The following is a 115,343-nucleotide window of genomic DNA, read 5'->3' on the forward strand; positions in this document are numbered from 1 at the left end:
CCGACAGCGAACTTTTCCAGAAGGCGCGCAAATCCGTGCTGCCTGAATGGGGAAAGCTGTTGAAGGTCTGGAAGACGGATTCGCTGATGACCAGGGTCTTGATCATGTCCGTGCCCAGCGACACGAGCGACTGTTCCAGGCTGACGACCTTGCTCTGCCGATGGTAGGCCGAGCTGCTGGCCACGCCGAGGATCTTGCTGGTCATGCCCGCATCCTTGGCGATCAGCGCGGCCAGCTCCGGCATGCCGGCATCGTCGGCCTGCAGGTGGGCGATCAGTTTGAGGAGGATCTGCGGCATGGCCGGCAGGCGGGCAATCAGCAGGCGATTGCGAATATCTTGATCAGATTGATGCATCGTATCAGGCATTGCCGGTTTGAAAAGGAAGAGCGCTCAGCAGCGAAGCGCGGCCACGTTCAGAGGAATCCTCCACTCCTGTAACCCAAAAAATGTCGCCTGAGAGGATGCCGGGAAAAGCAGTCATCTTATCATAAGCGCCGGATATTACTTGCAATATAGAAAATTAAGTTGAAATAAATCCAGCGTTCTGCGATGGAAACTTATGCCTTGAAGGAACCCAGCAAACGGTGGCGGAAGCGCCGCGATATCAGCCACAGCGCCAGCGCCAGGCCCGTAAACGCCAGCTGGCCCGACGCCAGCCACAGCACGGAACCGGACAGCAGAGGAGAGATCACGCCGGCCACCACGGCGCCCAGCAAGGTGCTGGCAAACGACTGGCACGAGGCCACCGTGCCGCGGATGTGCGGGAACAGGTCGAGCGCCAGCAGGGTCGCGCCCGGACCCACCAGCGACATGCCGAAGGTATAGAAGAACAAGGGCAGCACCGACCAGGGCAAGGAGGGCGGCAGGAACAGGTGATACACGACATTGACGCTGGCGGCGCACAGCAGGAAGGCAAAGCCGATGCCGATCTGGCGCGCGAACGTGACCTTGCCGGCGATGCGGTTGGCCGCCGCGGCGCCCATGAAGATGCCGCTCACGCAGGGAATGAACAGCCAGGCGAATTGCGATGGCCCCAGGCCCAGCTGCTTGGGCAGCATTTCCGGCGCGGCCGTGATGAACAGGAACAGGCCCGCGAAATTGAGCGCGACGATGCCGGCCTTGATGTGGAACAGGGGCGAGCGCAGGATCTGGCCATAGCTCGACGCCAGGAAGCGGGGATTGAAGGGCTGGCGCTTTTCCATCGGCAGGGTTTCGGGCAGGCGCCAGTAGCAGAACGCCAGCAGCACCACCGTGTAGAAGGCGAGGAACAGGAAGATCGAGCGCCAGTCGAACCAGATGACGATCCAGCCGCCCAGAATCGGCGCCACGGCCGGCGCGATGGAAAAGATCATCGTCACCAGCGACAGCAGCCGCGCCGCCGCCGCATCGGCATACAGGTCGCGGATGATGGCACGGCTGATCACCACGCCGGCGCCGGCCGAGACGCCCTGCATGATGCGGAAGAACCACAGGTAATGCACCGTGTGCGCCGAAGCGCAGCCGAGCGAACCGATGGCAAACATCAGCAGCGACACGAGAATGACGTTGCGCCTGCCGAAGGTATCCGAGATCGCGCCATGCCACAGCACCATGCCGGCAAAGGCCAGCATGTAGAACGTCAGCGACTGCTGCACTTCCAGCGGCGACGCCTGCAGCGAACCCTGGATCGCGCCAAACGCGGGCAGATAGGTATCGATCGACAGGGGACCCAGCATCGACAGCCCGGCCAGCATCATCGCCAGCGCACCGCGGCTCAGCGGCGCCATGTGGCTCGGTGTGGGAGGCGGAACGGGCGTGACCGGGTCGGGCGGCACATCGGCCGGAGGGGTGGGAAACATGGCGGATCCAAAGTGGCGCGCGGACCGGTTGCGGTCCGCGCGAGGTACTGCGTTACTACAGACGTCTACAGACGCCAAAATAGCTGATAAAACCGTCGCGAGCGGAAGGGAGAGGTGGCCGAGAAGCGCAGCCGTACACGAGTACGGCGAGCATCACAGGCCGCCTATGCCGACGCGCAGCAGATTTGATCAGTTATTTTTTGGCTTGGCTTCTTCGCGGCGGTTGTAGCCGGCGACCATATCAAAGCGGAACAAACGGCATTCCAGCGCACCGTTGAAGAATGGCGTCTTGCGCGCTTCCTTCAGACGCAGCAGCTTGGGCAGGCCCAGGTCGGCCGTGAACAGGAACACGGTCCAGCCGGCGAAACGCTGCTTCAGGGTCGTGCCCATGGCCGAATAGAACGACGTCGACAGTTCATCTTCCGGGATGGTGCTGTCGCCGCGCACGCCGATACGCTCGCCGTACGGCGGGTTGGTCAGCATGATGCCCGGCACGTCGCTCGGCGGCTTGACTTCCTGCGCCTCGATCTGTTTCAGGGGCACGTCGAAGCGCACGCCGGCGCAACGCAGGTTATGGCGCGTCATGGCGACCATGTCGCCCGAGATATCGCTGCCGAAAATGGTCGGTTCGGCCGGCAGCGGATTGACCTTGATGGCGTTTTTCATGGCATTCCACGGCGCCGGATCGAAGTCGTGGAAGTTTTCAAACGCGAACTGGCGCGAGGCGCCCGGCGGTATCCCTTGCAGCATCTGCGCCGCTTCGGCCAGGATGGTGCCGGAACCGCACATCGGGTCGAACAGCACCATGCCAGGCTTCCAGCCCGACACGCGCAGCAGGCCGGCGGCCAGGTTTTCGCGCAGCGGCGCGTCGCCCGTCTCTTCGCGCCAGCCGCGCTTGAACAAGGCTTCGCCCGAGGTGTCGAGATAGACGGTGAAGGTATGCGCGTCGAGGAAGCCGACGATGCGCATGTCCGGCGTCTTGGTGTTGACCGATGGACGCTCGTTGAACTGGTCGCGGAAGCGGTCGCAGATCGCATCCTTGATTTTCAATGTCGTGAATTCCAGGCTGCGCAGCGGCGATTTGACGGCCGTGACGTCAACGCGGATCGTGTGGTGCACGCCGAACCAGTCTTCCCACGCTTGCGCCAGGGTCAGGTCGTAAATATCGTTTTCCGTCTTGTAGCCGGAATGGGCCATGCGCATCAGCACGCGCGAAGCGATGCGCGAATGCAGGTTGATGCGGTAGGAATCGAGCAGGTCGCCGGAGCAATGGACGCCGCCCGGCACCTGGTTGTGCACCTTCATGGTCGCACTATCCTGAGCGATCTCGCCCAGTTCCTCGGCCAGCGCCGCTTCCATGCCGCGCGGGCATGGGCAAAAATATGAAGCCATGGTGTACCTTTTATCCGTTGAAAAACAATTAACTAAAAATTTCAAAACTTGTCGGATTACGCGCGCAGCGCCAATCCGACCTACATCCAATATCTTGCGCAGGTCGGCGCAGGTTGGCGTAGGTCGGCTTAGCCCGCCAGGGCGTAAGCCGACAAACACCGCTGCCGACTGAGCTTGTCGGATTACGCGCAAAGCGCTAATCCGACCTACATTGACATCTTTCCATAATTATTTCGCCAGCGCGCGCTCGACAAAATCGAGGCGGTCCTGGCCCCAGAACCCTTCGCCATCGACGATGTACCACGGCGAGCCGAACACGCTGGCGGCCGTGGCCGCTTCCGTATTGGCGTCATATTCCGCCTGCACACTGGCCGTCTCCGACGTTTTCAGCAACTGGCGGCCGTCGAAACCGGCGTCAAACGCGATCTGTACCAGGGTTTCCTCGTCGCCGATGTTGCGCTCCTCCGCCCACAGACCGCGCATGATGGCGTGCGCCAGCTTCAGCGACGCTTCCACGCCGTGCGCCAGGCGCGTGGCGATGATCAGCTTTGCCGACGCTTCCGGCGACACGGGGAAGAACTTCGGCTGCAGGGTCAATGGCACCTGCAAAAAGGCCGACCAGCGCGCCAGTTCGGCCAGGCGGTACGCCTGGCGCTGCGGTGCGCGCTTGGCCAGCGGCAGGCCGCCCGAGACGCTGAAGACCTTGCCCAGGTCAAAGGGACGCACGTCGATCTGTGCGCCCGTCTTCGCGGCGATGGCCATCAGGCGCGCATGCCCCAGGTAGGTCCATGGCGAGTGGGGCGCAAAAAAATACTGCACGACTTTGCTCTGGCTTGCACTCATTTCGACTCCCTTAGAAAGGCTTGACCACGACCAGCACGACGACGGCCAGCAGCATCACCACCGGCACTTCATTAAACCAGCGGAACCAGGTGTGACTGCGCTTGTTGAGACCTTTTTCAAACTTGCGCAGGATGGAACCGCAGGCGTGGTGATAGCCGAGCAGCAGCACCACGAACGTCAGTTTGGCGTGCATCCAGCCCGGCATCTTCATGCCGCCCTGGCTCCCGCCATACAGCATCCACATCAACGCCAGCCCCAGCACCATCGCCGGCAGCGCCAGCAGCGACATGAAGCGGTACAACTTGCGCGCCATCAGCAGCAGGCGCTCGGTGGCCACCGTTTCCGTCTCCATCGCCAGGTTCACGAAGATGCGCGGCAAATAAAACAGGCCGGCGAACCAGGAAATGACGAAGATGATGTGGAAGGCTTTGGTCCAGAGAAAGAGCATGGGGTTCCCAGTGTCGGAGGTGGAGAGAAACAAGAGCACGGGCCGCCTTGTGGGCCGCCCGCGAATGAGACTATTTGCGTACTTCGCCGTGGCCGAAAACCACGTACTTGAGCGAGGTCAGGCCTTCCAGGCCCACCGGACCGCGCGCGTGCAGCTTGTCGTTCGAGATGCCGATCTCGGCGCCCAGGCCATATTCGAAACCGTCGGCGAAACGCGTCGAGGCGTTCACCATCACCGAGGCGGAATCGACTTCGCGCAGGAAGCGCAGCGCATCGCTGTAGTCTTCCGTGATGATGGACTCCGTGTGCTTCGACGAATACCGGTTGATGTGGTCCATCGCTTCCTCGATGCCGTCGACCACCTTCACCGACAGGATGGCGGCCAGGTATTCGGTGGACCAGTCTTCCTCGGTGGCCGCTACCAGGTGCGGATAAGCGGCGGCGGCCAGGATCGCATGGCTTTCCGGATCGGCGCGCAGTTCCACCTGTTTGGTCAGGTACAGTTCGGCCAGCTGCGGCAGCACGGCCGGTGCGATGGCGCGCGCCACCAGCAGGGTTTCCATGGTGTTGCAGGTGCCGTAGCGGTGGCACTTCGCGTTGAAGCCGATATCGATCGCCTTCCGGATATCGGCCTTGGCGTCGATGAAGACGTGGCAGATGCCGTCGAGGTGCTTGATCATCGGCACGGTGGCCTCTTCCATCAGGCGCGCGATCAGGCCCTTGCCGCCGCGCGGCACGATGACGTCCACGTACTGCGGCATGGTGATCAAAGCGCCGACGGCGGCGCGGTCGGTGGTGTCGATCACTTGCACGGCATCGGCAGGCAGGCCGGCACCCAGCAAGCCCTCGGCCACCAGCTTGGCCAGCGCGCGGTTGCAGTGAATCGCTTCCGAGCCGCCGCGCAAGATCGTCGCGTTGCCGCTCTTGATGCACAGGCCGGCCGCGTCCACCGTCACGTTCGGACGCGCTTCATAGATGATGCCGATGACGCCCAGCGGCACGCGCATCTGGCCCACCTGGATGCCCGTCGGACGGAATTTCATGTTCGAGATTTCGCCGATCGGGTCGGCCAGCGACACGATTTGCGTCAAGCCTTCGACCATGGTGGCGATGGCGGCGTCGGACAGGGTCAGGCGGTCGAGCATGGCCGGCGCCAGGCCGGCGGCAGCAGCCGCATCGAGGTCGCGCTGGTTGGCCGCGCGCAGCAGATCGGCATCGCGCACGATGGCGGCGGCGATCAGGGTCAAGGCGCGGTTGCGCGTGGCGCTGTCGGCACGCGCCATGGCGCGCGAAGCGGCGCGTGCGCGCGTGCCCACGTCCTGCATATATTCTGTGATGTCCATGCTCGTATCCATATAGTAAAAAACTAGCCTCGGGCGATCTTCAGTCCCAGTTGCAGCATGGCGTCCCAGGCATCGCCCGCGTAGCCCTTGGCGCGCAAACCCTTGATCATCTTGTCCACCTGCGCCGCCTGCTGCAGCGCCGCTTCCAGCACGGGCAGCGAAATGCGCCGCAGGGCCGGTTCCATCATCCGCTCGCGCGGACCCCAGATGCGGTATTCCTTCAGCAGCGCGCCCAACGGACGCCCTTGCGCCATGCCGGCCTTCAATTTTAACAGCGTGCGGATTTCCTCGGAGACGGCCCACAAGACCAGCGGCAGCGCCTCGCCCTCGCCTTTCAAGCCTTCGAGCATGCGCACCAGGCGCGCCGGGTCGCCGGCCAGCATGGCTTCGGACAGCTTGAAGACATCGTAGCGGGCCACGTTCAGCACCGCGTCCTGCACTTGTTCGTACGTCAGCTTGCCCGCGGCATGCAGCAAGCCCAGCTTCTGGATTTCCTGGTGCGCCGCCAGCAAGTTACCTTCCACCCGTTCGGCGATGAAGTCGATGCTGGCACGCTCGGCGCTTTGCCCCTGCGCGGCCAGGCGCTGCGATATCCACGCCGGCAACTGTGCCCGTTCCACATTCGGAATGTCGATATACACGGCCGCCTGCTGCAGGCTGGCGACCCAGGCCGCCTTTTGCGTGGCCCAATCCAGCTTGGGCAAGGTGATCAGGGTCAGGTTGTCGGGACTGAGGTTTTTCGCGTAGCTTTGCAGCGCCGCGCCGCCATCCTTGCCCGGCTTGCCCGTGGGGATGCGCAGTTCGATCAGTTTTTTATCGCCGAACAGCGACAGCTCCTGGTTCGCCGCCAGCAGTTCACCCCACTTGAAGCTGCGCTCCACCGTCAGCACGTCGCGCTCGGAGTAGCCCTGCGCGCGCGCCGCGCGGCGGATCTTGTCGGCCGCTTCCAGCGCCAGCAAGTGTTCGTCGCTGGTGATCACATACAGCTGCGCCAGCGGCTTGGCCACATGCCCATCGAGCGCATCTATCCGCAATTGCATGGCGTCCCCGTTACTGCTGCGGGGCGGCCGGCGCGGCCGGCGTCACCGGCGCCACCGACATGGCCGGCAGCACCGGCTTGATGGCGGCCAGGCGGCGCATGATCTGCTGCACCAGGTCGTTGCGCATGTCGCGGTACAGCGCCGCTTCCTCGGTTTCCTTGGCCAGTACCTGCCTGTCGTCGAAGGTGATGGGGCGCACCAGGCTGATGGTCGTCGGCGCCAGCAACTGGTTGCCGGCCTTGTCCACCACGCGGAAATTGATCGAATAGCCGAGTTGATACTCTTGTACGCGGCCGCTGGTGTTCAGGGACAAAATGGTCTTGGTACGATTCATCTCCGGATCGGAGATCACTTCAAGGACGGCGTCGGCGCCATCCCTGGTATTGACCACCTCCGTGCTGCCAATGGCGCGGATATAGCGCTTCAGGCCGATCGCCAGCGGCGACGAGTCGGGCAAGCCGATGTACATCGTCGCGAACGGCAGCATGAAACTGCCGTTCGAACCGCGCAAGTGAAAGCCGCAGGCCGACAGCAGGACGGTCAGGCCCAACGCCAGCACGGCGCGGCGGCCCAACAGCGATACTTGAGAGGAAGTCGTCATGATTACACCACGATGCTGATTAACTTGCCTGGCACGACGATGATCTTCTTCGGCGTGGTCTCGACGTACTTCTGCACACTTTCGCACGCCAGCGCGGCCGCTTCGATGCTGGCCTTGTCCGCATCCTTGGCCACCGTGATCGAGCCGCGCAGCTTGCCGTTCACCTGGATCATCATCTCGATCTCGGACTGCTCCAGCGCTTGCGGGTCGACCTGCGGCCATGCCACGTTCAGCAGATCGCCGTGCACGCCAGCGTAGCCGAGTTCCTGCCACAGCACATGGGTGATGTGCGGCGCGACGGGATTGAGCAGGCGCAGGAAGATCGAGAAGCCTTCGGCGATCAGCGCCTTCGACTGCGCGCTATCGTCCAGCTTGGCCGATTCCAGCGTGTTGAGCATCTTCATGCAGGCCGACACCACGGTGTTGTACTGGATGCGCTTCAAGTCGTAATCGGCTTGCTGCAGCAGCTTGTGCAATTCGCGGCGCAGGTTTTTCTGCGCGTCGCCCGTGGCCGGTGCGGCGCCGCCAGCCAGTGCGGCCTGGATCGTTGCCGACTGGGCATAGCCGAAGTTCCACACGCGGCGCAGGAAGCGGTTCGCGCCTTCGACACCGCTGCCCGACCATTCCAGGGTCTGTTCCGGCGGCGAGGCGAACATGGTGAACAGACGGGCAGTGTCGGCGCCGTACTGCTCGATCTGCGCTTGCGGGTCGATGCCGTTGTTCTTCGACTTCGACATTTTTTCCGTGCCGCCGATTTCCACGGGCTGGCCGTCGGCTACCAGGACGGCGGACTGCGGACGGCCCTTGTCATCGAGCGACAAGCGCACGTCGTCCGGGTTGAACCAGGTGGTCTTGCCGGCGGCGTCCTTGCGGAAGTACGTTTCGTTGAGCACCATGCCTTGCGTCAGCAGGTTGACGAACGGCTCGTCGAACTTGACCAGGCCGAAGTCGCGCATGATCTTGGTCCAGAAGCGCGCGTACAGCAAGTGCATGACGGCGTGTTCGATGCCGCCGATGTACTGGTCCATCGGCATCCAGTAATCGTTGCGCGCGTCGACCATGGCGTCGTTCGAGCCTGGCGAGGTATAGCGCATGTAGTACCACGACGAATCGACGAAGGTATCCATGGTGTCCGTCTCGCGGCGCGCCGGCTTGCCGCACTGCGGGCAGTCGCACTGCAGGAAGGCTTCATATTTGTTCAGCGGGTTGCCCGTGCCGTCCGGCACGCAGTCTTCCGGCAGCACCACCGGCAGGTCTTTTTCCGGCACCGGCACCACGCCGCAGTCGGCGCAATGGATCATCGGAATCGGCGTGCCCCAGTAGCGCTGGCGCGAAATGCCCCAGTCGCGCAGGCGGAACGTGGTTTTCTTTTCGCCCAGGCCCAGCTCCGCCAGGTCGGCGGCCACCGCATCGACGGCGGACGCGAAATGCAGGCCGTCGTATTTGCCGGAAGCGATGCAGACGCCATCCTTGCTGCCATACGATTCCTGCCAGGCGTCCGTCGAAAATTCCTGGCCCTTGACTTCGATCACTTGCTTGATCGGCAGATTGTATTTCTTGGCAAAGCCGAAATCGCGTTCGTCGTGCGCCGGCACGCCCATCACGGCGCCGTCGCCGTAGGTGATCAGCACGTAGTTGCCGACCCAGACTTCCACTTGCGCGCCCGTCAGCGGATGGGTGACGAACAGGCCGGTCGGCATGCCCTTCTTTTCCATCGTTGCCATGTCTGCCTCGATCACGGAACCGAGCTTGCATTCGGCGTTGAACGCGGCCAGAGCAGGATTCGTTTGCGCGGCGTGGATGGCCAGCGGGTGTTCGGCGGCCACGGCGCAGAAGGTCACGCCCATGACGGTGTCCGGACGGGTAGTAAAGACGTACAGCTTGCCGTCGCCGATCAGGGCGCCGTTCGCGTCCTTGATCGCATGCGGGAAGGCGAAGCGCACGCCCGTCGATTTGCCGATCCAGTTGGTCTGCATGGTGCGCACGCGCTCGGGCCAGCCCGGCAGCTTGTCATCGACATAGGCCAGCAGCTCTTCCGCGTAATCGGTGATACGCGCGTAGTACATGGGGATTTCGCGCTTTTCGATCAGCGCGCCGGAACGCCAGCCCTTGCCGTCGACCACTTGTTCGTTGGCCAGCACGGTCTGGTCGATCGGGTCCCAGTTCACGGTACCCGTCTTCTTGTAGATGATGCCTTTTTCCAGCATCTTGAGGAACATCCACTGGTTCCATTTGTAGTATTCGGGCTTGCAGGCGGTCATTTCGCGCGACCAGTCGATGGCCAGGCCCATCGATTCCATCTGCTGCTTCATGTGGGCGATGTTCGAATACGTCCATTGCGCAGGCGGCACGTTGTTGGCCATGGCCGCGTTTTCCGCCGGCATGCCGAACGCATCCCAGCCCATCGGCATGAGCACGTTGTAGCCGTTCATGCGCAGGTAGCGGTACATCACGTCATTGATCGTATAGTTGCGCACGTGACCCATGTGCAGCTTGCCCGAAGGGTAAGGCAGCATCGAGCAGGCAAAATACTTGCCTTTTGGGAAACGCGGGTCGTGTTCGACGGCTTTATAGGCGTCGATCGCCTTCCAGTGCGATTGGGCGGCTTGTTCGACGTCGGCGGGACTATATTTATCTTGCATGATGTGCGGCCAATAGTGGATATGAACCGAGCATTATACTGGTTGTCGCCGCCCGATAGCGCGGCGCGCTGGCGGCCCGGGCCGGCAAATTTTGGCAAGCGCACAATTATGCTGTGTAATATATGGGCAATCTTGTTCTTTGCATCAAAGCCGGCCATGATCGTCTACCAGGAATATCCGCCCCTCCCCGCCCTGCGCCCCTGGCTGGACTGCGTCTGGACCTGCCGCGTGCAGACGGGCGCCATGCCCTTCACGCACCAGGTCTTGCCCGACAATTGCATCGACATCCTGTGCCAGGACCAGCAGGACGCCAGCTTTGCCGTCGGCATGATGACGGCGCCGATTGCCGTCGTCAGCCAGGGTCTGGTGCAGACGGTGGCGGCCCGCTTCAAGCCGGGCGCGGCGGCACGCTTCTTCCAGCTGCCCTTGTGCGAACTGAGCGATGGCCGCACGGGATTGCAGCAGCTATGGGGCCGCGAGCTGGCGGCGCGCCTGGGCGACGCGCTATGGTGCGAGCCCTTGAGCAATGCACAAAGGGTTTCTATTTTGCAAGAATATCTGCTGCTGCGCCTGCGCACCGCGCCGCCACGGCGCCAGGCCGGCGCGGCCGAACATGCCATCGCGGCCATTGAGGCGGCATCGGGGCAGGTGCGCGTGGATGGCCTGGCGCAGCAGCTGGGCGTGTCGCGCCAGCACCTGGCACTGCAATTTCGCCAGCAAGTGGGCATCAGCCCGAAGCTGTTTGCCCGCATCTGCCGTTTCCGCGCCGCCAGCCAGGCCATGCAAAGCGTGGCGGGACAGCAGGACTGGGCGCAGGTGGCCTTGCAATATGGTTATTTCGACCAGTCGCACCTGATCCACGACTTCCAGGAATTCGCCCGCAGCTCGCCCGACGCGTGGCTGACGGGCCGGCGCGCGTGAGCACCTTCCATTTTTCCAATCGCCACGCGCACGCCGGTGGCATGATGGCGTTATTCTTCATTCACCAGGAGCAGAACATGATCAAGGGCTTGCGTACCGTCACCTATCCCGTCCCCGACCTGGACAAGGCCAAAGCCTGGTACAGCCAGGTATTCGGCACGGCACCGTATTTCGACCAGCCGTTCTATGTCGGCTTTGCCATCGGCGGCTTCGAGCTGGGCCTGCTGCCGGACGGCCAGCCTGGCACGCAGGGCAGCGTGACTTACTGGGGCGTGGATGGCATCGAGCAGGAAGTCGAACGCATCGTGGCGCTGGGTGGCAGCCTGCACCATCCGATCACGGACGTGGGCGACGGCATCCGCACGGTGGAATTGCTCGACCCCTTCGGCAACCAGATCGGCCTGATCGACAATCCCCACTTCGATACGGCCAAGGTCGTCTAGGCCGCCTCGTCTTGCAGCCATACGCGGAACTGCTGCAAGGCCAGTTTTTCATGTGCCGCCTCGGGCGTGATCAGGTAATACGCGCGCTGGCCGCGCAGTGGGCGCTCGCATGCGATGCGCAGCTCGCCGCGCGCCAGTTCCGCTTCGACCAGCATACGGGGCAGCAAGACCACGCCCTGCCCCTGCACGGCCGCCATGGCCAGCATGGAAAACAACTCATAGCGGGCGCCGTAGCGCGCCAGTTCCCCATCGACCTGCATGGCGTCAAACCACTGGCGCCAGGCGCCCGGGCGCGTACTTTGCTGCAACAAGGTCAGTTCCAATAAATCCTGCGGCTGCCAGGCGCTGCGCGCCGCCAACAGGCGCGGGCTGGCGACGGGCACGATTTCTTCGTGCATGAGCAAGGTGGCGCGCGTGCCGGGCCAGCGCGCCAGCTGCTCGGGCGTGCCCGCGTACAAGGCGCCATCGTATTCCGTATCGGCAAACATGAACGGCTTTGTATAGGCATCGATATGCACGACGATATCGGGGTGCAAACCGGCCAGCGACGACAGCCGCGGCATCAGCCAGCGCGTGGCAAACGTGGGTACCGAGGCCAGCTGCAAGGCGCCGCCTCCGCCCTGGCGCGCCATGGTGTCGAGCGTGTCGCGCTCCAGGCCGTCGAGACGGGCCGCGATCTGCCGCGCATACGCAGCGCCGGCGCTGGTCAGCAGCACGCCATGGCGCGTGCGCTGGAATAGTTGCACGCCAAGAAAGCTTTCCAGGGAAGATATCTGCCGCGACACGGCGCTTTGCGTCAGCGACAGTTCGCGCGCCGCATGCGTGTAGCTCTGGTGGCGCGCGGCCGCTTCGAAACAATTTAGCGCTTGCAGCATGGGAATTTTGCGTGACATGGGGGTATCGGGCCGGTGAAAGGCTCCAGTATGCCGCAAGATATGCGCATCACGCATGTCTGGGTGCAAAAAAATCGTTTGCGCAAGGCTAGGCAAAAACCTACCATGAGCCATATTCAATCTTGCGCCGATCACCGGCGCTCACCTGCGAGGCCTGTGATGAGCAAAACCGTATTCGACTGGAATTCCCCCCTGCTGCTGGAAGAACAACTGACGGGCGACGAACGCGCCGTGCTGGAAGCGGCCCGCGACTATTGCCAGGGCAGCCTGGTGCCGCGCGTGCTTGAATCGTTCCGCCATGGCCGCACGGACGCCGCCATCTTCCGCGAAATGGGCGAGCTGGGCTTGCTGGGCACGACGATACCCGAAGAATACGGCGGCGCCGGTCTGAACTACGTCTGCTACGGCCTGGCCGCGCGCGAAGTCGAGCGCGTCGATTCGGGCTACCGCTCGATGATGAGCGTGCAATCGTCGCTGGTGATGGTGCCGATCAATGCCTTCGGCAACGAAGAAACCAAGCAGAAATACCTGCCGAAACTGGCGACGGGCGAATTCATCGGCTGCTTCGGCCTGACGGAACCGAACCATGGTTCCGACCCTGGCAGCATGGTCACGCGCGCGCGCAAGGTGCCGGGCGGCTACAGTATCTCCGGCGCCAAGATGTGGATCACCAACAGCCCGATCGCCGACGTGTTCGTCGTCTGGGCCAAGGACGATGAAGGCGCGATCCGCGGCTTCGTGCTGGAAAAAGGCTGGAAAGGCCTGTCGGCGCCGGAAATCCACGGCAAGGTGGGCTTGCGTACCAGCATCACCGGCGAAATCGTCATGGATGAAGTATTTTGCCCGGAAGAAAACGCCTTCCCCGACGTGCGCGGCCTGAAAGGTCCATTTACTTGCCTGAACAGCGCCCGCTACGGCATCGCCTGGGGTGCGCTGGGCGCGGCCGAAGACTGCTACCTGAAGGCGCGCCAGTACACGATGGACCGCCAGCAATTCGGCCGCCCATTGGCTGCGAACCAGCTGGTGCAAAAGAAACTGGCCGACATGCTGACGGAAATCACCATGGGCTTGCAAGGCTGCTTGCGCCTGGGCCGCATGAAGGATGAGGGCTCGCCCGCCGTGGAAATCACGTCCATCATGAAACGCAACAGCTGCGGCAAGGCACTGGACATCGCCCGCATGGCGCGCGACATGATGGGCGGCAACGGCATTTCCGACGAATTCGGCGTCATCCGCCACCTGGTCAACCTGGAAGTGGTGAACACCTATGAAGGCACGCACGATGTGCACGCGCTGATCATCGGCCGCGCCATCACCGGCATCGCCGCCTTCAGCAACTGATGGACGCCCTGGCTTCCACCCTCGCCTCCACCCTGCGGCCCGCGCCGTTGAGCGGCTTGCGCGTGCTCGACCTGTCGCGCGTGCTGGCCGGCCCGTGGGCCGGACAAATGCTGGCCGACCTCGGCGCCGACGTCGTCAAGGTCGAGCAGCCGGGACGCGGCGACGACACGCGCTCCTGGGGTCCGCCGTATCTGAAAGACGCGGACGGCCGCGATACGGCCGAGGCTGCCTACTTCCAGTGCGCCAACCGCAACAAGCGCTCCTTGTGCATCGACCTGGCTGCCCCTGAAGGGCAAGCCCTGGTGCGCAAGCTGGCCGCCGAATCGGACGTGCTGCTGGAAAATTTCAAGCTCGATGGTTTGAAGCAATACGGCCTCGATGCGGCGAGCTTGCTGGCGCTCAACCCGCGCCTCGTCTACTGCTCCATCACGGGTTTCGGCCAGGATGGGCCGTATGCGGCGCGCGCCGGCTATGACTTCTTAATCCAGGGCATGGGCGGCTTGATGAGCATCACGGGCGTGCCCGATGGCCAGCCGGGCGCCGGACCGCAAAAAGTGGGTGTGGCGCAAACGGACATCCTGACGGGCCTGTACGCCACCATCGCCGTGCAGGCCGCATTGGCCGAACGCGAGCGCTCGGGCCTGGGCCAGCATATCGACCTGGCCCTGCTCGACGTGCAAGTGGCCGCGCTGGGCAACCAGGCCGCCAACTACTTGTGCGGGGGCAAGGTGCCGCAGCGCATGGGCAACGCGCATCCGAACATTGTTCCGTATCAAGACTTTCCCACGGCCGATGGCGACATGATTCTGGCGATCGGCAACGATGGACAGTTTTCGCGTTTTTGCGCCGTCGCCGGCCACCCGGAATGGGCGCAGGACGAACGCTTCGCCACCAACCCGCAGCGCGTGGCGCACCGGGCGGTGTTGATACCGTTGATGCGCCAGACCACGGTCATGCGCACGACGGCAGAGTGGATCAGCGCGTTCGAGGCGCAAGCCGTGCCGTGCGGCCCCGTCAACCGCATCGACCAGGTCTTTGCCGACCCGCAAGTGGTGGCGCGTGGCTTGAAAGTGGAGATGCCGCATCCGACGGCGGGCACGGTGGCGCTGGTGGCCAATCCCGTGCGCCTGTCCGGCTCGCCGGTGCAATACCGCTTGCCGCCGCCCTTGCTGGGGCAGCATACGGACGAGGTATTGCAGCAGTGGCTGGGGTTGGACGGTGCGGAGATTGACGGCTTGCGTGAGCGCAAGGTGGTGTAAATGTTGGTCGTCTGGACGTAGGTCGGATTGGCGCTTGCGCGTAATCCGACCTGCACAGCGAACAATGTTGTCGGATTACGGCCCGCAGGGCCTAATCCGACCTACCATTCCATTCACTTGAGTACCAGTTTCAATGCCGGTTTTTCACCGTAATCGTCATAGCGCTCATTGATGCCGGCGATGCAAAACGTGATTTCTTCCAGCAAATCAGGCACTTGCGCCTTCATCGCGTCAGCGTCCTGTACCACGATGTCCAGCACTTCGTTCGGTTTCAAACGGAACTGCGTCATGTTTTCATCGTCGCGCAGGTAGCTGAGGCAATCGACCCAGGCATCCATGCTGTTGCCGTAGAACGCGGGGAAACCGAAGGCTTGCACGCATTGCGCGTGAAAGCTCGCTTCATCGGTGATGTCTTTTCCATTCAGGATGGCTGTGGCCATAGTCTTCCTCAGTTCTTCAGCGACAGCACATCCTGCATGTCGAACAGGCCCGTCGGCTTATCGGCCAGGAAACGCGCGGCGCGCAGGGCGCCGTGGGCGTAGGTGACGCGGCTGCTCGATTTGTGGCTGATCTCGATGCGCTCGCCGATGCCGGCAAACAGCACCGTATGGTCGCCGACGATATCGCCGCCGCGGATGGTGGCAAAGCCGATGGTCGACGGATCGCGTTCGCCCGTCACGCCTTCGCGGCCGTACACGGCGCATTCCTTCAGGTCGCGGCCCAGGGCGCCGGCCACCACTTCACCCATTTGCAGGGCCGTGCCCGATGGCGCATCGACCTTGAAGCGGTGATGCGCTTCGATAATTTCGATGTCGTAGCCTTCGGACAGGCTTTTCGCGGCCAGTTCCAGCAGCTTCATGGTGACATTCACGCCCACGCTCATGTTCGGCGCGAACATGATGGCCGTCTTTTCGGCGGCGGTGGCAATGGCGGCCTTGCCCGCGTCATCGAAACCGGTGGTGCCGATGATCATCTTGATGCCATGCTCGGCGCAATACGCCAGGTGCTGCAAAGTGCCTTCGGGGCGCGTGAAGTCGATCAGGTAATCGGCATTGGCCAGGCCGGTGGCCAGGTCCGACGCGATCAGCACGCCGGCAGGCTTGCCGAGAAAGGCGGCGGCATCCTGGCCGACGGACGGCGAGCCGGCGCGGTCGAGGGCGCCGGCCAGCACGGCGTCGGGTGCGTTGCTGACCGCTTCGATCAGGATATGGCCCATGCGGCCGCTGGCGCCAGCGATGGCAATTTTCAGTTCAGTCATTTTATTCTCTTACAACAACTTATTTGGTGGGTTCGGCGGCAGGCGTCGGTGCTGGCTCGGCGGCAGGCGCCGTTGCTGGTGCTGGTGCAACGTCAGGCTTGCTCACAGGAATGGCAGGAGCGGCATCGGCCGGTACCGGCACGGCGCTCGGCGCCACGGGCGATGGCACGACGGCGGCAGGCACGTCAGCCTTGGCGACCTTGGCGAATGGCGACGGACCGGCGATGCGGTCGATATACTCTTTCTCCGTCGGCAAGTTGCCGCCTTCGAAACGTTCAACCTTGCCATCCTTGCCGAAGTACACGACCACGCGGCTGCTGGTGGTTTCGCCACTGCCCCGCGCCAGGCGGAATGGATAATCCCAGCGGTCGGCATGGAAGATATCGGTCAGCAGCGAAGTGCCGAGGACGAAACGCACCTGGTCGCGCGTCATGCCTACTTTCAACTGGGCCAGCATCTCTTCGGAGACAAAGTTGCCTTGTTGAATGTCAGGACGGTAGGGCGAGAAAAACCACATGAATTTTTGCAGCGGCGTAATGGTGGTCGTTTGTGCGCCCTGTTCGGGAACCAGTTCCTTGCCTTCTTTTTGAGCAGCTGCCGGCTTTTCGCCAAGAATGCCACGGTTGGCGCAGCCGGACACGGCCAGCGCGACACAGACCATGCCTGCCACGACTGGTGCTCGAAATGAAATACGGTGCCAGAGAGATGGCAATACAGCCGGGGTTACGCGCATAAATGACCTCAATTGGATGAACAAAACGCCAGGAGTGACCGGCCCGCCAAAAAAAAGCATATTTTGGCACTCCCCGACAAAACGCTATATGATAAAGCACCTGACCCACATACGAGCAACAAACATGAGTAACAATCCTAGTGATCTCAAGGCAAGCGGCCTGAAAGCCACCCTGCCACGGCTGAAGATACTCGATATCTTCCAGAGTAGCCCGGTACGCCACCTGACCGCGGAAGACGTCTACAAGATTCTGCTGGCCGACAATATGGATGTCGGCTTGGCAACTGTCTACCGTGTCCTCACGCAATTCGAACAAGCCGGCTTGCTTAACCGCAACCATTTTGAAACCGGCAAGGCGATTTTCGAACTCAACGAAGGCTCCCACCATGACCACCTGGTGTGCCTCGACTGTGGCCGGGTCGAAGAATTCTTCGACGAAGAAATCGAAATCCGCCAGCAAAAAGTGGCCGAAGAGCGCGGCTTCAAGATCGCCGAACACGCCCTGGCCATCTACGGCAACTGCACCAAGACAGCTTGCCCGCACAAAACAGCCTGACCCACGCCGGCCGTTCCCGCAAGGGGCCGGCCGGCGCAGCATTGAACCGCATCAATGATGGCTGAGCGCGCTCGACAGCAGCTTGGCCGTGATGTCGACGATCGGGATAACGCGCTCGTAAGCCATGCGCGTCGGTCCGATCACTCCCAACGTTCCCACGATCTTGCCGTTGACTTCATACGGCGCCGTCACCACGCTCATCTCATCCATCGGCACCAGATTCGATTCGCCGCCGATGAAAATCTGCACGCCCGTCGCCTTGCTCGACACGTCGAGCAGCTGCATCAAGCCCGTCTTTTGCTCGAACATGTCGAACATCTGGCGCAGCGAATGCATATTCGATGACAGATCGCTCACGCTGAGCAAGTTGCGCTCGCCGGAAATGACCATGTCGTCGCTATGGTCGGCCATCGCTTCGCTGCCCGCTTCCACGGCCGCCTGCATCAGGCTGCCCATGTCGTCGCGCAACTGGCGCAATTCACCCTGCAGACGCACGCGCACGGCGTCGAACGACAGGCCGCCGTAATTCTGGTTGATGTAATTGGCCGATTGCACCAGTTGCGCCGGCGTATAGTCGGCCTCCGTCAGCAATAAACGGTTCTGCACATCGCCGCCGGGAGCGACGATGACGAGCAGGATGCGTTTTTCGGAAAGGCGCAGGAATTCGATTTGCTGGAACACGGATTCGCGGCGCGGGCTGAGCACGACGCCGGCGAACTGCGACAGCGACGACAGCATCTGCGCCGCGTTGGCGATGGTTTTTTGCGGCTGCGGCGTCTGCAGGCGCATGCGCGACTCCACCATGTGCTCGTCCAGGTGCCGGACGGTCAGCAAGGTGTCGACAAAGATGCGGTAGCCGCGCGGCGTGGGGATGCGTCCGGCCGAGGTATGCGGACTGGACACATAACCGAGCTCTTCCAGGTCGGCCATGATGTTGCGGATCGTGGCCGGCGACAGGTCGAGGCCGGAAATTTTCGACAAGGCGCGCGAACCGACCGGCAGGCCGTCGGCGATATATCGCTCGACCAGGGCTTTCAGCAGTGTTTGGGCACGTGTATCGAGTTGCATGGTGTCTTAGGTAAGCAAATATTCTTTAAACAAGCATATTGTTAAGCAAGCGGCAACGAAAGCGGCCGAACGTGCATCAACAGCGCCTATTATGCACGTTCGCCCGTCCGACGGCGATCAATCTTCCAGCTGCCCCTGCAGCCACAGCAGCAATTCATCAAAGTTGGCGCAGATGGCGTCGGGCTGCACGCCGGCGGCCAGATGGGCATCGCTGCCCTTGCGGTTCATCCACACGGCACGCATGCCCGCCCCTTGCGCCCCCGTCACGTCGAAATACAAGTCATCGCCGACATACACGGCCTCATGGGGCGCCACGCCCAGCGCGGCGCAAGCGGCCAGGAAGATGCTGGCGTCAGGCTTGGCGACGCCGAAATCGCTGGCGGCAATCGACACTTTAAAATGCTGCGCCAGGCCGATAATTTCAAGGTCCGCATTGCCATTCGAGATCGAGCCGACCAGCATGCGCTGCCCCATCCAGGCCAGGCCGGGCAAGACATCGTCATACGGCTGCACGCGATGGCGCGCCGCCAGGAACTGCGCGATGGCGCCGTCGACCAGGGCGGGATCTTCGCCGGCGGCCTCAAAGGCGGTCAGCAATCCCGCGCGGCGCAGCTCGATCAAATTGCCATGGAAATGCGGTTGTTCATTGAGCATGGCCAGACGGTGCTGGCGCAACAGCTCGATGGAAAACTGCTGCGCCACCTTGGGCGCATGCGTGGCCAGCCAGTCGTGCAGCAGGGTTTCGGCGGCGGCAATCACGGGCGCGATGGGCCACAAGGTATCGTCGAGGTCGAAGAGGATGGCCTTGGGCGGCACGGCAGGTTTTACAGGGGCAAGAGACATGGAACTCACTATATAGATGCCGCGTCACGGTGCGCAGCCCGCAGCTATTGTCGCACCGATCGCCGCCGCCGGCATGGCGGCGCCCCCATGAAATGGGGCCGGGCCGGCGCTTCCCGGCGAAAAATTGTTACAGGGTGATACAAGGCAAGATCATCCGGCTTGCCAGATAGACTAAAATAGGCGCCATTCCAATGCGGCGCCAGCGTCCGCGTTGCGCTACCCAACCTAATTCGTTTTGGAGAATGTATGAAAAATTTGTACCTGCGCTCGATGCTGGCGGCGGCTTGCGCCGTCACATTGGCGGCCTGCGGCGGCAGCGGCGGCAATCTGTATCTGAGCGGCCAAGTCGTCAATCTGGCAAAAGATGGCCTGATTCTGCTGAATGACGGCGAACGCCTGCCTGTCACCTCAGGCCAGACTTCCTTTGTTTTCACCAAGCTGGTCAGCACCGATGACCGCTACGATATCACCATCGCGCAACAGCCAAAAGGCGCCGTGTGCACGATTACCAATGGCGCCGGCAAGGCATCGAGCTATACCGTGACCACGGCCCAGGTGATTTGCGTGACCAATACCTACCCGCTGAGCGGCACGATCACGGGCCTGACCGCCGACGGTTTGACCCTGGCCATCGGCAATATCACCACCAGCCCGCTGAAAGGCAGCACCAGCTATACGTTCCCGAATGTCAATGACGGCATCGCCTACAATATTTCCATCGCGACGTATCCAACAGGCCAGACGTGCAGTTTCGTGGGTTCTGCCAGCGCCAACGGCCGCGATGTCGTCGGCACCATGGGCTCAGCCGCCACGACCGGCGCCGCACTGAACTGCACGGCGCAGTAAGCCACGCGATTCGTCACCACTATATTGGATTGGAGAAATACATGAAGTTATCCTGCCTGCGCCCTATCGCCGCGCTGCTGTTGACCCTGGGATTGGCTGCTTGCGGCGGCAAGGCCTCGTATGATGTCAGTGGCACCGTCAGCAATTTGAACACCGAAGGCCTGGTCCTGGTCAATGGCGGCGATCCGCTCCCGATCAAAGCCGGCCAGACCTCGTTTACCTTTGGCAAGCGCATCGACTATGGCACCGACTACAACATCACCGTACAGACCCAGCCAGCCCACATGACTTGCACCGTCAGTGGCGGAACCGGCTCGGCCGGTCACTACGTCAGTATCCAGGCATCGGTTTCCTGTGCGCGAAACGCGTACACGGTAGGCGGCACGGTGACTGGCCTGACAGCCGACGGCCTGGTCCTGATCAACGGCAATGCGCAAACCACGGTGGCCAAAGGCAGCACGACCTTCACTCTGGCGTCGCCTGTTGCCGATGGCGACAAGTATGGCATCAGCGTCTTTACCCAGCCTACCGGCTTGAAATGCACCGTGGCACCCAACACGGGCGTCGGTGTGATGGGTGAAGCAAACGTGACCACCGTGCAGATCGCCTGCAATCCAGGCTAAGACTGTGGCGCTGGCAGCCGCGACGCGGCTGCCAGGAAGAGATATCACGAAAATCTATATTTGATATTCGAAAGATAAATTGGAGTTATATGTGGCGATGCAGCATAATGCATCTGTCTCCTCCAACTCTTCCAAGAATTGGATTTAGCCCGCTTTCACCAGCGGGCTTTTTTTTGTCCAAAATTCCTCAGGCGGGTTTATCCAAGCCCGGCTGCAGCATCTGCACGATGCTGGAGAAATCCTGCTGCGCATAGCCGGCTTGCGCATGCATCTGGTACAGCTGGCGCACCAGCCCGCCCAGGGGCGTGGGCGCGTTCGCCGACAGGGCCGACTGCTGCGCCAGACCCAGGTCCTTCAGCATCAGCGCCGTGCCGAAGCCGCCCGTGTAATTGCGCGACGCGGGCGTGCCGTCCATGACGCCGGGCCACGGGTTGTACACTTCCAGGGTCCAGTTGCGCCCCGAACTCTTGCCCATGATGTCGGACAAGACTTTCGGATCGAGGCCATGCGCCACTCCCAGGTTCAGCGCCTCGGCCGTCCCCGCCATCAGTATGCCCAGCAGCATGTTGTTGCAAATCTTCGCCACCTGGCCCGCACCCGCCTCGCCCGCATGGAAGATGTTCTTGCCCATCTTTTCCAGCAGGGGACGCGCCTGCTGCAAGGCAGCCTCGCTGCCGCCGACGATGAAGGTCAGCGTGCCGGCCGCCGCGCCCGCCGTGCCGCCCGAGACGGGCGCATCGATCATGGCAAAGCCCCGCTCGCTGGCCGCCTGCGCCACTTGCCGCGCCACGTCGGCGGCGATGGTGCTGCAGTCGATGAACAGGGCACCGGGCTTGGCCGAATCGAGCACGCCGCCTGCCGCCAGGTACAGTTCCTGCACGTGCTTGTTGGCTGGCAGCATGGTGATGACGGCGTCCGCCGTCTGCACGGCTGCGCTGGCGGATGCGGCCGCCGTGGCGCCCGCCTCGACCAGCGACGCCACAGCCGCCGGCGCCAGGTCGAACACGGACACGTGGAAGCCGGCGGCCACCAGGTTGCGGGCCATCGGCGCGCCCATGTTGCCCAGGCCGATGAAAGCGATATGTTGCATATGTGTCTCCTGTTGTTCTTTTAATGCAGGTCGCGCAAAGGATGGCTATCCCATGGCGCCGTGAAATATTCATTGAGATACGTCTCGCTGACCTCGGCCAGGCTGGCCGGCTGCCACTGCGGCGCGTTGTCCTTGTCGATCAGCAAAGCACGCACGCCTTCGCTGAAGTCTGCATGGGCGCAACATTGCACGGCGACAATGAGTTCCAGCTGGAACACTTGCGCCAGGCTCATGTGCCGCGTGCGCTCGCGCATGGCCCACACCAGCGCAGCCGAAGTGGGCGCGCCCTTGTCCAGCGAGTGGGCCGCCTTTTGCAGCCAGACCGAATCGCCGTCATACGCGGCGATGGCAGCCACCACTTCGGGCAAAGTGCGCGCTTGCGTCAGCGCCGCGATGGCGTCGAAGTTGGCGCGCACTTCGGACACGGGCAGCATGGAGGCTGGCGCCGAGAAGCCACGCAGCAGGCGGTCCAGCTGCTCGCTGTTCACCTGCGGACTGGCTTGCCATTGCGCCAGCGCCAGCGCGTCGAGCACCATGTTCCGCTCTTCCTGGCGCAGGAAATAGTCGCCCAGGCCCGTAAACAGGGCGTCGGACGCGTTCATGGGCGCGCCCGTCAAACCCAGGAACAGGCCGCTGCGCCCCGGCATGCGGCCCAGGAACCAGCTGCCGCCCACGTCGGGGAACAGGCCAATCGTGATTTCCGGCATGGCGATACGCGTGCTTTCCGTCACGACGCGGTGGCTGGCACCGGCCATCAGGCCCAGGCCGCCGCCCATGACGATGCCGCCGCCCCACACCAGCAGCGGTTTCGCATACGTATGGATGCGGTGGTCGAGCCGGTATTCCTCGGCAAAGAAGGCCAGCGCCTGCGGGTTCGGCACGACACCGGGCTGTTCCACCACGGCCGAACGCAGGCTGCGCACGTCGCCGCCCGCGCAAAAGGCCTTGTCGGTCGACGAGTGCAGCACCACGCAGGCGACGGCGTCGTCAGCGGCCCAGCGCACGAGAGCGCCGTCAATGGCGCGTATCATGTCCAGGGTCAGCGCGTGCAGGGATTTGGGCGCATCGAGGGTGATGACGCCCAGCTTCATGCCGCCGGGACAGTCGCGCTCCTCGATTTTCACGGTTTCAAGCAAAGTCTCAACCATTCTTCCACTCCGCCGGACGTTTTTCCAGGAACGCCTGCACGCCCTCTTTCTGGTCTTGCGTATCGAACAGGCCCAGGAACAGGGTGCGTTCATCGGGCAGGGAATCGACGAGCGGATGGCTGCGCGCGCCCTGGATCAGGGTCTTGCATGCCGTCACGCTGCTCGGGCTCTGGCGCGCCACTTTGGCAGCCAGGGCCAACGCCGTGGCGGCAGCCTTGCCGGTTGGAACAACTTCCTCGACGAGGCCGATGGCCAGGGCCTTGGCTGCATCGACTCTCTCGCCGCACAAAATCATGCGCTTGGCCCAGCCTTCGCCCACCAGCCACGGCAAGTGCTGCGTGCCGCCCGCGCATGGCAGCAAGCCGACCGAGGCTTCCGGCAAGGCCATCTGCGCGTGTTCCTCGGCGATGCGGATGTCGCACGCCAGCGCGCATTCAAGACCGCCGCCCATGGCATAGCCATTGATGGCGGCGATGCTGACGCCGCGAAACGCGGACAATGCCTCGAACGCCTCGCCAAACGCGGCGGCCATGGCGAATGCCGTGTCCTTGTTACCGTCGGCAAACACGTTCAGGTCGGCGCCGGCCGAGAAGAACTTCGCGCCGCCGCCCGTGATCACGAGCGCGTACACGTCGGCGTCCGCATTCAGGTCGGCCACCAGCTCTTTCAGAGCGTTCAGGCTGGCCAGGGTCCACGTGTGGGCGGGCGGGTTGTCGAGAGTCACCAGGGCCGTGTGGCCACGGCGTTCCAGCAGTAAATTTGTATACACTTTGCTCATCGTAAGGTCTCCGTGGCGCCGTCTTTCAAAATCGCTCGCGCGACGATCAGGCGCATGATTTCATTCGTCCCTTCCAGGATCTGGTGCACCCGCGTGTCGCGCACGTGGCGCTCGAGCGGGTACTCGCGGATGTAGCCGTAGCCGCCATGCAATTGCAGCGCATCGTTGGCCACATTGAAACCCACATCCGTGGCGAAACGCTTTGCCATGGCGCAATACGCCGTGGCGTCCGGGCTTTCCTGGTCCAGTTTCCAGGCCGCCAGGCGCACCATCTGGCGCGCCGCCACCAGCTCCGTCAGCATGTCGGCCAGTTTGAATTGCAGGGCCTGGAACTGCGCCAGTTCGCGGCCGAACTGCGTGCGCTCCTTCATATACGTTCGCGCGCGCGTGAGGGCCGCCTGCGCCGTGCCCACCGAGCACACGGCGATATTGATGCGCCCGCCGTCGATGCCCTTCATGGCAATCGTAAAGCCTTCGCCTTCCGCGCCCAGCAAGTTGCCAACAGGCACTTTCACCTGGTCAAAACTGATGATGCGCGTGGGCTGGCTGTTCCAGCCCATCTTTTCTTCTTTCTTGCCATACACGATGCCGGGCAGATTCGCCGGCACGGCAAAGGCGGAAATACCGGCCGCGCCCTCGCCGCCCGTGCGCGCCATGACGATCAGCATGTCCGTCTGGCCCGCGCCCGAGATAAACGCTTTCGTACCGTCCAGCACATAAAAGTCGCCCTCCTTGACGGCTTTCGTGCGCAAGGACGCCGCATCCGATCCTGACTGCGGTTCCGTCAGGCAATAGCTGGCCAGCTTCTGGCCGGCGGCCAGGGCCGGCACCCACTCGTCGCACAGGGCTTCCTGGCCCCAGCGCGACAGCATCCAGGTGGCCATATTGTGGATCGTGATGTAGGCCGTGGTCGAAGTGCAGCCGCCGGCCAGCTCTTCAAACACGATGGCCGCATCCTGGCGGGAGAGGCCCAGGCCGCCCCAGCGCTGCGGCGTGTACAGGCCGCAAAAGCCCATCTCGCCCGCCTTGGCGATGGTGTCCACGGGGAAGATCGATTCCGCATCCCAATGCGCCGCGTGCGGCGCCAGTTCGCCTTCGGCAAACGCACGCGCCGCCTGCTGGAACTCGCGCTGCTCGTCGCTCAGTTCAAAGTCCATGGCAGCTCCTTACTTGAGGCTGATGGTGGTGTTGACCTTGCCCACCGAGGCCGCATCCGTGAACCAGCGCTGGGTAATCGTCTGCGTCTGCGTGTAGAACAGCACGACCTGCTTGCCGAACGGGCCCAGGTCGCCCAGCTTGGAGCCGCGCGAGCCCGTAAAGCTGAACAGGGGAACGGGAACGGGAATCGGCACGTTGATGCCGACCTGGCCCACGTCGATTTCTTCCTGGAAATAGCGCGCGGCCGCGCCGCTCTGCGTGAACAGGGCCGTGCCGTTGCCGTTCGGATTCGCGTTGACGAGGGCTATCGCTTCGTCCAGGGTATCGACTTCGACGACGATCAGGACGGGGCCAAAGATTTCCTGGTCATACACGGCCATGCCAGGTTTCACGCCGGACAAAATCGTCGGGCCGACGAAGTTGCCGTTCGGATAGCCATCGACCTTCACGTCGCGGCCATCCAGAGTCAGCACGGCACCCTGCTCGATGCCCTTGGCGATCAGGCCGAACACGCGCTCTTTCGCGGCGCACGAGATGACGGGACCCAGGTCCGGGTTGTCCTTGCCCGCGCCCACCGTCAGGGTTTGCGCCTTGGCGGCCAGTTCCGGCAGCCACTCGCGCGCCTCGCCCACCAGCACGGCGACGGACGCCGCCATGCAGCGCTGGCCGGCCGCGCCGAAACCGGCGCCCAGCAACTGGTTCAGGGTTTGTTCTTTATTTGCATCCGGCAAGACGACGGCGTGGTTCTTGGCACCCATCATGCATTGCGCGCGCTTGCCGTTCAGGCTGGCGCGCTGGTACACATGCGTGCCCACCTTGCTCGAGCCGACGAAGGAAATGGCCTTGATGTCCGGATGGTCGCACAGGGCGTTGACCACGTCTTCGCCGCCGTGGATGACGTTCAACACGCCAGCCGGGATGCCCGCCTGCAAGGCCAGGCGCACGAGTTTTTCCGTCACGAGCGGGTCTTGCTCCGATGGTTTCAACACGAAGGTATTGCCGCAGGCAATCGCCATCGGGAACATCCACAGGGGGATCATGGCGGGGAAATTGAATGGGGTAATGCCGGCGCACACGCCCAGCGGCTGCATCACGCTGTAGGTGTCGACGCCGCCGGCCACGTTTTGCGCGTATTCGCCCATCTGCAGGGTGCCGATATTAGCCGCATGTTCCACCACTTCCAGGCCGCGGAACACGTCGCCTTCCGCGTCGAGCAAAGTCTTGCCCTGTTCCATCGTCAGGGTGGCGGCCAGGTCGGCCATGTTTTCGCGGATCAGCTGCTGCAATTTCAAGAAAATGCGCGCGCGGGCGCCGATCGGCGTCTTGCGCCAGGTTTTGAAGGCGCGCTGGGCCGAGGCGATGGCCGCGTCGACTTCCTCCGGCGTGGCGAACGGCACCTTGGCCAGGACTTCCTGCGTGGCGGGGTTCACGACATCGCGCCAGACGGTGGTGCGGGATTCGACCCACTCGCCGTTGATCAAGAGGGGAACGGTCGGAATTGTGTTTTGCGTAGTCACTCGGAGTCTCCTGGTTGGTATAGGTCTGTTTGCATTATTCGCACAATCCAGCCTGCAAACAAGACGTGAAAATGCGAGATAATGCAAAGACGAATCTGTTAATCTGCAAAGATTGTAAATTTGCAGATTCCACAAACGGGGAAGAGGAAACGCGATGGCAAAGGTTTTCATGGGCGTGCGCCTGCAGCGGCTGCGCGAGGAACGGCGCATGACGCAGGTGGCGCTGGCCAAGGCCCTGGGCATCTCGCCCAGCTACCTGAACCAGATGGAGCGCAACCAGCGCCCGCTGACGGTGCCGATTCTGTTACGCATCGGCACGGTGCTGGGCGTTGACCCGCAAATCTTTTCCGAGCACGACAGCGCCAGCCTGGTGGCCGATGTGCGCGACGTGTTCGGCGAATTGCCCGACGCGCCGCCCACCTCGATGGCGGAATTGAAAATGCTGGTGGAAAACATGCCGGAACTGGCGCGCTCGATTTTGCTCTTGCAGCGGCGCTACCGCGTGATGGCGGAACGGGCCGATACGCTGGCCGCGCGCCTCGACGACGGCAGCCGCGGCGCCAGCTCGGCCGCGCCCTCCACGGACGAGGAAGTGCGCGAATACCTGAACCGGCGGCAAAACTATATCGATGAGCTGGACCGGGCGGCCGAACGGGTGGCAGGCGAACTCGATCCCTCCCTGCGCACGCTCGACGCGCTGCAAGGCCGGCTGCTGGAGCGCCACGGCATCCAGGTGCGCTTGTCCGATGGCGACGCGGGCATGGTGCGCAAGCACCGCTACGATGCCCAACAACATATCCTGTTTTTGCCCGACACCCTGACAGGTGGCCAGCGCGCCTTCCAGATGGCGGCGCAAATCAGCCTGCTCGAGCACAGCGACCTGATCGACGCGCTCGTGCTGGCGGCAGGACTCTCGGGCGCGGCCGCGCAGACTGGCGCACGCCTGGCCTTCTCGAATTATTTCGCCGGCGCCCTCTTGATGCCGTACCAGCGTTTTTTACAGGCGGCGGAAACGCGCGCCTACGATATCGAGCGCCTGGCGCACCAGTTCGGCGTGGGCTTCGAGGCCGTGTGCCACCGTTTGAGCACCATGCAGCGCCCCGAGGCGGCGGGGCTGCCGTTTTTCTTCGTGCGCGTCGACCGCGCGGGCAATGTCTCGAAGCGCCAGTCGGCCACGGATTTTCACTTTTCAAGAGTGGGCGGCACTTGCCCCCTGTGGATCGTGTACGACGCCTTCAGCCATCCGGGCCAGGTGCTCACGCAAGTGGCCAGCATGCCCGACGGCTGCACCTATTTATGGATCGCGCGCCAGGTCAGCACGGCGTCACCGGGCTTCCGCGCGCCCGGCAAGACGTTTGCCGTGGCGCTGGGCTGCGACATCTCGCAGGCGCACCGGCTGATCTATTCGAAGGGACTCGATTTGCACGACCCTTCCAGCGCCACACCCATCGGCACGGGCTGCAAGGTGTGCGAGCGCCAAAGCTGCCCGCAGCGGGCGTTTCCGTCGCTGCTGGCCCCGCCGCCGGCATCGGCCTGATTTACTCGACGACTCTTGCCCGCAACGCGTCGAATGCGCGCGCAAATTCCGCGCGCCAGTCGCGCCGCGTGGACTCGTCTATCCAGGCCGCGTCCAGGCCATTCAACATGAAGCCGCGCATGTCGTCGAGGCCAAAGCCAAATTCGCGCATCATCATCCAGGCGCCCGTCGGCGTCACGTGGTGCAGGGTCGGATCGTCCGTGTTCGGATGCAGTTTCAGGCCCAGCTTGGCCATGGCGCGGATCGGGTGATCGAGCGCCCAGCGCTCGGGCGCCAGTGTGCGCAGATAATACGAATTGGTGGGCACGACGGTGAACACCAGGCCCCGTTCCACGCAGCGCTGCGCCAGCTCCGGGTTATCGACGATCGTGTAGCCGTGGTCGACCCGGTCCACCTGCAATTCGTCTATCGCCGTCGCCACATTCATCCACGGCATGCCGAATTCGCCCGCATGCGCCGTGCACTTGAAGCCGGCGGCGCGCGCGGCGCGGTAGGCTTCGATGAACAGTTCGGGCGGACGGTCGTTTTCGCGGTAGTCGATGCCGATGCCGATCACTTCCGGCGCGCGGTAGGCCTTCATCCACTCCACTATCTGCACGGCTTCGGCGGGAGCCGCTTCACGGTCGATGCTGGGGATCAGACGGCCGATCACGCCAAAATCCCTTTGCGCATCGCGGATGGCGGCCACGATGGCGTCCTGCGCCGACTCGTAGCGGATGCCCGACACGCGCACGGTGCCGGTCGGGTTCCAGAAGAATTCCGCATAGCGCACGCCGTGGCCATGCACGTCTTCCAGGTATTCATACGCGAGGCAATACAGGTCCGTCGGCGAGACGATCAGGTGCGCGTCGAGCGCGCGCAGCACGCGCAGCACGCCGACGGGCTTGTCGCCGCGCGTGTAAAACGCGTCGATTTCCTCGGGAGTGACGACATTGCCCGTCTTGGCGGCCAGCGCGCGGAAAGTGGCTTGCCGCACCGTGCCGAACAGGTGGCAATGCAGCTCCACCTTCGGCATGGCGCGTAAAAACTGTTCGATGCTCAGGGGTGAATTAGACATGAAGCTCGTTTCGTAGTGAAGTGGGTCAGACGAGAATGGCGGCCAGGCGGCGCATCAGGCGCTCGATGGCGGCCGGGCCATCGGCCAGCATCGCCACCTGCGTGTTGATGGCGGCGCGGCGCGGCACGCGGAATTCGCACACCGTCATGCCGCGCGTCAGTTCGCCCGTCAATTCGATGGCCACGTGAGCCGGCTGGAACTGGAACAGCTGCGGCGCTTCCAGGTACAGGGCCACCACGGGGTCGTACATGGGCATGGGCACGGAACCGTCGCTGCTCCGGATGCGCACATACGCTTCCAGGTAGCCGGCCAGACGTAGCGCGCGCGGCGTGCCGAGGGCGCGCAGGCATTCCACTTCCGCATTCGTCACCAGGAGCTGGCGGCACAGGTTCAGACCGAACATGCGCAGCGGAATGCCGGATTTGAACACCTGGGCGGCCGCTTCCGGGTCCGCATAGATATTGAATTCGGCCGCCGCCGTATGGTTGCCCTGGTCGGTCGAGCCGCCCATCAGGATGATTTCGACGATCTTGCCCGCGATATCGGGCGCCTTGGCCAGCGCGGTTGCGATATTGGTCATCGGTGCGATCGCCATGATGGTGATCTGGCCGGGATGCTTGCGCACGGCGGCGATCAGCGCGTCGACGGCGTGGCCCGCAGCGTCACTGGCGGCACCGGGCGGCAGGATGTCGCCCGTGGTCGGCATGCCGCTGTCGCCCAGGATGCGCTGCGCCGTCTCGATGACGCCGGCCAGCGGTTCTTCGCAGCCGCGGTAGATCGGCACCGTCAAGCCGTCATGGGCCTTGATGCGCAAGGCGTTGTCGTAAGTGATGGCGACGGGTGCATTGCCCGCCACCACGCTCACGCCCAGCCACTCGATGTCGGGATTACTGCCCAAGAGCAGCATCGTCAGCCAGTCGTCGAAACCGGGATCGGTGTCGAGCCAGATCTTTTTCAAGGCTTGGGTCATGATGGTCTCAGGTTAAAAAATCAGGCAGCCAGCCACAGGGCGCTGTCGGACGGCAGTACGAAGGAGACGGCCGTGCCTTCGCGCCAGGCGGCGCCACCGGCCGCGCAAATGCCCTTGACCTGGCCCAGCGGCGTTTGCAGCAGGTATTCGACGGTGTCGCCCAGGAAGCCGCGCGCCAGCACGGTGCCAGGGTACTGACCTGCCGCGTCGTCGGCGGCGCAGACGCGCACCTTGTCCGGACGCCAGCCCAGCACCGTGGTGCCGGCAGCGACAGGGGACGTGTACGGCAGGCTGGCGCCGGCGTGGTGCAGCGCGCCGTCGCGGTAGTCGAACAGGTTTTCGAAACCCATGAAGTTGGCGACGAAGCGCGTGGACGGCGTATTGAAGACGGCTTCCGGCGCGGCCAGCTGCTCGATGCGCCCGCCATTCATGACGACGATGCGGTCGGACAGGGCCAGCGCTTCTTCCTGGTCATGCGTCACGTACAGCATGGTGATGCCCAGTTCGCGCTGGATGCGACGCAGCTCGGCGCGCATCTGCACGCGCAGCTTGGCGTCCAGGTTCGACAACGGCTCGTCTAACAGCAGCAGGGCCGGCTCAACGACGATGGCGCGCGCCAGCGCCACGCGCTGCTGCTGGCCGCCGGACATCTGCGCCGGCAGGCGCGTCTCGAACCCCGTCAGTCCCACGGCGGCGATCACGGCTTCCACTTTCGTTTTCAGCAGCGCCGGCGCCACCTTGCGCAGGCGCAGGCCGAAGGCGATGTTGTCATACACATTCAAGTGCGGGAACAGCGCATACGACTGGAAGACCATGCCGATATTGCGCTTGTTCGGCGCCAGCTTGCCGATTTCGCGGCCGTCGAGCACGATGCGGCCCGACTGCAGCGGCATCAGGCCGGCGATGGCGCGCATGGTGGTGGTCTTGCCGCAGCCGCTGGGGCCCAGCAGGGAAATCAGCTCGCCCTGCTCGACGTGCAAGTCCAGGTCTTTCACGGACGTCGTGTTCTTGGCGTAGCCGAGGTTCAGCTTGTGCAGTTCCAGATAACTCATCGTGTGTTGCCTCTTACATGTATTTAGAAATGCCCAGCACCTTTTCGGTCACCATCACGAAGGCCATGGTGAACAAGACCAGCAAGGTCGACAGGGCAGCGATCGACGGATCGAAACTGTTTTCCATATGGCCCAGCATCTCGATGGGCAAGGTGCTGATGCCGGGACCCGTGAGGAACAGCGAGACGGGCACCTGGTTGAACGAGGTGACGAAGGCGAGGAAGAAGGCGGCGATCACGGCGTTGCGGATATTCGGCAGCACGATCATGAAAAACGCGCGCAGGCGCGACGCGCCCAGGGTGATGGCCGCATCCTCGATATCCACGCGCAGGTTGACCAGGCTGGCATACACGACACGCACCGAGTACGGAATCAGCAGCGCGATATGGCCGATCAAGAGGCCCACGTACACGGGCGCATTGATCGTCAGCACCAGGTGGTGCAGCAAGCCCAAACCGACGAGGATGGCGGGAATGATCAGCGGCGATGTCAGGATTTGCCGGATGGCGCCGATACCGGGCGGCGGCATGCGCGAAAACGCATACGCGACGGGGATGCCCAGCAACAGCGCGATGACGGTGGCGATCAGGCCGATTTCCAGGCTGGTCTGGAAGGCGCGGCGGAACTCGGGCGCCGACCACACTTCGAGGATCCAGCGCAGCGAATACGATTCGGGCGGGAAGGCCAAGGTTTCGCCGCCGGAAAAGCCGGCCAGCACGACGATGGCGAAGGGTCCCAGCAGGAACAAAAACACCAGCCATAAAACGGCACGTGAAAACAGGCTTTCTTTCATACGGAACTCCGGCTCGAGGAAATACGTTTAAGGCCGGCATTCACCAGCAGGGTCATGCAGACGAGGATGACGGCGATCACATTCGCGGCGCCGAAATCGCTCTCCACGCTGACCTTCTGGTACAGCAGCGTTTCCAGCATCAGCACCTTGGTGCCGCCCAGGAGGGCCGGCGTCACGTAGGCCGTCACGCAGCCCGTAAACACCAGGGTGCCGCCGACCACCAGGCCTTCCTGCGTCAGCGGCAGGGTGACCTTGCAGAATACTTGCCATGGATTCGCGCCCAAAGTCGCCGCGGCCGGCTCCACGTCGCGCGGCAGGTTTTCCAGCGCGCCCGCCAGCGACATCAGCATCAAGGGCAGCAGCAATTGCAGCAGGCCGACAAAGACGGCGAACTCGCTGAACAGCAAACGCAGCGGCTCGTCCGTGAAACCCATGTTGACGAGCGCCGCGTTGAGGGCGCCATTACGGCCCAGCAGCACGATCCACGCATAGGTACGCGCGATCGGCGAGACCATCAGCGGCAGAATCATCATGCCGACCACCAGACCGCGCCACTTCGGCGACACGCGCGCCACGGCTTGCGCGGCCGGATAGCCGAGGATGATGGACGCCAGGGTCACCAGCGCGGCGATGCGCAGGGTGCGCCAGAAGATGGTGCGGTTGAATTCCTGCGAGAAGAATGCAACGAAGCGGTCAACACCCCACTGCATGCCGTCGCCGACGCGGAAGGCGTCGATCAGCAAGGCCAGCACGGGCAGCAGGAAGCAGACGACGATAAAGATCAGCGCCGGCAGGACCAGCAGCAGTCCCAGGCGCTTTTTTGGATCAGCAAACATGGTGTTTTCTCCTCGTCACCACTATTTGCTCATGGCCTTGTTCCACTGCGTCATCCAGTTGCTGCGCTGTTTGATGATGGTTTCCGGCTTGACGAACTTCAGCGAGCTGATTTGATCGGCGCCATAGGTATTGAATTGCGCGGCCGCCACCGACAGGCGCACGTCCTTGTTGACGGGCGAGTCGACCAGGTTGGTCGCCAGCTGCGTCTGCACTTCCTTGGACAGCCAGAAATCCATCAGCTGGTAGGCCAGGTCCGCATTCTTTGACCCGGCAACGATGCCCATCACGTTCATGCCGGCCGCCTGGCCTTCGGCCGGGATGCTCCATTTCAGGGGCAGGCCCGTCTTGAGCATTTGCGACCAGGTAAAGCGCGCCACGGGCGCGGCCCAGATTTCATCCTGCGCAAACAGGGCGGCCAGCTGCGCGCTATTTTTCGAGAACGTGACGACGTTGCCCTTCATGCCGACGATCTTGGCAAAGCCCGTGGCGTAGTCATCCGTCTTGCCGCCCCAGGCCGCATCAGCCATGCGCAGCATCAAGGGGCCCTGCGTGGTGCTCACGTCGGGGAAGGCCACGCGGCCCTTCAGTTCGGGGCGCCACAGGTCCTTCCAGGACGTCAGCGGGGCAACCTTGTCGCTGCGGTACACCAGGCCGACCGAATACAGGGTGTAGCCGACGGCGTAGTTGCCGCCGATAGGGTTTTTCGCCACGTCGTACAGGGCTTTGTAATTGCTCAGCTTGGAATAATCCATGGGCTGGATCACGCCCTTTTGCGCCGCTTCCAGCATGCCGGAATCGGACAGCAGCACCAGGTCGATCACCGGGTTCTTGGCGTGCACCACCAGCTTGGCGATGCGATCCGCATTATTCCCCGTTTCCACCTTGATATCGCAACCGCATTTGGCCTTGAACGGCTCGTACACATACTTCATGAACAAGGGCTGGGCAATCGGATAGGCCGAAATGACCAGCTCGCGTTTTTCCGCGTGGGCGGCGTTGGCCAGCAAGCCTAGGCTCAACGCCAACATGAGGTGCTTTTTCAAGATGCTTCCTTTCAGGGGACGGCGCTGCGGGACAGCGCCTGTAAAGATGAATCAGAATCAGAAATAATGTCGCATGCCAACGATCAGCACGCTTTGCGTCTTGCCGCCCGAGGCGCCGAAGCCGAACACGCGGGCGAACGTCGCATCGCCGGCCGCTTTCTGGTAGCTCCAGGTGATGGCGACATCGGTGCGCTTGGACAGGAAGTAATCGGCCTGGAAGTTAACCTGGTGCCATTTCGGCGTCTTGTTGATCACGTCATATTTACCAGTCGTATAGAAATACGACGCGCCCAGGTTCAACGCTTCCGTCAGCTTGTGGTTCACGTTCAAGTCCACGTTCTGCAGGGTCAGATTGCTTTGATCCAGGTAGTGGTAGCGCACATTGGTGTACAAGGCGCCAAACTTGGTCTTGCCCACATTATAAAAGCCTCCCGTGCCGGCGATGGCCTGGCTGTCCACGCCGGCGCCCTTGACGGCGCTCTTGTTAAAGATCAACAGGGAACTGGCATAATCATTGCCGATGGCGCCATTCGGCGCATCGGGGCTGTTCGGGCGATCCATCTTGGTGTAGGCGACGGCCCAGCTGAAGGCATCGACCTTGTAGCCGGCGCCCATGCTGTAGACGCGGTTGCGGTTCGAATCTTCCGGGTTCTCGCTGAAACCATACAAGCCCGTGAACGACAGGTTGCTGATATTCGGGCTGACATACTTGACGGCGTTTTGCACGCGCAGGTTGTTGTAGCCATTGTCGTTGTCGCCGATGTGCACGCCGTTACTGGCGATGACCACGGGACCCAGCAGATCCTTGACGGCTTCGTACTGGCGGCCCAGGGTCAAGGTACCCTTGTCGTTGCTGGACAAACCCACATACGACTGGCGGCCGAACAGACGGCCGCTTTGCGAAGCCGTGCCCGTCATTACGTTAAAACCGTTTTCCAGCACGAAGATAGCCTTGGTGCCGTCGCCCAGGTCTTCCTGACCGCGGAAACCGATGCGGGGATTCTGATTCGTGCCGCTCAGCGCATGCGTGCGGCTGCCTTTGCCCTCATCCGACACATAGCCGATACCGGCCGACAGCAGTCCATACACTTGCACGCTGCTTTGCGCCTGCGCCGCGCCCTGCGCCGCCAGCAAGCCACCCACTACCATCGTTCCCGTCATCCATTTGTTCATCGCCGCCACCCTAAAAAGAATAAACCCTGAGTTTTTTTGGAATTATTTTATTGATGCATCCCTTGCATGGCGCGCCGCCGTACGTGCCGGCACCGCATTCCAGGCGCTTCTCCCGAATATTGTTGCTTTCAAGACAAGTAAGGACCAGTCCAGAATATGGTAAATTGCGGGATAAGAAAATTTGTTTATTTTTATAAATCCATTACTTTTTCTAATAAGCAACGCCCATGCATGAACTGAGCAAGAAAATTTCCTTACGACATTTACAAGCGTTTTCCACCCTAGCCCGGGTAAACAGCTTCAGCAAGGCTGCACAGGAATTGTGCGTGACCCAGCCGGCCCTCAGCGCGTCGATCAAGCTGCTGGAAAATCAATTGGGAAAAAAGTTGTTTAACCGCACAACCCACCAGCTGGAATTGACGCGCGAAGGCAAGCTGGCGCTCGAATACGCCACGCATTTATTGAATACGGCCAGCAACACCTTTGCCGATATCCAGCGCGCCATCGGCAGCGGCCGGCATCGCATCCGCATCGGCGCCATCCCCTCGGCCATGGCGATGACGGCCGTGGTGGTGGCGCGCTACTGCGAGCAGCATGGAGATGAAGTGGAAATCGTCCTGTCGGACATGCCCAACGACGGCTTGCTGCATGCGCTGCATTCGGGCCAGCTGGACTTTTGCGTGGGCATCGAGGTGCCCGGTTCCGTGTCGCTGGAAAGCGTGGGCCTGTTCGAAGACGAGCTGGTCTTGGTGACGGCGGGACGCCATGCGCTGGCGCCGCTCAAGGAAGTGCGCTGGGAACAGCTGGCGGGCCAGGAAATCGTTGTATTTACCAAGGGCAGCATCTGGGAGTTCGCCTCGAGCGCGCTGCGCCAGCATGGCCTGAGCCCGTCGAGCCTGTACCAGATGATCCACAGCGAGTCGCTGTACGGCGTGGTGCGCGCCGGCATCGCCGTGGGCATCATGCCCAGCCTGTACACGACCTTCCTCAACGACGAGGACCTGCATGTGGCACCGCTGCGCCAGCCCACCTGCAAGCGCAAGATCGCCCTGATGCGGCGCAATGAAATCAGCCGCAACCACCATGTGGACGACTGTTTTTCAGCGTTGCGCCAGGATTTGCAGCAGGTCGACCAGTGGTTTTAAGTTAAAACTCAAGCAGGCGCCTTCAGCAGATTCGCCAAGGCAACATACTGCTCCAGCCCCACGGTTTCCGGACGCAGGGTCGGGTCGATGCCGGCCGCCTTGATCTGCTCTTCCGTAAACATCCCGGCCAGGCAATTGCGGATCACCTTGCGGCGTTGCGAAAAGGCCTTCATGACCACGGCTTCCAGCGTGGCCTGGTCGCACGCGAGGCGCTCGGCCACGGGGATCATGCGCACGATGGCCGATTCCACCTTCGGCGGCGGATCAAACGCCGTCGGCGGCACGATGAACAGCAGCGACATCTTGTAGCGCCATTGCAGCATCACGGACAGGCGGCCATACGCCTTGCTGCCCGGCTCGGCCACCATGCGCTCGACCACTTCCTTTTGCAGCATGAAATGCTGGTCCTGCACCAGCGGCGCGAAGTCCGCCAGGTGGAACAGCAGGGGGCTGGAAATGTTATATGGCAAATTGCCCACGATGCGCAGCTTCTGACCGGCCGGCACGGGGATTTGCGCGAAATCGAATTTCAGCGCGTCGCCCGAATGGATCGTCAGCTTGGCCGGATTAAACGTTTTTTCCAGGCGCACGATCAGGTCGCGGTCCAGTTCCACCACATGCATCTGTTTCAAATGGCGCAGCAGCTGCTCCGTCATGGCGCCCAGGCCGGGGCCGATCTCGACCATGGCATCGTCCGGCTGCGGCGCGATGGCGGCCGTGATGTCATCGAGGACGAAGCGGTCATGCAGGAAGTTCTGGCCAAAGCGTTTGCGGGCAACGTGTTTCATAATGTGTTTTCTATCAATGCGGTAAAGCCGGCACAGGCCGGCGGGATCGTTGAGCAGGCAGCGTCGGGTTACGTCTTGCGGCTAACCCGACCTACGCTCTGGTCGGGGTGCTGGCGCGCAGCATGTCGAGCGCCGTTTGCAGGGCTTGCTCCATGCTGTGGCAATCGGCCAGGCCCAGTCCTTGCGCGGCCAGGTCCAGCGCCGTGCCGTGGTCGACCGAGGTGCGGATCAGCGGCAAGCCCAGGGTGATATTGATGCCGCGCCCGAAGGTCGCGTATTTCAGCACCGGCAAACCCTGGTCGTGGTACATGGCCAGCACGCAGTCGGCGTCCGCCAGATATTTTTGCTGGAACAAGGTGTCGGCCGGGTACGGTCCGCGCGCATCGATGCCGCGCGCTTGCGCCGCGGCAATCGCCGGGGTGATGACATCGATTTCCTCGCGTCCCAGATACCCGCCCTCGCCCGCGTGCGGGTTCAGGCCGGTGACGAGGATACGCGGCGCGGCGATGCCGAATTTCTGTTGCAAATCAAGCTGAATGATATCCAGCGTGACGGCCAGGCTGTCCATCGTGATGGCAGCGGACACGTCCTTCAATGGCAAATGCGTGGTGGCCAGCGCCACGCGCAGGGTCGGCTCGCCGTGGCCCGGTTCGCCGGCCAGCATCATCACCACTTGCGGCGTGCCGGTTTTTTCTGCCAGGTATTCCGTATGGCCGGAAAAGGCCACGCCCGCGTCGTTGATCGTGCTCTTCTGCAAGGGGGCCGTGACCATGGCGCCAAACCAGCCCGCCTGGACACCCTCCACGGCCGCGTCCAGGGTAGCGAGCACGGAACGCCCGTTTTCCTTGTCCAGCACGCCAGGAATGACATTGTTCACAGTGGGAATATCGATCACGGCCAGGCGGCCGGGACCGAACTGGGGCAAGCCGCTGTTGCGCACGGCTTGCAGCGACAGCGCCGCCAGGCGGATCTCCGGATCGATCAGGCTGGCCGTCAGCGCCAGGAAGGCGGCGTCGCCCAGCAGGATGCAGTTGACTTCATTGCGCATGGCCCAGGCGGCGCGTATCGAGATTTCCGGACCGACACCGGCCGGTTCGCCACAGGTAATGGCGATGGCCGGGCGGCGTACAACAGGCAAGTTACTCATGCGCAATCAGTCAGCAGCATTACTGGTCGTCCGCGCGGAATTCGACGTAAGCACGGTCGCGCACTTCGCGCGCCCAGTTTTCCGTCGCTTCTTCCAGCTTGCGTTCGCGCAAGGCATTGCGTGCGGCAGCGCGTTTCTTCTCTTTCGAGACGTCGTCGCTCTTACGTTCCAGCACTTCGATCAGATGGAAGCCAAAGCTCGATTCGATCGGCTGGCTCACTTCGCCCGGTTTCAGCGCATTCATCGCCGTTTCGAATTCCGGCACGGTGTCGCCTGGATACAGCCAGCCCAGGTCGCCGCCCTTGGCCGCGGAACCGTCGTTCGAGAACAAACGGGCCAGGTCTTCGAACTTCGCGGCCTTGTTGTCGAGACGTTCTTTCAATTCCAGCAATTTGCGCTTGGCTTCGGCCGCCGACAGGGTCGGCGTCACTTTCAGCAGGATGTGGCGGGCATGCGTTTGCTGCACGGCGGCGACGGCTTGCGCCTCGGCAGCGCTGCGGCGGTCCACCAGCTTCAGGATATGGAAGCCCGTGTTGCTCTTGATGATAGGCGTGATCTGGCCTGGCTTCAATTTCAGCAACTGTTCCGTGAACAGGGGTGGCAGGCGGTCGCTCTGGCGCCAGCCGATATCGCCGCCGCTCAGCGCATCGCTGGCGTCGGAATAGGTGGCGGCCATCTTGGCGAAATCGGCGCCCGTGCGCAGCTGGCGGCTGACTTCTTCGGCGCGCGCGCGGCGTGCGGCGATTTGTTCGGGGCTGGAATTTTCCGGAATGCGCACGAGAATTTGCGCCAGGTTCAGCTCCACCTGTTCGCTGGCTGCCGCTTTTTCCGCTTCCAGGAAGTTATCCACTTCGGAATCGGAAATCTGGATCTTGGCGTCGACTTCGTGCTCGCGCAGACGCTGCATGATGATTTCATCGCGGATTTCTTCGCGGAAGGTCGCAAACGGCGTGCCTTCTTTTTCCATCTGGTTGCGCAGCTCTTGCACCGTCATCTTTTGCTGTTCAGCAATACGGCCAATCGCGCGGTCCAGGGTCAGGTCATCCACGCGCACACCCATTTCCTTGGCCAGCTGCATTTGCGCGCGCTCGACAATCATGCGTTCGAGCAACTGGCGGCGCAGGTCGGCAGGGTCGGGAAGCGGGATATTCTGCGCCTTCATGCGCTGCTCCACGCTCTTGATGCGGGCCGCCACTTCATTGCGCGTGATCACATCGTCATTGACGACAACGGCGATGGAGTCGATGGTCTGGCCACTGCTCGACGCAGGGGGCGTGAAGCCCTTGACTGGCGCTGGGGCAGCGGCAGCAGGCTTGGCCGCAGGCGCTGGCGCAGCCTGTTGCGCCCAGACACTACTGGTCGTGGCGCCGGAAATGGCGCACAACAAAACCGTTGCAATTTTGAGTTGGTGCATACTGGCATTACGCATAATGTGTAGAGCGCTCATGAGTTCAGGTGAATAAAAAAACCGGTTTGTGCCAGCGCCGGGGACACCGGCGGCGGCAACGGTGACTATCTTAACGGAGTGGCTGGCTCAATGTCTGGTAACCAGGGATAGTTTTTGTAAAAGTTTCCAGGCCATTCGCACCAAGGCCCAGGCCACTCGACAAGCCCGTCAATTCCAGCTGGAAGAAGATCGGCGTCGAGACAGTCTTGGTCGTCGTCACGAAACGCTGCGCCCCCATGCGGAACACCCAGCAGTCACCCTTGTATTCGAGGCCGACCAGGCTTTCCAGCATGCTGCGATCCTTGATGGAGTAACTGATGCGGCCCACGCCATACAGGCGGTCCGTCAACGGCCACTGCGTCGACACTTCCGCATTACGCAGCACGCCACGTTGAAAACGGTTACTGAAATTCAATACTTTCTTGGCACCAGGCTGATATTGCAAGGTGTAGTTGTAGCTCATCAACTGGCGATCGCTGGGATTGTACTGCACCAGACTGTCGACGGTCCAAGTCTCGGACACGCGGCCCGTTGCGGCCAGCAGGATATCGGAACGCGACTGGTTGACGGGCGTCGTCGAATTGAGCTGCACGCGCTGGTCGGCAAAATAGAAACGCTGACCAAAGGTCAGGCGCATGCGCTCCGTGCCGTCCGATTGCAGGAAACGCGATACGACGGCGGCCGTGACCTGGTTGGCGTCGCCGATGCGGTCGCTGCCGACAAAACGGTTTTCCGTGAAGATCTGCGTCAGGTTGAACGTGCCATCGGCCGTATCGAAGTTCGGAAACTGCGACTGGTCGCGGTACGGCGTGTAGACGTAGAACAGGCGCGGCTCCAGGGTTTGCGTGCCGCCCTTGGTGCCAAACAGATTCGTGTCGCGTTCAAACACCAGGCCGCTGTCGACCGAGAAGGTCGGCACGGCGCGCGTAAACGAGGTGGTTTTAAACAGCGCCTTGGTCCGGGCGTCATTGTCGAGCTGATACGCGCTGGCATTCAGCATCAGCTTGGGCGTGATGAAGTAGCCAGGGCGCATGATGGGAAAACTCACCTGCGGCACGGCCACGAGACGCGAGCCTTGCACCTGTGTCGGATGCGCGAAGCGCGTCGCTTCCGCGTCAAAGGTCCAGTCGAAACCGCCCCAGACATCGTATTTGCCAGCATGGAAGTTCACCGCCGGCAAACGGTCATACGGGCGTGGCACGACCACGTTGGGATCGGGATCCTGCAGCACCTGGTAATTCTGCACGCGCGCCGTCAGGCTCCAGTCCTCGGTACGGTAATCGGTGCGCAATTCGCGCAGCAACTGGCGCTCGGTGGCGGTGGCGACGGTTTTCGAAAAATCGTTCGGGTAATTATCGTCCGACGCCTCGCGCAGATCCCAGCTGTAAGTCCAGCCCTTGGCCAGCGCCTGCTCATGCTTGGACTTGATCATGTAGCGGTTGGTCTTGGTCTGCTTGTCGTTCGGCAAAAATTCAAACGAGGTTTCACCGCTGTACAAGCCGGCATCCGTCTCGCCCATGTAGCGGCCCGTCGCACCGAGCTGAATGCCGCGCCGCTGGATGTAGCGCGGATACAGAGTCAGGTCGCGGTTCGGCGCGATGTTCACGTAATACGGCATCAGCAGCTCGAAACCGTTCTTCGAGGCAAAGCCCGGCGTGGGCGCCAGCCAGCCCGAGCGGCGCGCACCCGACAGCGAAAACGACATGCCCGGCGTGCCCAGGATCGGCACGTCCTTGAAATAGATGATGGTCTTGCTGCCCGTGCCCACGTCGCGGCCCGTATCGAGGTTCAAGGTGCTCGATTTCAGGTACCAGTCCGGATTCGGCCCTTCGCAGGTACTGTAGGTGCCTTCGATAACATTGGCTTCGTCTGGATTGATGAAGTCGACGCGCTCGGCCTTGCCCTGGCCGCCGCCCACTGCGAAGCGGTAAGTCGGGTTGAGCAGGAAACCCTTGCCGGTCTCCATGTTCAGCTTCAGGACGTCACCCGTGTAGTAATCGCCGAAACGCCACATCTTGATATGGCCCTCGGCGTCGAACTGATCTTCAACTTGTTTGTAACAAGCTGTATCGGCCGTCATTTTTGTGGTTTTTCCGCGCTCAATCACGACATTCTGGTCGAGATTGATCTCTCTTTCCGGTCGACCGTTCATGCTGTTCGCCGTCATGACGGTAGGCGCGTCGGGATCTTCCACATGAACCGGACGCGGTGCTTTCTGGGCGTGGACAGGCACCGTCGTGGCGGCGACGAGCGCGCTGATGGCGAAAGCCCAGCGCTGCGAAGGGGGGGAGGCCGAAAACCAGCTCATGAATTGGAAGGGGCAAGCACCATTGACAGGCGATTTTTTGATTGTAGGGTAGGAAGACTCCATTACTGGAGTCCTCCCCCCTAGGAACCGGGCTTGCGACTTTCGCCGCACACGGCTCGGGCTTAATAAAAAGTTCCTATACAGGAACCGGCTTTGTTACTTTCAATCCAAGGCTATGAACCTGAGAATGGCAATTTGGGTGCAATAATACCCGATTTCCCAGCGCATCGGACCCGCCCGCTACCCTATACTGCATATGGTGGTCGTGCCAGCCGGTGTCAAAGTCCATCGCATACCCGCACAGCGCGCACTTTCCGTCCTGATCCACGTACAGCCGTATCCACTCCTTTCGGTAGCGCATGTTTTTCACCATGCGCTCCATCCGAAGCGTCTCACCGTACATCTCCCATGACGGATCATAAGGGTTGAATGCTCCCTTGATCTTGATGTGACGCTCAATGGCCGTTCCCGCAAGCGAGTACAGTTCCATTGTTGCCTTATTGCCGAACTCAGTATCAATTTGACATGCAAATACCCAATGCCGATTGCCGACGGTACGCCAATACTTTTTGCGTATCCAATCTGCGCTCTTGGTCGGGTGCCTGCGTTTTGCCCATCGCATGAGTCGCCAGAACAGCAGCGACTCCAGACGAGAGAACGTTTGCTTTGCTACAACAGGCGAGTGGTACTGCGCCCACCCGCGTAGCATGGGGTTCAGCAGGCGTATCAAATTCTCCTGCGTTGCGCCCAAATTGTCACTGATTGCCGTTCCCAGCTTTTTATAAAACGCCTTGACGTTTTTCTTACTTGGCTTGATGAGCAACTTTCCTGTGTATTTGCGGAAGTTCCATCCCAGGAAATCAAACCCTTCATCGACATGCACGATCTTGGTCTTCGCCTTTGCAAGCCTCAGACCTCTGATGGCGAGAAAATTCTCCACCCACGGTTTGATTTCGTCTTCCAGCAGCTCTCGTGAAGCCCCTGTAATGACAAAATCATCCGCGTACCGTATGACGCCGACCTTGAGTTTCTTGGCCTTGGCTACTCCCCATTTTGCATCGAGATGCGCAACAAGTTCCGCTTCCAACCCATTCAGTGTCCAATTTGCAAGTGCGGGGCTGATGATGCCACCCTGCGGAGTTCCGGCAGTTGTCGCCAGCAATTGCTTACCGTCCACTACACCGGACTTCAGCCATTTAGTCAGTATCGACTTGTCCATGCGGACGTTGTCGATCATCCATTGGTGGCTGATGTTATCGAAGAACCCTTCGATGTCCGCATCCAATACCCATTCAGCTGAACCCTTGCGGGAGAGTCTGACGAATATCTGGGACATCGCATCGGCAGTTGCACGATTTTTCCTGAACCCATACGAGTTCTGATCGCTCACTGTTTCCAGGACCGGATCGAGCGCCAGCAGGTGTAGCGCCTGCATGGCCCGGTCCTTCATAGTTGGAATGCCCAAAGGGCGTAACGTTCCATTGGTCTTGGGAATATTAACCCTCCGGAGGGGCAGGGGTCGATACCGGGATTTTCCGAGGTTGGCAATTGCCGCATGTTTCAGTTGCGGGGTCTCCCATAGCTGCCGGTCGACACCCGATGTTCGCTTGCCTTGGTTTTCGGTCACGCGTTTGATTGCCGCTGCTTTGGCACAAAACGAATGGGTCAGCCACCGTTGCAGAGCTTTCACTCGGCGCCAGTCACTGTCCGACGTAGCCTTCGCTAGACGATGCTGCATGACTCTCACATTCTTCTGAACTTTGCGCCAGTCGATGGCGCTCCACTCAGCAGGAATGTGCGAGGACGCAGAACCGAAATTTTCTTCAGTTACTCTCATTGCTGTACCTCGTTGGTTGACACCTATCGAGGACGCAAGTCACCCCGAAGGGATGAACTGCGTCCCTTCGAGGCGTTATTGTCTATACAGTCGTTTGACGACTATTGCACCAGATGGAAGTCTGCCCGCTTTCACGGTGGGACAAATTTGGAATCCCTATCCACGCTATTACTGCGCAGCATTCGCTTTTTCCATCCTCCCATACCTGCTTTCCCGTCAGCTTCCCTTGCGGGTCGCCTGCCGTATGACTTGTAGCTGCCAAGCTACGGCAGGAAATCAGGCTTACCACGTTCCCTGAGATACCAACGCAACTGAATACATTGCGATTGACTGTTTAGAGTCCGCCTATCCCCCGGTGGTGTTAATGACGACGTGTCCCCAGATTCAACAAGGACAACCATCCACGGTACCGTTTTGGTTAGGGCCTGTCAGCAGCTTAGGCCCATCAATATTTACGAGGGTTCAAACGACGATTCACATTACATTACCCTTGCAGCACTCACCTAGCCCCTCAACCGCCTTTCTGCTGGCAGTCTCCGCCTTGCTCACTCGCATGAACAAAACGCCGCATACGAACATGGGGGTACATTGTCTTCGAAGCTTCACACCCCACCGTTGCCAGTGACGCATGTTCGAATAGGTGACAGATGGTCGTGCATCCGGTCGTAGCACCTGATAATTCGGGTACGACAAGGTATCTCAGAGCTTGCGCTCTATACATAGCAACTGCTGCCTGCTTAATGTCTCAAATGCCATTGCTGGCTTGCCATGAACGTCTGCGCGGAAGGCGTACGTTCCAGTTTCACGGGTATATACCGTTCGTTGTTTGGAGGCAACACAATTCCGCCTTGTGGGCGAATTTTCGACGCAAGGAAGCGCATGGGACAGGAAAACCTGTGCATGAACGTCGGATACGTGAAGATTGTTTGAGTGTGGATTTGATCTGAACTGTATCGTTTCCGCTGGGCGGAGTTATACAGCCGACGCTAACATCCTGTAAAAATCAAGGACTTAGCGCATGTTTGCAGGTTTTGTTGCTTGTAAATCAATGCCGCATAGCGACCAATTAGCGACTACGTGTCGCACTGAATCCCTTATTATATGGGAATCTGTGCGACACGCCTTAAAGCTCGGGTAGCTGGCCCCGGTCGCAACGTAGCAGTAACGGCTAGCAGCGCAGGAACTGCGCAGGCAAATCCCTGGTTTACCAGTGATAAAACAGTGAGGGGCTCCCCGGAGTACCCATTCTTGGCAAGACAAGACACGCTACGAGAAGGTGCCTTGTCAGTCTTATACGCCCGCCGAATCACCGGCGAGTCGCTATTCCTTTGCCTGTTTTGTTTATATAAAACATTGAAACTGTAGTTTATTTGCAAAGCTTGTGAATATTTTACATTTGCTTACAATTTTCTATATTTCAACAGTTCTCTGCAAGACTCGGTTTTCTCTCAGCTGAGTCATACCCGAGTGAAACTCTTCGATATCTTGTCATGCTTCAGTGTTGCAACTGCTGCCATGACCGGATGTACGACCATCTGTCACCTACTTGAGTGTGCGTCGCCGGTAACGGCGGGGTGCAAAGCCTCAGGGACAACGTACCCCCATTCTTTTCCGGCAGCCCGGCGTGCGAAAGCCTGGCTGGAGACTGCGAGCAGCGATGCGGTCCAGGGGCTAGGTGAGTGCTGCAAGGGCAATGTTATGTGAACCATCGTTTGAACCCTCGTAAATATTAATAGGCCAAAGCTGCTGGCAGGCCTAAACCAAACGGTACGTGGCTGGTTATCTCCGTGGATTCTGGGGATACGTCGTCATTCAGCCACCGGGGGAAAGATGGGCCCTAAACAGCCAGTCGCGATGTAGCTGTCGCGTCGATATCGTTGGGAACGTGGTAAGCCCGATTCCCTGCCGCTCGATCAACGAACCGAGATAGCGGCAAGCAAACCGCAAGGCACGCCCTTGGGGGAGCGGGTAGAGGAGGATGGAGAAAGCGAATGCCGGGCTGTAATGGTCCGGATAGGGATTCAAGATTTGTCCCGGCCTGAAAGGGTGCCCACTTCCATCTGGTGTAATAGTCGTCATACGACTGTACTGGCTCCAGGCAGTCATCATTTTCAACCACCCCGAAGGGATGCAGCTCACCCTTCGGGGTGCGCTGTGTCTCGTCGGAACAACTACACGAGGTTCAGCATGAAAGTAATCGCTAGCAGTCTTGCCGGTTCTGCGTCCTCGCACGTGCCTACTGAATGGGTCGCCATCAACTGGCGGCTCGTACAACGCAACGTGAGAGCCATGCAGCATCGATTAACGAAGGCTACACAGGAAGGCGACTGGCGCAGGGCGAAAGCGCTGCAAAGGTGGCTAACCCACTCGTTCAGCGCGAAAGCGCTGGCAGTCAAACGAGTGACAGAGAATCAAGGCAAACGAACCGCAGGCGTGGACCAGCAGCTGTGGGACTCAGCAACGCAGAAGTTCGCTGCCATTGCGCAGTTGAAGAAACAAGGCTATCGGCCCCTGCCATTACGGAGGGTCTTTATTCCCAAGTCAAATGGAAAGATGCGCCCACTGGGCATCCCTACCATGCGGGACCGGGCGATGCAGGCACTTCACCTGTTGGCCTTGGAGCCGGTCTTGGAAACGCTGAGTGATCCCAACTCATACGGGTTTCGCAAAAATCGCTCAACGGCCGATGCGATGTCGCAAATTTTTCTCCAGACCTGCCGGAAAGTCTCGGCAACCTGGGTGTTGGATGCGGATATCGAAGGTTTTTTCGACAATATCAACCATCAATGGCTGGTCGACAATGTCTTCATGGATAAGTTGATCCTGTTTAAATGGCTGAAATCCGGGGCAGTTAACCGGAAGCAATTAATGGCAACCACAGCTGGAACGCCACAGGGCGGCATCATCAGCCCTGCCCTTGCGAATTGGACGTTGAACGGGCTGGAGACTGAACTGATTGCGCACCTCGGTGCGAAATTCGGCAAGTCAAAGGCAGGCAAGCTCAAAGTCGGTGTCGTGCGATATGCGGACGATTTTGTCGTTACCAGTGGATCGAAGGAATTGCTGGAGACGGAAATCAAGCCTTGGATCGAAGCATTTCTTGCAGTCAGAGGATTGCGACTGTCCAGTGCCAAAACCAAGATCGTGCACATCGATGAGGGCTTCGACTTCCTGGGGTGGAACTTCCGAAAATATTCCGGGACACTACTCATCAAGCCAAGTAAGAAGAACATGAAAGCGTTCTATGAAAAGCTGAGGAAGACGATCAGCGAAAACATCGGGGCGAAGCAGGAGAATCTCATTCGATTGCTGAACCCCATGCTGCGCGGCTGGGCGCAATATCACAGCCCTGTCGTCGCCAAAGAGGCGTTTTCGACGATGGAGTCGCTACTGTACTGGCGGCTTCGTCGCTGGGCCATGCGCAGGCATCCGAAGAAAACCGACAGTTGGATACGCGACCGATACTGGCGCCCAACCGAGAGTGGAAATCGGATGTTTGCAGCGGACGTTGTCACAAAGAATGGCAATAAGGCCATGAAGGAACTGTACTCGTTACCAGGTACAGCGATTCTGCGTCACACGAAGATCAAGGGCGGCTATCACCCCTACGATCCGCAATGGGAACTGTACGGCGAAACCCTTCGGCAGGAACGCATGTTGAAAAACATGTCTTACCGGCGCGAGTGGGCCAAGCTCTACCTCGACCAACGTGGCTTGTGCGCTCTGTGTGGATACGAGATGAACATGGAAACCGGATGGCATGACCACCACATAGAACACCGTGTAGCAGGTGGTTCCGACGCCCTTGGAAATCGCGTATTATTGCACCCAAATTGCCATATAAATGTGCACGCAAACGATTTACAAGTTGCGAAGCCGGTCCCTGCATAGGGACTTTTATTATGCTTGAGCCGTGTGCGGTGAAAGTCGCACGCACGGTTCTTAGGGGGGAGAGCTTCCAGCAATGGGGTTCTCCTACCCTCCGCACCATCAACCCGATTCCACAGGCCGCTTAATGTCATTCTCCCCCAATTCCTCCACCGCGCCGGTCTCCGCCGACGCTCGCCTGACCCTGTTGAAAGCCTGGTTGACCTCGCTTAACCTCGTCGCGCCCGAATCCGCCCGTCCCGCTTCCAGCGATGCCAGCTTCCGCCGCTACTACCGTCTCGATGTGCTGCCAGGTAACACAACATTGCCAGGAAAGACACTGATCGCCATGGATGCGCCGCCCGAGCGCGAAAACGTGCCCGCCTTTGTCAAGGTGGCCGGCTTGCTGAAAGGCGCCGGCGTGTCCGTGCCCGAAATCATCGCACAAGACCTGGAACAGGGCTTCCTGCTGCTGTCCGACCTGGGCACGACCACGTATCTGGACGCCCTGAACCACGACAACGCCAGCGTGCTGTACGCCGAAGCGCTGGAATCCTTGATGAAAATCCAGCTGGCCAGCGCCCCCGACGTGCTGCCCGAATTCGACCGCGCCTTCATCCTGCGCGAAATGAATCTGTTCCCGGAATGGTTTATCGGCAAGCACCTGGGCGCCACCTTGACGGATGTGCAACAAACCCAGCTGGACAAGGTCTTCGAAGCCATCACGGCGAATATCTTGTCGCAGCAGCAAGTATTCATGCACCGCGACTACCATTCGCGCAATTTGATGCACATCAACGATGGTTCGATCCCCAATCCCGGCATCCTCGACTTCCAGGACGCCGTCTTCGGTCCCGTCACCTACGACATCGCCTCGCTGCTGCGCGACGCCTATATCCAGTGGGACGAGGAACTGGTGCTCGACTGGGTGATCCGCTACTGGCAGCGCGCCAAGCAGCTGGGCTTGCCGGTGAATCCCGACATCGATGCCTTCTACCGCGATTTCGAATTCACGGCCCTGCAGCGCCACCTGAAAATCCTCGGCCTGTTCGCGCGCCTGAACTACCGCGACGGCAAGGATCTGTACATGGGCGACCTGCCGACCGTGCTCGACTACGTGCGCAAGACGGCCAACCGCTACACGGAACTCAAGCCGCTGGTGCGTTTGCTCGATGCACTGGAGAATAAGACGCCCCAGGTCGGCTACACATTCTAGGCACTTTCCTGCTGCGCGGCCTGTCCGCGCAGCCGACTTACCGATACTGAAAACGAATACCCATGAAAGCCATGATCTTTGCCGCAGGCCGCGGTGAACGGATGCGTCCGCTTACCGATACCTGTCCCAAACCGCTGCTGAAAGTGCGCGGCCGTCCGCTGATCGTCTGGCATGTGCTCAACCTGGTGCGCGCCGGCATCACGGACATCGTCATCAACCATTCCCACCTGGGCCATTTGATCGAGGAAACCCTGGGCGACGGCAGCGCGTATGGCGCGCGCATCGCGTACTCGCCCGAGACCACGCCGCTGGAAACGGCGGGCGGCATCGCCCAGGCGCGCCACTTGCTGGGCGAGGAACCGTTCCTCGCCATTTCCGGCGACATCTATTGCCCGTATTTCGACTTCAAGCAAGTGCTCGACGTGCTGGCCGACAAGGATGTGCTGGGCACGCCGTATCCGGCCGACCAGCGCGACATCGCCTGGACCTACCTGGTGCCCAATCCCGACTTCCATCCCAAGGGCGACTTCGGCCTGACCTTGTTCTCGATCAACAATACGGACGAAACCAAGTGGACCTTCGCCAATATCGGCGTGTACCGTCCTGAAATGTTCGACGGCATCGCGCCCGGCAGCCACGCCAGACTGGGCGATTTGCTGCGCCAGTACGCGGACCAGGGCCGCGTGGGCGGCGAAGTCTATACCGGAGAGTGGACGAATGTGGGTACGCCGGCGCAGCTCGATGTACTCAACGGTGTGACAGCGAAGGCGCCAGCGGCATGATGGCCAATTACGCGGCACGGCGCGCGGCGCTGCTGGCGCAGATGCTGCCGGGCAGCGTGGCCATCCTCGCCACGGCGCCCGAAGTGCCGCGCAACAGCGATTGCGATTATCCGTACCGCCACGACAGCTATTTCTATTACCTGAGCGGCTTTACGGAACCCGACAGCGCCGTGGCCCTCGTGGCCGCCAGCGCCACAGCCCCGGCGCGCGCCATCCTGTTTTGCCGCGCCAAGAATACGGAGCGCGAAATCTGGGACGGTTTCCGCCACGGCCCCGAGGCGGCGCGCATCAGCTTCGGCTTTGACAGCGCCTTCCCCATCGAGGAACTCGACGTCGAAATGACGCGCCTGCTGGCCGACTCTCCCGCCATCTACTATGCGCTGGGCGGCAGCCTTGATGCGCAGGTGAAGCTCTGGCGGCACAATGTGCGGCAAAAGGCCCGCAGCGGCGTCACGGCGCCCGCCATCGCGCATGACATCAATGGCATGCTCGACGCCATGCGCCTGCTGAAAGACACGCAGGAACAGCAACTGATGCGCCGCGCCGCCGCCATTTCCAGCGCCGCGCACGTACGCGCCATGCGCGCCACGCGGCCCGGCCTGCACGAATATGCGCTGGAAGCGGAGCTGCTGTACGAATTCCGGCGCAGCGGCGCGCAGTTTCCCGCCTATTCCTCCATCGTCGCCGGCGGCGGCAACGCCTGCATCCTGCACTACAGCGCCAATAACGCGGTATTAAAAGACGGCGAGCTGGTCTTGATCGACGCCGGCTGCGAACTCGATGGCTATGCCTCGGACATCACGCGTACCTGGCCCGTCAACGGCCGTTTCAGCGGCCCGCAGCGGGCGCTGTACGAACTGGTGCTGGCGGCCCAGCAGGCGGCGCTGGACATGGTGCGCCCCGGCTTGCCGCACAGCGCCATCCACGAAGCGGCCGTGCAAGTGCTGGCGCAAGGCATGCTCGACCTGGGTTTGCTGGACCGGCAAAAAAGCGGCGGCGTGCAGGACGTCATCGCCAACAAGGCCTATATGCCCTTCTACATGCACGGCACCAGCCACTGGCTGGGCATGGACGTGCACGACGTGGGCGCCTACCGCGACACGGATGCGCCCGGCAAGCCGTGGCGCGCGCTCGAAGCGGGCATGGTGCTGACGGTCGAACCGGGCATCTACGTGCGTCCGGGTACGGGCGTGCCGGAGCAGTTCTGGCATACCGGCATCCGCATCGAAGACGATGTGCTGGTCACGCCGCAAGGCCATGAAGTCTTCAGCTCGGCGCCCAGGAGCGTCGCTGAAATCGAACAACTGATGTCACAGGATTAACCCCGCCGCATGCATACACCGTCCACTTTCGATCTCGCCATCTGCGGCGCCGGCCCCGTCGGCATGGCGCTGGCCGCCCTGCTGGTACAGCGCGGCAGCCGCGCCGCCGGCATCGCCCTGCTCGACGCCAAATCCATCGAGCAGGCCCGGCGCGACCCGCGCACCATCGCCCTGTCGCACGGCAGCCGCCAGATACTCGAGGAAGCGGGCGCCTGGCCCGTCGAGGCGACGCCTATCCACCAGATCCACGTGTCGCGCCGCGGCCAGTTCGGGCGCAGCCTGATGGACCGCAGCGAGCATGGCGTCGAGGCGCTCGGCTACGTGGCCCGTTACGGCGCCGTCGTCAGCGCGCTGGCCGACGTGTGCGAGCGCCTGGGCGTGGCCAGCCTGCGCCCCGCCCTGGTCACGGGCAGCGCGGAGGATGCCGATGGCGTGTCCGTGCAGATCGACCAGGCGGGCGCCGCATCGACCTTGCGCGCCAGCCTGCTGGTGCAGGCCGAGGGCGGCCTGTTCGGCCAGCAGCCGGAACGCGCCGTCAGCCGCGATTATGGCCAAAGCGCCATCATTGCCCATGTGCGTACAAGCGCCCCCATCGCCCACCGCGCGTATGAACGCTTCACCGACGAAGGTCCGCTGGCGCTGCTGCCGCAGGACGACGGCTACGCGCTGGTGTGGTGCGTGCCGCCCACGCGCGCCGAACAATTGCTGGCCCTGGACGACGCTGCCTTCCTGGCGCGCCTGGGCGCCGCCTTCGGCAGCCGCCTGGGACGCTTTAGCCACACGACGGCGCGCCTGGCCTATCCGCTGGGCCTGAACGCGCAGGCGAACGGCACGGCGCGCACGGTCGCCATCGGCAATGCGGCGCAAACCCTGCATCCGGTGGCGGGACAGGGCTTGAACCTGGGCCTGCGCGACGCCGCCGTGCTGGCCCGCGTGCTGGCGCAGGGCAGCAGCCCGGCCGGGCTGGAACGCTACGCCAGCCTGCGCCAGGCCGACCGGGGCCTGACCGTGCGCGTCACCGACACCATGGCGCGCATCTTCACGGGCAGCGCCCCCACGCAAGGCTTGCTGGGCCTGTCGCTGGGCTTGCTGGACGTTTTCAGCCCCGCGCGCAAAAGCCTGGCCACCCTGATGATGTACGGCCGCCGCTGAACCTTAACAATAAGTAAAGGGCACGGGCGAAAAAGAAACAGGGAACATCTCCGGCATGGAGTAAACGGCCTGCGGATGCGACAATGGCTGTCACCTGGTTTTTGGCGACCGTTCCATGACAGATGCATTGCCCGCAGCACCGCCTGCCGCTCTTCCCGAAGTGCTCTTTTCCCGCCTGCTGGAAGACGCCCTCGACGCCGTCATCATCATCGATGAACATTGCCGCATCCGCTATATCAATGGCGCCATGCAGGCGCTGTCGGGCTATGCCAGCGGGGAATTGCTGGGGCAGACCCTGAACGGCCTGCTGCCCGACGCCGTCGGCGCGCAGCACGACAACCACGTGATCAATTACATCCGCAGCTCGCGCACCTCCAGCGTGCTGGGCAAGATACGCGAATTCGCCATCCGCCACCGCGATGCGCAAATGATACCCATCGAAATGAAGGCGCTGGACCTGGGCGTGGTGGACGGCATCCGCTATTTCGGCGCCTTCTTGCTCGACGTGCGCGAACGGCGCGAACTGGCGGCAAAAAACGCCAGCCTGCTGGCGCAGCTGGAACAGCAGGCGCTGCACGATGCGCTGACGTCGCTGCCCAACCGGCGCGCCTATGAAGCGCAAGCCGAGCAGGCGATGGCGCGCGCGGCACGCAGCGGCGCCGCCCTGACCGTGGGCGTGGCCGACCTCGACCATTTCAAGAAGATCAACGACCGCTACGGCCATGCCGTGGGCGACGCCGTGCTGCGCACGGTGGCGCAGGCGCTGCGCGACACGGGACGCATCACCGACGTGGCGGCCCGTCTCGGCGGCGAGGAGTTCGGCCTGCTGTTCCCCGACGCCAGCCTGCGGCAGGCGCACAAGGTGGCCGAACGCATCCGCGCCGCCGTGGCCGCCGCCATCACGCCTTTGCCCGATGGCGGCGAACTGCAGGTGACCATCAGCATCGGCGTGGCCTCCCTGACGGCCGGCGCCAGCCTCGACGCGGCCATGTCGGATGCCGACAAGGCCCTATACGCGGCCAAGCACCAGGGACGCAATAAAGTCGTCGCAGCCTGAAGACAAGCGTAGGTCGGATTAGGCGGGGCCGCCGAGGCCGAAGGCCGTAATCCGACAACATTGTTGGCCCCAATACGTCGGATTACGCGGGGCTTTGCCCGCTAATCCGACCTACGGCAAAAAATACCGCTTATTCGACTGCCTTGAGCATATCCTCGATCACCTTCTTGGCGTCGCCAAACACCATCATCGTGTTCGGCTGGTAGAACAGGTCGTTGTCCAGGCCCGCATAGCCGGACGCCATCGAGCGCTTGTTGACGATGATGCTCTTGGCCTTATAGGCTTCGAGGATCGGCATGCCGGCGATCGGCGATTTCGGGTCTTTCGCCGCCGGGTTGACGACGTCGTTCGCGCCCAGCACCAGCACCACGTCCGTCTGGCCGAATTCACCGTTGATGTCTTCCATCTCGAAGACCTGGTCATACGGCACCTCGGCTTCAGCCAGCAGCACGTTCATGTGGCCCGGCATGCGCCCCGCCACGGGGTGGATCGCGTACTTGACGGTGACGCCCTTGTGCGTGAGCTTTTCCACCAGTTCTTTCAACGAGTGCTGCGCGCGCGCCACGGCCAGGCCGTAGCCGGGCACGATGATGACGGTTTCCGCATTGCTCATGATGAAGGCGGCGTCGTCGGCCGAACCCGATTTGACCGGGCGCTGTTCCTGCGCGCCGGCTGCGCCTGCGGCCGGCGCATCGCCGCCGAAACCGCCCAGGATGACGTTGAAGAACGAGCGGTTCATGGCCTTGCACATGATGTACGACAGGATCGCGCCGGACGAACCGACCAATGAGCCGGCGATGATCAGCATCGAGTTATTCAGCGAAAAACCGATGCCGGCCGCAGCCCAGCCCGAGTAACTGTTGAGCATCGATACCACCACCGGCATGTCGGCGCCGCCAATGGGGATGATGATCAGCACGCCCAGCGCGAAGGCGATGAGGGTCATGATGACGAACGGCGTCCAGGCCGGCTCCACCCCGTCGGCGAAGCAGAACGCCAGGCCCAGGCCCACCATCACCAGCGCCAGCACCAGATTGAGCATGTGCTGGCCCTTGAAACTGACGGGCGCGCCCTGGAACAGGCGGAACTTGTATTTGCCCGACAGCTTGCCGAAGGCGATCACCGAACCGGAGAACGTGATGGCGCCGACAAAGGTGCCGATGAACAGTTCGAAGCGGTTACCGATGGGCAGCGCCTCGCCGTGTTTCGCGATATTGAAGGCCCACGGTTCCGACACGGCCGCCACGGCGATGCACACGGCCGCCAGGCCGATCAGCGAGTGCATGGCCGCCACCAGTTCCGGCATCTTCGTCATTTCCACGGTTTTCGCCAGGTAGGCGCCGATGGCGCCGCCCGTGACGATGCCGATGATGACGAGGGTCAGGCCCATGCCGCCCGTTTGCTGTTCCTTCAGTTTCAGGATCAGCGCCACGGTGGTGACGGCGGCAATGGCCATGCCGCTCATGCCGAAGGCATTGCCGCGGCGCGCCGTCGATGGCGACGACAGGCCTTTCAGGGCCTGGATGAAGCACACCGAGGCGATCAGGTACATCATCGTCACCAGGTTCATGGTGACGAAGCTCATGGCGTGACTCATTCTTTTGCTCCTTGCTTGGCCTTCGGTTCTTTTTTACGGAACATCTCGAGCATGCGCTGCGTGACGAGGAAGCCGCCGAACACATTGACGGCGGCCAGCGCCACGGCCAGGGTACCGGCCACTTGCGCCAGCGGGCCATCGGTCAGACCGGCCGCCAGCATGGCGCCGACGATGATGATGGCGGAAATGGCATTGGTGACGGCCATCAGCGGCGTATGCAGCGCCGGCGTGACGGTCCAGACGACGTGGTAGCCGACATAAATGGCCAGCACGAAGATGATCAGGTTGGTGATGGTGTGACTGATTTCCATGATGTTGTTCTCTCCGGCGCCGCGTTATTTTCTGAGGATGTCATTGCCTGCGCAAACCAGGCTGGCCTTGATGATTTCATCCTCGCGGTCGATCAGCAATTGGTCGTCCTTGTCGATGATGAGCTTTAAGAAGTCCAGCACGTTGCGCGCATACAGGGCCGAGGCGTCGGCCGCCACCAGGGTCGCCAGATTCGGCTCGCCGACGATGTACACGCCGTGTTTGAGCACCGTCTTGCCCAGCTCGGACAGCGGGCAGTTGCCGCCCTGCTCGACGGCCAGGTCGACGATGACGGAGCCCGGTTTCATGGCTTTCACCGTTTCTTCTGAAATCAGCACTGGCGCGGCGCGGCCGGGAATCAGGGCCGTGGTGATGATGATGTCGGCCAGTTTCGCCCGTTCGTGCACCAGTTCGGCCTGGCGCCGCATCCAGTCGGCCGGCATGGCGCGCGCATAGCCGCCCGAGCCCTTGGCGATTTCCTTTTCTTCCTCGGTCAAGAAAGGCACGTCGAGGAACTTGGCGCCCAGCGATTCCACTTGCTCCTTGACGGGCGGGCGCACGTCGGACGCTTCGATGACGGCGCCCAGGCGCTTGGCCGTGGCGATCGCCTGCAAGCCGGCCACGCCCACGCCCATGATCAGCACGCGGGCCGCCTTGACGGTGCCGGCCGCCGTCATCAGCATGGGCATGAAGCGCTGGTAGGTATTCGCCGCCACCAGCACGGCCTTGTAGCCGGCGATGTTCGCCTGCGACGACAGCACGTCCATCGACTGCGCGCGCGTGATGCGCGGCACGGCTTCGAGGGCGAAGGCGGACAGGCCCGCCGTCGCCATGGCGGCGATATTGTCGGCGTCAAACGGGTTCAACATGCCGATCAGCACCGTGCCGCTGGCCATCAGGGCCCGTTCGCCGGCGTCCGGTGCGCGCACCTTCAGCACGATGGCGCAGCCATAGGCTTCCTGGGCGGTACCGATCTGCGCGCCGGCGGCGGCATACGCCTCGTCGGGAATCGAGGCTTGCACGCCCGCCCCCGACTGCACGACGACTTGATGCTTGGCTGCCAGCTTCTTGACTGTCTCGGGCGTGGCTGCCACCCGGGTTTCACCAGGCCGTGTTTCGGCCGGTATGCCTATCCTCATGATGCCTCCGCTAATTGATAAACTGACTAGAATCTAACACGGAAAGCAGCGCGTTAAACGTTTGTGAACCAGCAACTTTTAGTCGTACGACACTAATTTCATCCGCATCCATGATTTGTTTCACCATGCGGCGCGGCGCCCATATTGTGGGAAAGGTGTGTCAATCTCACCACAGTCGAACAAGCGTGCGCGCTTGTTTTGACCACAGGGAAAGCCTATATTAGCGGGCGCTTCCTGCCATCTTGCCAACTAAGCCCCCATGCTAGTGCGCTCCCCGGGAAAGACGTAAGTACCTCCCACCGCTATTTGCTAAAACGTTGTCATTTATCAATATGTCCGCGCAACAAAAGGCCGGCTTCAAACCGCGCGCGCAGAACAAGATAAAATGTCGGCTCTTTCAAGGATGGAATCATGCCGAGAATCTGGAAACCCTCTGTCACCGTGGCCGCCATCGTCGAGCGCGATGGCCTGTTTTTACTGATTGAAGAAGAGACCAGCGAAGGCATCAAGCTCAACCAGCCAGCCGGCCACCTCGACCCGTTCGAGTCGCTGGAACAGGCGGTGATCCGCGAAACGCTGGAAGAAGCGGCCTACGATTTCATTCCCACGGCACTGGTCGGCATGTACATGTCGCGCTACCAGTCACTGCGCACGGGCGAGGACGTGACCTATCTGCGCTTCACCTTTTGCGGCACGGCCGGCGCCGAACACGATCGCCCGCTGGACGAAGGCATCATCCGCACCCTGTGGATGACGCGCGACGAGCTGGCGGCGTGCCAGGAGCGCCACCGCAGTCCGCTGGTGCTGCAGTGCGTGGACGAATACCTGGCTGGCCGGCGCGCGCCGCTGGCCCTGCTGCACACGCATGCGTCCGTTTTCAATAGCGCATAGCAATACGCATTGCCATATTATTAAAGTACACTGGAAAGCAAGATGAGCAAGAAGAAAGTCGTGATCGGCATGTCAGGCGGGGTCGATTCCTCGGTCGCGGCATGGATGCTGAAGGAACAAGGCTATGAAGTCATCGGCCTGTTCATGAAAAACTGGGAAGATGACGACGATTCGGAATACTGCTCCACGCGCCAGGACTGGATCGACGCGGCCAGCGTGGCCGACGTCATCGGCGTCGATATCGAAGCCGTCAATTTCGCCTCCGAATACAAGGACCGCGTGTTCGCCGATTTTCTGCGCGAGTACCAGGCCGGCCGCACGCCGAATCCGGACGTGCTGTGCAACGCCGAAATCAAGTTCAAGGCATTTCTTGACCACGCCATGACCCTGGGCGCCGACCTGATCGCCACCGGCCACTATGCGCGCGTGCGCCAGGCGCCGACCGATGCGGGCCGTTATGAACTGCTCAAGGCCGTCGACGCCAGCAAGGACCAAAGCTATTTCCTGCACCGCCTGAACCAGGCGCAACTGTCCAAGACCTTGTTCCCGCTCGGTGAAATCCCGAAGACGCAGGTGCGCCAGATCGCCGAGCAACTGGCGCTGCCGAACGCGCAGAAGAAGGATTCCACGGGCATCTGCTTTATTGGCGAACGCCCGTTCCGCGAATTCTTGAACCGCTACCTGTCGTACAAGCCGGGCCCGATGAAAACGGCCGACGGCAAGACGGTGGGCGAACACGTGGGACTGAGTTTCTATACCCTGGGCCAGCGCAAGGGCATCGGCATCGGCGGCGTGAAGTCGTACCAGAACGCGGACGGCAGCAGCGACGCCTGGTATGTGGCGCGCAAGGATATCGTCAACAACACCCTGTGGGTGGTGCAGGGCCACGACCACCCGTGGCTGCTGTCGCCATCGTTGACGGCCGATCAGGCCAGCTGGGTGGCCGGCACGGCGCCGCAGGCAGGCGCCCTGTCCGCCAAGACGCGCTACCGCCAGGCCGACGTGGCCTGCCAGCTGCTGCCGGAGGGGAATGAACACTTCGGCCTGGCCTTCGACCAGGCGCAATGGGCCGTCACGCCGGGCCAGTCGGCCGTGCTGTACGACGGCGATGTGTGCCTCGGTGGCGGCATCATCGCCAGCGCGACGGGCCTGGCCGGCGTTTAGGAGTTGTTGCCTTGCGCAGCGGCGGCCAAGGCCTGCTGCTTGCGCACCATCGCAATGACGGTATTGCGCACGGTTTTCAGGACCGTGTCGGCCATGAACGGTTTCACGATGAAGCCCGACACGCCCATCGCGTGGGCCGCTTGCAGCGAGGCGGCGTCGATGCCGCCCGAGACCATGAAAATGAGCGTCTTCGGATACTGGGCGCGGATGGTTTGCACAATATTCGTCCCATCTTCCACCTGCTCGCGCGCGATGCAGACGAAATGCGGGTGGTGCTTGACCAGCAGCGCCAAGCCCAGCGCACTGGTATGCGTCTGCCCGCAGACATCGTAGCCGCCATCGGTCAGGACCGTGTTCAGCAGGCCGCGCGCCACGGCGCTGCTATCGATCAGGACTGTCTTTAACATCATGATTACTTCCCTTGCTTGATTTTCTATTGCGAGTTCCACTCAGAGAGCGCCCATCAAAATGCTCAGGGCTAGGCGCGTTGCCGAAGACAGTACGAATGTACGACGAGGCAAGGCAACAACGCCATGAGCTTTTTTTGGGCGCTCTACTTTTCCCACGCCAGCTTGTTCCAGGTCACGCCCAACGTCACGTCGGTCTTGAGTTCGACCAACTTTCTTGAAAGATACAGTATTTCCCGCTCTTTTCGCAGGCTTTCACCGAGCGCGCCGGGCAAAATGCCCGCGCCGGCCATCACGGCGTCGATATTGCCGTAAGCGCGCAACAGTTTCGCGCCCGTCTTCAGGCCGATCTTCGACACGCCGGGAATGCTGTCGGTGACGTCGCCCATCAGCGCCAGCAGGTCGGGCAGCAGTTCCGGCGGCACGCCGAACTTTTTCTCGACCCAGGCGTGGTCGTGCCAGACGCCCTTGAAATGGTCCCACACGAGCGCGCCGTGGGCGATCAGACCGTGCAAATCCTTGTCGGTGGTGGCGATGACGGCCGCGCCGCGCCCCTCGTGCAGCCAGCGCATGACGGCCGTGCCGATCACGTCGTCGGCCTCGACCTCGGGGATGCTGACCACGTGCATGCCGAAGCTGGCCAGGGTGGCGTAAAAGCCGGGCAAGGCGTCGCGCAGCACTTGCGGCATGGGCTGGCGCCCTTCACGATAGCCGGCATACAGGGCGTGGCGCCAGGTCGGGCCGCCAAAGTCGAAGGCCGGCAGGATGTGCGTCGGCTCATGGTCGTTGATGAGGGTGCGAAACGACGACAGCGCATGGCGCAGCGCGATCTCCGCCTTCAGGTCGGAATCGGGTTCAGGACTGGCTTCGTAGACGCGGCGTACGATATTCAAGCCGTCGATAGCGAGGAGTCTGGCCATGCGGTAAGTGGATACTGGTTGAATCGATCATTTTACCGTATGGCGCCCCGCGCATAGCCCGTCAACGCCGCTTACTTTGCGAAATCGTAGGGCCCGCCTTTTTCCAGCGCACGCTGGTAGGCCGGGCGTGCATGGATGCGCTGCAGGAACGCCGTCAGCTTCGGCAGGCGCTCGTCGAGCCCGCCGCGCATGGCGGCCGCTTCCAGCGGAAAGCTCATCTGGATGTCGGCCGCCGTGAACTCATTGCCGGCAAACCATTTGCTTTTCTCGAGTTCCGCTTCCATGTAGGCCAGCTGGCTGTTGATATTGGGCGTGATGAAGCTGCTCTTGACCTTGCTGGCGATGCCGCGCGCGATCGGTTTGACGAAAAACGGCATCGGCGACGATTCGACCTTGTCGAACACCAGCTTCATCAGCAGCGGCGGCATGGCCGAGCCTTCCGCGAAATGCAGCCAATAGGTCCAGCGCAGCTTCTCGGGCGTGCCCGCCGCCGGTATCAATCGGCCATTGCCGTAGCGCTCGACCAGATACTCGATGATGGCGCCCGATTCGGCGATGGTGTTCGCGCCGTCCGTGATCACGGGCGACTTGCCCAGCGGATGCACGGCCTTCAGCGAAGCGGGCGCCAGCATGGTTTTCGGGTCGCGCTGGTAGCGTTTGACCTCGTAGTCGAGGCCCAGCTCCTCGAGCAGCCAGAGCACGCGCTGCGAGCGCGAATTGTTCAGATGGTGGACGACGATCATGGCGATTTCCGTTGGCAATGGTTGAGTCCCAGTATAGCCGGGACGGGAAAATCGCGGCGACAGGGGCCGCACACCAAAAAATAATTGCGAAAAACACTATTTTCAATTGATAACTTTTCAATCTTCCCTTATCTTGTTTTGTTTCCAATAAGTAAGGAAACTCCCCCGTGGATTTCGATACCAACAACACCACGCCCAAGCGTGAAGCCATTACCTTCAGCGCCACCGGCAGCGAATACTTCCGTATCTGGATCGTCAACCTGCTGCTGAGCATTGTCACCCTGGGCATTTATTCCGCCTGGGCCAAGGTGCGCCGCAACCGCTATTTCTATTCCAGCACCCACCTCGCTGGCAGCAGCTTCGAATACCACGGCAATGCCGTCGCCATCCTGAAGGGCCGCATCGCGGCAGTGGTATTGATCGGCGGCTACAACATCGCCTTCCAGATCTCGCCCATCGTCGGCCTGATCATGCTCGTGCTGATGATGGCCGTGCTGCCATGGCTGGTCTGGAAAAGCCTGCAGTTCAAGCTCTACAACACCAGCTACCGCGGCATCCGCTTCGGCTTCGACGGCAGCGCCAGCGAAGCCTACAAATACTTCCTGTGGCTGCCCATCCTGAACACCTTCACGGCTGGCCTGATGACGCCGTTCCTGCACCAGCGCCTGAAGCGCTTCCAGCACACACAGAGCCGCTTCGGCAGCACCAATTTCAGCTTTGACGCCTCGGTTGGCAGCTTCTACAAGACCTATCTGCTGTTCTTCGCCCTGCTGCTGGCCGGTTTCCTGGTCCTGATCTTTGTCGTCTTCGCCAGCGTCTTCGCCACCTTTGCCACCGATGCCAACGATGTCACCAAGGCCGGCAGCATCTTCGGCGCCGTGGCGGCCCTGTATGCGTGGGCCTTTATCGTGCTGCCGCTGTTCCTGACCATGATCCAGAACCTGATCTGGAACCATACGCGCCTGCAGCAGCACCAGTTCCAGTCGCAGCTGACCTGGGGCCGCACCACGTTCGTCATGCTGACCAACCTGCTCGGTATCGTCGTCACCCTGGGCCTGTTTTCGCCATTCGCCCAGGTGCGCTGGCTGAAGTACCGCCTGGAAGCGACGTCGATGCTGGTGCACGGCAGCCTGGACGCCTTTGTCGCCGCCACCGGCGAGCAAGTCTCTGCCACGGGCGAAGGCATGGTCGATCTGCTGGACTTCGACCTGTCGCTGTAGCATGACGCTCGATCACCACGCGCCGGGCGCGGTCCCCGTGCCCGCGCGCTATTTCGACGGCCAGACCTCGCGCCTGTACCACGTCACGCTCAGCGTGCGCGATGGCATGGCCGTGCTGGCCGGCGACATCGAGCGCAGCTGCCCGCTGGGCGAGCTGCACGTGTCCGAACGCAGCAGCCACGCCGTGCGCAAGGTCAGCTTTCCCGACGGCGCCTACCTGGAGATCGCCGACCAGGCGGCCTTCAACGACGTGCTGCATGAGACGGGCCACCGCGACGGCTGGGTCGTGCGGCTGCAGCAAAGCTGGCGCGGCGCCCTGCTGGCCACGGTCGCCACCGTACTGGCCCTGTGGCTCAGCTATCAGTACCTGCTGCCTGTGGTGGCGAAGGGCGTCGCGTATGCGATTCCCCAGTCCGTCGAGCGCCAGCTGGGCCAGGGCGTGCTCGATTTCCTCGACGGCCACGTGTTTGAGGCAAGCAAGCTCGATGGCGCGCGCCAGCAAGCCTTGCGCGCCCGTTTCGCGCGCCTGGCCACGCCCGGCGACAGCGCGCCCGCGCACCGCATCGTTTTCCGCAAAAGCAAGATCGGTCCGAACGCGTTCGCCCTGCCGTCCGGCGACATCGTGCTGACCGATGAAATGGTGGAGCTGATGCCGGACGACGACGCCATCATGGGCGTGCTGGCGCATGAACTGGGCCATTTGCAGCAGCGCCATCTGACGCGCCGCCTGATCCAGACCTCGGCCGTGGGCGCCGGCGCGGCGCTGCTGTTCGGCGACGTCTCGACCGTGGTGGCGACCTTGCCGCCGCTGCTGCTGGACTTGAAGTATTCGCGCGATGTCGAGCGCGAGGCGGACGACTACGCGATTGCCATGCTGCGCCAGAACGGTATTCCCCTGGAACACCTGGCGCAGGTGTTTGTCGCCCTGGGCAAGCTGGACCATGGCACGCCCTACCTGTCGAGCCATCCGGCCAGCACTGAGCGCATCGCACGCATCCGCGCCGCACAACGCTAAGTACCGTGCGCGGCGTCCTATGGGCGCCGCGTTCTTTCCCACCAGCACGTTCCGTGAATCGAAGGTAGACTCAGCAATATCAGTCTGACTTTCCCGGAGTGCCCATGCACCTAGTACCATTTCGCTACCTGACCTTCATTGCGACGGCAGCCATCTTTGTCCTGTCCCTGTTTTACTATGACCATTACTGGCTGCCCGTGCTGGCCGGTGCGCTGACCCTGGTCGGCATCAGCGACCTGCTGCAAACGAAGCGCGCCCTGCGCCGCAACTACCCCATCCTCGCGCACTTCCGCTTCTTTTTTGAGAGCATCCGCCCCGAAATCCGCCAGTATTTCCTGGAAAGCGACAGCGAGGCGACGCCGTTTTCGCGCAGCCAGCGCAGCATCGTCTACCAGCGCGCCAAGGAGCAGACGGACAAGCGCCCGTTCGGCACCCAGCTCGACGTGTATGAAGCAGGCTACGAATGGATCAACCACTCCATCGCCCCCGCCAAGGTCACGGGCCACGATTTCCGCATCGAGATCGGCAACCATCCGGACTGCCCGCGCGCCAAGCCGTATTCGGCCAGCGTCTTCAATATCTCGGCGATGAGCTTTGGCGCCCTGTCGGCCAACGCCATCCTGGCCCTGAACGGCGGCGCGCGCAGCGGCGGCTTCATGCACGACACGGGCGAAGGCAGCATCAGCCCCTACCACCGCAAAAACGGCGGCGACCTGGTGTGGGAAATCGGCTCCGGCTACTTCGGCTGCCGCAATCAGGACGGCACGTTTTCGGAAGAGCGCTTCATCGCCAACGCCAGCTCGGAGCAGGTCAAGATGATCGAGCTGAAAATGTCGCAAGGCGCCAAGCCGGGCCACGGCGGCGTGCTGCCCGGCCCGAAAGTGACGATCGAGATCGCCACCACGCGCGGCGTGATGGTGGGCGAGGATTGCGTCTCGCCGGCCGCGCACAGCGCCTTTTCCACGCCACGGGAAATGCTGCATTTTATCGACCGCCTGCGCACGCTCTCGGGCGGCAAGCCGACGGGCTTCAAGCTGGCCATCGGCCATCCGTGGGAATTCTTCGCCATCGTGAAAGCCATGCTGGAAACGGGCATCACGCCCGACTTCATCGTCGTCGACGGCAGCGAAGGGGGAACGGGCGCGGCGCCCCTGGAATTCACGGACCACGTGGGCACGCCACTGCAGGAAGCGCTGGTACTCGTGCATAACACTCTCGTGGGCGCCAACCTGCGCGCGAAGATCAAGATCGGCTGCTCGGGCAAGATCATCACGGCCTTCGACATTGCCCGCTTGCTGGCGCTGGGCGCCGACTGGTGCAATTCGGCGCGCGGCTTCATGTTCGCGCTGGGCTGCATCCAGTCGCAAAGCTGCCACACGGACCGCTGCCCCACGGGCGTGGCCACGCAAGACCCGCAGCGCCAGCGCGCGCTGGTGGTGCCCGACAAGATCGCCCGCGTGGCGCACTTCCATCAGAACACCATGAAGGCGCTGGCCGAACTGATCGCCGCCGCCGGCCTGGCGCATCCGCAGGAACTGCGTCCGCACCACCTGGTGCGGCGCATCTCGCCGAATCAGGTGAAACTGGCGTCCGCCCTGCTGCCCTTCCTGGAAGCGGGCCAGTTGCTCGACCCGAGCCAGCTGCCGCAGCTGCCGCCCGTGTTCGGTCTGTACTGGCCCAAGGCGCAATCGGCCTCGTTCCAGCGCCTCGATTGATACGGTGTTTGCGCAAGTGGAGCAATACCACTTAATAACCACTTGCGCAAAAACCCAAATCCAATACAATACCAAAACAAGTACAAAACCAAGGCAGCTTTTCCGGTGACCGCCACGATGCGCCACCACGGTGCCAGAATACGTATGCCGTCGTCACAATCAATACCGGAGGAGTTGCAGCATGGAGCAGGGTTTGCGCGAGAAAATAGGACAGTTGTTCATGGTGGGCTTCGACGCCCTGCAGGCGGACGAGCATATCAAGACCTTGATACGCGAAAAGAAGGTAGGCGGCGTGATCCTGTTCCGCCGCAACGTGCACACGCCCGCGCAAGTGTCGGCCCTGTGCCGCGAACTGCAGGAGATCAACGCGGAAGTGTCCGACATCCCGCTCTTGATCTCCATCGATCAGGAAGGCGGCATGGTGATGCGCATCGAGCAGGGCGTCACGCCGATTCCCGCGGCGATGGCCTTCCAGGCGGCCGGCTCCATCGAAGACTGCGAACGCATGAACCAGATCAGCGGCGATGAGATGCGCCAGGTGGGCATCAATATGCTGCTCGCGCCCGTGCTGGACGTGAACAACAACCGCAACAACCCCGTCATCGGCGTGCGCGCGTATGGCGAGGATGCCGCCACCGTCATCGACTACGGCATGGCCGCCATGCGCGGCCAGCGCGCCAGCGGCGTGGCCGTCACCGCCAAGCACTTCCCCGGCCACGGCGACACGGCCATCGACACGCATTACGCCATGGCGCTGGTCCCGCACGACAAGGAACGCCTGCGCGCCGTGGAACTGGCGCCGTTCCGCGCGGCGATTGCCGGCGGCGTGGACGCCATCATGACGGCGCACGTGGTCTTCCCCGCCTTCGAGGCCGATACCAGCGTGCCCGCCACCCTGTCGAAGGGCGTGCTGACGGACCTGCTGCGCGGTGAAATGCAATACAAGGGCGTGGTCATCACCGATTGCCTGGAAATGGCGGCCATCGCCGACGGCATCGGCATCGCCCGGGGCGCCATCGCCACCTTGCAGGCGGGCGCCGACATCGTCCTCATCTCGCACCGCGAAGCGCAGCAGACGGCGGCCATCGAGGCCGTCATCGCCGCAGTGGAGCGCGGCGACATTGCGATCTCCCGCATCGAGGCGGCTTGCGCGCGCGTGGCGGAACTCAAGCGCAACCGCGCCGTGCGCGACTGGCGCGAACGTCCTGTCGCCCCGCCGGCGCTGATGCAGCCGGCCGCCATGGCCCTGTCGCAGCTGCTGCAAAAAGCGGCGCTGCGCGTGCAGGGCGACTACCGCCCGCTCGACGCCAGCCTGCCCGTGACCCTGCTGACGGTGGAAGTGCGCTCGCGCAGCGAGATCGACGAAGTGGCGCTGGGCCGCAACAAGGAAGCGCGCAGCTCGATGCTGCCGGCGCTGCTCGAAGCGGGTCTGGACGTGCGCGAATATGCCTTGTCGGCCGAAGCGCTGGACGACGAGGTCAACGAAGCCATCGCCTTTGCGCAAGGCGCGCGGCAGATCGTGCTGCAAACGTATAACGCCATGTTCGTCGACGGCCAGCGCCGCCTGGTCGAGGCCCTGCCACACGACAAACTGTGGCTGGTGGCAGGCCGCCTGCCCTACGACCTGGACCTGGCGCCCCACGCGCAAGGCCGCCTGGCCGCCTTCGGCTGTCGCCCGGCCGCGCTGGTGCCGGTCGTCGACAAGCTGGCCGGCAAGGCGTAGGCGCAGTACCGGCGTAAAAAAACCCGCAGCAGCGGGTTTTTTTACGTTCAGGGCCGCGACATAGTCGGAATAGTCGGCACGGGCGGCCAGGCAAAGGGTCCGAGGAACAGGCCGATGCATCAATCCTGGCGCTGCACCTGCATCAGGATCACGCGCTTGCTGCTGCCGTCGGCCGGCGGCGTGGCGGACGGCGGCGGAGGGCTGTCGCAGGAACCGCAGGAACCGCAGCCGCTGCCGCAGCCCGGCGCTACCTTGAAGAAGGTCGACATCTTCGCCTCATCGAGGCCGCAGCGCACCAGGCCGCGCACGATGGCGCGGCGCACGCCGGCCGGCAGGTACTTGGTCGAAAAATGCAGCAGCGCGGCTGCGACGATCAGGGCGACGATGAGGGTTTGCCACATGGTTTCTCCTAAGCGCCCAGCAACAGGGCGACGCGGTACGTGATGAACGAGGCGGCATACGCGAGGGCGAACATATAGCCGGCCATCAGCAGCGGATAGCGCCAGCCGCCCGTTTCGCGTTTCACCACGGAGAGGGTCGACAGGCACTGCGGCGCGAACACATACCAGGCCAGCAATGACAATGCAGTGGCCATCGACCACGAATGGGCGATCAGCGGTTCCAGGGTAGAGGCCAGCGCGTCGCCCGTTTGCGACAGCGCATACACGGTGCCCAGGGCGCCGACGGCCACTTCGCGCGCCGCCATGCCCGGCACCAGTGCGATGCATATCTGCCAATTAAAACCGATGGGCGCGAAGATCACTTCCAGGCCGCGGCCCAGGATGCCGGCCAGGCTGTAATAGATGGGCGGATGGATCGCGTTGTCCGGCGCGCCGGGGAAGGTGCTGAGGAACCACAGGATGATCATCAGGCTCAGGATGATGGTACCGACGCGCGTGAGGAAGATCTTCGCGCGCTCCCACAGGCTGACGGCCAGGTTGCGCAGATGCGGCCAGTGGTAGGCCGGCAATTCCAGCAGCAGCGGCTGGTTGCCGCGCACGCCCATGCTGCGCTTCATGACCCAGGCCACGGCCATGGCCGAGATGATGCCGGCGAAGTACAGCACGAACAGCACCAGGCCTTGCAGGCTCAGATAGCCCCACACCTGGCGCTGGGGAATGAAGGCGGCGATGATCAGCGCATACACGGGCAGGCGCGCCGAGCACGTCATCAGCGGCGCGATCATGATGGTAACGAGGCGGTCGCGCGGATTCTGGATGGTGCGCGCCGCCATCACGCCGGGGATGGCGCAGGCAAAGCTCGACAGCAGCGGGATGAAGGCGCGGCCCGACAGGCCCACGCCGCCCATCAGGCGGTCCAGCAGGAAGGCCGCGCGCGGCAGGTAGCCGCAGTCTTCCAGGCTCAGGATAAAGAAGAACAGGATCAGGATTTGCGGCAGGAACACCAGCACGCTGCCGACGCCGCCGATGATGCCTTCGACCAGCAGGCTTTTCAGGTGGCCGTCGGGCATGTTCGCCGTCAGCAGGGCGCCCAGGTGGCCCACGCCATCGGTGATCATTTCCATCGGCGTGGCAGCCCAGGCAAACACGGCCTGGAAGATCAGGAACATCAGCACGGCCAGGATGATGGGGCCGAAGACGGGATGCAGCACCACGTCGTCGATCTTTTCCGTCAGGTTGCCGCTGTCGCGCGTGTCGTTGCTGACGGCGGCCAGGATGCGGCGCACTTCGCGCTGCGTTTCTTCGACGCTGACGGCGTCGATGGCCGCCAGCGGTTTCGCTTCCACCGCAGGCAGCGGCAGCATGGCGTCGATGGCATCCAACAAGGCTTTTTCGCCATCGTGCTGCACCGCGACGGTTTCCACCACGGGCATGCCCAGTTCCTGCGACAGCCTGGCCGTGTCGATGAGCATGCCGCGCTTGCGCGCCACGTCCGTCATGTTCAGCGCCAGCAGCATGGGCAGGCCCAGGCGCTTGACTTCCAGCACCAGGCGCAAATTCAGGCGCAAATTGGTGGCATCGACCACGCAAATGATGGCGTCCGGACGCGGGTCGCCGCGGCGCAGCCCGCCCACCACGTCGCGCGTGATGGCTTCATCGGGCGTGGTGGCCGACAGGCTGTAGGCGCCCGGCAAATCGAGCACGCGCACGGGCTTGCCGCTTGGCGACGTGAAATGGCCTTCCTTGCGCTCGATGGTCACGCCGGCGTAGTTCGCCACTTTCTGGCGCGCGCCCGTCAAACGGTTGAACAGGGCCGTCTTGCCGCAGTTCGGATTGCCCAGCAAGGCGATTTGTGGCTGGTGCGGCGGCTTGTGCGCGCCCGCTTCCACGATAGTTTCTACGGCACCCATATTTATTCCGGTTGAAGCAGCGGTTGAATCGTGATCAGCGCCGCTTCGAAGCGGCGCAGTGCGAACGTGGCATTGCCGACCTTGATGGCCAGCGGATCGCCGCCGGGAATACCGCGCTTGAGCATGCGGATTCGTTCGCCGGGAACGAATCCCAGCTCCATCAACCGGCGGACGAGGTCGACGCCGTCTTCCGTCTGTCCTGCCGCGTTGGGCGTGATATGCAACACCGTGCCGCTCTGGCCGACTGCCAGCGCGTCGAGCGTCATCAGGGGTGGAACTAGAGTCATGAGCAAATTCCGTTCAAATTAAGAACACCGGGGACAGACTGCTGCGCCTGGCGCATGCCCTGATGTTGTGAGGTAAAACGCAACTGTTGCGCATTACCGACAAGCGGCCTTTCAATGTGTCCAGACGGCGACCGTCCGAGACAATACCAGCATTATAAACATGAATGCGAATTGTTTTTATTTAGCCCGGAGAGCCGCCCCTGCCAAGGGCTGCGCCATGCGCGCAAAGCGCAGATCAAGCTGCCGCGCCAGGCCGCCAACTGCCGCACACTTGATCAAAATCGCTTGCATTGTCCTGCACTTTGCGCGACAATGAAACGTAATGATAATGATTCTCATTAAAACACTAGCAACAATGCTTTCAAGCACTAGTGTCTGTTCATCCTCCAGCCAGAAGGTGTATCAATGATTGTATGTGTCTGCAACAACATATCTGATCGTGAAATCCGTCAAGCCGTCGATCTTGGCCTGTCCAGCATGGCCGAACTGCGCCGCGACCTGGGCGTGGCCACCTGCTGCGGCAAATGCCACACCTGCGCGCGGGAAGTGCTGAACGATCACCTGAACGCCACCGTGGCGCTGCAAGAAACCGTATTGATGCGAGCTGTACTGACAAACTAAAGAAAGCGATGAACGCCATGACGATGATGCCCCCGCCCGTAACGGTGCAGGCCGTGCAGCAATTTGCCGACTTCGACAAGAAGCGCAACAAATTCGCGCCGCTGATGGCCATCGTCGTCCTGCATATCGCCGGCTTTTACGCCATCCAGAGCGGCCTGCTGAGCCGCGTCGTCACGGCGGCCATGCCGACCATCACCACCATCAGCATCATCGCCCCGCCGGCGCCACCGAAACCGCCGGCGCCGTCCGTACCGAAAACCGTGGAACTGAGCGCGCCCGTGCCGCGCGCCGTGATCCCGCCGCTGCCGCTGATCGCCGTGGCGCCGAGCGAACCGACGATCACGCCGCCGCAGCCGACGCGCGCCGAAGCGGCGCCCGTCGCCACCGCCGCGCCGACGGCGCCAGCCGCACCGTCGCCGACGCCACCGGCACCAGCGACGCCGCGCACCGTCAGCAGCGTCGAATACATCAAGGCGCCGCAGCTGATCTATCCGAATCTGTCGCGCCGCCTGGGCGAAAGCGGCACCGTGGTGCTGCGCATCCTGATCAATGAAAAGGGCTTGCCCGAGCAAATCCTGATCCAGAAATCGACCGGCTACACGAACCTCGATGAAGCGGGCCGCCAGGCCGCGCAGCGCGCGCTGTTCAAGCCGATGATCGAAAACGGCAAACCCGTCCCCGTGTACGTGCTTGTCCCCCTGACCTTCCAGTTGAGCTAGCCTTCCTGCGGCCCTAGGGCCGCTGCCAGCCCGCAAGCATCGCACCCTGTGCCCTGCTTGCTTTTTTGCGCCCTTTTTAGTCAAGCGATTTGCTTGTTTCAGTCTGCCAGCCTACATCCCCGGGCCAGGCAGACTTTTTTTTGCCCGCTATGGGGTCAGACCCTCAACACCGCCAACGCAAGGTTCAGCGCCAACTTCACCGGGGGTCTGACCCCAGCCTTACATCTCCGCCCACATGCGCAGCAGATTGTGATAATGCCCCGTCAGTCCCACGGTGGCCGGCGAATCGCCGTGTTCTGCGCGCACGCTCTGGATGTTCTGATCGAGCTCGAACAGCATGCTGCGCTTCCAGTCCTCGCGCACCATGCTTTGCGTCCACAGGAAAGAGCAGATGCGCTCGCCGCTGGTGACGGGCAGCACCTGATGCACGCTGCTCGACGGATACACGATCACGTCGCCGGCCGGCAGTTTCACTTCATGCGTGCCATACGCATCGACCACCACCAGCTCGCCGCCCTCGTACTCGTCCGGCTCGCTCAGGAACACGGTCGACGAGACGTCGGCGCGCATCGACTGCATGCCGTTTTTCGGCGTGCGGATGGCGCCGTCGATATGCAGGCCATAGTGCTCGCCGCCCGCATAGCTGTTGAAGAAGGGCGGCAGGATGCGCAGCGGCAGCACGGCGGCAAAGAACAGGGGATTGGCCATCAGCGCGCGGCTGACGATCTCGCCCAGCTCCAGCGCCAGCGGCGACCCCTCTGCCAGCTGGCGGTTGCGCTTGACTTGCGCGCCTTGCGCCCCGACGCTGGCGCGCCCGTCGACCCAGTCCGTCTGCGCCAGGCGCTGGCGAAACTGCGTCACCTGTTCCGGCGTCAGCACGCCGGGTATATGCAGCATCATCTTGCTATCCTTTTTTCAGTAAATATCACTGCCTGATTATCGCATCGCCGGCAGCGGCCAAGAAGCCACAAAAGCAAGAATGGCCCAACATTTCCCGCCTGTTCAGCGCGGTCATGCACGCGATCCGGCAGCGCCAAAAGCGGGCCAGAAATGCGAATGAGAATGGCCTTCATTTTCCTTAACAAATAAAAAACGGCGCAAGTGGGCAATCCACTTGAGAATGGGTTTTATTCGCACGATATTTACGTTAAAAAGACGGAAAAATGCCGTTTAGCACCGAAAACCGCCCATATTTTGCGCTATCATGCGGGCATAGCGAAACCGGCAACCTGCGCGCCACCAGGCAGCCCTGCGCCACCCGGCCGTGAACGCCAGCAGCCTGCGGTTTCATCATCGAACACGACACAGAACAAAGGAAATGCCATGAAGGGCGATAAAGAAGTCATCCGCATGCTCAATGCACAGCTCACCAACGAACTGTCGGCCATCAACCAGTACTTCCTGCATGCGCGCATGTACAAGCACTGGGGCCTGGAAAAGCTGGGCAAGAAAGAATACGAAGAATCGATCGGCGAAATGAAACACGCCGACAAGCTGATCGACCGCATCCTGATGCTCGACGGCCTGCCGAACCTGCAAGCGCTGCACAAGCTGCTGATCGGTGAGAACACGCCGGAAATGCTGGAATGCGACCTGAAGCTGGAACGCGCCGCGCACGCCACCGTCAAGGAAGGCATCGCCATCAGCGAAAAAGCGGGCGACTACGTCTCGCGCGACCTGTTCCTGATGATCCTGGAAGACACGGAAGAGCATATCGACTGGCTCGAAACGCAGATCGACCTGATCGCCAAGGTCGGCATTCAGAATTACCTGCAAAGTCAGATGGCGATTGAGGAGTAATTGCTCTTCGAGGCAGATAAAAAAACCGGCAGAGCCGGTTTTTTTTCGTCCGTCCTCAAGTCTTTGTGGCCTGCGGCGGGCTCAGCTTGACGAACAGCACCGCCACCGCCGCGCACAGCAGCAGGGCGCCGGCCAGCCGGATGACGTTCTCCGGATTGCCGCCCAGCCAGCTGCGGTAATACAGGGGCAAGGTGAAGATCTGGATGATCATCGGAATGACGATGAACATATTAAAAATGCCCATGTAGACGCCCGTGCGCTCGGGCGGAATGCAGCCGGCCAGCATGATGTAGGGATTGCCCATGATGCTGGCCCAGGCCAGTCCCACGCCCAGCATGGGCAGCAACAGCAGCGCCGGACTGTGGATCAGCGGGATGCTCAGCATGCCCACGCCGGCCGCGCACAGGCACAGGCTGTGCATGCGCTTGGGGCCAAAGCGGCGCGTGAACGGCACCAGCGCAAAGGCGGCGACAAAGGCCACGAAATTGTAGAAGGCGCCCACCTGCCCGTTCAGCAGGCCCGCGTCGCGAAAGCCTTGCGACGCGGGGTCCGTCGTGTGAAACAGGGTCGCCGCCAGCGACAGCGCGATGTACTGCCAGTAGCAGAACATGGCGTACCACTGGAACAGGTTGACGATGGCCAGCTGCTTCATCGTCGGCGGCATGTCGCGCAGGGCCGCGCCGATATCGGCCAGCGTGTGGCGCCAGCCCGGCGGGCGGCTGCGGATGGCCGCCAGTTCGGCCGCCGTAAGCGGATTTTCCGGCGTCGTCTTCAGGGTCCACAGCACCGAAGCGAGCGAAAACACGGCGCCGATCAGGAAGGCGGCGATGACGATGTGCGGAATATGGCTGCCATTGACGGCATCCTTGTTCATGCCCAGCATGACCAGCAGCGACGGCGTCAGATAGGCCAGCGTTTGCCCCAGCCCCGTAAACGCGCTTTGCGTGAGAAAACCCAGCGAATGCTGCTTCTTGTCGAGCTTGTCGCTGACAAAGGCGCGGTACGGCTCCATCGTCACATTGTTGGCCGCATCGAGTATCCACAGCAGGCTGGCGGCCATCCACAGGGTGGGACTGAACGGCATGGCCAGCAGGCCCAGGCTGCACAGGATGGCGCCGATCAGAAAATAGGGCGTGCGGCGTCCCCAGCGCGTCACCGTGCGGTCGCTCATCGCGCCGATCAGCGGTTGCACGAGCAGCCCCGTCATGGGTCCGGCCAGCCACAGGTACGGCAGGCTCGCCTCATCGGCGCCCAGGTATTTATAGATGGGGCTCATGCTGCTTTGCTGCAGCCCAAAACTGAACTGGATGCCGAAAAATCCGACGTTCATGTTGACGATCTGCCAGAACGACAGATGCGGACGGTGCGCGCTGGCGTCGCTCATGCTGGCTCCCGATCTTGCTCCCGCTCCAGCCACAGCATATGCCATGGCTGCAGGCCTACCGTGCCGGCCAGCACGCTGCCATCGAGGCTGTTGCGCCATTCGCCCGCGGGCAAAGTGAAACGCTGGCTGGCCCCGCTGAAGTTGCTCAGGTTGAGAAATCCGTCGCCGCGCAGCAGCGCCAGCACGGCCGGCGTGTCGGCGCACAGCACGCTGCGCGGCGCGGCGGCGGCCAGGGCCGGCAAGCGCCCGCGTACGTCGATCAGCTGGCGCAGCGCCAGGTACAGCCGGCCGCTGGCGCTCACGCCATCGTGGCGCCATGCCAGCAGGCTGTCGTCGAACGCGGGACGCTGCAGCCAGCGGCTGTCCATCGCCCTGTCGGCCCGCTGCGTGTAGCTGCGATCGTTGGTCATGCCCAGTTCATCGCCCATGTACAGCACGGGCAAGGCGCCAAAGCTCAATGCCAGGCCATGCAGCAGCAGCAGGCGCCGCAACGCGTATTCCTGCTCCTGCACCGTGACGGCGCTTTCCAGTCCGGCCAGCGAGGCGGCCATGCCGTTGCTGCCATGCGCCTTGTCGGCGCTGCTGCTCTGGAAGGCGGCGCCGCGCGCATAGCTGCCGGTGGCGCCGGCAAAGAACTGCGCGATGCGCGCCAGGCGCGCCGGCCCGTTCGCGCTCGCCTCATTGAGCAGCACGTTCCAGCCGATGTCGTCGTGGCAGCGCACATAACTGAGCCAGCTTGCGGCCGGCGGCAGCGGCGGCGTGGCGGCGATCACCTGCTGCAGCAAGTCCGTGCTTTCCTCCGCCAGCGCGCCCCAGCCGGCGGCCATCAGGCTGCTGTGATAGGCGATATGGCACTCGGGCGCCGCATCGCTGCCAAAGTAGGCGGGCAGCTTGGGCGTGGGCACGATGGCTTCGGCCTTGAGCAGCACACCGGGCGCGACGATGGCGGCAAGCGCCCGCAGGGCTTGCAGCAGGCTGTGGGCTTCGGGCTGGTTCATGCAGTCCGTGCCGTCGCGCTTCCACAGGAAGGCCGTCGAATCGAGGCGGAACACTTCGATGCCCTTGTTGGCCAGGCCCAGCATGGCGCCGGCCATGGCCGCGAAGACGGCCGGATTGGCGTAGTTCAAATCCCACTGGTAGGGATAGAACGTGGTCCAGACCCAGCGCTGCAGCTCCGGCACGAATGTAAAATTACCGGGCGCCGCCTGTGGAAAGACCTGGCCCACGGTGCGCTCGTAGCGGTCCGGCTGCACGCGGTCGGGATAGGTGTGGAAAAAATCGCACAGCAGCGGGTCGCCCGCCTTGGCGCCCAGCGCCCACGCATGGTCGTCGGCCACATGATTGAGGATCAGGTCCGAGCACAGGCTGATGCCGGCCGCGCGCAGTTGCGCCGTCAATGTCAGCAAGTCGGCATTGCTGCCCAGGGCGGGGTCGACTTCCTCGAAGCTGGCGACGGCAAAACCGCCATCGCTTTCGCCGGCCCGCGCACGCAAGAACGGCAGCAGGTGCAGATACGTCACGCCCAGTTCGCGCAGGTGGCCGATGCGCGCCGCCACGCCCTGCAGGTTGCCGCCGAAGCGCTGCACGTAGGCGCTGTAGCCCAGCATGGACTGGCTGGCAAACCAGTCCGGCTGTTCTTCGCGCTGCGCATCCTGGCGCAGCAGCGCCGGCGCGCGCGCCGCATACAGCCGCCCCACGCTTTCCATCAGATCGCCCAGCCAGGGCAGGAAATCAGGCCGCTGGCCATACAGGCTGCCCAGGCGGTCGAGCAAGACCGCCTCCTGGCGCGCATAGCGGCGCGCCGCATCGGCGCGCAAGTGCGTGGGGAGCGGCGCCAGCAGGCGCGCCAGGGGGCTGCGTATCGACATCATGAATCCTATCCTTGCTTAAAATGCGTATTTCAGGCTGACCTTGACGGCGCGCCCGGTGATCGAGCGGGCCGCATGGCCATCGCCCTCGACTTCCGTATAGCCGATCTTGTTGAGCAGATTGTTCGCCGTCAGCGCCACCTGCATTTGCGGCGTAAGCTGGTAATTGACGAAGGCGTTGAGCACCTGGTAGGCGGGCAAGGTGATCGTGTGCGCATCGTCGCCCCATGACTTGCCCGTGCCGACCAGGCTCGCGCCCAGGGTGGCGGCTCCCCATTCATAGGTGGGCGCGATCTGGTACACGACGCGCGCCTGGCGCCGCGGCGTATTGCCGATCAGCGCCACGTCGGCCGCCGCCGTGCCCGTGATCTCGGCATCCGTGAACGTCAGGCCGCCATTGATGCGAAAGTCGCCGGCGCTGTAGGCCGCTTCCAGTTCCACGCCCTTCGCTTCATAGCTGTTGGCCGTGCGCAGCTGGGTGGTCGCTTCGTAATTGCTTTCCCTGGTCTTGGCCTGGAATACGGTGACAAAGGTGCTCAGGGGACCCTGGCGCCATTTCACGCCGCCTTCGAGCTGGCGCACGGTGTTGATGGCCACCGGCACGCTGCCATCGAGCGGTGTGCCAAACAGGATGCGGTCGGCATTGAAAGCCACGCCTTCGCTGACGCGGGCAAACACGGCCAGGCTGGCTTGCAGCTTGTAGTTCGCGCCCAGCGAGTACGACGTGTGGCCCAGGGTGTAGTCGACCTGCTGCACCGTCGACGGCAGATAGGCTTGCGCGCCGGTGGCGATATTGGCCGTGCCGCTGGCATGCTGGCGGTCTTGCCGCAGGCCGCCGTCGAGGTTCAGCGCGCCGCTTTCCCAGGCCAGATTCAGGTAGGGCGAGGTCGTGCGGTACTCCATGTCGACGGCGCGCGAACAGCAGGCGCCGAAGGCCGGGCCGATGTAGCCGGGCGTGCTGCTGGCCGTTTGCAGCAGCGCCGGCTGGTCGCCCGTGGCCTGCATCAGGTATTCATTGAAGTTCCAGGTCAGGCCCAGCTTTTGCTGCGACAGGTACAGGCCGGCCGTGGTGGTCAGCTTGCCGCTGTCGAGCACGAACGTCTTGGCCAGCTTGGTGTCGCTCAGAGTATTGCTGGCGTCGTCGATCGAGGTATTGAACACCACGGCGGAAAACGCGCGGCCGATATAAGGCTTGCCCCGATTCGGGCCGCTGGCAAACACATAGCTGCCGTCGCTGCCGTTATTCGACGGGAACACGCCGGTGAAGCGCCCCGAATTGTCGGCGTAGCGGAAGTTTTCGCTTACGCTCCAGCCCTGCCCCAGCTTGAACGATGCCTCCAGGCCCACGGTATCGCTTTTGACGTGCAAGCCGTCGTTGACGCGGGTGGCCACGCGCTGGTTATCCTTGTTCAGCACCATGTCGGGCACCCAGTATGGCGAATAGAAGCTGGCCTTGCGCGGGTCGATGCCGGCGATTTCCCCGATGCGGCCATCGCGCACGCTGACCGGCACCGGCAGGGCCGTGGGCGACTGGTCGTCGAGGTGCTTGAACGACAGGCGCACAAAGCCGCTGTCGAATTCATGCGTGACATTGCCGCGGATCTGACCGCCCTTTTCGCTGTTGACGCCACTGTGGCGGATGCCTTCGCCCGTGCGCCAGGAGCCGCCGATGAAGAAGCGCGTGCGCTCCGACACCGGCGCGCCATAATCGAAGTCGACCCTCGTCTGGTCGTAGCCCAGGCCGCGGCTGATGGCCACGCTGCCGCCCTTCTCCTTGCCGTTCTTGCTGATGAAATTGATGATGCCGCCCGGCGAATTGGTGGCCAGGGTGGAGGCCGAACCGCCGCGCACCACTTCCAGGTGGTCGAGTGTGGAATCGATCTTGACGAAGCTGTCGGGCGTGGTGAAGTTGAAGTCGCCGAACTGCAGCACGGGCAAGCCGTCTTCCTGGATCTGCACATAGCGCGCGCCGCCGGCGGAAATGGGCAGGCCGCGCACGGTGATGTTGGCATTGCCTTCGCCGCCCGAGGACTCGGCCCGCAAGCCCGGCACCGAGCGCAGGACTTCGGCGGCGCTGGTCGGTGCATTGTGCAGGATGGTGTCGAGTTCCATGCTGCTGACGGAATTGCTCGATTTCATTTTGGACGTGCCGCCGGTGGTGCCCGTGACCACGATGCGTTCCAGGTTCAGGCCATCGGCAGGGGCGGCGCTGGCGATGTCGCTTGCCGATTGCGCCTGGGCGGCGCCCAGTTGCAGCATGGCCAGGGCGACGGCTGCGGCCATGCCGCCGCGTTGAGCAGTACGTGTCTTCATCTTGTCTCCAGTGTTGTATGCCGATACGTCGAGGTATCGGCTTGTTATGAGTCCTGGCTGCCGCATGCCGTGGCGCGCTGCCTGGGCCGGTACGTCATTATTCAACGAATAAGAATTTATTGCAATCGATTGCAATCGAGCGCTGCAACATGGAAATGTTGTTGTTTTTAAGAGAAAACTACGGGCGACACAGAGGAAATCTAGCGGGATTTGACGTGAATGCAGCGGTTTTCATGCTGCGGCGCAGCATGAAAATAAAGGGAGAAATTTGAAATTATTGCAATCGGTTGCAATCACTTGCGGCACGCTTCAGCGGCCCGAGGCGCGTACGATCAGCTCAGTTGGCAATTGGCGGGATGGCGCAGGCGCGCCGTCGACCAGCGCCAGCAGCGAAGCCACCAGCGCGCGCCCGGCGGTGCGGATCGGCTGGCGCACGGTGGTCAGCGGCGGATGGAAATACGCGGCCAGTTCGATATCGTCGTAGCCGACCACGGCCACCTGTTCCGGTACGGCCACGCCGCGCGCGCGCAGGGCGTTGATGGCGCTCATGGCCAGCAAGTCGCTGCAGGCAAAGATGGCGTCGAACGGCAACTGGCGGTCCAGCAGTTCCTGCACGTCCGTCGCGCCGCCCTGCGGCAGGAAGGAGCCGGCCACGTACAGTTGCGGGTCGGGCGCCAGCCCTTGCGCGGCCAGTGCCTGCGCATAGCCCTGGTGGCGCTGCGCCACTTCGGGCAGCTTGGCGTCGCCAAAGAAGGCGATGCGCCGGCGCCCCGCCGCCAGCAAGTGTTCCGTGGCCAGTCTGCCGCCGGCGACGTTATCGCCGCCGACGGTGCAATACAGCTGCTGCGGCAATTGCGCGCCCCACACGACGATGGGCACCTGGCGCGCGGCCAGCTGGTTCAGTTGTTCATGGTGGCGCCACTGGCCGATCAGGATGATGCCGATCACGCGGCCGCTATCGAAGGACTGGGCCGCCGCGTCGAGCGTTTCGGCATCGACGCGTGAAATGAGCATATCGAAGCCCTGCTCCGTCAGCGCATCGGCCAGGCTGCCCAGCATGCTGAGGAAAAAAGGATCGGACAGGTGCTGGCGCGTGGCAGCGTCATACGGCACCACCACGCCCACCGTGCGGTTCTGTTTCAGGCGCAGGTTTTGCGCGCCGATATTGATGGAATACTTGAGCGAACGGGCCAGCGCGATGACGCGCGCGCGCGTCTCTTCATTGACCAGCGAACTGCCGCTTAGCGCGCGCGACACGGTCGACGTGGACACGCCGGCCAGGCGTGCGATATCGGCCATCTGCAGGCGTTGCTGCGCCTTCGAGTCGGAACCGGTCATCGTGCGCTCACTGCGGCGCGGTGTCCTTGAACGATGGGCGCTCGGACAGTTTGTCGAACAGGCGCGCCAGCGCCGGATGATCCGCGCGCCAGTCGATTTCCGGGAAGCGGAAGCTGAGCCAGCCCAGGGTACAGCCCACGGCCACGTCGGCCAGGGTGTAGTTCTTGCCGGCGCAATACGCGCTCTCGCCCAGGCGCGCCTCGAGCGCCGCCAGGCCCAGGGTGACTTTGTCCAGCTGGCGCGCGATCCAGGCCGCGCTTTGCTGCTCGGGCGGGCGCTGCGTGCGCTCCAGGCGCACCAGCACGCCCGCGTCGAGGATGCCGTCGGCCAGCGCTTCCCAGTTCTTGATATCGGCCCGCTCGCGGCCATTGCCGCCGGCCGGCAGCAGCTTGCACACGGGCGTGAGCGTGTCGAGGTATTCGACGATGACTTTCGAGTCGATCAAGGTGCTGCCATCTTCCATCACCAGGCAGGGCACCTTGCCCAGGGGATTGGCCTGGGCGATGCGGGTTTCCGGCACCCACACGTTTTCCAGCTCGAAGACATAGTCGAGCTTTTTTTCCGCCAGCACGATACGGGCTTTGCGGACATACGGGCTGGCGAGGGAACCGATCAGTTTCATAGCTACTTTAAGGTGAAGGATCAGCAGGCAGTATAGCATCGGCGGCAGCGGTGTTTGGCAGCACGCGCCCAGCCGTCTCCATGGTGTGGCAGGCATGCCGCATCGGGGCCGGATTCAGCCAAATTGCGGTGCGCCGGCGCCCGATGGACGGCTGGCCAGCGGCCAGCGGTGGTAAAATCGTCCTTTACTGTGGCGCCGTCAGTGTTGCTGTATTGCAATAGCCCTGCCCTCCCCGCGCGTCACACGCCAACCGTTTCTTTAACTTGCGTCCGCTCTCATGACTTCTACTACTCCGTATTCCACGCTGTCGGCCCTGTCTCCGCTCGATGGCCGCTACGCCAGCAAGACCGATCTGCTGCGCCCGATCCTGTCCGAAGCCGGTTTCATGCACCACCGCGTGAAAGTGGAAATCTCCTGGCTGCAAGCGCTGTCGCAAGCCGGTTTCGCCGAAATCAAGCCGTTCTCGGCCGAAGCGAGCGCCCTGCTCGACAAGATGGCGGCCGACTTCTCGGAAGCCGACGCTGCTCGCATCAAGGCCATCGAAGCGGTCACCAACCATGACGTCAAGGCCGTCGAGTACTGGCTGAAGGAACAAGTGGCGGACGTGCCGGAACTGGTGGCGGCGTCGGAATTCATCCATTTCGCCTGCACCTCGGAAGACATCAACAACACCTCGCACGGCATGATGCTCAAGGCCGCGCGCGACGGCGTGATGCTGCCGGCATTGAACGGCCTGGTAGCCAAGCTGACGCAGATCGCGCACGACAACGCCGATGTGCCGATGCTGTCGCGCACGCACGGCCAGACGGCCAGCCCGACCACCCTGGGCAAGGAATTCGCCAACGTCGTGGCCCGCCTGCAGCGCGCCGTGAAACGCATCGCGCAAGTGGAAATCCTCGGCAAGATGAATGGCGCCGTCGGCAACTACAACGCCCACCTGTCGGCCTATCCCGGCTTCGACTGGCCCGCATTCTCGCAGGCCGTCATCGAACAGCGCCTGGGCCTGGTCTTCAACCCATACACGATCCAGATCGAACCGCACGACTACATGGCCGAACTGTTCGACGCCTTCGCGCGCGCCAACACGATCCTGCTGGACCTGAACCGCGACATCTGGACGTACGTCTCGCTGGGCTACTTCAAGCAAAAGCTGAAAGCGGGCGAAATCGGTTCGTCGACGATGCCGCACAAGGTCAATCCGATCGACTTCGAAAACTCGGAAGGCAACCTGGGCCTGGCCAACGCCGTGCTCAAGCACCTGTCGGAAAAACTGCCCGTCTCGCGCATGCAGCGCGATTTGACGGATTCGACCGTGCTGCGCAACATTGGCGTGGGCCTGGGCTACACCTTGCTGGCGTATGACAGCTGCCTGCGCGGCCTGAACAAGCTGGAAGTGAACCACGCGCGCCTGGCGCAAGACCTGGACGCGACCTGGGAAGTGCTGGCCGAACCCGTACAAACCGTGATGCGCCGCTATGGCATCGAAAACCCGTACGAGCAGCTGAAAGAGCTGACGCGCGGCAAGGGCATCTCGAAAGAAGCGCTGCAAACCTTCGTCAATGGCCTGGCCATTCCGCAGGATGCCAAGGACGTGCTGCTGACCATGACGCCGGGCAACTACATCGGTATCGCGGCGCAATTGGCCAAAGCCATCTAAGCAGTTTTCACATGGGGATCGTCCGGTCCCACTCCCGCGGGGCGGCCAGCACACAAATGCTGCCCGCCCCGCGGTTTTTACGGCAATCTTTCTTGTAGAATCTCCAGCACGCAGCGCAATTTGATTTTCTTTGGTATATTAGGCCGAATTAGTCCTAATACGTACTACATTCAAGAAAGCCATCGATGCAACGCTACACCACCACCGCCATCATCCTGCACTGGCTGACCGCCCTGCTGATCATCAGCGCCTTCGTCATGGGCCTGGTCATGACGGATATTCCCGGCCTGACGCCCACCAAGCTCAAATATTTCTCCTGGCACAAATGGCTGGGCGTGACCGTGCTGGCCATCGCCGCCATCCGCCTGCTGTGGCGCAAGGCCAACGTGCCGCCGCCGCATCCGGCCAGCATGGTTGCCTGGCAAAAGAAGGCGGCCGACGCCATGCATGTGCTGCTGTACATCCTGATCTTCGCCGTGCCCATCTCCGGTTACCTGTACACCCTGGCCGCCGGCGTGCCGGTGGTCTACCTGGGCCTGTTCCAGCTGCCCGTCCTCATGGCGCCAAACCCGGAACTTAAGCCGCTTTTAAAAGAGATTCATTATGTTCTGAACATGACAATGGCAGCCGCCGTGGCCGCCCATGTGCTGGCGGCGCTGAAGCACCAGTTCATCGACCGTGATGGCGTCCTCAAGCGCATGCTGCCCTGACATCGACGTCCCCTTGCTCACTGAAACTACAGGAAAAAACAAGATGAAAACCACCCAACGCATCGTCCTCGCTTCCCTGCTGGGCCTGTCCGTGGCCGCCACCGCCGCCACCCTGCTGAAAGTCGATCCCGCCAAGACCAGCGTGTCGGCCGTGTTCAAGCAAATGAACGTGCCCGTGGAAGCGAAGTTCAAGAAATTCAATATCGCCATCGATTACAACCCGGCCACGCCGGATGCCTCGAAAGCGTCGGTGGAAATCGAGACCGCCAGCATCGATATCGGCGACCCCGAGTACAACAAGGAAGTGGCGAAGAAAGAATGGTTCAACTCGGCCCAGTTCCCGAAAGCCACCTTTGTCTCGAGCAGCATCAAGGCCGCCGGCGCAGGCAAGCTGACGGTCACCGGCAAGCTGAACATCAAAGGCAAGACCACCGACGTGACCTTCCCCCTGGCGGTAAAAGCCGACGGCGGCAAATACGCATTTGACGGCGCCCTGCCGATCAAGCGCCTGACCTACAACATCGGCGAAGGCGAGTGGAAAGACACGAGCATGGTTGCCGACGAGGTCACCATCAAATTCCACGTCGCTGCTCAGTAACACCTGAGAAAACGTCCATGGCTGCGTTGCTCTTGCCTCGTCGTGCTATTTGCACTGCCTTCGGCAAGGCGCCTTGCCCTGAACGTTTTTCAGGCGTTACCAAAAACAACTCCACAACCTGTTCAACTTTAGGATCTGCATGAAACTTTCGCACTTGATGATCGCCGTGCTGGCAGCTGCCGGCGCGGGTTCGGCCATGGCCGCTACCGACACCTACAACCTCGACCCGACGCACACCTTCCCCAGCTTTGAAGCCGATCACATGGGCATGTCGGTGTGGCGCGGCAAGTTCAACAAGACCAAGGGGACGGTCGCCCTGGACCGCGCCGCCAAGACGGGAAGCCTGGACCTGGTCATCGATGCCGATTCGATCGATTTCGGCCTCGATGCCATGAACACGCACGCGAAAAAAGCGGACATGTTCAACGTCGAGAAATTTCCGCAAATCACCTACAAAAGTACCTCGCTCAAGTTCAACGGCGAGCAGCTGGTGGAAGTCGATGGCGAACTGACCTTGCTGGGCGTGACCAAGCCCGTCAAGCTGAATGTGAGCAAGTTCAAGTGCATCATGCACCCGCGCTACAAGCGCGAAGTGTGCGGCGCCGACGCCACGGCGGAATTCAAGCGCAGCGACTTTGGCTTGAACTACGGCATGCCGGCGTTCTCGCCGGAAGTCAAGCTGGCCATCCAGGTCGAAGCGATCAAGGCCGATTAAACACCGCCTTTCCGCAGGACAAGCCCGCCTCGCTGCCCGCAGCCAGGCGGGCTTTTGCATGCACGACGAGAATCCGCTGGACTTTTCTATCGTGCGGCATCACTATCGATTGGCATGATGTTGTTCTGACATGACACACCCACTTATCCACCGCGGAGGACCACATGAATTTCATTATCTGGATCGTTATTGGCGGCGTCATCGGCTGGCTGGCCAGCATGGTCATGAAAACCAATGCACAACAGGGCATCTTCCTCAATATCGTCGTCGGCATCGTCGGCGCCTTCCTGGGCGGCTGGCTGCTGGCGCCCCTGTTCGGCACGGGCACCATCAATAGCGACAATTTCAGTCTGGCTTCGCTGCTGGTCTCATTCCTCGGCGCCGTCATCCTGCTGGGCATCGTCAATCTTTTACGCCGCGGCAAAATACGCTAAGCAGGCAAACAGCTGCGCATCAGCAAGTGGCCGGGCCGCGCAAGCGCCCGGCCATTTTTCATTGCCGCTAGGACACGTATGGACAATACCACAGCGGCCGCACGGAAAAATGCGCGTTGGCGGCCGGTTCCTGCCCCTGCGCCACCTAAAATCATGTCGTTCAAGCAACCACGTATGAACATACCCTCCGGAAAATGTGATTGACTAGTGCGGGTTCGATACGGATACTCTATGTCGCCCGCTGCACAATCAGCGGGTACTCCGCTGATTCCGACTTCCCTACAATGTAAAAGAACAGAACTCGAATGAAAAAATCTCTCATCGCGCTCGCCATCCTGAGCAACTTCGCACACGCCGACGAAGGCATGTGGATGCCCCAACAGCTGCCACAAGTAGCCAAGGAGCTGAAAGCCGCCGGACTGAAACTCGATCCGACCACCCTGACCAAACTGACCGAATTCCCGATGGGCGCCATCGTCAGCCTGGGCGGCTGCTCGGCGTCGTTCGTCTCGCCGCAAGGCCTGGTTGCCACCAACCACCATTGCGTCTACAACAGCGTGGCGGTCAATTCGACCAAGGAGCGCGATTTGCTGGCCAACGGTTTCCTGGCCAAGACCTTCGCTGAAGAATTGCCGGCCGCCCCGGGCAGCCGCATCTTCGTCACCTCGGCCGTGACCAATGTCAGCGACAAGATCATCAGCGCCGACGTGGCCAAGCTGCAAGGCAAGGCGCGCATCGACGCGATCGAGAAAAACCAGAAGAAACTGGTTGCAGAATGCGAAAAAGAAGCGGGTTTCCGCTGCACCGTGTCGAGCTACTACGGCGGCCTCGAGTTCTACCTGATCAAGCAACTGGAAATCCGCGACGTGCGCCTGGTGCACGCGCCACCAGCGGGCGTGGGTAAATTCGGCGGCGACACCGACAACTGGATGTGGCCGCGTCACACGGGCGACTACGGTTTCTACCGCGCTTACGTCAGCAAAGACGGCAAAGCTGCCGACTTCAGCAAGGACAACGTGCCGTACCAGCCAAAACACGTACTGAAACTGGCCAAGGATGGCTTGAAAGAAGGCGATTTCGTCATGGCGCTGGGCTACCCGGGCCGCACCAACCGTCACCGCCTGCCATCGGAAGTGGCGTTCACGTTTGACTGGAACTACCCGGCCTTCGTGAAAGCGTCGGGCGAAACCCTGGCCATCATCGCGCGCGAAACCAAGGACAACAAGGACGTTGCCCTGAAATACGCGGGTCAGGTTGCCGGCGTGAACAATTACTACAAGAACCGCCAAGGCATGCTCGATTCCTACGCGGGCAGCGACTTCCTGGCGCGCAAGACAACGGAACACGAAGCCCTGAAAACCTGGGTCAACGCCAATCCTGCCCGCAAGGCGGAATTTGCCGGCGACATCGAGCAAGTGGAAAAGCTGATCGCCGAGCGCGATGCCGACACCAAGCGCGATTTCTTCCTCAGCTATGCGCAGCCACGCCTGCTGAGCACGGCACGCAGCCTGTACCGTTTGTCGAACGAAGGCACCAAGGCCGATACGGAACGCAAGTCCGGCTACCAGACGCGCGATTTGCCACGTCTGTCGTCGAGCATCACGTCGGTCGAGCGCACCTACGATGAAAAAGTCGACAAGGCGCTGGTACTGAACAGCCTGACCAAGTACGCCGCGCAACCGGCCGCACAACGCCGTGCCAGCTTCGACGCCGCCATCGGCATCAAGGACGGCATGTCGCAAGCCGACCTGGCCGCCGCCCTGGACAAACTGTATGCGGGCAGCAAGCTGGCCGACAAGGAAGAACGCGCGGCATGGTTGAAACGCACGCCAGCCGAATTCCAGGCCAGCAAGGACAGCTTCATTCAGGCCGCCGTCGCCATGTACCCGGATTCGCTGAAAAACGAAGCGGAAGACGAAGAACTGGCCGGCAAGATCCAGCAAGCCTACGCCAACTACATGAAAGCAAAAATCGCCTTCATGAAGAGCAAGGGCCAAGCCGTCTATCCTGACGCCAACAGCACCCTGCGTGTGACGTTCGGCCGTGTTGCCGGCCGTGACCATGGCGCCGATGGCACCACCTGGACCGCTTTCACCACCGTCAATGGCGTCGCCGCCAAAGCCACGGGCGAAGGCGAGTTCAATGCGCCGGCGAAGCAACTGGCCGCGATCAAGGCCAAGGACTTCGGCAAATTCGTCGATCCGAAGCTGAAAACCGTGCCGGTCGACTACCTGGCCACCCTGGACATCACCGGCGGCAACTCCGGTTCGGCTGCCCTGAACGCAAAAGGCGAATTCATCGGCCTGGCATTCGACGGCACCTTGGACTCGATCATTTCCGACTGGGACTACAACAAGGCCAACACCCGTTCGATCCAGGTCGACCTGCGCTACATGCTGTGGAACATGAAACACATCGACCACGCAGACAACCTGCTGAAAGAAATGGGCGCCGAGTAATTCGCGGATAACAACAACTAATAAGCCCGGCAACGGGCGGTTGTTCCCTGAGCCACTCCTGCGGGAGTGGCTTTTTTTTTTGCCTAACGTTTTACTTTGCTAAAGCGGTAAGGCACGGCTTGCTCCTCGCCAAATACTTGCGCGCTGCCGCTTCCCAGCGGCAACATGACCCTCCGGCCCTCCTGCAGCAGCAAGGCCAGGTCGGCGCCGGGAAAGCGCTGCGCCAGCAGCGGATAGGCTTGCCGGGCGATGCGCGCGGCGGGAATCACGATGCGGTAATCGCCGTCGCCAAAGTCCAGCAGCAGCGCGGCCACCTCATCCGGCCCCGGCAGCGCCGTGATGCGCAGGCGCGTGCTGCCCTTGACGAGCTCGCAAGCCGACCATACGGGCAAGACACGCTGCGTCGCGCCGACCCGCAACTGCGGCGCCTGCCCCGCCTCCGCCGACGTCAGCAAGACGTCGGGCCGCTCCTCCGATACGGCGCCATCGACGGCCAGCAGCCAGCCCCGGTAGCGTATCAGCGCGCCCTGTGCGGCGGCGGTCACGGAGCCGCCCTGCGCCACCGGTTCCTTGCTCGCAGGCAAGCGCAACGGCGCCGCCTGTGCCGCCAGGCAAGCCCACCACACCAGCGCTGCCAACACTGCCTTGCCCATGCCGCCTCCCTTGCGCGTGAAACGTATTCATAACACAAGTGCGGCCCGGCCCATCTGCCGCGCCTCAAGGCGCCGACGCCGGTGCTACAATTGGCCCCTAGCGGGCGTACTTACCCAGCGCGCCTTCCCCCTCCCAGACTCAGACCGCTATGCCACCAGACTTGCGCACGACCTACGAACTCGGTAACCACAACCAGACCACGACCTGGCTGGAATGCATCACCTTCTATCAAGATCTCGCCGCACGCTACCCGCAAGTGCTGCACTTCGAACAGATCGGCCTGTCCGATTCGGGCGTGCCCATCCATGCTGGCGTCATCAGCGCGGACGGCGTATTCGACCGCGAGCAGATCAAGCGCGCGGGCCGCACCGTGTTCTTCAACAACAACGGCATCCACCCGGGCGAACCGGAAGGCATCGACGCCTGCATGGCCATCGTGCGCGACCTGTGCACGCAGCCGGAACGCCTGGCGGCGCTGGGCAGCACCGTGCTGCTGTTCATTCCGATCTACAACGTCGATGGCAGCCTGAACCGCGCCAACACGTCGCGCGTAAACCAGGATGGCCCGGAGCAATTCGGTTTCCGCGGCAATAGCCGCCACCTGGACTTGAACCGCGATTTCATCAAGTGCGACAGCCTGAACGCGCAAGTGTTCAACCGCCTGCTGGCCAGCTGGGACCCGGACGTGATGGTCGACACGCACACGTCGAACGGCGCCGACTACCCGTACACGATGACCCTGATCCACACGCAGACGGATAAGCTGGGCAATGGCCTCGGCCCCTTCCTGCAAGACACCATGCTGCCGCATATCTTTGCGCAGATGGAACAAGCAGGCTGGCCCACCTGCCCGTATGTCAACCCCGTCAAGGACAGCCCTGACCACGGCATCGCCGAATTCCTCGAAGTGCCGCGTTTCTCGACGGGTTTTGCGGCCTTGCATCACGTCATTGGTTTCATGCCGGAAACGCACATGCTGAAACCGTTTGCCGACCGCTACGCATCCATGCGCGCCCTGCTCGACATCTGCATGGCGTTCACGGTCAAACATGGTGAACAGATCAAGCAACTGCGCGCGCAAGCCAAGGCGGCGGGCCGCACGCAAGCCGAGTGGCCCATCCACTGGGCCATGAACGAAGCGCAGCCGTCGACCTTCCCCTTCAAGGGCTACACAGCAAAATACACGCCGAGCGTGCTGGGCGACTACCAGCGCCTGTCCTACGACCGCTCGCAGCCGTGGGAACGCGACATCGCCTACTACAACCGCTTCGATGCGGACGTCACCGTGGCCGCGCCAAAAGCCTATATCGTGCCGCAAGCGTGGCGCGAAGTCATCGAACGGCTGCGCTGGAACGGCGTCGAAATGAGCCGAATCACCACCGAACAGACGGTAACGGCGCGCTACTACCACATCACCGACGTCGGCACGCGGGCCACCGCCTACGAAGGCCACATGTTCCACGACAATGTAGAACTCGAAGCGCGCACGGGCCAGTTCACCGTGCAGGCGGGCGATTATGTCGTCAGCCTGGACCAGGACAACGCGCGCTACGCCGTGGAAACGCTGGAACCGCAGGCACACGACAGCTTCTTCCGCTGGGGCTTCTTCAACAGCGTGCTGGAGAAGAAAGAAGCGTTTTCCGATTACGTCTTTGAAGACATGGCGTCGGAACTGCTGCGCGATGAGCCGGCGCTGGCCGCTAAATTTGCCGAGTGGAAGGCAGCGAATCCGGCCTTGCTGAGCAATCAGGAAGCCGTGCTCGACTTCATTTTTGAACACTGCCAGCGCTTTGCCGAGCCTGAATGGCGGCGCTATCCCGTCATTGCCCTGATGTAAATCAAGGCTGTAGCGAATGCAACATCCTGGCGCCGCATCGGAGACCCCGGTGCGGCGCCTCTTTCTGTGCCCTGCCCACAAGGTAATCCCATGCACTACGCACTGAACCTGCGCACCTTTATCTACAGCCATTATTTTTACCTGGGCTTGCGCGTGGCCATCGGCCTGGTCGGCCTGACCTTGCTGACCCTGGAAATCAGCGACAGCGCCACCGCCATGACGGTGTGCATAGGCGCCCTGTGTACGACCCTGATGGACATGCCCAGCCCCCTGCGCCACAAGTTCAACGAGATGCTGGCCTCGGTTCTGCTGTGCAGCGCCGTCACTTTATTGATCAGCCTGTGCGGTCCCGTGCAGTGGCTGCTGATGACGGTGCTCGTGCTGGTCAGCTTTCTTGCCAGCATGATGGTGGTGTACGGCAAGAAATCCATGCCCTTGCAACTGGCCGCCCTGTTCATCATGACCATGTCGATGGAGCACCAGATGACGTGGCAGCAATCGTTTCACCATGCGGGCCTGTTCATGCTGGGCGGCTTGATCTATCTGGCCTATGCCATGGCCATCGCCTGGGTCTTGCGCCACCGCATCAAGCAGCAAGTACTGGCCGAAGCCCTGTTCGAACTGGCCGCCTACATCGACATCAAGGCCGATTTCTACGACACGCGTTTCAATTTGACGGAACAGTTCAACAAGCTGGTGCGCCATCAAAGCATTCTGGCCGACCGCCAGCAGGCGTCGCGCGACCTGATTCTGCGCAGCCACAAGAACAGCAAGGACGCCATCGTCGTACAGGTGCACGTGTGCATGCTCGATTTGTATGAACTGATCCTCTCCACGCACACGGATTACGCGCTGCTGCGCCAGCACCTGGCCGACTCCGATGTCTTGAAATCCTTGCACGACCTGGCCTACAAGGCGGCGCGCGACATCGAAGCCGTGGCGTATGCCGTCACGCGCAAGCGCGCCTCGTATGCGCAGATCAGCTACGACAGGGAATGGGCCGAGATCGAAGCGGAAATCGCCCGCCTGCACGCAAAAGGCGACGGCGCGCAGGAAGCGCTGGCCACCCTGCGCGCGCAGCGCAACAAGATCCGCGCCATTTTGAAAATGATCGCCGAGCTGCATCTGGCCACGCAAAAAGTCTATGCCGACGTGCCATTCTGGAGCGGTGCGGACATGGCGCCGTTTTTGTCGCAGCAGAAATACGAACTGAAGACCCTGCTGGCTAACTTGCGCCTGGATTCGCCCGTGTTCCGCTTCGCCCTGCGCGTGTCGATGGCTATCTCGGTGGGATTACTGATCGGCCACTGGCTGCCGTATGCGGCCCACAGCTACTGGATCGTCCTGACCATCGTCATCATCCTGCGCCCCACCTTCAGCATGACGCGCCAGCGCCGCGCCGACCGCATCATCGGCACCATCATCGGCTGCATCATCACGGCCATCGTGATCCGCTTCGTGCACAGCAATATTGTGCTGATGGCCATTTTATTCCTCTCCATCGTGGCCACGCCCACCTTCATCTATCTGCGTTACCGCTACACGGCCATTGCCGTGAGCCTGATGATCTTGCTGCAAATGCACCTGGTGGCGCCCAGCAACCCGAACCTCGTCAGCGAGCGCCTGATCGACACCCTGATCGGCGCGGCGGTGGCCACCGTCTTCAGCTTCGTGCTGGCCAATTGGGAATACCAGAGCCTGCCGCGCCTCGTGCGCCAAGTGCTCAACGTGAACCTCAGCTATATGCAAGCCAGCTTCGCGCTGCTGCAGGGAAAATGCTTCGATGATTTCGCCTACCGCATCGAACGCAAGCGCTTGATGGACAGCCTGGCCGCGCTCAGCTCGGCGCTGGTGCGCATGCTCGATGAACCGGCCAGCAAGCAGCGGGCCGTGGAAGACATCAACCTGTTCATCGTGCAAAACTACTTATTGGTGGCCCACGTGGCGGCCCTGCGCTCGATCCTCGGGCGCCACGCCAGCCAGCTGCCCGTCACGCCCGTCAACGCCCTACTCGGCCATAGCCACACGCAAGTGTGCCTGACCCTGTCGCGCGCGCTGGAGCAGCTCGATGACAAGGCCGCCATCAGCGCGCCGCTGGCCGCCCCTGCCGCGCCGCCCGTCAGCGACGTGGCCTGGTCGGGCTGGCCGCTGGTGCAGCGCCGTATTCGCCTGTTGCAGGCGGATGCGGACAAGATCGTGGTGCATAGCGCGGCGATCGTGCATATCGTGTCACCACGCTAAACCCCAGCGATTTATTTCAGATAACGTTCAAACCAGCCGATAGTACGTTTCTGCAAGTCGCGCTGGTGCTCGGGCTTGCGGAAGGAATGGCCTTCGCCGTCGTAGATGAACAGGCTGGACGGCACGCCCATGGCGCGCAAGCCGTGCCAGAATTCCAGCGACTGGGCGGCCGGCGTTTCCACGTCGCGCTCGCCCACGTAGATCAGGGTTGGCGTCTTCGCCGCCTTGATCGATTCGATAGGCGAAGCCTTGCGGTACACGGCCGGATCGTCATACGCGGAAGCGCCAAAGAACGGGATCATCCACTGGTTGATGCCGTTCTGGCCGTAGTAACTGATCCAGTTCGACACGCCCGCCCCCGCCACCGCCGCCTTGAAGCGGTCGCTGTGCGTGACGCCCCACATGGTCATGAAGCCGCCATACGAATGGCCGATCAGGCCCAGGCGCTGGCCGTCGACGGGCGCCACTTTTTGCGCGGCATCGATGCCGGTTAGAATGTCGCGCCAGTCGCCGCCGCCAAAGTCCGCCATGTTGGCGCGCGTAAATGCCTGGCCCTGGCCAAAGCTGCCGCGCGGATTGGGCAGGAAGACGAAATAGCCTTTTTGCGTCAATTCGTGGATCAGGGTGCTCGCCGCCACGTAACGGGGCGAGGCGGCCGCGCCGGGGCCACCATGCACGTTGACGATCATCGGGTAGCGCTTGCCTGCGTCCGTCTTCAACGGCCCCAGCAGCCAGCCCTGCACCTTGTATTGCTCGTTGTTCCAGCCCACGTTCTGCACCGTCAACTGCGGCGCAAAGCCGTCATTGTCGCGCGTGATCTTTTTCAGCTGGCCCACTGGCCCCGCCACCAGGTAGCTGGCATGGGTAAAGTCTTCCTGCGCGGCCGCAGCTCGCGAGCCATCGGCGCTGAAGGACAGACGGCCATCGCTGCCGCCGCTGCTCAGTTCACCGAGCAGCACGGGCTGGGCCGGCCCCGTTTGCGCATCGACGGGCACCAGCGCCAGCTGCGAATCGATCAGGGCCGTCGCCAGCAAGCCGGCGCCGCGCCAGACGACGCCATTGAAGGTGCCGCGGTAATCGGGCGTGAGATTGCGCGGCGTGCCGCCGGCCAGCGGCACGGTATAGATATCGCCGCCGATGGAGCCGAAATCGCTCATCAGGCCGCCAATGAAGGCCACCGTCTTGCCATCCGGCGAGACGGACGGCAGGTTCAGCTGCATGGCCGGCGACGCAATCACGCGCAGGGCGCCCGTGTCCCCGTCAATATGGCTGAGTTTGGCAACCCACCAGTTGCTGTCGCCATTGCCCTGCGCGCTGGTAGCAACAAAGCCGCGGCCATCGGGCGTCCAGTTGTATTCATACACATAGGTATCGGCGGGTGACAGCAGGCGCGGTTCGCCGCCGCTGGCCGGCACGACGGCGATGCGCTGGGCATCGTCTTCGCTGCCCACTTCGCCCACCTGACGCGCGCCCGCCTCCACGGCGCCGGCCAGCTTGCGCGCGCCCACCGTGGCCAGCAGCGCCAGTTGCTTGCCGTCCGGCGACCAGCGCGCCGTGCTGGCCACGCCCTTGATGCTGGTCAACATGCGCGCCTGTGCCTGCGTCATCGTGGCCAGGTACAGCTGCGCCGTGCCCGCCTTGGCATCGTAGCCGACAAAGGCCAGTTGCCGGCCATCGGGCGACCAGCTGGGCTTGTCGTAGGAACACACGGCGCACGGGTCGAATTGCTGCACGATGGCGCCGTTGGCGGCGTCGCGCACGACGATGGCCGCATGCGGACGCTGCGGCGGTTCACCCACCTTGCTCGACTCGATGGCGGCGATGCGCTGGCCATTGGCCGACAGGGCCACGGCGCGGTAATCGCGCAATGCCGGCCCGCTGGCAGGCGCGGCTTGCGCCATGGTTCCCAGAAAGCTGCTTGCCAGCAAGCCGCAGGCGGCCAGATCAGTTATTTTCATCATGTAAATTCCGGTTAGAAATAAAAAAAACCGCCGGCAAGCGCGGCGGTTTTGGATGGAACAGGCTGCATCAGCGGGCCTTCTTGCCCAGGTGCGAATGGCGCATGCTGTACAGGAAATAAATGGCCACCGTGACCGCCATCCACACGCTGAACACGACAAACGTCGTATGCGGCAAATCGCGCATGATGTACAGGCAAGCCAGTACGCTCAGGCCCGGAATCACGTACGGCCCGAACGGCACGCTGAAGCCTTCGATGCGGTTCGCGCCCTGCTTGTGGCGCAGCACGGGCACGGCGATCGAGACCACCATGAACGCTGTCAGGGTGCCGATGCTGACCATGTCCCACAAATAGGTCGCATCGACGGAACCGGCCACCAGAGCCACCACCAGGCAGACGATGATGGTATTGCTGACCGGCACCAGGGTGCGCGGGTGGATCTTCTGGAACGATTTCGGGATCAGACCGTCGCGGCTGACGGCAAACAGGATGCGCGTCTGGCCGTAGATCGTCACCAGGGTTACGCTGAAGACGGAAATGACGGCACCGGCCGACAGCACCAGCGCGGGCCAGGTCTTGCCCGTCACGTTTTGCAGGATCACCGCCAGGCCCGCTTCCTGGCCTTCGAACAATTTCGCCTGTTGCGCACCGAGGGCGGCCACGGCGACCAGCAAATAAAACACGGTAACGATCAGCAAGCCATACAGGATGCCGCGCGGCACATTGCGCTTGGGATCTTTCACTTCATCGCCCGCCGTCGCCACCGTATCGAGGCCGATGAAGGAGAAGAAGACGGTGCCGGCAGCAGCGGTGACGCCCGTCATGCCGGCAAAGCCCTTGCTATTGTCGGTATTAAAGAACGGTACGAAGTTGTCGGCATTAAAACCGGAAAAGGCAATGGCAATGAAGAACACGAGGATAGACAGCTTGATGATGACCATGATGGCGTTCATCAGCGCCGATTCCTTGGCGCCGCGCAGCAGCAAAAAGCCGCACATGCAGATCAAAAAGATGGGCGGCAGGTTGATGTGGCCAGAGTGAAACTCCATGCCATGCGGGCCGGAAACGATCATCGGCGTGCGCAGCATCTCGGGAATATGCCAGCCAAACGCGTTTTCCAGGAAGTTATTCAGGTAGGACGACCAGCCGATGGCCACGGCACTGCCCGCCAAGCCGTATTCGAGCAGCAGACAGGCGGCCATGATGAAGGCAAGAAACTCACCCACGGTGGCGTAGGCAAACGAATACGAGGAGCCGGAGGCGGGGATGCGGAACGACAATTCCGCATAGCACAAGGCCGTCAAGCCAGCCGTGATGGCGGCGATCAGGAAGGACAGGACGACCGAGGGGCCCGCCTTGGGCACGGCTTCGACCATGGTAAAGAAGATGCCCGTGCCGATGGTGGCGCCGACGCCGATCATGGTGAGGGAAAACAGGCCGATGGAGCGGCTCAAGCCGCTGCTGCTGAGGCCTTCACCATATTCGACCGTGGTATCGATCGGCTTGGTGCGGCAGAGTTTCTGGACCAGGGTTTGGCTCACTAGACTTCCTTTATGAGGCATACGTATTTTCGTACGACGGGTAAAAACAAATAGCGCTCCGGCCTTGAGTAACCCCCAATAAATTCTTGTGTTTTCTAGCTTCCATAAGTGGCGCGCTGCTGCGTTACCCATCGCTAGCAGTGCTCGCACTGCGTCGCGCCGGGCGCCTTGCATCACATCCACTTCTGTTTGCTATAAATTCACAATAATTTCCTGGCGATTACTTACCTGGCAAAAAACCGGAAAGATCGCGTCCATTTTCAAAACTAAGCGATTATAGGGCTTTCACCGGCTCAGCTAAACAGAACTTTGATGTAAGGAAACAACGCCAGGCGTGCGCCGCGAAACGCGCATGGACGCTAGCGGGGCCTGGGATTGTCAATATGAAATAAAAAGCGCGCCGCTGCGGGTGCAGGGGCGCGCTTCTGGCTCAGCTCAACGACGCTGGCTTACTTCTTGATGTGTGGCGCATCGGCCGCTGGCCAACCCGCTTCGTAGCCTTGCGGCACGTCATCGCGCTTGTCCTTGGGCGCCAGGCCCAGCGCGTAGTACAGCACCGTCAGCAGGATCAGCCAGGCCGGTCCCACCATCAGGGCGATGCGCGTATCGGGGAAATACGCCATCAGGCCGATCACCAGCGCCAGGAACGCGAGCGAAATCCAGGAACCATACGGCGCGAACGGCATGCGGAAGGCCAGGTTCTTGATTTCCAGCGGCGTCAAGGTCTTGCGGAACTGGATCTGCGTGACCAGGATCACGCCCCAGGTCCAGACGGCGCCGAAGGTCGAGATCGAGGTGACCCAGATAAACACTTTTTCCGGCACCATGTAGTTCAGCAGCACGCCCAGCAGCAACGCCACGACGGACACGAGGATGGCGCGGCGCGGCACGCCGCTGGCCGTCGTTTCCGCAAACGCCTTCGGGGCCTGGCCTTGCAACGCCAGGTTGTACAGCATGCGGCCCGTGCTGAAGATACCGCCATTGCACGACGACAAGGCTGCCGTCAGCACGACGAAGTTGATGATGCCGGCGGCCGTCTTGATGCCCAGGCGTTCGAACGTCATGACGAAGGGGCTGCCGGTGGTGCCGATTTCATTCCATGGGTAGATCGACAGGATGACGAACAGCGCGCCGACATAGAAAATCAGGATGCGCCAGAACACGGAATTGATAGCGTCGGGAATCGATTTCTTCGGGTTCGCCGCTTCGCCGGCCGTCAGGCCGATCATTTCCACGCCCAGGTAGGCAAACATCACCATCTGCAAGGACATCAGCACGCCTTGCGCGCCATTCGGGAAGAAGCCGCCATGCGTCCACAGGTTCGAGATGCCGATGGCCACGCCGCCGTTGCCGAGACCGAAGACGATCATGCCCGTGCCGCCGACAATCATCAGGATGATGGTGACGACCTTGATCAGGGCGAACCAGAATTCGAACTCGCCGTAGGCTTTCACGGCCAGCAGGTTGATCGCGCCCATGGAACCGAGGGCCGCCAGGGCCCAGATCCAGCGTGGCACGTCGGGGAACCAGATGCCCATGTAAATGGCGACGGCGGTAATTTCCGCGACACACGTGACCAGCCACAGGAACCAGTAGTTCCAGCCCGTCAGATAGCCTTGCAGGGGGCCCAGGTAATCCTGGGCATAGCGGCTGAAGGAACCGGCAACCGGGTTGTGCACGGCCATTTCGCCCAGCGCGCGCATGATCATGAAGATGACCGCGCCACCGATGATGTACGACAGCATGATGCCGGGACCGGCCATCTTGATGGCGTTGCCGGAACCCAAAAACAGGCCCACGCCAATCGCGGCGCCCAGCGCCATCAGGCGGATTTGCCGCTCGCCCAGGCCGCGGTGCAAGCCTTGTTCACTCGTTTTCATTACGTGTCTCCGTTTTTTTCTTGAATACACCGATCCCTCCACCCCAATGGCGGTTCCGCTCTTGCTGGAAAGGAGGAAAGGGCTAGCCGGCGGCAATCGCCGGCATGCTCATGTGTTCAGGCTGCTGCGTCAGGCCAGTTCGGCGATCAGCTCGATCTCGACGCAAGCGCCCAGCGGGATTTGCGCCACGCCAAAGGCGGAGCGGGCGTGCTTGCCGCTGTCGCCGAAGACTTCGACGAACAATTCCGAGGCGCCATTGGTCACCAGGTGCTGTTCCGTGAAGTCGGAGGTGGAATTGACCAGGCTCATGACCTTGACGATGCGCTTGACCTTGTTCAAGTCGCCGCCGCAGGCATCTTGCAGGGTGGCGATCAGTTCGATGGCGATGCCGCGCGCAGCGATCTTGCCTTCTTCCGTGGTGACGTCCTTGCCCAGTTGGCCAACCCAGACCTTGCCATCCTTCTTGGCCAGGTGGCCGGACAGGAAGACGGTGTTGCCCGTGCGGGCATGCATCACGTAGGCGGCAGCTGGGGCGGCGACGACTGGCAGTTCAATGTTGAGGGCTTTGAGTTTTTCGTAAAACGACATGCTATTTCTCCAAGAAAACAATATAAGCGAAACCAAAATTCATGCACGGCAGGGCACGGAGGATGACGCCCTGGCAGCGCGGTAGTGACCGACAACAGTGCCAGATTAAACGTCATCATATTGGTGAACCAGCAGTTTTAGTTCACAAATAGGCCCGGTTATTCAGTGGATTATACCGACAATCAAACAAAATTCAGCATCGGTTCATGAAGCATGCTCTACAGGCATCGAGCGTGACTTTTTTCATTAAATTGTCACTTGTGCAATGTCAAGCCCTCGGGGTCAAGATTTATCGCCTCCAAAAATGCCTGGTCGTGCGAAACCACAAGTAACGCCCCCTGGTATTGCAGCAGCATCTGCTCCAGCGCCTGCAGGCTGGCCAGATCCAGATGATTGTCCGGTTCGTCGAGCAGCAGCAGTTGCGGCGGCGCCTGCGCATACAGTTCGGCCGCCAGCGCCACCTTCATGCGCTCGCCGCCGCTGAGCAAACGGCTGGGCATGGTGGCGCGCGCGCCGGCAATGCCCAGCAGCGCCAGCCGCGTGCGCAGCTCGCCTTCCGGCAAGATGCTGTTGCGTGCCTGCAAGCGTTGCACGGCGCTGCACTCGCCGTCTTGCAATCCCGCATGCTGGTCCAGCCAGGCCACCTGCGCATGGCAGCGCGGCTCGCCGCTGGCGGGCGCCAGTTGTCCGGCGATCACGCGCAGCAGGGTCGACTTGCCGCTGCCATTGTCGCCCGTCACGGCCAGGCGGCGCGGCCCGGCCAGTACCAGGTTGATCGCGCGCGCCTGGCCATGCGGCAAGACCAGCTCGCGCAGCTCCAGGATCAGCTTGCCGTTCGGCACGGCGCTCTCGGGCGCCAGCAGCAGCCGTTCGGCCTCGGGCGAGCAGCGGGCGCTGGCATCCATCACGCGCTGCTGGCGCGCCTGCTGCGCCTCTTGCGCTCGCACGCGCAGCTTGCCCTGGCTATCCTGGCTTTTCTCCTTTTTCGCGTCAAGCAGCAGCTTGCTCTGGTTGCCTTCGCGCCCTTCCTTCTCGCCGCGTCCGACTCGGCGCTGCTGGCGCTCGGCGTGCTGCTGCGCTTCACGCTGTTCGCGTCGTGCACCAGCCTTTTCCGCCTGCAGGGCCGCAGCAAAACCGGCCTGCTCCAGCGCGCGCTGCTGCGCATACAGCGCGTAATTGCCGCCATAGCTGCGCAAGCCCTGCGGCGACAGCTCGGCGATCGCATCGACGTGCTCGAGCAAGCCGCGGTCATGGCTGATCAGCAGCAAGCCGCCCGGCCAACGCGCCATCTGCGCCACCAGGCGGGCGCGCTGCCGCGTGTCAAGGTGGTTGCTCGGTTCATCGAGCACCAGCCAGTCCGCCTGCGACAGCCAGGCGCCCTGCAGCGCGATGCGCTGGCGTTCGCCGCCGCTCAGGCTGGCCGTTGATGTATCGGCATCGACATGGCGCAAATCGAGCGCATCGAGCGCCTGGCGCAGGCGGGCGTGAGCATCCCAGCGTTCGCCCACCAGTGCATAGTCGGCTTCGTCGACGCTGCCGGCGGCGATGCGCGCCAGCGCGGCCAGCAAGTCGTTCATGCCGGCCAGCGCCGCCACCGTGGGATAGCGCTCCGGATCGAGCTCCTGCGCCACGTAATGCACGCTGCCGTCACAGCGCGCGGCGCCAGAAGACGGCTGCGCCCGGCCTGCCAGCAGGCGCGCGAGCACGCTCTTGCCCACGCCGTTATCGCCGACGAGGCCGATACGTTGCGGGGCAAAAGAAAATTGCAGATCGGAAAACAGGGCGCGGCCATCGGGCAGCACAAAGGAAAGACGGTCGAGTTGTAGTAATGCGGGCATGGATACTCCTTGAGCAAGGCTGGCGAACCCGCGCGGCGCAATGGCGCGCTGGCGGGATGGGCAAGGCCGTGCACGGCACGGCAGTATCAATGGCGCATGTCGAAGCGTCCTGGAGAAATGGGAAAGAAGCGTCAGTGTAGCAGACGAGACACGTTAGCGCTGGCCCAGGGTCGTGTCGCCGAACAGGTTCTTGTATTCGCGCGGCTGCGAACGCCAGTACTGCGGCGGCGCCGACACTTGCGCGCCCAGCTGGGCCGCCGCATGCCACGGCCAGCGGGGATCGAACAAGATGGCGCGCGCCAGCGCCACCATGTCGGATTGGCCGTTGGCAACGATATCTTCCGCCTGCTGCGCTTCCGTAATCAAACCCACGCTGATGGTGGGCAAGCCGCTGTCGCGCTTGATGCGTTCGGCAAACGCCACCTGGTAGCCGGGTCCCACGGGAATCTGTTGCTGCGGCGAAATGCCGCCGCTGGAGACGTGGATGAAGTCGGCGCCCCGCTGCTTGAGTTCCTGCGCGAAACGCACGCTTTGTTCGATTTCCCAGCCGCCCTCGACCCAATCGGTGGCGGAAAGGCGCACGCCCACGGCCATGCTGGCCGGCACGGCGGCGCGCACGGCTTCATAGACTTCCAGCGGAAACCGCATGCGGTTGTCCAGGCTGCCGCCATACGCATCGCTGCGCTGGTTGGACAGGGGCGACAGGAATTGGTGCAGCAGATAGCCGTGCGCCGCATGCAATTCGATGCCCTCGATGCCGAGCGCATGCACGCGCTGGGCCGCGGCGACAAACGCTCCCTTGATTTGCAGCAAGCCCATCTCGTCGAGGGCGAGCGGCACGGTTTCACCCGGCGCGTGGGCGATGGCCGATGGCGCCACCGTTTGCCAGCCGCCCTCGGCCAGATGCACGCAGGTGCCGCCCTGCCACGGCGCACGGCTCGATGCCTTGCGTCCCGCATGGCCCAGCTGCACCACCAGCGGGATCGGCGCGTGGCGGCGGATCGCCTGCACCACCTTGGCCAGCGCCGTTTGATTCGCGTCCGACCACAGGCCCAGGTCGTCGGCCGAGATACGTCCCTCGGGCGAGACGGCCGTCGCTTCCGTCATCAGCAGCCCCGCGCCGGACAGGGCCAAATGGCCCAGGTGGATCATGTGCCAGTCGGTGGCGTTGCCGTTGTCGGCCGAGTACTGGCACATGGGCGCAATGGCGATGCGGTTGGCCACGTGCAGCGGCCCCAATGCAAACGGCGTGAATAGCTGGCTCATGGCGGACTTTCGGAAAAGGGGAAGCACCGATTCTACTGTGCTTTGGAAAGTACGGCTTACACCTGCTTACGTTTGATACAGCGCAAGGGCTAGCCTTGGGCAGGCGGGGCCGCTAATCTGGACACATCAACAACACCCGCAATACCACCCCCAGGAGAACACATGAACACGACGACCACCGCCAGCCGCATCCACCCCTTGATGGCCGGCGCCGCCATTTCCGTGACGGTCCTGTGCCTGGTGGGCGCGGCGTCCATCGCCGGCATCCTGCCCAATTCGCGGGCGAATGTACCAGCCGTGCCTGCCGACGTGGCAGCCATGACGCCGGCCAACGCCGCTGCGCTGGCAGCGCCCGTGGCCGCCCCCGTGGTGGCGCAAGCTGCTCCGGCACCAGCCCCGGCACCCGTCGTGCACAAGCGCGTCGTGCACCACACGCAGGTGGCGCAGGCCCGTCCTGCCTACCGTGACAACAATGACGGCTACCGCGAGACGGCCTACCGCGAACCGGTCCGCCAGCCGCAACCGGTGCCTGCGCCCGCCCAGCCCAACTACGTGGGCATCGGCACGGGCGCCGTCATCGGCGGCTTGATCGGCAATCAGGTCGGTGGCGGCCGCGGCAAGGCGCTGGCGACGGTGGCTGGCGTGATCGGCGGCGGCATGCTGGGCAATGCGGTGCAAAACCAGGTTCAGCAGCAACCGCAGCAATAATCAGTCTCAGTCGTACGGGCCAAGATAATCGAGCTTGCCCACGGCCACGCCATTGTTGCGCAGGATGGCGTGGACCATGGAGACGTGGAAATAGAAATTCGGCAAGGCAAAGCTGAGCAGGTAATCGTCGCCCGAGAATTTTGTCCCCTCGTCAGTCCAGTTCAGCACCACTTCCTTCTGCGCGCTGCCCGCCATCTGGCCCGCATTGACGCTGTCGATATAGGCGATGGTGTTGGCGATGCGTTCCTGTAACTGCTCGAACGACGCTTCATTATCCTCGAACTTCGGCGCCGGCACGCCGCTCAGGCGTTCGACCGACATCTTCGACGTATCGCTGGCGCGCTGCACCTGCGCCGTCAAGTCCAGCATGTCGGGCGCCAGCTGCGCGCCCAGCAAAATCTCGGGCACGATGCCGTCTTCCTCGACATGGGCTTGCGCTTTTTCCAGCAGGGCCGAGACGACCCGCAAGCCGCGGATGAAGACGGGAATGGTTGCCTGATACATGGACACGGACATGACTGACTCCTGATAGTGAACGATGAGCCAGTGTAACCGAGGCGCTGTTTTCGGGCAGGGCGCGCATGTGCGCCGGCGCACCAAGCGGCTCAGTTCATCCTACTTTTCCAGATTCACCTTGCCATCGGGCGCATGAGCGGGCTGTTCCGCTGGTTCCGGCTGCGGTGCTGGCTGCGGCTGCGGCGTGTCCTTGCGCTTGCCGCCGAAGAACTTGACGATGGCCGCACCGGCACCGACCACGGCCAGGATCAGCACTTTCTTGAAGGCCAGCAGCAGCGCCAGCAGTTTGCCGAACAGGCCCAGCTTGCTGGCCACGCCACCGGCCACCAGCGCCGCCAGGCCGTATTCGGCCACCTTGTCCGTCTTGCTGTCGAAATCCGTGTAGCGGTTACCGTCGGTAAATTCCGTGAACGCCGTCACTTGCTGCATCTCTTTCTTGATCGCTTCGATCTGCTGCATGCTGGCAATCGCATTCAGGTTCAGTACGCCTTCGCGCCCCAGCACGCGCACGTTGTAGTTCAGCGAGTGTTCGCCGCCATCGACCATCAAATCCTTGGCCCAGTACAGCTTGTGCGTATCCTTGGCATAGCTGGGTTTTTCCGCCCAGCCCATCAAATGGATGCCCGGATAACCCTGCTTCTTGCGCTCCGCATTGTTTTCCAGCACGGATGCCTGCATATCCTTGAGCAATTCGTCGTATTTGATGCTGTCCGCATCGTCATCCTTGATGTGCCCTTCCTTTTCATACGTGACGATCACGCCCCAGCTATCGCGCTCGAGCACGCTGGTCTTGGCGGGCACGATCATGCCCAGCGATTCCATGCCCGGTGGATTACCCCAGGCATCGACCAGCACGCGCTCGGCATCGGCCGGCGACAGGTAACGGAAGTTGGCGGGCAAATCCAGGGTGGCGATGCCGCCCGGCAAGGTGATCTTGCCGCGCTGCAGGTGCAGCTGGGCGAGGAATTGCTCGGCCGTCATTTCCGGTGCGGCCACCTTCTCATCGGCAGGGGCGGCAGCCGTGAGGCCGGAGAGGGTCAGGCACAGCAAGGCTGTCAGCAGGCGTTTCAACATGATTGGTCCAAAAAATTGCAAAGGGTAAATATTTTAAACCAATCAATTGCTTAATGGATAATTATTTCTGTGCGGCATTTTTTATGAAAAAAGCGCCAGGCGGGTTTCCCCGGCTGGCGCCAAATGCTGTGTGAGGACTGGACGATCAAGCCACGCGCACCACCATCAAACCGGCGCGCAAGCCCACCCGCACATCCGGGTTGGGGAACACCACCAGCTCTTCCGCGTGCCGCACCGTGTAGACGTGGTCGCCATCGCTGGCGATCACGGCGTGCTGCGGCAGGGAGGTGAAATTCTGCGTGCCGCGATCAAAGGCCATGCGGAACTCATCGCTGTGCTTGATGATTTCCTGCGCCACCTTGAACACGTGCGGTTGCGCCTTGACGGGCTGCGCAGGCAGGCCGCGCAACAGGCCGTCCAGCGCCCGCGACACGTCGTCGAACAGCGATAAATCGTTCTGCCCCAGGGTGCCCACGCGGCCCAGTTCCACCGTGCTGGCGGCCGCGCCGCAATGCTCGGCCGAATAATAACTGTAGGTGCCGGCCGACTGCGGGTTCATGATGATGGCGCCGATGGCCGCCTGGCCCAGCCAATCGATCAGGTGCGCCTTGGCGTCTTCGGCCACCAGGTCCGGCACGATGGCAAACGTGGGGTACACGGAAGGCCGGATGGCCGTGTGCAAATCCAGGTGCCAGCGCGCGGGACCGGCCGCGTCAAAGAACGCTTTGGTCGCGGCGATCATTTCATCGGCGCGCGCGCTTTCCGCCGCTTGCGCCAGGCTGCCCCGCACGGGGCGAAACATGCGATTGAGGTCGGCGTCGATGAAACGCTTGCCGGCCCGGATCGCGTCGACATTGCCCACGCAGACGAGCAAATCGACGGCCAGCTGCGACGCATCGCGCGACAGGGCGTCGAGCAGATGCGCGAGCACTTCGATCGGCCCCGTCTCGTCGCCATGCACGCCCACCGAGACGGCCACGCTGGCGCGGCCTTTATCGGCTTGCGGCTTGACCACTTGCAGCATGCCGGGCGCCGGCAAGGCCACCGTGAAGCCGGCGTTGGCGAACAGCTGCGCCACACCGCTGAAATCGGCCTGCGCCAGCGCCTGCACGGCCGGCGGCAAGCCGCCAGCGCCCTCTACTAGCTGTGTTGCATCTTGCGTCATTACACCGCCGCTTCCGCTGGGGTTTTCGCCGTGATTTTATTCACGGCTTCCGACAAGGTCCACACGTCCAGCATGGCTTGCTCCAGTTCCGTCGCCGCCACATAGGCCGACAGGCCCAGCGCGCCCGTCACCGCATCGACGGCCTGGCCTGCATTGCCTTGCTCGGCGCGCGCCAGCACCTGCGTCAGCAGACGCTGTTGCGTGCGGCGCAGGGCTTGCTGCGCATAGTTGCGCAACTGTTCCTGCGACTTGCCTTGCGCGGCCAGCTTCAGGCCACGCTCCAAGGTGTCGATGCCCGCCTGGCTGCGCAGGGCAAGGCCCACTTGCAGGAAGGCGGCCAGGTCCATCGAGGCAGGACGCGGCACGGACAGGGCCGGGAACAGGAAGCCGGCAACGACGTCCAGCGCATCGACCGCATCCCACGCCTGCACGAAGGCCGGCGTCAAGCCCGGCACCAGCGCCGCTTCCGACTTGATGCCGACGGCTTTGAGCAGCTCTCGCTTCGATTCCGCGCCGAACAAACGCGTGAGTTCGGCCAGTCCCGCGCCGCGCAATTGCTCGGCCGGCACGGACAGCACGCCGGCGATCATCGTTTGCTGCAGCACGCGCGTTTGCGCGTCGACCTTGATCGACACGTCGCGCGGCACCGTCAAGGCATCCGCATCGAGCGCGTCGAACACGGGCGCCAGGTTCAGCGCCACCCATGCCTGTCCCCAGGCCAGGATCACGGCCGACTCGTCCACGCCGTGTTCCGCCGCCAGGTTGCGGATCATCAGCGGGCCGCAGCGGTTGATCACTTCATTGGCCAGCACGGTCGCCAGGATGGCGTTGGCCAGCGGGTGGTCGAGCGCCGAACGGGTTGCCACCAGCAAGGATGGGAAGTAGGGTTTGAGCACCGGCTCGGCCCACGTTTCGTCCGTCAGCGGCAGGGCGGACAGAATGCGCTTGAAACGGTTCTTCACGTTGGCGATCACCACCGCCAGTTCCGGCGTGGTCAGGCCCCGGCCATCGGCCTTGCGACGCGCCAGTTCGGCCACCGACGGCAGTTGCTCCAGTTCGCGCGACAGGGCGCCTTCTTCTTCCAGGCTGGCGATCAGGGCGGCATAGCCATCCTGCACGGCGCTCTCGCCTTGCGCCTGCAATTCGCGCACCAGCAAATGCGTCTGCTGCGTGTTGTCGCGCAAGACCAGGCGCTCGACGTCATCCGTCATCGCATACAGCTCGCGGTTGCGTTCCGCTTCCGTCAGCTTGCCTGCGTTGACTTCCACGTCCAGCCAGATTTTCACGTTCACTTCATGGTCCGAGCAATCGACGCCGGCCGAATTGTCGATCGCATCGGTGAAGATGCGTCCGCCCGCCAGCGCGAACTCGATGCGGCCCGCTTGCGTCGCACCGAGGTTGCCGCCTTCGGCCACGACCTTGACACGCAGCTCGTTGCCATTGACACGGATATGGTCATTCGCGCGGTCCTTCACCTGTGCGTGCGTCTCGGTCGAGGCCTTGATGTAGGTGCCGATGCCGCCGTTGTAGAACAGGTCTACGGGCGACTTCAGGATGCGGTGCATCAGTTCTTCCGGCGCCAGCGAGGTCTCGGCGATATCGAGCGCGGCGCGGATCTGCGGCGACAGTTCGATCGTGCGGGCGGAACGCGGATACACGCCGCCGCCATTTGATATCAAGTCCTTGTTGTAGTCGTCCCACGACGAGCGCGGCAAGGCGAACAGGCGCGCGCGTTCCTCGAACGAGACGGCGACGTCCGGTGTCGGATCGAGGAAGATGTGGCGGTGGTCGAACGCGGCCACCAGTTTGAGCTGGCGCGACAACAATACGCCGTTGCCGAACACGTCGCCCGACATGTCGCCCACGCCGACCATGGTGATCGGGGTGGTGTTCAGGTCGTGGTCCATTTCATAGAAGTGGCGCTTCACGGCTTCGAATGCGCCCTTGGCCGTGATGCCCAGTTTCTTGTGGTCGTAGCCGTTCGAGCCGCCCGAGGCGAACGCGTCGCCGAGCCAGAAACCGCGCTGCACGGCGATGCCGTTGGCGATGTCCGAGAACGTGGCCGTGCCCTTGTCGGCAGCGACCACCAGGTACGGGTCGGCGTCGTCGAAGCAGACGGTATCGACTGGCGCGACGATATTGCCCAGCGAACGGTTGTCCGTCACTTCCAGCAGGCTGGAAATGAACAGGCGGTAGACGGCTTCGCCTTCGGCCGCGATGGTTTCGCGCACGGCGTCCTTCGGCATCATCTTGCAGACAAAGCCGCCCTTCGCGCCGGCCGGCACGATGACGGCGTTCTTGACCATCTGCGCCTTGACGAGGCCCAGCACTTCGGTGCGGTAGTCTTCCATGCGGTCGGACCAGCGCAAGCCGCCGCGGGCGACAGGGCCGCCGCGCAGGTGCACGCCTTCGAAGCGGCGCGAGAACACAAAGATCTCGCGGTAAGGACGCGGTTCCGGCACCAGCGCCAGGCTGCTGGTGTCGAACTTGAAGATGATCTTGTCGCCTTGTTGGTTGTTCTGGAAGTAGCTGGTGCGCAGGGTGGCCGCCATCAGGTCGGCCAGCGCGCCGAGGATTTCCTCGGTATCGGCGTGGTTCACGGATGGCAGGCCCGCCTTGATAGCGGCGATTGCCTCCAGGGCGGCCGCGTGCTGCGCGTCGGATAGCGCCGGGTCGAAGCGCTGCAAAAAGGCTTCGACCAGGGCTTTGACCTGGGCCGGCTGTTTGCGCAGGCTCTCGGCGATGTAGCGCACCGAGAAGCGGCTGCCCGTCTGGCGCCAGTAGCTGGTGTAGGCGCGCACCAGCTGCACTTCGCGCGTCGACAAGCCGCCTTCGATGACGAGGCCATTCAGGCGGCCATCTTCGGCCGTGTCGTTGAACAGGGCGGCAAACAGTTCCTGCGCCACGGCGACGACGGATGGCTGCGCCAGTTTCGCCGCGCTGGCGGCATCGACCGTCAGGCTGGTGATGAAATAGCGCGTGCCGTCGGACAGCGAAACCGAATACGCCTGTTCGCGGTCGATGGCCACGCCCGCATTGTGCAGGGCCGGCAAAATGGTCGACAGCGGCGGCACCTTGTTGGCCGAGTACAAACGGATGGTGGTGACGGCGCCCGTCTCGATGCGCACCGCCACGTGCGCCGGATCGGTATTGCGCAGGATGGTGTCGAGGTCGCGGAAGGCGACGGCCGGCGCGGTGGCGGCCACGTAATCGAGCGGTAACGTGGCGCAGAGTTTGCGCAGGCTGGTGCGCAGGGCCACGTCGGGCACGGCGTCGGCCACGGCGGCAAAGCCGTTATGCCAGCCATCGAGCACGCCCAGGAGCGGCTGTTCGATATCCGTTTCCAGGTCCAGCGGGTAGCGCGCGGCGTGGGCGATCAGGTAGACGCGCGCCAGCGGGCCGTCGGCCACCAGGGTCTGCGTGCTCACGTGCGTGGCGCCGGAACTGGCTTGCAGGGCTTTTGCCAGGCTCGATGCGACGCTGGCGCTGTAGCGCTCGCGCGGCAGGTAGACCAGCACGTTCAGGTGGCGCGCGTACACGTCGCGGCGCGCGAAGACCTTGGTGCGCGGCTGCTTGTACAGCGAAACGACGGAACCGCACACTTGCGCCAGCCAGTCGAGGTCCGCTTCCAGCGCTTCCGTGCGCGGCAGCGATTCGAGGATTTCGCGGAATTTCTCGGCACGGAAGCCTTGCTGGCGCACGCCGGCCAAGCTCAGTACCTTGGCCACGCGGCCGCGCGCAAACGGCAGCGCCGCCAGCGGGGTGGAATTGCCGGCACGGGTGAACAGGCCGACGAAGCAATGCTCGCCCAGGATCGCGCCTTGCGCATCCATGTCGCGCACGCCGATGAAGTCGAGCTGCTGGTCGCGGTGCAAAGTGCCCGCCACGTCGGCCTTGACGATGGACAGCGCCGAGTCGCGCTTGGCCAGGGTGTCGAAGTCGCCCGGGATATTCGCCAGGCAGGTGCCGTAGACCGGATGCGCCGTATCCTGCAGCACGCCGACACGGCTCGGGATGTCGCGTTCGAGTTCGCGCACGCCCGGCTTGACGCGGTAGTAGGCATAGCCGAACACTTCAAAGCCGCCGCTGCGGGCCCATTCCAGGAAGGCGGCCACTTCCGCGCCCTCTTCGCCATGCTGCGCTGCGGCCGTGGCGACGGCGGCCAGGCGCTCGCTCATGGCGGCGGCATCGCGGCGCACGACGGCAGCGTCACGCGCGACCGTCTCCAGGGCGGCGACCAGCGCGGCCAGGGCTTCCGGCGCCAGCTCTTCGTCGAGCAGCACCAGCACATACGATTCGAGCGGATCGCCCGGCTGGCGCACCGCTTCGACGCTGCCATCAAGAGCGCGGCGCACGGGCAGAACGGTGTTCATCACGCCGCGCACGGCCAGGTGCTGGCGGCGCATGGCCATGACGATGGAGTCGACCAGGTAAGGCATGTCTTCGTTCAGGATCAGCAAGGCGCTCGCCATGCCGCCACGGCCATCCGCGTAACGCAGGGTGGCGATTTGACAGCCGCTGCCGGTGCGCTTGGCCGCTTGCGTGAAGCCGTCGACCAGCACGGGCGCCAGGCTGCCGGGCGCGATGTCGGCCAGGTCTTCGGCGTCGAGCGAGTCGAGCCATGCCTGCACCAGCTGCACGACAGGCGCTGCCGCCTTGCCCGCATTGCCAGCCGCGTTAATCAGCTCCAGCGTTTGTGTACGCAAATCTTGTGGCGTGTGATTCATCTTGCATCTCCATTACGGTAATGTGAATGTCCAACGCTGTCGTTCGGGCTTGTGGCTGGGCGGCAGCGGTGTCAAGAGACGGGGGTCGCCCGTCCAATTCTGTGCTACGGATAGTCTGTCTCGGATTTTTTCTGTGTGTTTTTCTATCGCCTACAAGTCGTACAATCCAGGTAAGTTGAGGATGATCGTCAATTCTTCAAGCGCCGCGTGCACTTCCAGCGCCAGCTGCGGGTCGGCCAGGTCGCCCGGCTCCAGATGGTCGCGGTAGTGCTTTTCCACCCACTGCACCAGCCGATGGTACAGCGTTTCCGTCATGATCACGCCCTGGTGCATGGCGCGCGCCTCGGTTTGCGTCAGGGCCACGCGCAAACGCAGGCAGGCGGGCCCGCCGCCGTTGCGCATGCTCTGGCGCAGGTCGAAATGGATCAGTTCATCGATCGGTCCACCGCTCGCCACCAGGCCTTCCAGGTAGCGCGACACGGCGCGGTTTTCCTGGCATTCCTGCGGGATCACCAGCGCCATCTTGCCGCCCTCTTTCGTCAGCAACTGGCTGTTAAACAGATAGCTGGTCACCGCATCCTGGATCGGTACCTGCCCCGTGTCCACGCGCAAGGCTTGCAGTTCCGCCCCCGTGGCGGCAACGGCACGGCGCAGCTGCGACAGGCTTTCCTCTTCATCGGCAAACGCCTGTTCGTGATAGAACAGCACATTGCCATTGCCGACGGCGATGACGTCGTTATGGAACACGCCCTGGTCGATCACTTCCGGATTCTGCTGCACGTACACGGTGCGCTTCGCGTCGAGGCCGTGCAATCGCGCCACGGCTTGCGACGCTTCCAGGGTCTGGCGTGCCGGATAGCGCTTCGGCGACGGCGCGGAAGGATCGAACTCCACGCGACCATACACGAACAATTCAACGGACGGCGCGCCGTGGTTCGCGCCCAAACGCGTGTGGTTGGCCGCGCCCTCGTCGCCGAAGGCGGGCGTCGACGGTAGCGCGTCGTGCACGGCGAAGTGCTGCTCGTCGCTGAAAATGGCGCGCAGGCTGCGCGCCGACTGCGCGTGCTCGAAGGCGCGATGCAGCTTGTTATTCAGGTTGGCGGCCGTGAAATGCACGCGGCCATCGTGCGTGTCCGCCGACGGGCTGACCGTGGCGGCGTTCGCCGTCCACATGGGCGAGGCGGAGTACGCGCAGGCCAGGATGACGGGCGACTCCTGGTAGGCGCGCGCCAGCACCTCGGCGTCCGTGCCCGTGAAACCGATGGAGCGCAGCAGGCGGAAATTGGGCCGGTCCTGCGGCGGCAGCAAGGCTTGCGCAAAGCCGCGCGCGGCCAGCGCACGCATCTTGGCCAGGCCCTGCAAGGCGGCCTGCTTCGGATTCGAGGCGCTTTTCACATTGCTGAACGAGGCCACGTTGCCGAACGACAGTCCGGCATAGTTATGCGATGGCCCGACCAGGCCGTCAAAATTGTATTCGCGCGTGCTGTGCATGGGAGGCATGTCCTTAAAATTTAAAAATTCAGGCCGGGCGACAGCTTGGCCGGCAGTTCCAATACGCTGTTCTCGATCGACGCGACCGGATAGGCGCAATAGTCGGCCGCGTAATAGGCGCTCGGACGGTGGTTGCCCGACTTGCCGATGCCGCCGAACGGCGCCGTGCTGGCCGCGCCCGTGGTGGGACGGTTCCAGTTGATGATGCCGGCGCGCGCGCGCGTCTGGAAGGTTTGCCACAGGGCCGCATCGTCGGACAGGAGCGCCGCAGCCAGGCCGAATTCGGTGGCGTTGGCAACCTTCAGGGCCGCATCGAAATCGGCCACGCGGATCACCTGCAGCAGCGGGCCGAACCATTCCTCGTCGGGGATGCCGACGGCAGCGGTGACGTCGACGATGCCGGCCGTGACAAAGCCCGCCTCGGGATTCAACTGGCGCATCTGCAGCAGGGCCGTGCCGCCCTTGGCCACCATGTCGGCCTGCGCCTGCACCAGGCGCGCGGCCACGGCACTGGACACCACTGGACCCATGAACGGCTGCGGCTGCGCATCGGACGCGCCGATGCCCAATTTCGCCGCCACTTCCACCAGGCGCGCCACGAAGGCAACACCGGCGGCATTATCCTGCACCACCAGGCGGCGCGCACAGGTGCAGCGCTGGCCGGCCGAGACAAAGGCGGAGAAGATCACGTGGTGCACGGCGGCGTCCACGTCCTTCACGTCCCATACGACCAGGGCGTTGTTGCCGCCCATTTCCAGCGCCAGCATCTTGCCCGGCTGGCCGCCGAACTGGCGGTGCAGGCTGATGCCCGTCTGGCAGGAACCCGTAAACAGTACGCCGTCGAGCAAGGCATTCGCGCCCAGCGCCACACCTGTGTCGCGTCCGCCGTTGACGAGGTTGACGACGCCGTCCGGCAAGCCTGCCTGCTGCCACAGCTGCACGGTTTTGATGGCCGTGCGCGGCGCATATTCGCTGGGCTTGAAGACGATGGTGTTACCGGCGATCAGGGCTGGCACGATGTGGCCGTTCGGCAGGTGGCCCGGGAAGTTATACGGACCGAAGACGCCGAACACGCCATGCGGACGGTGGCGCAGCACGGCGTCGCCGTCGGCGATCCTGCTTTGCGTGATGCCCGTGCGCGCGTGGTACGACTGCACCGAGATATCGATCTTGTTGGCCATGGTGGCCACTTCCGTGCGCGACTCCCACAGCGGTTTACCCACTTCTTCCGAGATCAAGAGCGCCAGCGCTTCCGCATGTTCCTTGAGCAGCTCGCGAAAGCGCACGCAGATGGCGATGCGTTCGTCGACGGGCGTATCGGCCCATGCTTCAAAGGCGGCGCGGGCGGCCTGGCAAGCTTGCCCGACTTCTTTTTCCGTCGCTTCCAGGCTGGCCCAGGTCTGCTTGCCGTTCGACGGATCGATGGTAACTAGTTCGCGGCCCGTGCCCGGCAGCCAGGCGCCGTTGATGAAGTTCGATTGCGTGGTATTCACATTAGACATGGGGATGCTTCCTCGGGTTGAGTGACAAGGTGCGCACGGTATCGCCTTGATGGCAGCGCAGCAGATGCAGTTCATCGTCGTCCAGCGCGAGCTTGCCGCTGTGCGGATTGGCGCTGGTGACGATCATGCGGAAATCTTTCAGGTCGGTGTTCGACACCAGGTAAGGTTCAGCCTGGGCGGCGTCGCCGCACGCTTCCGGCGCAGCCCCGGCGTCGAGCACGGCCGGCATGCTGTCGCGCATGGCGCGCAGTTCGGAGACGCGCGCCTGCAGCACGGGACCGGCGTCGAAAATGTCGACATAGCCCTCGAAGTGCAAGCCTTCCTGTTCCAGCAAACGGCGCGCGGGCGCCGTGCTCAGATGGACCTTGCCGATGACTTCCTGCGCCTCGTCGGGCAAGTAGGCCACGTACATGGGCTGGCGCGGCATCAGTTCGGCGATGAACGATTTCTTGCCCAGGCTCGTCAGGTCGTCGACGTGGTGGAAATCCATCTTGAAGAAGTGGCGGCCCAGGCCCTCATAAAACGGCGAGCTGCCGTCCGGCGCCTGGTAGCCGCGCATCTCCGCGATCAGCTTTTCCGTGAACAGGTGCGGGAACTGGGCGATGAACAAAAAGCGGCTTTTCGACAGCAGCTTGCCGTTGTTCCCGCTGCGGTAGTCCGGGTGCAAAAACAGCGAGCACAGTTCCGTGCTGCCCGTCAGGTCGTTCGACAGGTACAGCGTTTCCATGCGCGTAAACACGTCGAGCTCGCGGCTGGAATGGACCAGGGTGCCGATGCGGTAGTTATAGAACGGTTCTTCCAGGCCCACGGCGCCCTTGATGGCGCACACGCCGGCCAGGCGGCCCGTTTCCGTATCCTCCATGACGAACATGTAGTCGCGCTTTTCGGGCGCGATGGTTTCGGCGAACGAGGCGCAGGCAATCGCCAGGCGGTCGCCCAGCATTTTCATGTCCGGCTTGAGGGTGGTCATGCCCGTGCCGACCTGGCTGGCCAGGCCATACAGGGCATCGAGGTCATTGGCGTTGATGGCGCGTACTACTAGCATAAAATTAACTCCCTTAGATACGCACGCAAATGACGCTGTCGCCTTCGGCCACGGCCAGCGCCTCGAGCAGGTCGGCCGGCAAGCCGATGCTGTCCTGCGCTTCGAGCGCATCGCAGGCAAAGGTCACGGCGCGGAAATTGCGCTCGGCGCCGGAGGCGACCGCGTAATTGACTTTCAGGCCCGTGCGGCTGGGCGTGACGCCTGCGACGACGCGGCGCGTGAGCGAGCCCGTAAACGAGCGCAGCGCATGCTTGTGCGCTTGCAGGATCGGGCCGCCATCGAAGATGTCGATGTAATCGTCCGCTTCAAAGCCTTCTTCCGTCAGCAGATTGAACGCCAGTTCGCCGCTCGGGTGGATCTGGCCCATGGCCGCCTGCGCGTCGCCGGGCAGCAGCGGCACGTACACGGGGTAGTGCGGCATCAGTTCGACGATCAGGGTGCGGTTGCGCGCACCGCCGATGACTTTTTCGGCATCGAGGAAATCCATCTGGAAGAACTTGCGGCCCAGCGCATCCCAGAACGGCGACTGGCCGTTGGCGTCGGTGATGCCGGCCAGCGGCACGAAGAAGCGGTCGCCGAAGCGGTGCGGCGCCAGCACGGCGAACAGCAGCCGCGCGCGCGACAGCAGGGCCGCTTCCAGGCCCGCCTGCTCCATATTGCGCACAAAGAAGCCGGACAGCTGCGAGTACGCCGTCAACTCGGAACACAGGGTCAGCGCATGCACGCTGTGGCTGATGTTCAGGTCGCGCGAGACTTGCTGGATGACGTCGTTGCGAAAGGAAAAATAAGTGCCGTTCGAGCCGGCCGAGGCGAAGATGGCGGCCGTGCCGGCAATGCTCTTGTCGAGCAGGGATTCAAGCACGAAGAGGTACGACTCTTCGCTGGGGATGTCGACATGGGCGGCAAACGAGGCGATGGAGCGCTCGACGGAGGCGGCGATTTTCTCGCGCGTCTTCGGCAGGGTATGGACACCCGGCATGGTTACCGCGGCCAGCGCTTCGAGGGCTGCAATATCCGCAATTTCTACCGGACGGACAACATACATGGGTACTCCTTCAATGCTGACGATGCTGGGGGCAGAACCAAGCCGGCCCGCAGCAAAGCGGCGGGCCGGTGATCAAACAGGGAGCGAGGCTAGCCTCAGGCTTTCAGCATGCCGTCGATGGCGGCGCGCAGCAAGCGGCCCGCTTCGGCAATCTGCTCGTCCGAGACGATCAGGGCCGGTGCCAGGCGCACCACGTCCATGCCGGCGATCAGCACCATCAAGCCTTGCGCTTCGGCCGCTTTCTGGATGTCTTTCGCGCGGCCCTTGAAGGCATCGCTGACGACCAGGCCCAGCAGCAAGCCGCTGCCGCGCACGATGGAGAACACTTGCGGGTAATCCGTAATCAAGCCTTGCAGCATGGCGATGGTGTTGACGCTCGCTTCTTTCACGCGCGCCAGGAACGCTGGCGTGTTGATCGTGTCGAGCACGGTCAGGGCCACGGTGGCGGCCAGCGGATTGCCGCCGTAGGTGGTGCCGTGGGTGCCGACGGCCAGCGTTTGCGCCAGTTCATTCGTGGTCAGCATGGCGCCGATCGGGTAGCCGTTGCCCAGCGCCTTGGCGGCCGTCAGGATGTCCGGCGTGACGCCGTAGCCCATGTAGGCGAACAACGCGCCAGTGCGGCCCATGCCGCTCTGGACTTCGTCGAAAATCAAGAGGGCGCCGGTCTTGTCGCACAGGGCGCGCAGCTCCTTGAGGAATTCCGGATTGCCAGGCACCACGCCGCCTTCGCCTTGTACCGGCTCGACGATCACGGCGCACACGTCATCGCCGATGGCGGCGCGCGCCGCTTCGATGTCGTTGTAGGCGATGTGGTCGATCGACGGCGGCAGCGGCTCGAAGCCTTCCGTGTACTTGGCCTGGCCGCCGACGGACACCGTAAACAGGGTGCGGCCGTGGAAGGAGCTGAAGCACGAGATGATGCGCGACTTGTGCGCGCCGAACTTGGTGTGCGCGTACTTGCGCGCCAGCTTCAGCGCCGCTTCGTTGGCTTCCGCGCCCGAGTTGCAGAAGAAGGCGCGGTCGGCGAAGGTCGCTTCCGTCAGGGCCAGCGCCAGGCGCAGCACAGGCTCGTTCGTATAGCCGTTGCCCAAATGCCACAAATTATTGATTTGCTTGGTCAGCACGTCGACCAGGGCCGGATGGCAGTGGCCCAGGCTGTTGACGGCGATGCCGGAGGTGAAATCGAGGTAATGCTTGCCTGACTGGTCCCACAGATCCAGTCCGGAACCGCGCACGGGCACCATGGCTGCAGGAGCGTAGGTAGGAACGAGGACCTGATCAAAGGTTTCCCGGGTGACTGGACGAGCCGTTACGGTCGAATCAAGCTTGGCATTCATAGCATTTCCCCATCAATATGTTAGGTACTCCGCAGCTACGACAGCTACGTGTGTACTGCATTATAAAAAGCGGGATGCTAAAACTCTTTTGAATCTGCGACAAGGATTTTCACAATTCATCACAGCTCAATGCGTCAGGCGTCAGGCCGGCGGCATCAGCTTGCGCTGCCGTTCCTCACGGGGCGTATTGCCAAACAGGGTGCCGAACGCCGTGGAAAAGTGCGAGCCGGAGGAAAAGCCGCACATCAGGCCTACTTGCACGATGGAATAATGTGTATCAAGCAACAGTTGCCGTGAGCGCTGCAGGCGCAGTTCCAGGTAGTAGCGCGACGGCAGGCTGCCCAAGTATTGCTTGAACAGCCGCTCCAGCTGGCGCCGCGACAGGCCCACCAGGCTGGCGATGTCGTCCGTCGACAGCGGCTCCTCGATATTGGCTTCCATCAAGGTCACCGCTTCGGACAGTTTCGGCTGCAACACGCCGAAGCGCGCCTGCAGGGCAACGCGCTGGCGTTCCTCCTTGCCGCGCACCTTGTCCACGCACAAGGCTTCCTTGACGAGCGCCTGCACGTCGGCGCCAAAGATGGTTTCGATCAGGGTCAGCGAAAAGTCGATGCTGGCCGCGCCGCCGCAGCAGGTGAGGTGCGGGCCGTCGATGTCGAACAAATGCGGCGTCAGGATGGCCCGTTCCGCCTTCGCTTCCGCATCGGCATACAAGGCCCACGGCAAGGCGATGCGCACGCCATCCATGACGCCCGCGTCGGCCAGCCACAGCACGGCCGCCCCCACGCCGCCCCAGAACGGCGCCGAGCGGCAGCGCTCGATTACGGCCCGGCACAGCTCGTTGCGCAGCGGCGCCTGCGTTTCATCGGCCACCAGCAGCGCGATATGCCAGTGGCCGCCCTGCGCGGCCACCTGTTCCGGCGTGCGCACGTCCAGCTGGAACGCCTGCGGCCCCAGCGCCCGCGCGCACAGGCGCAGCGGCTGCGCCAGGCCGGCCCACGTGATCGACTCGGCATCGCCGGCATGCACCAGCAACAAACGCAACGGTTTGTCGAGGCCGATACGGGAAAGATTAGCGAAGGACATCGGCGGGCGGG

Annotated in this window: 96 protein-coding genes and 1 pseudogene (1 of these 97 running past the window's edge); 33 read left to right on the forward strand and 64 right to left on the reverse strand. The window is 62.5% G+C overall.

Annotated features, from left to right (window positions below; genetic code table 11):
- The 9 genes from JAB4_RS27835 to leuS all read right to left on the reverse strand — a co-directional run.
- Positions 1-355 carry the 5' portion of an HDOD domain-containing protein gene (locus JAB4_RS27835; protein WP_070220757.1) on the reverse strand. Its footprint begins 1,799 nt before the window's first position, so only the first 355 of its 2,154 coding nucleotides appear in the window; its start codon is at positions 353-355; the stop codon falls past the left edge of the window.
- Positions 356-558: 203 nt separating this feature from the next.
- Positions 559-1,839, reverse strand: a complete 1,281-nt coding sequence (locus tag JAB4_RS27840; RefSeq protein WP_200880291.1) for a multidrug effflux MFS transporter — start codon at positions 1,837-1,839, stop codon at positions 559-561.
- A 189-nt stretch (positions 1,840-2,028) separates the two neighbouring features.
- Positions 2,029-3,198, reverse strand: a complete 1,170-nt coding sequence (locus tag JAB4_RS27845; RefSeq protein ID WP_070220514.1) for a class I SAM-dependent RNA methyltransferase — start codon at positions 3,196-3,198, stop codon at positions 2,029-2,031.
- Positions 3,199-3,459: 261 nt separating this feature from the next.
- Complete coding sequence (locus JAB4_RS27850; RefSeq protein ID WP_070220516.1) at positions 3,460-4,074, reverse strand: 2-hydroxychromene-2-carboxylate isomerase; 615 nt, start codon at positions 4,072-4,074, stop codon at positions 3,460-3,462.
- 10 nt (positions 4,075-4,084) lie between these two features.
- Positions 4,085-4,522: a CopD family protein gene (locus tag JAB4_RS27855; RefSeq protein WP_070220518.1), complete on the reverse strand. Its 438-nt coding sequence runs from the start codon at positions 4,520-4,522 to the stop codon at positions 4,085-4,087.
- A 70-nt stretch (positions 4,523-4,592) separates the two neighbouring features.
- Positions 4,593-5,864, reverse strand: coding sequence for a glutamate-5-semialdehyde dehydrogenase (locus JAB4_RS27860; RefSeq protein ID WP_070220520.1), 1,272 nt, complete (start codon positions 5,862-5,864; stop codon positions 4,593-4,595).
- A 23-nt stretch (positions 5,865-5,887) separates the two neighbouring features.
- Positions 5,888-6,904: a DNA polymerase III subunit delta gene (holA, locus tag JAB4_RS27865; RefSeq protein ID WP_058048018.1), complete on the reverse strand. Its 1,017-nt coding sequence runs from the start codon at positions 6,902-6,904 to the stop codon at positions 5,888-5,890.
- 10 nt (positions 6,905-6,914) lie between these two features.
- The gene (gene lptE, locus JAB4_RS27870; protein WP_070220522.1) at positions 6,915-7,505 is read right to left on the reverse strand and encodes an LPS assembly lipoprotein LptE; all 591 of its coding nucleotides are present in this window, start codon (positions 7,503-7,505) and stop codon (positions 6,915-6,917) included.
- A 2-nt stretch (positions 7,506-7,507) separates the two neighbouring features.
- Positions 7,508-10,147 carry a leucine--tRNA ligase gene (gene leuS / locus JAB4_RS27875; protein WP_070220524.1) on the reverse strand — a complete coding sequence of 880 codons (2,640 nt, stop codon included), beginning with the start codon at positions 10,145-10,147 and terminating at the stop codon, positions 7,508-7,510.
- Positions 10,148-10,279: 132 nt separating this feature from the next.
- Here leuS and JAB4_RS27880 point away from each other — a divergent pair, with 132 nt between their 5' ends.
- Both JAB4_RS27880 and JAB4_RS27885 read left to right on the forward strand, forming a co-directional pair.
- Positions 10,280-11,068, forward strand: a complete 789-nt coding sequence (locus tag JAB4_RS27880; protein ID WP_227742055.1) for a DUF6597 domain-containing transcriptional factor — start codon at positions 10,280-10,282, stop codon at positions 11,066-11,068.
- A gap of 41 nt (positions 11,069-11,109) precedes the next feature.
- Positions 11,110-11,511 (forward strand): VOC family protein, encoded by a 402-nt coding sequence (locus JAB4_RS27885; RefSeq protein ID WP_227742056.1) that lies wholly within the window; start codon positions 11,110-11,112, stop codon positions 11,509-11,511.
- Here the strand turns inward: JAB4_RS27885 and JAB4_RS27890 are convergent.
- Positions 11,508-12,404, reverse strand: a complete 897-nt coding sequence (locus JAB4_RS27890) for a LysR substrate-binding domain-containing protein (protein WP_070220526.1) — start codon at positions 12,402-12,404, stop codon at positions 11,508-11,510. The genes JAB4_RS27885 and JAB4_RS27890 overlap by 4 nt on opposite strands.
- Positions 12,405-12,563: 159 nt before the next feature.
- Here JAB4_RS27890 and JAB4_RS27895 point away from each other — a divergent pair, with 159 nt between their 5' ends.
- Both JAB4_RS27895 and JAB4_RS27900 read left to right on the forward strand, forming a co-directional pair.
- Positions 12,564-13,745 (forward strand): acyl-CoA dehydrogenase, encoded by a 1,182-nt coding sequence (locus JAB4_RS27895; RefSeq protein WP_070220528.1) that lies wholly within the window; start codon positions 12,564-12,566, stop codon positions 13,743-13,745.
- Positions 13,745-15,004: a CaiB/BaiF CoA-transferase family protein gene (locus tag JAB4_RS27900; RefSeq protein ID WP_070220530.1), complete on the forward strand. Its 1,260-nt coding sequence runs from the start codon at positions 13,745-13,747 to the stop codon at positions 15,002-15,004. The genes JAB4_RS27895 and JAB4_RS27900 overlap by 1 nt, the downstream gene beginning before the upstream one ends.
- Before the next feature lie 113 nt (positions 15,005-15,117).
- On the opposite strand, the gene JAB4_RS27905 is transcribed toward JAB4_RS27900, so the two are convergent.
- From JAB4_RS27905 to JAB4_RS27915, 3 genes are read right to left on the reverse strand one after another with little or no spacing between them, the layout of a single operon-like run.
- Entirely contained in the window at positions 15,118-15,444 is a 327-nt protein-coding gene (locus JAB4_RS27905; RefSeq protein WP_070220532.1) for a barstar family protein, read from the reverse strand.
- Between the two features lie 8 nt (positions 15,445-15,452).
- Positions 15,453-16,262, reverse strand: a complete 810-nt coding sequence (dapB, locus tag JAB4_RS27910; protein WP_070220534.1) for a 4-hydroxy-tetrahydrodipicolinate reductase — start codon at positions 16,260-16,262, stop codon at positions 15,453-15,455.
- A 19-nt stretch (positions 16,263-16,281) separates the two neighbouring features.
- Positions 16,282-16,923 carry an outer membrane protein assembly factor BamE gene (locus tag JAB4_RS27915; RefSeq protein ID WP_070220536.1) on the reverse strand — a complete coding sequence of 214 codons (642 nt, stop codon included), beginning with the start codon at positions 16,921-16,923 and terminating at the stop codon, positions 16,282-16,284.
- Positions 16,924-17,119: 196 nt separating this feature from the next.
- On the opposite strand from JAB4_RS27915, the gene fur reads away from it, so the two are divergent.
- Positions 17,120-17,551: a ferric iron uptake transcriptional regulator gene (gene fur, locus JAB4_RS27920; RefSeq protein ID WP_034745717.1), complete on the forward strand. Its 432-nt coding sequence runs from the start codon at positions 17,120-17,122 to the stop codon at positions 17,549-17,551.
- 51 nt (positions 17,552-17,602) lie between these two features.
- Here the strand turns inward: fur and hrcA are convergent, their stop codons facing one another.
- Both hrcA and JAB4_RS27930 read right to left on the reverse strand, forming a co-directional pair.
- Entirely contained in the window at positions 17,603-18,619 is a 1,017-nt protein-coding gene (gene hrcA, locus JAB4_RS27925) for a heat-inducible transcriptional repressor HrcA (RefSeq protein WP_035822689.1), read from the reverse strand.
- 117 nt (positions 18,620-18,736) lie between these two features.
- Positions 18,737-19,462 (reverse strand): HAD family hydrolase, encoded by a 726-nt coding sequence (locus JAB4_RS27930; RefSeq protein ID WP_070220538.1) that lies wholly within the window; start codon positions 19,460-19,462, stop codon positions 18,737-18,739.
- Between the two features lie 246 nt (positions 19,463-19,708).
- Between JAB4_RS27930 and JAB4_RS27935 the strand changes: the two genes are divergently transcribed.
- The gene (locus JAB4_RS27935) at positions 19,709-20,308 is read left to right on the forward strand and encodes a hypothetical protein (protein WP_070220540.1); all 600 of its coding nucleotides are present in this window, start codon (positions 19,709-19,711) and stop codon (positions 20,306-20,308) included.
- Between the two features lie 41 nt (positions 20,309-20,349).
- A complete protein-coding gene (locus tag JAB4_RS27940; protein ID WP_070220542.1) occupies positions 20,350-20,931 on the forward strand; it encodes a hypothetical protein in 582 nt (193 codons plus the stop codon).
- Between the two features lie 187 nt (positions 20,932-21,118).
- Here the strand turns inward: JAB4_RS27940 and mmsB are convergent.
- The 5 genes and pseudogenes from mmsB to JAB4_RS27965 all read right to left on the reverse strand — a co-directional run.
- Positions 21,119-22,027, reverse strand: a pseudogene (mmsB, locus tag JAB4_RS27945) (3-hydroxyisobutyrate dehydrogenase); the annotation flags it as partial.
- 14 nt (positions 22,028-22,041) lie between these two features.
- On the reverse strand, positions 22,042-23,169 hold the full coding sequence (locus JAB4_RS27950; RefSeq protein ID WP_070220546.1) for an enoyl-CoA hydratase/isomerase family protein: 1,128 nt from the start codon (positions 23,167-23,169) through the stop codon (positions 22,042-22,044).
- Positions 23,162-23,947 carry an enoyl-CoA hydratase gene (locus tag JAB4_RS27955; RefSeq protein WP_070220548.1) on the reverse strand — a complete coding sequence of 262 codons (786 nt, stop codon included), beginning with the start codon at positions 23,945-23,947 and terminating at the stop codon, positions 23,162-23,164. The genes JAB4_RS27950 and JAB4_RS27955 overlap by 8 nt, the downstream gene beginning before the upstream one ends.
- Positions 23,944-25,104: an acyl-CoA dehydrogenase family protein gene (locus tag JAB4_RS27960; RefSeq protein ID WP_070220550.1), complete on the reverse strand. Its 1,161-nt coding sequence runs from the start codon at positions 25,102-25,104 to the stop codon at positions 23,944-23,946. Before JAB4_RS27960 ends, JAB4_RS27955 begins: the two co-directional genes overlap by 4 nt.
- 9 nt (positions 25,105-25,113) lie before the next feature.
- Positions 25,114-26,622: a CoA-acylating methylmalonate-semialdehyde dehydrogenase gene (locus JAB4_RS27965; protein ID WP_070220552.1), complete on the reverse strand. Its 1,509-nt coding sequence runs from the start codon at positions 26,620-26,622 to the stop codon at positions 25,114-25,116.
- Positions 26,623-26,776: 154 nt separating this feature from the next.
- Here JAB4_RS27965 and JAB4_RS27970 point away from each other — a divergent pair, with 154 nt between their 5' ends.
- Positions 26,777-28,159, forward strand: coding sequence for a short-chain fatty acyl-CoA regulator family protein (locus JAB4_RS27970; RefSeq protein WP_070220554.1), 1,383 nt, complete (start codon positions 26,777-26,779; stop codon positions 28,157-28,159).
- A gap of 1 nt (position 28,160) precedes the next feature.
- Here JAB4_RS27970 and JAB4_RS27975 read toward each other — a convergent pair whose 3' ends face one another.
- From JAB4_RS27975 to JAB4_RS28005, 7 genes are read right to left on the reverse strand one after another with little or no spacing between them, the layout of a single operon-like run.
- Positions 28,161-29,216 (reverse strand): adenosine deaminase, encoded by a 1,056-nt coding sequence (locus tag JAB4_RS27975; RefSeq protein ID WP_070220556.1) that lies wholly within the window; start codon positions 29,214-29,216, stop codon positions 28,161-28,163.
- A gap of 25 nt (positions 29,217-29,241) precedes the next feature.
- A complete protein-coding gene (locus JAB4_RS27980) occupies positions 29,242-30,186 on the reverse strand; it encodes a nucleoside hydrolase (RefSeq protein ID WP_227742057.1) in 945 nt (314 codons plus the stop codon).
- 20 nt (positions 30,187-30,206) lie between these two features.
- Complete coding sequence (locus JAB4_RS27985; protein ID WP_070220558.1) at positions 30,207-31,238, reverse strand: ABC transporter ATP-binding protein; 1,032 nt, start codon at positions 31,236-31,238, stop codon at positions 30,207-30,209.
- A gap of 13 nt (positions 31,239-31,251) precedes the next feature.
- Complete coding sequence (locus tag JAB4_RS27990) at positions 31,252-32,031, reverse strand: ABC transporter permease (protein WP_035822719.1); 780 nt, start codon at positions 32,029-32,031, stop codon at positions 31,252-31,254.
- Positions 32,028-32,867, reverse strand: a complete 840-nt coding sequence (locus JAB4_RS27995) for an ABC transporter permease (RefSeq protein ID WP_070220560.1) — start codon at positions 32,865-32,867, stop codon at positions 32,028-32,030. Before JAB4_RS27995 ends, JAB4_RS27990 begins: the two co-directional genes overlap by 4 nt.
- Positions 32,868-32,888: 21 nt before the next feature.
- Positions 32,889-33,911, reverse strand: a complete 1,023-nt coding sequence (locus JAB4_RS28000) for an ABC transporter substrate-binding protein (RefSeq protein WP_227742058.1) — start codon at positions 33,909-33,911, stop codon at positions 32,889-32,891.
- A gap of 57 nt (positions 33,912-33,968) precedes the next feature.
- Positions 33,969-35,084 carry a porin gene (locus JAB4_RS28005; protein WP_227742059.1) on the reverse strand — a complete coding sequence of 372 codons (1,116 nt, stop codon included), beginning with the start codon at positions 35,082-35,084 and terminating at the stop codon, positions 33,969-33,971.
- 227 nt (positions 35,085-35,311) lie between these two features.
- On the opposite strand from JAB4_RS28005, the gene JAB4_RS28010 reads away from it, so the two are divergent.
- Positions 35,312-36,229: a LysR family transcriptional regulator gene (locus tag JAB4_RS28010; protein WP_070220566.1), complete on the forward strand. Its 918-nt coding sequence runs from the start codon at positions 35,312-35,314 to the stop codon at positions 36,227-36,229.
- A gap of 8 nt (positions 36,230-36,237) precedes the next feature.
- Here JAB4_RS28010 and rsmA read toward each other — a convergent pair whose 3' ends face one another.
- The 5 genes from rsmA to ltrA (JAB4_RS28035) all read right to left on the reverse strand — a co-directional run bounded on the left by rsmA (position 36,238) and on the right by ltrA (JAB4_RS28035) (position 43,756).
- Entirely contained in the window at positions 36,238-37,017 is a 780-nt protein-coding gene (gene rsmA, locus JAB4_RS28015; protein WP_070220568.1) for a 16S rRNA (adenine(1518)-N(6)/adenine(1519)-N(6))-dimethyltransferase RsmA, read from the reverse strand.
- A 91-nt stretch (positions 37,018-37,108) separates the two neighbouring features.
- A complete protein-coding gene (gene pdxA / locus JAB4_RS28020; protein ID WP_070220570.1) occupies positions 37,109-38,164 on the reverse strand; it encodes a 4-hydroxythreonine-4-phosphate dehydrogenase PdxA in 1,056 nt (351 codons plus the stop codon).
- A gap of 19 nt (positions 38,165-38,183) precedes the next feature.
- Complete coding sequence (locus JAB4_RS28025; protein WP_227742060.1) at positions 38,184-39,578, reverse strand: peptidylprolyl isomerase; 1,395 nt, start codon at positions 39,576-39,578, stop codon at positions 38,184-38,186.
- A 103-nt stretch (positions 39,579-39,681) separates the two neighbouring features.
- The gene (locus JAB4_RS28030; RefSeq protein ID WP_070220574.1) at positions 39,682-41,919 is read right to left on the reverse strand and encodes an LPS-assembly protein LptD; all 2,238 of its coding nucleotides are present in this window, start codon (positions 41,917-41,919) and stop codon (positions 39,682-39,684) included.
- A 136-nt stretch (positions 41,920-42,055) separates the two neighbouring features.
- Positions 42,056-43,756, reverse strand: coding sequence for a group II intron reverse transcriptase/maturase (gene ltrA, locus JAB4_RS28035; protein ID WP_070220576.1), 1,701 nt, complete (start codon positions 43,754-43,756; stop codon positions 42,056-42,058).
- A 2,187-nt stretch (positions 43,757-45,943) separates the two neighbouring features.
- Here ltrA (JAB4_RS28035) and ltrA (JAB4_RS28040) point away from each other — a divergent pair.
- From ltrA (JAB4_RS28040) to JAB4_RS28065, 6 genes are all read left to right on the forward strand, one after another.
- Positions 45,944-47,647 carry a group II intron reverse transcriptase/maturase gene (gene ltrA, locus JAB4_RS28040; protein ID WP_070220578.1) on the forward strand — a complete coding sequence of 568 codons (1,704 nt, stop codon included), beginning with the start codon at positions 45,944-45,946 and terminating at the stop codon, positions 47,645-47,647.
- Between the two features lie 124 nt (positions 47,648-47,771).
- On the forward strand, positions 47,772-48,839 hold the full coding sequence (locus JAB4_RS28045) for a phosphotransferase (RefSeq protein WP_070220587.1): 1,068 nt from the start codon (positions 47,772-47,774) through the stop codon (positions 48,837-48,839).
- Positions 48,840-48,901: 62 nt separating this feature from the next.
- Positions 48,902-49,621, forward strand: coding sequence for an N-acetylmuramate alpha-1-phosphate uridylyltransferase MurU (murU, locus tag JAB4_RS28050; protein ID WP_070220588.1), 720 nt, complete (start codon positions 48,902-48,904; stop codon positions 49,619-49,621).
- The gene (locus tag JAB4_RS28055) at positions 49,621-50,943 is read left to right on the forward strand and encodes an aminopeptidase P N-terminal domain-containing protein (protein ID WP_070220765.1); all 1,323 of its coding nucleotides are present in this window, start codon (positions 49,621-49,623) and stop codon (positions 50,941-50,943) included. The genes murU and JAB4_RS28055 overlap by 1 nt, the downstream gene beginning before the upstream one ends.
- 9 nt (positions 50,944-50,952) lie before the next feature.
- Positions 50,953-52,095 (forward strand): UbiH/UbiF/VisC/COQ6 family ubiquinone biosynthesis hydroxylase, encoded by a 1,143-nt coding sequence (locus tag JAB4_RS28060; RefSeq protein WP_070220590.1) that lies wholly within the window; start codon positions 50,953-50,955, stop codon positions 52,093-52,095.
- 115 nt (positions 52,096-52,210) lie between these two features.
- Positions 52,211-53,152 (forward strand): sensor domain-containing diguanylate cyclase, encoded by a 942-nt coding sequence (locus tag JAB4_RS28065; RefSeq protein WP_071650188.1) that lies wholly within the window; start codon positions 52,211-52,213, stop codon positions 53,150-53,152.
- 130 nt (positions 53,153-53,282) lie between these two features.
- Here JAB4_RS28065 and JAB4_RS28070 read toward each other — a convergent pair whose 3' ends face one another.
- Genes JAB4_RS28070 through JAB4_RS28080 form a run of 3 tightly spaced genes read right to left on the reverse strand, consistent with a single transcriptional unit; the run spans position 53,283 to position 56,197 of the window.
- Positions 53,283-54,737 carry an NAD(P)(+) transhydrogenase (Re/Si-specific) subunit beta gene (locus JAB4_RS28070; protein ID WP_070220594.1) on the reverse strand — a complete coding sequence of 485 codons (1,455 nt, stop codon included), beginning with the start codon at positions 54,735-54,737 and terminating at the stop codon, positions 53,283-53,285.
- Positions 54,738-54,745: 8 nt separating this feature from the next.
- The gene (locus JAB4_RS28075; protein WP_034745644.1) at positions 54,746-55,060 is read right to left on the reverse strand and encodes an NAD(P) transhydrogenase subunit alpha; all 315 of its coding nucleotides are present in this window, start codon (positions 55,058-55,060) and stop codon (positions 54,746-54,748) included.
- A gap of 24 nt (positions 55,061-55,084) precedes the next feature.
- The gene (locus tag JAB4_RS28080) at positions 55,085-56,197 is read right to left on the reverse strand and encodes a Re/Si-specific NAD(P)(+) transhydrogenase subunit alpha (protein ID WP_070220596.1); all 1,113 of its coding nucleotides are present in this window, start codon (positions 56,195-56,197) and stop codon (positions 55,085-55,087) included.
- A gap of 411 nt (positions 56,198-56,608) precedes the next feature.
- On the opposite strand from JAB4_RS28080, the gene JAB4_RS28085 reads away from it, so the two are divergent.
- Together JAB4_RS28085 and mnmA are read left to right on the forward strand one after the other, a co-directional pair.
- Positions 56,609-57,088 carry an NUDIX hydrolase gene (locus JAB4_RS28085; protein WP_010401817.1) on the forward strand — a complete coding sequence of 160 codons (480 nt, stop codon included), beginning with the start codon at positions 56,609-56,611 and terminating at the stop codon, positions 57,086-57,088.
- A gap of 42 nt (positions 57,089-57,130) precedes the next feature.
- Positions 57,131-58,252 carry a tRNA 2-thiouridine(34) synthase MnmA gene (mnmA, locus tag JAB4_RS28090; protein WP_070220598.1) on the forward strand — a complete coding sequence of 374 codons (1,122 nt, stop codon included), beginning with the start codon at positions 57,131-57,133 and terminating at the stop codon, positions 58,250-58,252.
- On the opposite strand, the gene JAB4_RS28095 is transcribed toward mnmA, so the two are convergent.
- The 3 genes from JAB4_RS28095 to JAB4_RS28105 form a co-directional block, all read right to left on the reverse strand.
- Positions 58,249-58,659, reverse strand: coding sequence for a response regulator (locus JAB4_RS28095; protein ID WP_070220767.1), 411 nt, complete (start codon positions 58,657-58,659; stop codon positions 58,249-58,251). The genes mnmA and JAB4_RS28095 overlap by 4 nt on opposite strands.
- Positions 58,660-58,805: 146 nt before the next feature.
- A complete protein-coding gene (locus tag JAB4_RS28100) occupies positions 58,806-59,579 on the reverse strand; it encodes a 5'-3' exonuclease (RefSeq protein WP_070220600.1) in 774 nt (257 codons plus the stop codon).
- A 71-nt stretch (positions 59,580-59,650) separates the two neighbouring features.
- Positions 59,651-60,322, reverse strand: a complete 672-nt coding sequence (locus JAB4_RS28105) for a glutathione S-transferase (RefSeq protein WP_070220602.1) — start codon at positions 60,320-60,322, stop codon at positions 59,651-59,653.
- Between the two features lie 167 nt (positions 60,323-60,489).
- Between JAB4_RS28105 and JAB4_RS28110 the strand changes: the two genes are divergently transcribed.
- The 4 genes from JAB4_RS28110 (at position 60,490) to nagZ (ending at position 65,995) form a co-directional block, all read left to right on the forward strand.
- Positions 60,490-61,542 carry a YjgN family protein gene (locus JAB4_RS28110; RefSeq protein WP_070220604.1) on the forward strand — a complete coding sequence of 351 codons (1,053 nt, stop codon included), beginning with the start codon at positions 60,490-60,492 and terminating at the stop codon, positions 61,540-61,542.
- 1 nt (position 61,543) lies between these two features.
- On the forward strand, positions 61,544-62,557 hold the full coding sequence (locus tag JAB4_RS28115; protein WP_070220606.1) for a M48 family metallopeptidase: 1,014 nt from the start codon (positions 61,544-61,546) through the stop codon (positions 62,555-62,557).
- A gap of 104 nt (positions 62,558-62,661) precedes the next feature.
- On the forward strand, positions 62,662-64,272 hold the full coding sequence (locus tag JAB4_RS28120) for an FMN-binding glutamate synthase family protein (protein WP_070220608.1): 1,611 nt from the start codon (positions 62,662-62,664) through the stop codon (positions 64,270-64,272).
- Between the two features lie 181 nt (positions 64,273-64,453).
- Complete coding sequence (gene nagZ / locus JAB4_RS28125; RefSeq protein WP_070220610.1) at positions 64,454-65,995, forward strand: beta-N-acetylhexosaminidase; 1,542 nt, start codon at positions 64,454-64,456, stop codon at positions 65,993-65,995.
- Positions 65,996-66,114: 119 nt separating this feature from the next.
- On the opposite strand, the gene JAB4_RS28130 is transcribed toward nagZ, so the two are convergent.
- The 3 genes from JAB4_RS28130 to JAB4_RS28140 are packed head-to-tail and all read right to left on the reverse strand — an operon-like array spanning position 66,115 to position 68,593.
- On the reverse strand, positions 66,115-66,396 hold the full coding sequence (locus tag JAB4_RS28130; RefSeq protein WP_070220612.1) for a hypothetical protein: 282 nt from the start codon (positions 66,394-66,396) through the stop codon (positions 66,115-66,117).
- Between the two features lie 8 nt (positions 66,397-66,404).
- A complete protein-coding gene (locus JAB4_RS28135; RefSeq protein WP_070220614.1) occupies positions 66,405-68,306 on the reverse strand; it encodes a ferrous iron transporter B in 1,902 nt (633 codons plus the stop codon).
- 2 nt (positions 68,307-68,308) lie between these two features.
- A complete protein-coding gene (locus JAB4_RS28140) occupies positions 68,309-68,593 on the reverse strand; it encodes a FeoA family protein (RefSeq protein ID WP_070220616.1) in 285 nt (94 codons plus the stop codon).
- Positions 68,594-68,998: 405 nt separating this feature from the next.
- Between JAB4_RS28140 and JAB4_RS28145 the strand changes: the two genes are divergently transcribed.
- Positions 68,999-69,214, forward strand: a complete 216-nt coding sequence (locus JAB4_RS28145; protein ID WP_034745611.1) for a (2Fe-2S)-binding protein — start codon at positions 68,999-69,001, stop codon at positions 69,212-69,214.
- A gap of 17 nt (positions 69,215-69,231) precedes the next feature.
- Positions 69,232-69,933: an energy transducer TonB gene (locus JAB4_RS28150; protein WP_070220769.1), complete on the forward strand. Its 702-nt coding sequence runs from the start codon at positions 69,232-69,234 to the stop codon at positions 69,931-69,933.
- A gap of 219 nt (positions 69,934-70,152) precedes the next feature.
- Here JAB4_RS28150 and JAB4_RS28155 read toward each other — a convergent pair whose 3' ends face one another.
- A complete protein-coding gene (locus JAB4_RS28155) occupies positions 70,153-70,833 on the reverse strand; it encodes a Fe2+-dependent dioxygenase (protein WP_035822772.1) in 681 nt (226 codons plus the stop codon).
- A gap of 423 nt (positions 70,834-71,256) precedes the next feature.
- On the opposite strand from JAB4_RS28155, the gene bfr reads away from it, so the two are divergent.
- Positions 71,257-71,733 (forward strand): bacterioferritin, encoded by a 477-nt coding sequence (bfr, locus tag JAB4_RS28160; RefSeq protein ID WP_034745609.1) that lies wholly within the window; start codon positions 71,257-71,259, stop codon positions 71,731-71,733.
- 55 nt (positions 71,734-71,788) lie between these two features.
- On the opposite strand, the gene JAB4_RS28165 is transcribed toward bfr, so the two are convergent.
- From JAB4_RS28165 to JAB4_RS28185, 5 genes are all read right to left on the reverse strand, one after another.
- Positions 71,789-73,117: an MFS transporter gene (locus JAB4_RS28165; protein WP_070220618.1), complete on the reverse strand. Its 1,329-nt coding sequence runs from the start codon at positions 73,115-73,117 to the stop codon at positions 71,789-71,791.
- Positions 73,114-74,988, reverse strand: coding sequence for an alpha-amylase family glycosyl hydrolase (locus JAB4_RS28170; RefSeq protein ID WP_227742061.1), 1,875 nt, complete (start codon positions 74,986-74,988; stop codon positions 73,114-73,116). The genes JAB4_RS28165 and JAB4_RS28170 overlap by 4 nt, the downstream gene beginning before the upstream one ends.
- Before the next feature lie 15 nt (positions 74,989-75,003).
- Entirely contained in the window at positions 75,004-77,298 is a 2,295-nt protein-coding gene (locus JAB4_RS28175) for a TonB-dependent receptor (protein ID WP_070220620.1), read from the reverse strand.
- 309 nt (positions 77,299-77,607) lie between these two features.
- Positions 77,608-78,636: a LacI family DNA-binding transcriptional regulator gene (locus tag JAB4_RS28180; RefSeq protein WP_070220621.1), complete on the reverse strand. Its 1,029-nt coding sequence runs from the start codon at positions 78,634-78,636 to the stop codon at positions 77,608-77,610.
- A gap of 7 nt (positions 78,637-78,643) precedes the next feature.
- Positions 78,644-79,258: a glutathione S-transferase N-terminal domain-containing protein gene (locus tag JAB4_RS28185; protein WP_070220623.1), complete on the reverse strand. Its 615-nt coding sequence runs from the start codon at positions 79,256-79,258 to the stop codon at positions 78,644-78,646.
- Between the two features lie 277 nt (positions 79,259-79,535).
- On the opposite strand from JAB4_RS28185, the gene purB reads away from it, so the two are divergent.
- From purB to JAB4_RS28215, 6 genes are all read left to right on the forward strand, one after another.
- Positions 79,536-80,915, forward strand: coding sequence for an adenylosuccinate lyase (gene purB, locus JAB4_RS28190; protein ID WP_070220631.1), 1,380 nt, complete (start codon positions 79,536-79,538; stop codon positions 80,913-80,915).
- 185 nt (positions 80,916-81,100) lie between these two features.
- Positions 81,101-81,625 (forward strand): cytochrome b, encoded by a 525-nt coding sequence (locus JAB4_RS28195; protein WP_070220633.1) that lies wholly within the window; start codon positions 81,101-81,103, stop codon positions 81,623-81,625.
- A 43-nt stretch (positions 81,626-81,668) separates the two neighbouring features.
- The gene (locus JAB4_RS28200; protein ID WP_070220634.1) at positions 81,669-82,223 is read left to right on the forward strand and encodes a YceI family protein; all 555 of its coding nucleotides are present in this window, start codon (positions 81,669-81,671) and stop codon (positions 82,221-82,223) included.
- A 139-nt stretch (positions 82,224-82,362) separates the two neighbouring features.
- The gene (locus JAB4_RS28205) at positions 82,363-82,938 is read left to right on the forward strand and encodes a YceI family protein (RefSeq protein ID WP_070220635.1); all 576 of its coding nucleotides are present in this window, start codon (positions 82,363-82,365) and stop codon (positions 82,936-82,938) included.
- Positions 82,939-83,102: 164 nt separating this feature from the next.
- Positions 83,103-83,372 (forward strand): GlsB/YeaQ/YmgE family stress response membrane protein, encoded by a 270-nt coding sequence (locus JAB4_RS28210; protein WP_034778894.1) that lies wholly within the window; start codon positions 83,103-83,105, stop codon positions 83,370-83,372.
- A 305-nt stretch (positions 83,373-83,677) separates the two neighbouring features.
- Complete coding sequence (locus JAB4_RS28215; protein WP_070220636.1) at positions 83,678-85,831, forward strand: S46 family peptidase; 2,154 nt, start codon at positions 83,678-83,680, stop codon at positions 85,829-85,831.
- A gap of 83 nt (positions 85,832-85,914) precedes the next feature.
- Here the strand turns inward: JAB4_RS28215 and JAB4_RS28220 are convergent, their stop codons facing one another.
- A complete protein-coding gene (locus JAB4_RS28220; RefSeq protein ID WP_070220642.1) occupies positions 85,915-86,484 on the reverse strand; it encodes a hypothetical protein in 570 nt (189 codons plus the stop codon).
- Positions 86,485-86,633: 149 nt separating this feature from the next.
- Between JAB4_RS28220 and JAB4_RS28225 the strand changes: the two genes are divergently transcribed.
- Both JAB4_RS28225 and JAB4_RS28230 read left to right on the forward strand, forming a co-directional pair.
- The gene (locus JAB4_RS28225) at positions 86,634-88,322 is read left to right on the forward strand and encodes a M14 family zinc carboxypeptidase (protein ID WP_070220644.1); all 1,689 of its coding nucleotides are present in this window, start codon (positions 86,634-86,636) and stop codon (positions 88,320-88,322) included.
- Positions 88,323-88,412: 90 nt separating this feature from the next.
- Positions 88,413-90,563 carry an FUSC family membrane protein gene (locus JAB4_RS28230; protein ID WP_070220646.1) on the forward strand — a complete coding sequence of 717 codons (2,151 nt, stop codon included), beginning with the start codon at positions 88,413-88,415 and terminating at the stop codon, positions 90,561-90,563.
- An 11-nt stretch (positions 90,564-90,574) separates the two neighbouring features.
- Here the strand turns inward: JAB4_RS28230 and JAB4_RS28235 are convergent, their stop codons facing one another.
- The 6 genes from JAB4_RS28235 to JAB4_RS28260 form a co-directional block, all read right to left on the reverse strand.
- Complete coding sequence (locus JAB4_RS28235) at positions 90,575-92,524, reverse strand: S9 family peptidase (RefSeq protein WP_227742062.1); 1,950 nt, start codon at positions 92,522-92,524, stop codon at positions 90,575-90,577.
- A gap of 67 nt (positions 92,525-92,591) precedes the next feature.
- Positions 92,592-94,064: an amino acid permease gene (locus JAB4_RS28240; RefSeq protein WP_083287022.1), complete on the reverse strand. Its 1,473-nt coding sequence runs from the start codon at positions 94,062-94,064 to the stop codon at positions 92,592-92,594.
- A 449-nt stretch (positions 94,065-94,513) separates the two neighbouring features.
- Entirely contained in the window at positions 94,514-95,944 is a 1,431-nt protein-coding gene (locus JAB4_RS28245; protein ID WP_070220650.1) for an amino acid permease, read from the reverse strand.
- 129 nt (positions 95,945-96,073) lie between these two features.
- Positions 96,074-96,532, reverse strand: coding sequence for a RidA family protein (locus JAB4_RS28250; protein ID WP_070220653.1), 459 nt, complete (start codon positions 96,530-96,532; stop codon positions 96,074-96,076).
- A gap of 254 nt (positions 96,533-96,786) precedes the next feature.
- On the reverse strand, positions 96,787-98,370 hold the full coding sequence (locus JAB4_RS28255) for an ATP-binding cassette domain-containing protein (protein WP_070220655.1): 1,584 nt from the start codon (positions 98,368-98,370) through the stop codon (positions 96,787-96,789).
- Positions 98,371-98,523: 153 nt separating this feature from the next.
- Positions 98,524-99,636 carry an NADH:flavin oxidoreductase/NADH oxidase gene (locus JAB4_RS28260; RefSeq protein ID WP_070220658.1) on the reverse strand — a complete coding sequence of 371 codons (1,113 nt, stop codon included), beginning with the start codon at positions 99,634-99,636 and terminating at the stop codon, positions 98,524-98,526.
- Positions 99,637-99,798: 162 nt separating this feature from the next.
- Here JAB4_RS28260 and JAB4_RS28265 point away from each other — a divergent pair, with 162 nt between their 5' ends.
- Positions 99,799-100,344, forward strand: coding sequence for a glycine zipper 2TM domain-containing protein (locus tag JAB4_RS28265; protein WP_070220660.1), 546 nt, complete (start codon positions 99,799-99,801; stop codon positions 100,342-100,344).
- Positions 100,345-100,350: 6 nt separating this feature from the next.
- Here the strand turns inward: JAB4_RS28265 and JAB4_RS28270 are convergent, their stop codons facing one another.
- The 10 genes from JAB4_RS28270 to JAB4_RS28315 form a co-directional block, all read right to left on the reverse strand.
- The gene (locus JAB4_RS28270; protein WP_046684523.1) at positions 100,351-100,860 is read right to left on the reverse strand and encodes a DUF1993 domain-containing protein; all 510 of its coding nucleotides are present in this window, start codon (positions 100,858-100,860) and stop codon (positions 100,351-100,353) included.
- A 99-nt stretch (positions 100,861-100,959) separates the two neighbouring features.
- On the reverse strand, positions 100,960-101,934 hold the full coding sequence (locus tag JAB4_RS28275; protein ID WP_070220662.1) for a DUF2167 domain-containing protein: 975 nt from the start codon (positions 101,932-101,934) through the stop codon (positions 100,960-100,962).
- 145 nt (positions 101,935-102,079) lie between these two features.
- Positions 102,080-103,099, reverse strand: a complete 1,020-nt coding sequence (locus JAB4_RS28280; protein ID WP_083287023.1) for a succinylglutamate desuccinylase — start codon at positions 103,097-103,099, stop codon at positions 102,080-102,082.
- Complete coding sequence (locus JAB4_RS28285; protein WP_070220664.1) at positions 103,099-107,826, reverse strand: NAD-glutamate dehydrogenase domain-containing protein; 4,728 nt, start codon at positions 107,824-107,826, stop codon at positions 103,099-103,101. Before JAB4_RS28285 ends, JAB4_RS28280 begins: the two co-directional genes overlap by 1 nt.
- Positions 107,827-107,976: 150 nt before the next feature.
- Entirely contained in the window at positions 107,977-109,317 is a 1,341-nt protein-coding gene (astB, locus tag JAB4_RS28290; protein ID WP_070220666.1) for an N-succinylarginine dihydrolase, read from the reverse strand.
- A 20-nt stretch (positions 109,318-109,337) separates the two neighbouring features.
- A complete protein-coding gene (astD, locus tag JAB4_RS28295; protein ID WP_070220668.1) occupies positions 109,338-110,819 on the reverse strand; it encodes a succinylglutamate-semialdehyde dehydrogenase in 1,482 nt (493 codons plus the stop codon).
- Entirely contained in the window at positions 110,812-111,864 is a 1,053-nt protein-coding gene (astA, locus tag JAB4_RS28300) for an arginine N-succinyltransferase (RefSeq protein ID WP_070220669.1), read from the reverse strand. Before astA ends, astD begins: the two co-directional genes overlap by 8 nt.
- 13 nt (positions 111,865-111,877) lie before the next feature.
- On the reverse strand, positions 111,878-112,909 hold the full coding sequence (locus JAB4_RS28305) for an arginine N-succinyltransferase (RefSeq protein WP_070220671.1): 1,032 nt from the start codon (positions 112,907-112,909) through the stop codon (positions 111,878-111,880).
- A 95-nt stretch (positions 112,910-113,004) separates the two neighbouring features.
- Positions 113,005-114,246: an acetylornithine/succinylornithine family transaminase gene (gene astC, locus JAB4_RS28310; protein WP_070220673.1), complete on the reverse strand. Its 1,242-nt coding sequence runs from the start codon at positions 114,244-114,246 to the stop codon at positions 113,005-113,007.
- 141 nt (positions 114,247-114,387) lie between these two features.
- Complete coding sequence (locus JAB4_RS28315) at positions 114,388-115,332, reverse strand: helix-turn-helix domain-containing protein (RefSeq protein ID WP_070220675.1); 945 nt, start codon at positions 115,330-115,332, stop codon at positions 114,388-114,390.
- Positions 115,333-115,343 lie beyond the last annotated feature (11 nt).

This window comes from Janthinobacterium sp. HH102 (assembly GCF_001758625.2).
Classification (GTDB): Bacteria; Pseudomonadota; Gammaproteobacteria; order Burkholderiales; family Burkholderiaceae_D; genus Janthinobacterium.

Bases quoted from the DNA above. Each gene is read 5' to 3' on its own strand.
- JAB4_RS27840 (WP_200880291.1), bottom strand. From the start codon at position 1,839: ATGTTTCCCACCCCTCCGGCCGATGTGCCGCCCGACCCGGTCACGCCC.
- JAB4_RS27845 (WP_070220514.1), bottom strand. From the start codon at position 3,198: ATGGAAGCGGCGCTGGCCGAGGAACTGGGCGAGATCGCTCAGGATAGT.
- JAB4_RS27850 (WP_070220516.1), bottom strand. From the start codon at position 4,074: ATGAGTGCAAGCCAGAGCAAAGTCGTGCAGTATTTTTTTGCGCCCCAC.
- JAB4_RS27855 (WP_070220518.1), bottom strand. From the start codon at position 4,522: ATGCTCTTTCTCTGGACCAAAGCCTTCCACATCATCTTCGTCATTTCC.
- JAB4_RS27860 (WP_070220520.1), bottom strand. From the start codon at position 5,864: ATGGACATCACAGAATATATGCAGGACGTGGGCACGCGCGCACGCGCC.
- holA (WP_058048018.1), bottom strand. From the start codon at position 6,904: ATGCAATTGCGGATAGATGCGCTCGATGGGCATGTGGCCAAGCCGCTG.
- lptE (WP_070220522.1), bottom strand. From the start codon at position 7,505: ATGACGACTTCCTCTCAAGTATCGCTGTTGGGCCGCCGCGCCGTGCTG.
- leuS (WP_070220524.1), bottom strand. From the start codon at position 10,147: ATGCAAGATAAATATAGTCCCGCCGACGTCGAACAAGCCGCCCAATCG.
- JAB4_RS27885 (WP_227742056.1), top strand. From the start codon at position 11,110: ATGATGGCGTTATTCTTCATTCACCAGGAGCAGAACATGATCAAGGGC.
- JAB4_RS27890 (WP_070220526.1), bottom strand. From the start codon at position 12,404: ATGTCACGCAAAATTCCCATGCTGCAAGCGCTAAATTGTTTCGAAGCG.
- JAB4_RS27895 (WP_070220528.1), top strand. From the start codon at position 12,564: ATGAGCAAAACCGTATTCGACTGGAATTCCCCCCTGCTGCTGGAAGAA.
- JAB4_RS27900 (WP_070220530.1), top strand. From the start codon at position 13,745: ATGGACGCCCTGGCTTCCACCCTCGCCTCCACCCTGCGGCCCGCGCCG.
- JAB4_RS27905 (WP_070220532.1), bottom strand. From the start codon at position 15,444: ATGGCCACAGCCATCCTGAATGGAAAAGACATCACCGATGAAGCGAGC.
- dapB (WP_070220534.1), bottom strand. From the start codon at position 16,262: ATGACTGAACTGAAAATTGCCATCGCTGGCGCCAGCGGCCGCATGGGC.
- JAB4_RS27915 (WP_070220536.1), bottom strand. From the start codon at position 16,923: ATGGTCTGTGTCGCGCTGGCCGTGTCCGGCTGCGCCAACCGTGGCATT.
- fur (WP_034745717.1), top strand. From the start codon at position 17,120: ATGAGTAACAATCCTAGTGATCTCAAGGCAAGCGGCCTGAAAGCCACC.
- hrcA (WP_035822689.1), bottom strand. From the start codon at position 18,619: ATGCAACTCGATACACGTGCCCAAACACTGCTGAAAGCCCTGGTCGAG.
- JAB4_RS27930 (WP_070220538.1), bottom strand. From the start codon at position 19,462: ATGTCTCTTGCCCCTGTAAAACCTGCCGTGCCGCCCAAGGCCATCCTC.
- JAB4_RS27935 (WP_070220540.1), top strand. From the start codon at position 19,709: ATGAAAAATTTGTACCTGCGCTCGATGCTGGCGGCGGCTTGCGCCGTC.
- JAB4_RS27940 (WP_070220542.1), top strand. From the start codon at position 20,350: ATGAAGTTATCCTGCCTGCGCCCTATCGCCGCGCTGCTGTTGACCCTG.
- JAB4_RS27950 (WP_070220546.1), bottom strand. From the start codon at position 23,169: ATGGTTGAGACTTTGCTTGAAACCGTGAAAATCGAGGAGCGCGACTGT.
- JAB4_RS27955 (WP_070220548.1), bottom strand. From the start codon at position 23,947: ATGAGCAAAGTGTATACAAATTTACTGCTGGAACGCCGTGGCCACACG.
- JAB4_RS27960 (WP_070220550.1), bottom strand. From the start codon at position 25,104: ATGGACTTTGAACTGAGCGACGAGCAGCGCGAGTTCCAGCAGGCGGCG.
- JAB4_RS27970 (WP_070220554.1), top strand. From the start codon at position 26,777: ATGGCAAAGGTTTTCATGGGCGTGCGCCTGCAGCGGCTGCGCGAGGAA.
- JAB4_RS27975 (WP_070220556.1), bottom strand. From the start codon at position 29,216: ATGTCTAATTCACCCCTGAGCATCGAACAGTTTTTACGCGCCATGCCG.
- JAB4_RS27980 (WP_227742057.1), bottom strand. From the start codon at position 30,186: ATGACCCAAGCCTTGAAAAAGATCTGGCTCGACACCGATCCCGGTTTC.
- JAB4_RS27985 (WP_070220558.1), bottom strand. From the start codon at position 31,238: ATGAGTTATCTGGAACTGCACAAGCTGAACCTCGGCTACGCCAAGAAC.
- JAB4_RS27990 (WP_035822719.1), bottom strand. From the start codon at position 32,031: ATGAAAGAAAGCCTGTTTTCACGTGCCGTTTTATGGCTGGTGTTTTTG.
- JAB4_RS27995 (WP_070220560.1), bottom strand. From the start codon at position 32,867: ATGTTTGCTGATCCAAAAAAGCGCCTGGGACTGCTGCTGGTCCTGCCG.
- JAB4_RS28005 (WP_227742059.1), bottom strand. From the start codon at position 35,084: ATGAACAAATGGATGACGGGAACGATGGTAGTGGGTGGCTTGCTGGCG.
- JAB4_RS28010 (WP_070220566.1), top strand. From the start codon at position 35,312: ATGCATGAACTGAGCAAGAAAATTTCCTTACGACATTTACAAGCGTTT.
- rsmA (WP_070220568.1), bottom strand. From the start codon at position 37,017: ATGAAACACGTTGCCCGCAAACGCTTTGGCCAGAACTTCCTGCATGAC.
- pdxA (WP_070220570.1), bottom strand. From the start codon at position 38,164: ATGAGTAACTTGCCTGTTGTACGCCGCCCGGCCATCGCCATTACCTGT.
- JAB4_RS28025 (WP_227742060.1), bottom strand. From the start codon at position 39,578: ATGCACCAACTCAAAATTGCAACGGTTTTGTTGTGCGCCATTTCCGGC.
- JAB4_RS28030 (WP_070220574.1), bottom strand. From the start codon at position 41,919: ATGAGCTGGTTTTCGGCCTCCCCCCCTTCGCAGCGCTGGGCTTTCGCC.
- ltrA (WP_070220576.1), bottom strand. From the start codon at position 43,756: ATGAGAGTAACTGAAGAAAATTTCGGTTCTGCGTCCTCGCACATTCCT.
- ltrA (WP_070220578.1), top strand. From the start codon at position 45,944: ATGAAAGTAATCGCTAGCAGTCTTGCCGGTTCTGCGTCCTCGCACGTG.
- JAB4_RS28045 (WP_070220587.1), top strand. From the start codon at position 47,772: ATGTCATTCTCCCCCAATTCCTCCACCGCGCCGGTCTCCGCCGACGCT.
- murU (WP_070220588.1), top strand. From the start codon at position 48,902: ATGAAAGCCATGATCTTTGCCGCAGGCCGCGGTGAACGGATGCGTCCG.
- JAB4_RS28055 (WP_070220765.1), top strand. From the start codon at position 49,621: ATGGCCAATTACGCGGCACGGCGCGCGGCGCTGCTGGCGCAGATGCTG.
- JAB4_RS28060 (WP_070220590.1), top strand. From the start codon at position 50,953: ATGCATACACCGTCCACTTTCGATCTCGCCATCTGCGGCGCCGGCCCC.
- JAB4_RS28065 (WP_071650188.1), top strand. From the start codon at position 52,211: ATGACAGATGCATTGCCCGCAGCACCGCCTGCCGCTCTTCCCGAAGTG.
- JAB4_RS28070 (WP_070220594.1), bottom strand. From the start codon at position 54,737: ATGAGCTTCGTCACCATGAACCTGGTGACGATGATGTACCTGATCGCC.
- JAB4_RS28075 (WP_034745644.1), bottom strand. From the start codon at position 55,060: ATGGAAATCAGTCACACCATCACCAACCTGATCATCTTCGTGCTGGCC.
- JAB4_RS28080 (WP_070220596.1), bottom strand. From the start codon at position 56,197: ATGAGGATAGGCATACCGGCCGAAACACGGCCTGGTGAAACCCGGGTG.
- JAB4_RS28085 (WP_010401817.1), top strand. From the start codon at position 56,609: ATGCCGAGAATCTGGAAACCCTCTGTCACCGTGGCCGCCATCGTCGAG.
- mnmA (WP_070220598.1), top strand. From the start codon at position 57,131: ATGAGCAAGAAGAAAGTCGTGATCGGCATGTCAGGCGGGGTCGATTCC.
- JAB4_RS28095 (WP_070220767.1), bottom strand. From the start codon at position 58,659: ATGTTAAAGACAGTCCTGATCGATAGCAGCGCCGTGGCGCGCGGCCTG.
- JAB4_RS28100 (WP_070220600.1), bottom strand. From the start codon at position 59,579: ATGGCCAGACTCCTCGCTATCGACGGCTTGAATATCGTACGCCGCGTC.
- JAB4_RS28105 (WP_070220602.1), bottom strand. From the start codon at position 60,322: ATGATCGTCGTCCACCATCTGAACAATTCGCGCTCGCAGCGCGTGCTC.
- JAB4_RS28115 (WP_070220606.1), top strand. From the start codon at position 61,544: ATGACGCTCGATCACCACGCGCCGGGCGCGGTCCCCGTGCCCGCGCGC.
- JAB4_RS28120 (WP_070220608.1), top strand. From the start codon at position 62,662: ATGCACCTAGTACCATTTCGCTACCTGACCTTCATTGCGACGGCAGCC.
- nagZ (WP_070220610.1), top strand. From the start codon at position 64,454: ATGGAGCAGGGTTTGCGCGAGAAAATAGGACAGTTGTTCATGGTGGGC.
- JAB4_RS28130 (WP_070220612.1), bottom strand. From the start codon at position 66,396: ATGTGGCAAACCCTCATCGTCGCCCTGATCGTCGCAGCCGCGCTGCTG.
- JAB4_RS28135 (WP_070220614.1), bottom strand. From the start codon at position 68,306: ATGGGTGCCGTAGAAACTATCGTGGAAGCGGGCGCGCACAAGCCGCCG.
- JAB4_RS28140 (WP_070220616.1), bottom strand. From the start codon at position 68,593: ATGACTCTAGTTCCACCCCTGATGACGCTCGACGCGCTGGCAGTCGGC.
- JAB4_RS28145 (WP_034745611.1), top strand. From the start codon at position 68,999: ATGATTGTATGTGTCTGCAACAACATATCTGATCGTGAAATCCGTCAA.
- JAB4_RS28150 (WP_070220769.1), top strand. From the start codon at position 69,232: ATGACGATGATGCCCCCGCCCGTAACGGTGCAGGCCGTGCAGCAATTT.
- JAB4_RS28155 (WP_035822772.1), bottom strand. From the start codon at position 70,833: ATGATGCTGCATATACCCGGCGTGCTGACGCCGGAACAGGTGACGCAG.
- bfr (WP_034745609.1), top strand. From the start codon at position 71,257: ATGAAGGGCGATAAAGAAGTCATCCGCATGCTCAATGCACAGCTCACC.
- JAB4_RS28165 (WP_070220618.1), bottom strand. From the start codon at position 73,117: ATGAGCGACGCCAGCGCGCACCGTCCGCATCTGTCGTTCTGGCAGATC.
- JAB4_RS28170 (WP_227742061.1), bottom strand. From the start codon at position 74,988: ATGATGTCGATACGCAGCCCCCTGGCGCGCCTGCTGGCGCCGCTCCCC.
- JAB4_RS28175 (WP_070220620.1), bottom strand. From the start codon at position 77,298: ATGAAGACACGTACTGCTCAACGCGGCGGCATGGCCGCAGCCGTCGCC.
- JAB4_RS28180 (WP_070220621.1), bottom strand. From the start codon at position 78,636: ATGACCGGTTCCGACTCGAAGGCGCAGCAACGCCTGCAGATGGCCGAT.
- JAB4_RS28185 (WP_070220623.1), bottom strand. From the start codon at position 79,258: ATGAAACTGATCGGTTCCCTCGCCAGCCCGTATGTCCGCAAAGCCCGT.
- purB (WP_070220631.1), top strand. From the start codon at position 79,536: ATGACTTCTACTACTCCGTATTCCACGCTGTCGGCCCTGTCTCCGCTC.
- JAB4_RS28195 (WP_070220633.1), top strand. From the start codon at position 81,101: ATGCAACGCTACACCACCACCGCCATCATCCTGCACTGGCTGACCGCC.
- JAB4_RS28200 (WP_070220634.1), top strand. From the start codon at position 81,669: ATGAAAACCACCCAACGCATCGTCCTCGCTTCCCTGCTGGGCCTGTCC.
- JAB4_RS28205 (WP_070220635.1), top strand. From the start codon at position 82,363: ATGAAACTTTCGCACTTGATGATCGCCGTGCTGGCAGCTGCCGGCGCG.
- JAB4_RS28210 (WP_034778894.1), top strand. From the start codon at position 83,103: ATGAATTTCATTATCTGGATCGTTATTGGCGGCGTCATCGGCTGGCTG.
- JAB4_RS28215 (WP_070220636.1), top strand. From the start codon at position 83,678: ATGAAAAAATCTCTCATCGCGCTCGCCATCCTGAGCAACTTCGCACAC.
- JAB4_RS28220 (WP_070220642.1), bottom strand. From the start codon at position 86,484: ATGGGCAAGGCAGTGTTGGCAGCGCTGGTGTGGTGGGCTTGCCTGGCG.
- JAB4_RS28225 (WP_070220644.1), top strand. From the start codon at position 86,634: ATGCCACCAGACTTGCGCACGACCTACGAACTCGGTAACCACAACCAG.
- JAB4_RS28230 (WP_070220646.1), top strand. From the start codon at position 88,413: ATGCACTACGCACTGAACCTGCGCACCTTTATCTACAGCCATTATTTT.
- JAB4_RS28235 (WP_227742062.1), bottom strand. From the start codon at position 92,524: ATGATGAAAATAACTGATCTGGCCGCCTGCGGCTTGCTGGCAAGCAGC.
- JAB4_RS28245 (WP_070220650.1), bottom strand. From the start codon at position 95,944: ATGAAAACGAGTGAACAAGGCTTGCACCGCGGCCTGGGCGAGCGGCAA.
- JAB4_RS28250 (WP_070220653.1), bottom strand. From the start codon at position 96,532: ATGTCGTTTTACGAAAAACTCAAAGCCCTCAACATTGAACTGCCAGTC.
- JAB4_RS28255 (WP_070220655.1), bottom strand. From the start codon at position 98,370: ATGCCCGCATTACTACAACTCGACCGTCTTTCCTTTGTGCTGCCCGAT.
- JAB4_RS28260 (WP_070220658.1), bottom strand. From the start codon at position 99,636: ATGAGCCAGCTATTCACGCCGTTTGCATTGGGGCCGCTGCACGTGGCC.
- JAB4_RS28265 (WP_070220660.1), top strand. From the start codon at position 99,799: ATGAACACGACGACCACCGCCAGCCGCATCCACCCCTTGATGGCCGGC.
- JAB4_RS28270 (WP_046684523.1), bottom strand. From the start codon at position 100,860: ATGTCCGTGTCCATGTATCAGGCAACCATTCCCGTCTTCATCCGCGGC.
- JAB4_RS28275 (WP_070220662.1), bottom strand. From the start codon at position 101,934: ATGTTGAAACGCCTGCTGACAGCCTTGCTGTGCCTGACCCTCTCCGGC.
- JAB4_RS28280 (WP_083287023.1), bottom strand. From the start codon at position 103,099: ATGACGCAAGATGCAACACAGCTAGTAGAGGGCGCTGGCGGCTTGCCG.
- JAB4_RS28285 (WP_070220664.1), bottom strand. From the start codon at position 107,826: ATGAATCACACGCCACAAGATTTGCGTACACAAACGCTGGAGCTGATT.
- astB (WP_070220666.1), bottom strand. From the start codon at position 109,317: ATGCACAGCACGCGCGAATACAATTTTGACGGCCTGGTCGGGCCATCG.
- astD (WP_070220668.1), bottom strand. From the start codon at position 110,819: ATGTCTAATGTGAATACCACGCAATCGAACTTCATCAACGGCGCCTGG.
- astA (WP_070220669.1), bottom strand. From the start codon at position 111,864: ATGCTAGTAGTACGCGCCATCAACGCCAATGACCTCGATGCCCTGTAT.
- JAB4_RS28305 (WP_070220671.1), bottom strand. From the start codon at position 112,909: ATGTATGTTGTCCGTCCGGTAGAAATTGCGGATATTGCAGCCCTCGAA.
- astC (WP_070220673.1), bottom strand. From the start codon at position 114,246: ATGAATGCCAAGCTTGATTCGACCGTAACGGCTCGTCCAGTCACCCGG.
- JAB4_RS28315 (WP_070220675.1), bottom strand. From the start codon at position 115,332: ATGTCCTTCGCTAATCTTTCCCGTATCGGCCTCGACAAACCGTTGCGT.